The following is a 112742-nucleotide window of genomic DNA, read 5'->3' as shown; positions in this document are numbered from 1 at the left end:
CGGGGACACCCGACCGGCTCAGCTGACGGCGACGTCCTTGTGCCAGGACTCGGTGACGTAGCGCGTCTGCCAGCCCATCCCGGTGTAGAGCGAGTCCGCCCCGGTGGGCGAGTCGGCGTCGACCTCCAGGCCGACGCGGTCGTGCCCGCGCTCGGCGGCGTCGGCGATGATCGTCTTCAGCAGGCCCTTGGCGACGCCGCGGCCGCGGGCGTTGGCGAGCACGCCCAGGTAGTCGACGTAGGACCCGTTGGGGCCGTCGGCGGTCTCCGACAGGGTGCCGACCAGGGCGCCCGCCGGCTCGGGCCGGCCGCTCTCACCGTCCACGATCTCGGCGAGCCACCAGTGGTCCCAGCGGTGGCCGGGGTCCTCGCGCAGCCGGTGGACGAACTCGGCGAACGTCTCCTCCTGCGAGTTGAAGTGATCGGTGAAGGCACCCTCGAGCACCTCGTGCACCGCGCGCAGGTCGGACTCGTCGGGCATCCCGCTGCCCTCGCGCTCGACGCGGCGGAAGACCACGCCCTTGCGCTCCCAGCGGGCCGGGTCGGCCACCAGGGAGACCTCGTCGGCGCTGACCGGCCGGCTCATCTGCCACCAGGTCCGGACCCGGTCGAAGCCCGCGCTCTCCAGCCAGCGGTGCTGACGCTCGTCGTCGGCGAAGGCGCCGGTGTCGATCTGCTGTACGTCGAGCCCGCGGGCCGCGCCGACCGCACGGGCCTGGGCCTCGGCCCACGCGTAGAGCACCGCCGAGCACTGCTCGGCGGCCTCCTCGGGGATCCGGCGGTCGACCAGGTGGACGTAGAGCATCCGGCCGGCCGCCCGGTCGTGGACGCTGCCCCAGGCACGCGCCACCGCGTCGCTGTCGCGGATGACCACGTTGGCCCGGGTGCGCTCGCCGTGCTCGGAGATGTCGACGAGCACCGCGTCCTCGTCCGCGGAGGCCCACCCGCGGGCGGCCTCCTCGTGGGTGCGCAGCAGGTCGGTCAGCTGGGCGACGTCGCCGGGGTCCTCGGGGTCTGCGCCACCCACCGTCCAGCCGTGCGGGAGCGGGGGCCGCTCGGGCAGCACCACGTCGGGGTCGTTCTCGAATCTTGAGTCCTCGGGGATCACGACGTACCAGCATGCCCGAGGCCCCGGCGCACGAAACCGTCGGGGGGTGTGACCAACGCCCGGCGAGGCGTACGGCGCGCGGCGGCGTCGGCGGCGCGGGCGCGCAGCGCGCGGGGGGTCAGTCAGGCGCGGCGGCGGGCGGGCTCGGCGGCGGCGGCCATCCAGGCGTTCAGCTCGGCGCGCAGCGTGTCGATCTCGGCCTCGAGCTCGGCGACCCGGACGATGGCCTCCGCGGCGCGCTCCTGGGCGTCGTCGAGGTGCGAGGCGGTGGCGCGCTCGCGCTGCTCGGCGACGTCGGCACGACGAGCCTCGGCGTTCATCTTGCGGGTGACCGCGGCGGCCCGCTTCTGGGCCTGGGCGAGGACGACCTCGAGCTCGCCGATGGTGCTCTCGCGCTCGGCGATGCGCTTGGCCATGTCGTCGGCGAAGGCGGCGTTCTCGGCCGAGCGCTTCTCGCTCATCTCGCGGTAGGCCTGCGCCTGCTCAGCGCGGTCGCGCGCGGCCTCGATCCGGGTCTGGACCAGCTCGGCGTGGGTGATCTTGGTGGAGGCGGCACCCAGGGCGACGCCGGCGAAGGCCGCCAGCACCACCAGGAGCGAGGAACCGCTCGCGACGCTGCCCGCGACCAGCAGCGCAGCGACGGCCAGGAGGAGGACAGCGACCGTGAGGCGGGTGCTGCGCTGACGGCGACGCGACGAAGACGAGGGGGAGGCCATGAGAGCAGACTAGGCGGCGTCGTCGTCGGAGGGGACGCGACACGCGCGCTCGAGCAACAGAGACGTGATGGCGATCGCCACACCGGCGCCGGCAGCGACCAGCGAGCGCACCAACCGCTGGTCGGCCAGCTCCGCGGACGCGCCGACCCAGCTCAGCGCATAGCCGAGGTAGGCGCCCGCCACCAGCGCCCCGACCAGCGCGCAGGCGCGCGCGAGCACCAGCCGGTTGACGGCCTGCTGGGCGTCGAGCCGCTCGCGGCGCACCTGCACCGCACGCCAGGTCAACCAGGCGGTGGCGCCCAGGATGGCCGCGACCAGCAGCAGGGCGAGCACCTGGATCCAGGTGACCAGCGGAGCCGTGCCCCCGGTCCCCTCGACCAGTCGGCGCAGCAGCCAGCCGCCGACCAGGGCGACCAGGCCACAGCCGAGCAGCACCCGCCGCGACGTGGGCTGCAGCCGGCCCTCCGGGGGCGGGGAGCTCACCGGCGGATCCTGGGCGCCCGCTCGCTCACTGGAAGGAGAGCACGAGGTCCTCGCGCAGCTTCAGGCCGCCGCGGTCCACGCGCTGGAGCAGCTCGGCGACCGGGCCGTGGTCGGGCAGGACGGCGTCGGACTCCACGTCGAACCAGGGCTGCAGCACGAACGCGCGCTCGGCGGCCCGCGGGTGCGGCAGCCGCAGCCACTCCTCGTCGCTGCGCCGGTCGCCGACGACGATCAGGTCGACGTCCAGCGTGCGGGGCGCGTTCTGCACCTCGCCGCGCTCGCGGTGGAACGCGTCCTCGATGGCGAGCGCTCGGTCGAGCAGCCGGGCCGCCGAGAGGGTGCTGTCGAAGAGCACCACGGCGTTGAGGTAGGGCCGCGCCTCGGGCGGCGAGTCGACCGGGGCGGTCTCGTAGACCGGCGACACGGAGGTCACCCACACCTCGGGGGTGTCGGCCAGCGCCTCCACGGCTCCTTGCAGGCTCGCCATCCGCTCGCCGAGATTGGACCCCAGGGCGACGACGCAGCGGCGGATCGGGTGCATCTCGCCGGTCAGCGTGTCGGTGTCGACGATGTGCGGGTTGGGAGTCTCAGTCACGGTCGGCCCTTCGGGTGATGGTCAGCGCGACGTCCGAGAACGTCGCGGCGATGGGTGCATCTGGCTTGTGGACCGTCACGCGGGCCCAGTCAACACGGTCTGCGGTGAGGCAGACGTCCGCAATGCGTTGGGCCAGCGTCTCGATGAGATCCACCGGATCGGTCTCCACGGCGGTCTTCACCGCGGCCACGAGACTTCCGTAGTCCACAGTGTCATGCAAGTCGTCTGAGGCCGCCGCCGGGCCGGTGTCGAGGCCGAGCGTGAGGTCCACGACGAAGATCTGGCCCTCGCGGCGCTCGAAGTCGAAGACCCCGTGGTGCCCGAAGCACTCGATGCCGCGGACGGTGAGCTCGTCCGCGGGGGCGGGGGCGGGGGGGTGCTGGGTCATCTGTCTCCCTCGTTCGCTGGGGTGCTCAGGGCGGCGACGACGCGCAGGGCGTCTCGGCTGGCTCTCACGTCGTGCACCCGCACCGCCCACACGCCGTGCGAGGCGAGCAGCGTGGTCAGTGCGGTCACCGCGGCCTCGCGCTCGAGCACCGGACGCGGTCGGCCGCCCTCGTCGGCGAGCAGCGCCCCCAGGAAGGCCTTGCGGCTGGCGCCGACCAGCAGCGGGAAGCCGAGCGCGTCCAGCTGAGCCAGGCCGCGCAGCAGCTCCCAGTTCTGCTCGCCGGTCTTGGCGAAGCCCAGTCCCGGGTCGAGCACCACCTGCTCGTCGCGCACGCCGGCCGCGCGGATCGCGGCCACCCGCTCGGCGAGCTCGTCGCGGACCCCGCCGACGACGCCGCCTGGGCCGTCGTAGGAGGTGAACTGCTGCATCCGGGTGCTGTGCGCGCGCCAGTGCATGGCGACGTACGTCGCGCCGCTGTCGGCCACGACGCCCAGGATGCGGGGGTCGGCGAGCCCGCCGGAGACGTCGTTGACGATCCGGGCGCCCGCGCCGAGCGCGGCCTCGGCCACCTCGCTGCGCATGGTGTCGACCGAGAGCACGGCCCCCTCCGCGGACAGCGCCCTGATCACCGGCACCACCCGGTCCAGCTCCTCGGCGAGCAGCGGCCGGGTGGCTCCGGGGCGGGTGGACTCCCCGCCGATGTCGAGGATGTCGGCGCCGTCGGCGAGTAGACGCCGGCCGTGCGCGGTCGCCGCGTCGGCGTCGGCCCAGCGGCCTCCGTCGGAGAAGGAGTCGGGCGTGACGTTGACGATGCCCATCACCCGGGTGCGCCCGACCTCAGGCAGCCCCGGGGACGGCTGTGCGGCCATCAACGGCGACTGTTGATCAGCGCCATCGCCTCGGAGCGGGTCGCGGCGCTGTGCATGATGCCGCGGACCGCCGAGGTGATCGTGCGCGCACCGGCCTTGCGTACCCCGCGCATGGTCATGCACAGGTGCTCGGCCTCGATCACCACGATCACCCCACGCGCCTCCAGGATCTCCATCAGCGCGTCGGCCACCTGCGTGGTCAGCCGCTCCTGGACCTGGGGACGCTTGGCGTAGACGTCGACGAGCCGGGCGAGCTTGGACAGCCCGGTGATCTTGCCGCTCTCGGCCGGGATGTAGCCGACGTGGGCGACCCCGGTGAACGGCACGAGGTGGTGCTCGCACATCGACCACAGCTCGATGTCGCGCACCAGCACCATCTCGTCGTGGCCGATGTCGAACGTCGTGGTGAGGACGTCCTCGGGCTCGATGCGCAGTCCGGCGGTCAGCTCCTCGTAGGCCCGGGCCACCCGCGCCGGGGTCTCGCGCAGGCCCTCGCGCTCGGGGTCCTCCCCCAGCGCGTACAGCAGCTCGCGCACCGCCGCCTCGGCACGCGCGTGGTCGAACGCGGGGACGTCAGCGCAGGGGCGCCCCACCAGGCCGATCGGGTCGGTCATCGCGGGGGCAGCTCCTGGCCCGGGGCGTCGGGGCCGAGGCCCGGGTCGCCGTGCACGTCGCCACCGCTGCCGGGAGGCGTGATGACCACGCCGCCCTCGCGCTTCTTCTCGAGCTCGATGCCGTTGGCGGCGACCCGGTCCCGGATCGACTGCGGGATGTCGATCGGCGGGATCTGCGAGGGGTTGCGGTTGGGCGACCCGGTCCAGGCCGGCCGTGCCGAACGGCGCCGCAGCGGCTCGAAGATCTCCGCGACCTCCGCCTTGTCGAGCGTCTCGCGATCCATCAGCGCGAGCACCAGCGAGTCCAGGACGTCGCGGTTCTCCTCGAGGATGTCGAAGGCCTCCTGGTGCGCGGTGGCCAGCAGCCGCTTCGTCTCGTCGTCGACGATCGCGGCGACGTCCTCGGAGTAGTTGCGCTGGTGGCCCATGTCGCGTCCCAGGAAGGGCTCGCCCTGGGTCTCGCCGAGCTTGATCGCGCCGAGCCGCTCGGTCATCCCGTACTGGGTGACCATCGCCCGGGCCAGGTTCGTGGCCTTCTCGATGTCGTTGCCGGCACCGGTGGTGGGGTCGTGGAAGACCATCTCCTCGGCCGCGCGCCCGCCCAGCATGTAGGCCAGCTTGTCCAGCATCTCCGACCGGGTCTGGGAGTACTTGTCCTCGTCGGGCAGCACCATCGTGTAGCCCAGCGCCCGTCCGCGCGGCAGGATCGTGATCTTGTGGACCGGGTCGGTGCCCGGCAGCGCCGCCGCCACCAGCGCGTGGCCGCCCTCGTGGTAGGCGGTGATGAGCTTCTCCTTCTCGCTCATCAGCCGCGAGCTGCGCTGCGGGCCGGCGATCACCCGGTCGATGGCCTCGTCGAGGGAGTGGTTGGTGATCTGCTTCTGGTTCTGCCGAGCCGTCAGCAGCGCCGCCTCGTTGAGGACGTTGGCGAGGTCGGCACCGGTGAAGCCGGGGGTACGTCGTGCGATCGAGCGCAGGTCGATGTCCTCGGACATCGGCTTGCCCCGCGAGTGGACGCGCAGGATCATCTCGCGACCGGCGAGGTCGGGGGCGTCGACGCCGATCTGGCGGTCGAAGCGGCCCGGGCGCAGCAGCGCCGGGTCGAGCACGTCGGGGCGGTTGGTCGCGGCGATCAGGATCACACCGCCGCGCACGTCGAAGCCGTCCATCTCGACCAGCAGCTGGTTGAGGGTCTGCTCGCGCTCGTCGTGGCCGCCGCCCATGCCGGCGCCGCGGTGCCGGCCGACGGCGTCGATCTCGTCGATGAAGACGATCGCCGGGGCGTTCTCCTTGGCCTGCTCGAACAGGTCGCGGACCCGGGAGGCGCCCACGCCGACGAACATCTCGACGAAGTCGGAGCCGGAGATCGAGTAGAACGGCACGCCGGCCTCACCGGCGACGGCGCGGGCGAGCAGCGTCTTGCCGGTTCCGGGCGGGCCGTAGAGGAGCACGCCCTTGGGGATCTTGGCGCCGACGGCCTGGAACTTCGCCGGCTCCTGGAGGAACTCCTTGATCTCGCCGAGCTCCTCGATCGCCTCGTCGCAGCCGGCGACGTCGGAGAACGTGGTCTTGGGCATGTCCTTGGAGATCAGCTTCGCCTTGGACTTGGCGAACTGCATCACGCCGCGGCCGCCGCCACCCTGCACCTGGTTCATCAGGAACAGGAAGATCACGATGATGATCAGGAACGGAAGGAACGTCGCGAGGATCGACCCGAGCACGCTGGGCTGCGGGTTCTCGGAGTTCGACTTCTCGATCGTGCCGTCGGCGACCTGCTGGTCGACGGCGTCGATGATGCCTTCCTGCTGGCCTTGGATGTAGTAGGCCTTGACGTCCTTGCCGCCGTCGCGGTCGACGTCGTCGTCGAGGGTGGCCTTGATCTCCTGGTCACCGTCGACGAACGTGATCTCCTTGACGTCGCCGTCGGCGATGTACTCCTCCATCTGCGAGGTGGAGATCTCGTCGTACCCCCCTCCGGGGGCAAGGAACTGCAGGGCCAGGAGGACGCCGGCGACGGCGACTACGACCCACAGCCAGGGACCTTTGAATATGCGCTTCACGGGCTTCTCTCGCCAAATTCCGCACGGTGCCGCGCCGGGTCGACGGGGCACGCTCGTCTGAGGTAATGACGTTACACGTCAGAGCCAATCCAGATGGCGCGGGGCACGGGCGAATCAGCGGACCCTCGGAGACCTCTCAGCCTCACCTCAGACGCGCGCACCCGGTGGGGACGCCGTGCAGGCTCAGGAGTAGACGTGAGGCGCCAGGGTCCCGATGCAGCGCAGGTTGCGGTAGAGCTCCTTGTAGTCGAGGCCGTAGCCGACCACGAACTCGTTGGGGATGTCCCAGCCGACGTACTTGACCTCCACCGGCATGCTCTGCGCCTCCGGCTTGCGCAGCAGCGTGGCGATCTCGATGCTCGCGGGGTTGCGGCTGGAGAGGTTCGAGACCAGCCAGCTCAACGTCAGGCCGGTGTCGATGATCTCGTCGACGACCAGCACGTGCCGTCCGGAGATGTCGGTGTCGAGGTCCTTGAGGATGCGCACGACGCCGCTGGACTTGGTGCCCGAGCCGTAGGACGACACCGCCATCCAGTCCATCTCGACGTGACGGCCCAGCGAGCGCGACAGGTCGGCCATCACCATCACCGCGCCGCGCAGCACCCCGACCAGCAGCAGGTCCTGACCGGCGTAGTCCGCCTCGATCCGGGCCGCCATCTCCTTCAGCTTGTCCTGGATCTCCTCCTCGGTGAAGAGGATGTTGACCAGGTCGTTCTCCACGTGGGCAGCGTCCATGGGAGGAAAGCGTAGGCGGTCGCCGGCTCCGGTCGCCGTTGGGGACCAATCGGCGACGAAAACGCCCCGGAGACCGCCGTCTCTGCCCAATCGGCGCCCTCCCCCAGCCGCGCGCCCTCAGCCGCGGGCGCCCTCGAAGACCAGCGCGCCGTCGCGACGTACGACGCGCAGGTGGCCGGGCAGGTCGATCCAACGCTGCCCGCGCCAGCTGGTGAGCAGTGCGTCGACGGCCAGCACGTGGTCGTGGAACAGCTCGCTGGCGGGGCTTCCGGCGGCCAGGGCGGCCAACCGGATCGCGCGGCGGCGCAGCGGGGCGGGCTCCGCGGTCAGGGTGGCGACGTCGAGCGCTCCCCCGGCCCGTACGGCGCGGCGCAGGGCAGCGTCGGCGAGGTCGTCGAGCAGCTCCATGTCGCCGCGCAGCTGGTCGGCGGTACGGGCCAGCGTGACCGCCACTCCGGGCCCGAGCTCGGCCTCCAGCATCGGCAGGACCACCTGGCGCACCCGCACCCGGGTGAAGCGCGGGTCCGCGTTGTGGGGGTCCTCCCAGGCCGGCAGGCCCTCGGCCGCGCAGGCGGCGCGGGTGTCGGCGCGCGAGACGTCGAGCAGCGGGCGCAGGTAGCGGCCGAACCCGCGCCGCATCCCGGCGATCGAGCGCCCGCCGGAGCCGCGGGCGAGGCCGAGCAGCACCGTCTCGGCCTGGTCGTCGCGGGTGTGGCCCAGCAGCACCGTCTCCGCTTCCAGCCGCTGGGCGAGCTCGTCGAGCGCCGCGTAGCGCGCCTCGCGGGCAGCCGCCTCGGGTCCCATCCCCGCCGCGTCCACGCGCACGGTGATCACGGCGGTCTCGTCGACGCCGAGCCCGGCCATCACGCCGGCCAGCGCCTGTGCCCGCTGCGCCGAGCCTTCCTGGAGCCCGTGGTCGACGGTCGCGCCCACCACCCGCCAGCCGGCCGAACGCCGTTCGAAGACGGTCGCGCTCAGCAGGGCCAGGGAGTCGGCGCCACCGGAGCAGGCGACCACGACGGTCCGCCCGGGGCCGACGTCGGCCAGCGTGCGTCGTACAGCGAGGCGGACCGCGGCGACGGCGGGATGCAGCGCCACCCGGGCGTCAGCCCAGGACCCGGGCCACCCAGGCACCCGGGTCGGCGATCTCCGCCTTGGAGGGCAGGTTCTCCGGGGCCGCCCAGACCGCGTTGAACTCGGCCATCCCGACCTTGTCCACCACCCCGTGCACGAACTTCGCGCCGTCGCGGTACTGCGCCATCTTCGCGTCGATGCCGAGCAGGCGGCGCAGGAGCTTGTCGAGGACCCCGACGCCCTGGCGGCGACGGTTGAAGCTGCGGCGGATCTGCGCCACGGTCGGGATGACCTGCGGCCCCACCCCGTCCATCACCACGTCGGCGTGGCCCTCGAGCAGCGACATCACCCCGGTCACCCGGTCCAGCACCTCCTGCTGCTCGGGGGTGCCGACCATGTCGATGAGGCTGCCGCCGCCGCGCACGCCGCGCACCGCGGCGGCCAGCCGATCGACGAGGTCCTCCCCCTGCTCGGGCTCCAGGGTGTCCACCAGCGTCTGCATCTGCGCGAACAGGTGCTCGCGCATCCAGGGCACCGCGGTGAACTGCACCCGGTGGGTCTCCTCGTGCAGGCACACCCAGAGCCGGAAGTCGTGCGGGTCGGCGCCGATCTCGCGCTCCACGTGGACGACGTTGGGGGCCACCAGCAGCAGCCGTCCCGAGGGGTCGAAGAACGGGTCGAACTGGCCCAGCACCTTGGTGCCCAGGAAGCCGAGCAGCAGCCCGACCTCGGTCCCGGTGACCCGCGAGCCGACGGCCCGCGACAGCGCCCCGGGCCCTCCCTTCTTCTGGGTCATCCGCTCGACGATGGGGTCCAGCACGGTGGCGAAGCCGTCCGCGTTGGCCTGCACCCAGCCGGCCCGGTCGACGACCAGCACCGGGGCGGTGGCCTCGGCCGCGACCAGCCCGGTGAAGTCACGCACCAGCCCGGTCGAGCGCTCGGCGCCCGCACGCAGCTCGGCGACGGCGGCGACGGCCTCGCCGCGCGCCACCGTCGGGCCCTGCCCGGCCACCCGCGAGCCCAGCGAGACCGCGAGGTCCCAGTCGATCATCTTCGCGCTCATGGCCCGACCCTACGTGGACTCTGGGAGCCCGCGGGGCCATCCGGCCCCGACGCCCGCCCGCGCCGCGCGGGCGCCCGGCGAACTCAGGCCGAGCAGCGGCAGGCGCCCAGCTCGGCGGCGACGTTGTCCAGGGCCTCGCGCGCGTCCAGCGCGTCGAGCTCGCCGACGCGATCGGCGATCATCGCGAAGACCATCACGTTGCCGTCGAGGTCGGTGGCCACCCCGGCCAGTCCGTGTACGCCGGTGAGCGTGCCGGTCTTGGCGCGCACCCGCCCCGGCCCGGCGTCCGCGCCGCTGGCGAAGCGCGAGCTCAGCGACCCGGTGAAGCCGGCGACGGGAAGCCCGCTGAGCACGGCGCGCAGCCGCGGGTGCTCGGGGGACGCGGCGATCCGCAGCACGTCGACGAGGGTCTCCACGTCGAGCCGGTTGGCGCGCGAGAGCCCGCTCCCGTCGTGGACCACGTCGCGGGCCAGCGGGACCCCCAGCCGGCGCAGGGTCTGCACGATGCCGGCGGCCGCCGCGTCGAAGGACCCCTCGCCGGAGACCGCGAGGCCGACGTGGTGGGCGAGCACCTCGGCGCCCTCGTTGTCGCTGACGTCGAGCACCCGCTCCACGATCTGCTCGACCGGGGCGCTCTCGACCTCGGCCAGCACGGCGGCTCCGGTGGGCGCGGTGGCGCGGCGCGGCGCGCCCTGCACGCGGATGCCGGCACCGGACAGCGCGGCCGCGAACGTCCGCGCCGCCTCCGCGGACGGGTCCGCCACCCGGCTCCAGCCGTCCTCGCCGCGGCCCTGGTCGACCCACAGCGCGGTGATCGGGGAGACCACGCCGTCGGTGACGTAGTCGGGGCGCCACTGCGGGCTGGTCGTGGGACCGGTGAACAGGGAGTCGTCGTAGGCCAGCCGCACCCGGCGTACGCCGTCCGCGCGCAGCGCCCGGGCGGTGGACCGCGCGAGCGTGGCGACGTCCGCGCGGGGCGGGTAGGGCGGCTCGTCGTCCGCGGCCGGGCCCCGCTCGAGGTAGGGATCGCCGCCGCCGACCAGCACGATCTGGCCGGCGCGGGCGCCCGCGACCACGCTGGTGGTGAAGGTGTGCTCGGGCCCGAGAGCCTCGAGCGCGGCGGTGGCGGTCAGCAGCTTCAGGGTCGAGGCGGGAACCACCTGGCCGCTGCCGGACTCGAAGACGGGGCTGCCACCGGAGAGGTTGGCGACCACGGCGACGACGTGGCGACCCAGGTCGGGGTCGGCGAGGCCGGCCCGCAGCGCGCGTCGTACGGCGGCCGGGTCGACCGCACCGGACTCGGCGCGGGTCACCGGCCGGGCCACCGGCGGCGGCGTGGTGGGCTCGGGCAGATCCAGTCCCGGGGGCGGCTCGACGGCGGCCGGATCGGTGCGCGGGTCGGCCCCCTCGAGGCCGAGCCAGCGGGAGCCGAGGTCGAAGCGGTACGCCGCGCCGGCGGCGACCAGCAGCGCGAGGACCACCACCACCGAGAGCCAGCCGAACAGCCCGCCGGCCCTGTGTGGTGCGTCACCTCGTCCCATCGAGCCCCCTTCCGAGTTCCAGTTCATAACATTCTGCGCGAGACTGACCCCGGCTCCGTGTCCGGGGCCGGACCGAGACCTGTTCCGGCCACCTCACGCAGGGGCCGACGATCGCTGGAGGAACAACGTGCTGGAGTTCGACGTACTCGTGGAGATCCCGAAGGGTGAGCGGAACAAGTACGAGGTCGACCACGAGTCGGGTCGCCTTCGCCTGGACCGCATGCTCTTCACCTCCACGCAGTATCCCGCCGACTACGGCTACATCGAGAACACCCTCGGCCAGGACGGCGACCCTCTCGACGCGCTGGTGATCCTCCAGGCCCCGACGTTCCCCGGCTGCCTGATCAAGTGCCGCGCGATCGGCATGTTCCGGATGACCGACGAGGCCGGCGGCGACGACAAGGTGCTCTGCGTCCCGGCGCACGACCCCCGCCAGGGCCACCTCAAGGACATCGGCGACGTGTCGAAGTACGACCGCCTCGAGATCCAGCACTTCTTCGAGGTCTACAAGGACCTCGAGCCCGGCAAGTCCGTCGAGGGCGCCAACTGGGTCGGCCTCGCCGACGCCGAGGCCGAGGTCCTCGCGTCGTTCGAGCGCGCCAAGACCAACGGGCACTGAGCGCTCTGGCTTCAGCCGCCTCGGCTTTCACACGTTAACTCGTGAAAACCCCACTTCCCACGTGAAAGAACGCGTGGGAAGTGGGGGTTTCGCGTGGTCAGTACGGCGCGCCGGGGGGCGCCAGGAACTCCTCCAGGGCGCGGGCGACGCCGAGCAGCACCTCGCCGGTGCGCACGACGTCGCCCGGGACCGCGAGGGAGTGGTCGGCGTCGGGGAACTCCAGCATGGTGCACCCCGCGGCACCGGCCAGGTCGTGGGCGACCGCGCTGTCCCACAGCTCGTCGCCGAGCCCGCCGACGAGCAGCTGGCGGCCACCCGCCCCGGCGAGCGCGCGGATGCCCTCGACCACTCCGGGGTTGGTCAGCAGCGGGGTCAGCCAGACGGCGTCGAAGACGGGCGCCGAGTCCGGGTGCAGGGCCAGCGTCGAGGCCCGCGAGCCCAGCGACTTGCCGCAGACCACGAGCCGGTCCACGCCTCCCACCTCGGCCCGCTCCTCCTCGAGCTCGGTGAGCACGTGCTCGCGCACCCAGCCGGACGGGTCGGCGAGCCGCTGGTGGGCGTCCCACCAGAGCTCGCGCACGACGTACCCGCGCTGGAGCAGGGCGATCCGGGTCAGGTCGAGCATCGGCCGCGCCGGGGAGTAGCGGCGCCCCGGGGCGACCACCGCGAGTCCGGCGGGTGACCCGGGCGGCAGGTGGCGACGGGGGTGCCACCCGAACGGCTCCATCATCGCCCTACCGGCCCCGGGCGACCCGACGTCTCAGGCACCCGCCTCGTCCTTCCCGCCCGCAGCGGCCCCCGCACCGACCAGGTCCGGGGAGCGCAGCATCGCCGCCGGCACGCCGAACGCGTCGACGAGGTCCTCGGCGATCGGGCGCAGCTTGCGGCACAGGTCGCCGATCTCGCGGGTGATCGCCTTGGAGCGCTGGCTGCCGAGCCGGCCGTGCTCCATGAACCAGGCCCGGTCCGCCTCGATCACGCTCAGCGCGTGCAGGTCGCACAGCATGGCCAGCGCGACCTTCTCGTCGCCCTCCTCCATGGCCTGCACCTTCGCGACGAACGCCTCCAGCACGAGGCGCTCCACGTGGGCGCGCGCCGCGCGGATCACGTGGTCCTGCACCCGGGAGAAGACCACGCCGGGGTTCATCCCCTGGTCGACGCCGCGCTTGAGCCGGCGGGCCACGCCGCCGATGACGTGCTCCTCGCGGAAGCGCAGCATCGCGAGCTGGTAGTCCGAGTCGAGCAGCCCGGCGTCCTGGTCCCACTCGTCGCCGCCGGGGAACGCGTCGCGGATGCGCTGGAGCACCTTGTGCACCGCGGTCCGCTCGAGCACGGTCTCGACGGCCAGCCCGGCCACGAACCGGACCATCCCGAACTGGTCCATGTCCTCGAACTCGCTGGCGTAGTCGGTGAGCAGGCCCTTGGCGACCAGCTGCAGCAGCACGTGGTTGTCGCCCTCGAACGTCGTGAAGACGTCGGTGTCGGCCTTGAGCGCGGCGAACCGGTTGACCGAGAGGTACCCGGCCCCGCCGCAGGCCTCGCGGCTCTCCTGGATCGTCCGGGTGGCGTGCCAGGTGCCGTAGGCCTTGGTGCCGGCCGCGCGCGCCTCCAGGGCCCGTACGGCGGACTCGTCCCCGCCACCCTCGCCGGAGAACGCGTCGTGCAGCTGGCCGCGCACCACCTCCTGGGCGAAGTGCAGGGCGTAGGTGTCGGCGAGCAGCGGCAGCAGCCGGCGCTGGTGCATGCCGTAGTCGAGGAGCAGCTCCTCGGTGCCGTCGCCGGTGGCCTCGAACTGGCGGCGCCGGTTGGCGTACTTCACCGCGATCGCCAGCGCGACCTTGCTGGCGTTGATCGCGCCGCCGCCGACCGAGACGCGGCCCTGGATGAGCGTGCCGAGCATGGTGAAGAAGCGCCGGTTGGGGTTCTCGATCGGGGACTCGTAGACCCCGGCCGGGGTGACGTCGGCGAAGCGGTTGAGCAGCGCGGTGCGCGGGACGCGGACCTCGTCGAACCACAGCCGGCCGTTGTCGACGCCGTTGAGGCCCATCTTGTGCCCGCAGTCCTCGATGCGGACGCGGGGCGCGGGCTCGCCGTCGACCCGGATCGGCACCACGAACGCATGCACCCCCTCGGACTTGCCGGCCACCTCGAGCTGGGCGAAGACCACCGCGAGCTCGGCGTGCTTGGCCGCGTTGCCGATGTAGTCCTTGCGCGCCGACTCCGAGGTCGTGGTGATCACGAACTCCTGGGTCGCCACGTCGTACGACGCGACGGTGCCGAGCGCCTGGACGTTCGAGCCGTGACCCGACTCCGTCATCGCGAAGCAGCCCATCAGCCGCCCGGTGATCAGGTCGCTCAGGTAGGCGTCGTGGTGCTCCTTGGAGCCCAGCTGGAGGATCGCGCCGCCGAAGAGGCCGAACTGGACGCCGACCTTCACCAGCACCGACAGGTCGCCGTAGGCAAGGGTCTCGAAGGCCGCGATCGAGGCGCCCAGGTCACCACCGCCGCCGTACTCCTCGGGGAAGCCCATCCCCGTCTGGCCGGTCTGGGCCATCTCCACGACGACGTCCTTGACCCGCTCGCGGAACGCGTCGCGGTCGAGCTCCTCGGCCTCGGTGAGGATCGAGGCGTAGTCGGCCAGGTTCGCCCGGACGAGGTTGCGCACCTCGGCGTAGCGGTCGTCGAGCAGCGCCGTCAACGCCGCCACGTCGACGACCGGCTGGGTGTAGCCGCGGCCGGTCTCGGGAGGCGTGCCGGAGGTGGTGTCAGTCGCAACGTGCGCTGCTGCGCCCGCGGGGGAGGCGTCGGTGTCGGATGGCATGAGCGCGACGTTACCCACGCCCGCGCCTTCACAACCGCGACTTTGCCTCAGATCACCTTCACGGGCGGGCGTGCTTCACGGGCGGGCGTGGAAGTTCGGCGGGATCCAGTAGTACAGCGACTCCTGCACCACCGGGCGCCCGGCGCGGGGGGCGTGGATGATCTGCCCGCCGCCGATGTAGAGCGCGACGTGGTAGATCGACGACGACCGGCTCGAGGAGCCCCAGAAGACCAGGTCCCCGGGGCGCAGGGACGACGCGCTGATCGGCGTGGACTGCTCGTACTGGGCCACCGAGTAGTGCGGCAGCGAGGTGCCGCCGGCCTGCCAGGCCTGCATCGTCAGGCCCGAGCAGTCCCAGGAGCTGGGCCCCGCGGCGCCCCAGCGGTAGGGCTCCCCCAGCTGGGCCTTGGCGAAGCGGATCGCGGCGGCGGCCCCCGCGGCGGGCGGGGCCGGGCTGGGCTCGGGCGCCGGGGCCGGCTCGGGCGTGGGCGCCGGAGCAGGAGCCGGAGCGGGCGCCGGAGCAGGAACCGGTGCGGGCTCGGGAGCGGACGGCGCGGACGGCGCGCTGTCCCCCGGGCTCGACGACCCGCCGGGAGCCGCGGGAGCGCCGGGAGCCGCGGGCACGGACGGACTCTGCGGGGCTCCCCCGGTGCCCGGCCCTGCCGGCGCCGCCGTACCGCCCGACGCCTGCGTCTCCTGATCGGCCTGCGCCGCCTGCGCCTGGGCCGCCGCGGCGGCCTGCTCCAGCGCGGCGCGCTCGAGGGCGGCCTGACGGCGCCCGGCCAGCGCGACGCTGATGTTCTCCAGTTGGGCCAGCTCGGTGATCAGCTGGTCCTTCTCCGTGGCGATGGTCTGGGCGTCGGCCGCCGCGGCGTCGGCGAGCTGCTGGGCCTCGTCGTGCGCCTCGCGGGCCTCGCCGGCGAGCGCGACGGCCTGCGTGCGGGCCTTCACGGCAGCGGCGGAGGCGAGCTCGGCCAGCGTCGCAGTGGCCTGGAAGCGGTCGTAGCCCTGACCCAGCGCGGACTCGGCGTGACGCATGCTGGTGGCCTGCTCCACGACGGTGTCGATCCCGTCGGAGTCGACGATCGCGCCGAGCGCCGTCAGCTCCGGCGCCATCCGGTACGTCGTGGCCAGCGCGCTGGCGTAGCTGGCCTGCTGCCGCGCCACCGACTCGTCGGCCCGGTCGGCGCGTCGCTGTGCCGCCGCCGCGGCCAGCCGGGCCTGGCGCGCCTTCCAGCGCGCGCCGTTCCAGGCCTCGGCCGCCTTGGCTGCGGCGATCCCGGACTCCTCCAGGCGGGCATTGGCCTGGGCGAGCTCGGCTCGCACCGTGGCCACGTCACGGGCCTTGGCCTGTGCCTGGCGCTGCGCGGTGGCTACCTCGTGCTCGCTGGGCGGGTCGTCGTCGGCCGCGGAGGCGACCCCGCTGCCCAGCGGGGCCAGGGCCAGCAGGGTGAGGGCCAGGACCGCGGCGGACGTACGTCGTACCCCTCGCCCGCCCGGTGCGCCGGCTCCGCGTGGCCCCCGGACCTGCTGGTCCGGCGCCGGACAGCGGAGCCTCTGACGTGCCTCGTGACGACCTGCTCGCACGTGTGACCCCAATCGTTCGCTTCGCCTCGGCTGCTGGCCATCCGGACCGAGACCGTGCCTCGGGCGACTTCCCCATCGCCCGAGACACACCGGTCACGCTAATGCGCAACAGTCACAGAAGGGAACAACTTTCTCAAATTTTCCGACGCCGCGCGGCGTGTCGGCTTGACGAACTACACGAATGTAATTCGCGGCTCGCGTCGTTCGCGGGGCGCGTCGCGGGGCCGTGGGGCGGCGTACGCGAGCCCGAGACGACCGCTCGGGGGTCGGCGGCCGGCGACCTCAGTGACGGAATCGGCCCCTGGGGCCGGTGAGGTAGTACCGGTCGTCAACTACTGATGTTGTCGGGCGAAGCTTCGGCCGACAACATCAGGTTTCCCCGGTCGGCCGGGGAAACCGACACCCCCAGAACACAAAGAGGCCCCGCTCGCGAAGACGAGCGGGGCCTCTGGATGGCCAGCGGGCAGCGGTCAGCGGGCGGTGGTCTCCACCGGGATCTCGACGGGCACCGCGGAGGTGTCCGTCGTGGGATGGGCGGCCAGCCCCTTGCGATCGAATTTCTGTCCTGTGGCGACGCCGCCGATGTAGAAGGAGATCAGCGCGATGCCGACGCCGGCGATGTCGTCGGCGACGTAGTGCCAGCCGAAGTAGAGGGTGGCGATCACGGTCAGGCCGAAGTTGATCCACAGCACCCAGTGCACGATGCGGTTGCGCATCGTGTACTGCGCCATCAGCGCGACCAGCAGGGTGATCGCCACGTGCAGGCTGGCGAAGCCGGCCACGGACTGCACGGCTCCCTGGAGGTCGCGGTGCAGCACGCCGGCACGTCCGTAGAACAGCGAGTCCATCAACGTCGTCGTGCCGGTGTAGGCGAGGTCCTGGTAGAGCCAGGGGTAGCGGAAGCCCGGGCCGAGGGTGGGCAGCGCGTAGTACGACGCGGTGCCCAGCGTCCAGGCCAGCACCTGCGCGGTGCAGAACCAGTAGCCGAAGGAGATGTTGCGCGACCAGACGACCCAGATCGTCACCATCACCGGCACCAGCGGCAGGAAGACCAGGTAGACCACCGAGAGCACGTGCGAGACCCAGTCGAAGCCGATCACGCTGTGCAGCACCACCGCGGGCTCGTGGCCGAAGAACAGCGCCTGGTCGATCAGGTGCAGCTCGCGGTCGAACTTGTAGTCCAGGCCCAGCACGTCGGGCAGGAACGACTTGAGGTTGCGGTAGCAGACGTAGGTCCCGTAGAAGCAGATGATCCCCAGCACCACCAGGGTGATCCGCTCGCGGTTCCAGTGCTCCTTCACCCGGGCGCGGACGATCGGCATCATCCGCTTGGGGTGCATCCGCGAGCCCCACAGCATCCGGGGCACGATGTCGACCAGGAAGGCCGCGCCGACCAGCAGCGGACCGCGCGCCCAGGCGGGACCCAGGAAGCCTTCGGGGTCGACGATCCTCCGATCGAGACTCGCTGCGGTGACCAGGGCGAGGATCGCCATCATCACCGAGACACCGATCAAGAGAACGTACGCCCGTCGATACACGGGCGCCATTCTAGGGATGGGCACCAGCGGGGCGATCTCGGGTCAGCGTCGGGCGTGGATCACGGCCAGCCGCGCCGGATCCACCCGCAGCCGCACCGGCCCACCCGGCACCGGGGCCGGCCCGCCGGTCACGCCGGTCGCGGCGACCGCGTCGAGGAGCCCGATCCCCGGGGCGTCGACGACCAGCCGGGCCTGCTCGGGGGTGGCGCTGAGCGAGACCACGGTGGCGCACAGCGGGCCCTGCTCGTCGACCACGAACGCCGAGCGGCGTACGGCGACCCGGGCACCGTCGGCGCCGTCGGCGAGGCCCGGCTCCCCGCCGGCCAGCCGCAGCAGCCGGGCGGCGGCCGGGCCGTCGAGGACCTGGGCGTAGCCGAGGAACAGCGCGGTCTCGGCATCGGCCGGGCCGGCCCACACCTGCGCGACCGGTCCCTCCTGGACCAGCCGGCCGGCGCGCATCACCGCGATCCGGTCGGCGATGGCCCAGGCCTCGTCCTGGTCGTGGGTGACCATCAGCGCGGTGGTCCCCTCGGCGTGCAGGATCGCGCGCAGGTCGCCTGCCAGCCGACGGCGCAGCTCGGCGTCGAGGGCCGACAGCGGCTCGTCGAGCAGCAGCAGCCGGGGCCGCACCGCGAGCGCGCGGGCCAGCGCGACCCGCTGGCGCTCGCCGCCGGAGAGCGTGCCCGGCAGCCGCTCGCCGTACCCGGCCAGCCCGACCAGCTCGAGCAGCTCGGCGACCCGGGCGCGGACCGCGGCGCGCGGCACCCGGCGCAGCCGCAGCGGATAGCCCACGTTGCCGGCCACGCTGAGGTGCCCGAAGAGCTGGCCGTCCTGGAACATCAGCGCGAAGCCCCGCTTGTGCGGTGGGGTGCCGGCCAGGTCCCCGCCGTCGAAGGCGACTGCCCCGCCGGCCACCGGCTCCAGGCCGGCGATCGCGCGCAGCAGTGTGGACTTGCCGCAGCCCGAGGGGCCGAGCACGGCGAGGACCTCGCCGTCGGGCAGGGTGAGGGAGAGCTCGCGCACGGCCTCCACGCCGTCGTAGCGCACGCTCACCCGATCCAGGCTCAACATCTCAGAATGCTCCCACCGAGGGCACCCGCAGGCGCTCCACCACCAGCATCACCGTCGTGGTCACCACGGCCAGCACCACCGCGGCCGCGAGCGCCATCTCGTGGTTGGCCTCCCCGGGGCGCCCGATCAGCCGGAAGATCACCACCGGCACCGTGGGATGGTCCTCGCGGGCCAGGAACGACGTCGCGCCGAACTCCCCCAGCGATACGGCGAAGGCGAACCCGGCCGCGGCGAGCAGCGGCTTCCACACCACCGGCAGGTCGACGGTCAGCATCGCCCGCCACGGCGAGGCGCCCAGGGTGGCCGCCGCCTGCCGTTGGCGGTCGTCGATCCCGGCCAGCACCGGCGCCAGGATCCGCACCACCAGGGGCAGCGCGACCAGCGCCTGGGCGATGGGCACCAGCAGCGGGCTGTCGCGCAGGTCGAGCGGCGGCCGGTCCAGGGTGACCAGGAAGCCGAAGCCGAGCGTCACCGCGGAGACCCCCAGCGGCAGCATGAAGAAGCCGTCCAGCACGCCGCGCAGGCGACGCTCGGCGCTGGAGTGCGAGCGGCGGGTCACGATCACCGCCACGGCCAGGCCCAGCAGCAGCGACATCCAGGTGGCGTCGACGGCCGTGCGCAGCGAGTTGGCGAGCGCCTCGGTGACCGGGACCACCAGCGAGCGGGCACCCGGGCTGCCGGGCTGCGCGTCGAGCGCGCGGTAGTTGCCCAGCCCCCAGCCGTCGCCGACCCGCAGCGACCCGGCCACCATCGTCGCCAACGGCACGGCGACCAACACCACCGGCAGCGCGGTCAGCGCCAGCAGCGGCAGGTCGGCGCGGCGCAGCGGCCGCGGTCGCGCCACGACCCGCTGCACGGTGGGGTCCGGCGTCGCGCGCAGACGCTGGGTGAGCATCAGCAGCGCGGCCACCACGGCGAGCTGCACCAGGGACAGCGCCGCGGCCCCCTGGAGGTCGAGCAGGTTGGTGGTGAGCAGGTAGATCTCGCTCTCCACGGTGGCGTGGCGCAGCCCGCCGAGGGTCAGCACGATGCCGAAGGAGGTGGCGCAGAAGAGGAAGACGACGCTCGCCGCCGAGACGATCGCCGGGCGCAAGCTGGGCAGGGTGACGGTGCGCAGCACCTGCAGCGGCGAGGCGCCGAGCAGCGCCGCCGCCTGGGCCGGGCGCGGGTCGAGCGACTCCCAGGCCGCCCCGACGGTGCGCACCACCACGCTGACGTTGAAGAAGACCAGCGCCGCGACGATCGCGGCGGGCGTCTGGTCCGCCCCCAGGAAGCCCAGCGGACCGCCGTCGCTGAGCAGCTGGCGGAAGGCGATCCCGACCACCACCGTGGGCAGCACGAACGGCACCAGCAGCGTGGCGCGCAGCAGCCGCCGGCCGGGGAACTCGCGCCGGTGCAGCAGGTACGCCGCGGGCAGGCCGAGCAGCACCGAGAGCACGGTGCCGGCCGCCGACGACCACAGCGTGAACGCCAGCACCCGGTGCACCCGGGGCCGGGCGAGCACCTGCGCGACGCCGCCGGGGTCGAAGGTGCCGTCGGGCCACAGCCCACGCGCGACCATGCCGCACACGGGCAGCACGAAGAAGACCGACAGCACCAGCACCGGGCCGGCGGCCAGCGCGGCCAGCCCGACCACCCGTCTCATCGCCCCTCCCCCCACGCCGCGACCGCCCCGGACCTTCTCACCAGCCGCCGGCTCAGCGGGTCGTGACCTCGGTCCAGGTCTGGAGCCAGTCGTCGCGCTCGGCGGCGATCTGGTCGGGGTCCAGGGTGTGCGGGTCCTCGGGCTGCCGGGCGTGCCGGGCCCACGCCGCGGGCAGCTCGACGTCGCTGCGCACCGGGAAGACGTACATGCTGTCCGGCAGTGCGGCCTGGACGTCCTCGGAGAGCAGGAAGTCGACCAGCGCGGCGCCCCCCTCGGGGTTGTCGGCGCCCTCGAGCACGCCGGCGTACTCCACCTGGCGGAAGCAGGTGTCGAGCAGCGCCGTGGTCGTCGACGTCGCGCCGTCCTCGCTGACGGTGAACGCCGGCGAGGAGTCGTAGGAGACCACGAGGGGGCGGGTGCCCTGCTCGCCGCCTTGGGTGAAGTCGACGTAGTAGGCGTCCGACCAGCCCGAGGTCAGCTTGGCGCCGTTGGCCATCAGCCTGCCCCAGTAGTCCGGCCACTGCGCGCCGTACTGCGCCACCGTGCTGAGCAGGAACGCCAGCCCCGGCGAGCTGGTGGCGGCCCCCGGCAGGACGAGCAGGTCGCGGTACGCCGGCTCGGTGAGGTCGTCGAGGGTGGCCGGCGGGTCGAGTCGGCGCTTGACGAACCACGTGGTGTCGACGTTGACGCAGACGTGTCCGACGTCGACGGGTGCCAGCCGCGCGCCGTCGCCGGGCAGCGCGTAGGTCTGCGCCCCCGGCGGCAGCTCCACGTCGAGCGGCGCGAAGACCCCGTCCTCGATCGCGCGGGAGGCGAAGGTGTTGTCGACCCCGAAGGCGACGTCGCCGGTCGGCGACTCCTTGGTGAGCACCAGCTTGTTGGTCAGGGTGCCGGCGTCGCCGCTGGGTCGGGTGGTGAGCCGGTAGCCGCTCTCCTCCTCGAAGCGCGCGAGCACCTCGTCGGGCAGGGCGAAGGAGTCGTGGGTGACCAGCACGACCTCCTGCGAGCTCCCCGCCGCATCGCCTCCCTCGTCGCCGCCGCCGAGCACCGAGCACCCGGCGAGCAGGGCACTAGCGAGGACGACGGCCCCCCACCGCAGCGGCCCCCTGGTGACGGATCTGGTCGGTCGTCGGCACGCACGCTCGCTGATCATCGGACTCCCTTCGCCGGTGCTAACCGGAGCAGGTTCGGAGGGTCTGCGGCTGTTCCGCACTCTCAGCACGCACGAGCGTGCTCCCCTGTCATCGAAGGCCCACCCTACGCCCCCACCGCCGGGTGCCGGCTACCTCGTGAGCGCCACCTCGCGCTGTCCGCCGGCGAGCTTCTCGGGGCTGCGCACCAGGTAGAGCCCGCTCACCAGGCCGTCCTCGACGAGCATCGAGGCGACCAGCGTGACCCGGCCGTGCTCGATCACGCGCAGCGCCGGAGCGCCGTTGTAGTCACACACGTCGACCTGGACACCGTCGCCGCCCAGCCCGCGGGCGATGACCGCGGCCAGGAACCGGAGCACCTTGTCGCGCCCGGTGATCGGCCGCAGCGCGGCGCTGACCAGACCGCCCCCGTCGGTGAGCAGCACGACGTCGGGCGCGAGCACGTCCATCAGCCCCTGGAGGTCGCCGGTGGCGGTCGCCGCCAGGAACCGCTCCACCACGGCGTCGCGCCGGGTCGGGTCCACCCGCTCGCGGGGGCGGCGGGCCTGCACGTGGGCGCGCGCCCGGTGCGCCACCTGTCGCACGGCCGCCGGCGTCCGGTCCACGGCCGCGGCGATCTCGTCGTACTCCAGGGCGAAGACCTCGCGCAGCACGAACACCGCCCGCTCGACCGGGCCCAGCGTCTCCAGCACGAGCAGCATCGCCGTCGAGACGCCGTCGGCGAGCTCGACGTCCTCAGCCACGTCCGGCGCGGTCAGCAGCGGCTCGGGCAGCCACGGCCCGACGTAGCTCTCGCGGAGTCGCCGCAGCGTGCGCAGCCGGTTGAGCGCGAGCCGGGTGGCGATCCGCACCAGGTAGGCGCGCGGCTCGCGGACCTCGGCCGGGTCGACCTCGACCCACCGCAGCCAGGTCTCCTGGATCACGTCCTCGGCGTCGGCCGCCGAGCCGAGCATCTCGTAGGCCACCGTGAACAGCAGGTTGCGATGCGCGACGAACTCGTCGGTGGCGGTCACACCCGCCATCATCACTCGCGCGCGGAGGCGAGGTCGACGAGCGGGAGCTCGCAGACGTCGGAGAACCCCTGGCTGGCCAGTCCCATCGCGCTGTTGAAGCGCGAGCGCTCGTTCTCGACCGCGACCATCAGCGTCAGCTCGACGACGGCCTGGGTGCCGAGCCGCCCGGACAGCGCGGTGACCATCTCGTCGGTGACGGTGGGCGGGGTCAGCGTCATCGCCTCGGCGTAGGCCATCACGTCGCGCTCGAGGTCGGTGAACACCTCGGACTCGCGCCAGCGGGGCACCTCCCGGACCTTCGCCTCGTCGAGCCCCTCGTCGTGGGCCAGGAAGTAGCCGAAGTCCAGGCACCACGAGCACCCGATCGTCGCCGCCGAGGAGAGCAGCGCGAAGGACTTCAGGTGCGGGTCGAGCCGGTCGAGCCGGGCGACCCTGCCCTCCAGCGCCAGCACCGCGCGCAGCGCCGGGCGGTGGTGCCAGAGCACCAGGAGGTTGTCGGGCACCTTGCCCCAGGTACGGCGTGCGTAGGCGCTCACCGCGCGGGCGACGGGGCCGGTCATCGTGGCCGGTGGGATGCGGAAGCTGCTGGTCATCGGATCCTCCTGGGTCTCGCCCCGGCCGCCGGTGGGCCGGTCCTGCACGTGAGACACCGGCCGGCGCCGATCTGTGACACCCCCGGGCCGGGGCGTCCTAGCGGACCCGGATCCGCACCGTGGCGGAGACGCTGGCGCGCCGTTCGGCCGTCGCGGTGAAGGCCACCCGGTAGGCGGTGGTGCGGCCGGGGCGCACGGCGATCACCAGGCGCCCCCGCGGGTCGGTGCGCACCCGGCGCACGACGCTCCACCGCTTGCTGCCCGTCGCGCGCTGCAGCAGCTGGACGGTGCTGCCCGCCACGCCGCGCCCGGCCGCCGTCAGCCGTCCGCGCAGGCGGACGGTGGCGCGGCGGCGGACCTGGGCCCGGTCGGGGCGCAGCGTGAGGCTGGTCGAGATCTGCTCGGGGACCGGCGGCGGGGTCGGCTGCGGGGTCGGCGGCTGGGCCGGCCCGGCGCCGGCGAGGGTCGCGAGGGCAGCGGGCGTGCCCTGGAACACGTCGAGGTCCACCGGCCCCTCGATGCCCGCGACGCTGCCCTGGTTGGTGCGCTGCCAGAAGCTCCAGCGGGGCCAGCCGGCCGGCACCCGAGGCGCCGCGGCGCTCGTGTAGTGCGCGATCCACAGCGGATAACGGGCGAAGCCGGTGCCGGCGGGCATGTTCTCCGCCCAGAACGCCGGCGAGGTGTACAGCACCGGCACCCGGCCGGTGCGCCGCTCCACCGCACCCAGCCACTCGCGCGTCCAGGCCGCGAGCTGCGCGGGCGTCAGGCCTCCGGTCACCTCCAGGTCGAGCACCGGCGGCAGGTCGCCCACCTGGGCGAGCAGCCCGGCGGTCGCCACGAAGTGCTCCGCCTGCGCGGTGGCGGTGCCGGGGCCGGGGCGCGCGAAGTGGTAGGCCCCACGGTAGAGACCCGCGCTCGCCGCGGCGCTGAGGTCGGCGGCGAAGTAGGGGTTGACGAACGTCGCCCCCTCGGTGGCCTTGACGAACGCGAAGGAGTGTCCGGCGGCGGCCACCGCCGCCCAGTCGATCGGCGCGCCGCCGGGGTGCTGGTGACCGGCGACGTCGACACCGGAGACCGGGTCCGCGGCGGCAGTGAGGGCGGCGGAGGCTCCGGTTGCCGCCGGCGGGGCTGCCAGGCTCGTGCCGGCCAGGACGCCGGCGGCCAGGGCCCAGGCCGTCACCAGCGTGAGGACGAGGCGGGCGGTGGGGCGGTGCCGGCGCGCCGCGCCGATGGCTGGGTCTGTCATCTCGTTCCCCCGTGGTCGGGCGGCGCCCACCTGGACAGCCGCTGCCTGCGCGTGACCCTAGCCGCGCGCCGCGGCGCTGGCCCTACATTTGCCCCATGCCCCACCACCTGGCCCCCCGCGCCGACCGTCCGAGCCTGCGCCACGAGCTGCTCGCCCACCTCGTGCCCCGGCTCCGCGGCTCGCGCGAGCTGGACTCGGAGGAGACCGAGCGGGCGCGGATCGAGCGCTGGCACACGGGGCTGGACCACTCGCTGCCCACCGGCGCGGTCCCCCGCTTCGACCGGCGGTTCATGGTCCTCGCCGAGCAGATCGCGCACGGGGACGGCCCCGGCTTCACGTCGTACTCGCTGTCGCGGCGCGGGTCGCGCCCCTCGCGCACCGTGCTCTACCTGCACGGGGGCGGCTACGTCGCGCCGATCGACCCCTTCCACACCCGCTATGCCGCGCGTCTGGCCGTCGGGCTCGACGCGCGCGTCGTGCTGCCCGACTACCCGCTGGCACCGGAGCACACCTGGCGCGACTCCCACGACGCGCTGGTCGCCCTGGCCGAGCGGCTGCTCTCGGGAGGCGGGGAGGTGATCCTGGCCGGGGACTCCGCGGGCGGGGGGCTCGCGCTGGCGTTGGCGCAGAGCCTGCGGGACCGGGCCCGGGCGACCGGTGCGCGCCAGCCCGACCGGCTGCTGCTGATCTCGCCGTGGGTCGACCTGACCGCGAGCGCCCCGGACACCGAGGCGTTCAGCACCCGCGACACGTGGCTCTTCCTGGGCAAGCTGCGCGCCTACGCCCGGTGGTGGGCCGGCTGCGCCGAGGACCTCGCCCGCCCCGAGGTCAGCCCGGGCCTCGGCGAGCTGGACGGGCTTCCGCCGGCGCTGATGCTGTGCGGCAGTCGCGACACGCTCGCGCCGGCCTGTCGCCAGTTGGCCGACCGGGCGATCACCTCGACGTGGGACCTGACCTACCTCGAGCGGCCGGAGCTGATCCACGTCTTCCCGCTGCTGCCGGGCGTGCCCGAGGCGGCCCAGGCGTGGCGGGTCACCCGGGACTTCCTGCTGCACGGACCGGCCCCGCGGTGAGGGGCATCCGGACGCTCGCCTTCGACGACCTCGACGCCCGTACGGCGTACCAGGTGTGGCGGCTGCGCCAGGAGGTGTTCGTCGTCGAGCAGGAGTGCCCCTACCTCGACCTGGACGGTCGGGACCTGGAGCCGGCGACCCGGCACGTGCTGCTCGAGGAGGACGCGACGCTGCTCGGCTACCTGCGCGTCCTCGACGACGGCCCGCACCTGCGGATCGGGCGGGTGCTGCTGCGCCGTGAGGCCCGCGGGCGTGGGCTGGCCGATGCGCTGATGGACGCCGCGCTGCAGCTCGCCGACGCCCGGACGGTGCGTCTGGAGGCGCAGAGCCCGCTGCGTGCCTGGTACGAGTCGCACGGGTTCGTCGTGGACGGCGCGGAGTACGAGGAGGACGCGATCCCCCACCTGCCGATGGTGCGGGCGGGGGCTCAGCCCACGCCGGGCGCCGCGGCCGACGGGGCGTAGACGAACCCGGCCTCGGAGCCTGACCGGCTCAGCTCGCCGCGCGCGACCAGCAGCTCGAGGTGCGCCTTGGTCTCCAGCGTCGCGAGCGCGCCGTTGAAGGCGTCGAGGGTGTCGAAGCGGTGCTCGTGGCGCGTCCACGGCAGCTCCCCGGCGACCTGCCAGGCCGTGCTGCCGGCCGGGGCGACGCCGGCTCGGCACAGGTCGAGGCGCTCGTCGTGGTGGGCGGCGAGCTCGTCCACGCGGGTGTGCACGGAGTCGGCGACCGGGCCGTGCGCCGGCAGCAGCCGGGCGTCCGGGAGCGCGCGCACCTTGGCCAGCGAGGCCAGGAAGTCACCCAGCGGCTGAGCGGCGAGCACCGGCTCGAAGCCGATCGAGGGCGTGATCGTGGGGAGCACGTGGTCGCCGGAGAAGAGCAGCTGCGCGGTCTGGTCGGCGAAGACGAAGTGCCCCTGGGTGTGGCCGGGCGTGGAGATCGCCTGCAGGGTGCGCGAGCCGACGTCGATGGGGTGGTCGTCCTCCAGCCAGGCGTCCGGGTAGCCCCACAGGTCGAGCTCGGGGCTGCTCTTGTCGAAGGCCTGCCACTGCTCCACCAGGTCGTGGGCGCCGGCGTCGCGCAGCATCTGCAGGTGCGGGTTCTCGTCGAGGTCCCCGGGGTCGTGGATCAGGTCGAGCGTCGGCTTGTCGCCGAGACCGAGGCTCACGTGGGCCCCGAACTCCCTGCTGATCGTCGCGGCCTGGGTGTAGTGGTCGCGGTGCACGTGGGTGACCAGGAAGCGGGTGATGTCCCGCACGCCGTGGCCGATCTCGGCCAGCGACTTCTCCAGCAGCGTCCGGGAGACCTCGATCGCCCAGCCGCCGTCGATCAGGGTCAGCCCGCGGTCGGTCTCGAGCACGTAGACGTTGACCGCGCGCAGCCCGTCCATCGGCAGCGGGAGCGGGACCCGGTAGACCCCGGGGGCCACGGGCCAAGCACCCGGCTCGGTCCAGTGCTGCCCCGAGTCCGGGGAGATCGCGTGCTTGGTGGGGACACTCACCTTCCGGACTCTAGGCCCGATCCCCCAGCCCAGCCGCCCCCGTGCCGATCTCCGGGAGTCCCGGCCCGCCCGCGCCCCGCGCCCCGCGGCCCCCGCCGGCTTGTAACGCGGGGTTATGCCTTCCACCACAGCGAAATAACGCTGGGGTAGTGGACATAACCCCGCGTTACAGCCGGACGGGGGCGGTACGGCGGCCGGACGGGGGCGGTACGGCGGCCGGGCGGCGGCCGTACGGCGGGGGCGCCGGGGGCGGGCGGGGCGGGGGTGGGGTGGCGCGGCTAGGCTCGCGGCAACCGTTGGAAGGACGCTCATGAGCACCGAGGAAGAAGCGACCCTCAGCGTCGCCGCACAGCTGATCAACGACCCCGAGATGCACCACGTCGCCACCGTGGGCGGTGCCCAGCCCGGCATCGTCCTGGAGCTGGTCGACCAGGCTCACGACCCCCAGCCGCAGGACGACGAGTGGGACCTCGACCCCACCGCGGACCTGGCCCTGAAGATCACCATGGGCGGCGTCGACCCGGTGGTGGCCGCTCAGCTCCTGCGCATCGCCGCGGAGTTCCTGGACGAGGCCACGATCGAGCACGACGAGGGACACGAGCAGCACTAGGCACGCCCCCAGGTCGGGCTAGGCGCTATCGGCGGCGCCCGGGCACGCCGGGCAGTTCCCGAACAGCTCGAGGGTGTGGCTCACGTCGCTGAAGCCGTGGGCGTCGGCCGTCGTGCTGGCCCAGCGTTCGACCGCCGGCCCCTCCACCTCGACGGTGCGTCCGCACACGCGGCACACCAGGTGGTGGTGATGGGTGGAGCTGCAGCGGCGATAGACGGCCTCACCACCGGCCGTGCGCAGCACGTCGACCTCGCCGACGTCCACCAGGGACTGCAGGGCCCGGTAGACCGTGGCCAGCCCCACCCGGTCCCCGGTGCGGCGCAGGGCGTCGTGGATGTCCTGGGCGCTGCGGAAGTCCTCCGAGGCCTGCAGCTCGGCCACCACGGCGCGTCGCTGCCGTGTCGACTTGGCGATGGCGGGTACGTCGTCCAGGTCGCGATTGCTCACCGGGTCAACCTACTCGCGCCGAGCGGCGCGGGGTGGGGCTACCGTGACACGCGATCAGCGATGTTCTAGGTTGACAATGAGAACGATTATCGAACAGAGGAGACCAACCATGAACCGCACCGACCTCCGCAACGCCGTGGCGGAGTCCACCGGGCTCACCAACGCCCAGGCCGACAGCGTCATCGGCGCCGTCCTGGACACCATCGGCGAGCGCCTGGCCGCGGGCGAGAGCGTCAGCCTCGCCGGCTTCGGCAACTTCGAGATCCGCGAGCGGGCCGCTCGCTCGGGCCGCAACCCGCAGACGGGTGAGCCCCTGGAGATCGCCGCCAGCGTCGCGCCCGCCTTCAAGCCGGCCGCCGCGCTGAAGCGTCGCGTCTCCGAGGGCCAGTCCCCCAGCTGAGCTGAGCCGACTCCAGCCGCTCGCTCTCCACGGTGGTACGTCCACCGCGGGAGCGAGCGGCTGAGTCGGAGCCAGGTCGTGGCTCAGCCCACGACGAGGTCGCGGAGCGCGCCACCCTCCGCACCACCCTCCGCGCCTCCCCCGTCCGAGCCAGCCCTGTCAGGGACCGTGCCGTCGGACAGGACCGGCCGTACGCCGCCGGACGCGGTGACCCAGCCGAGGCCGGGCTCGAAGCGCCGGATCACCCGCGCCGGCGAGCCGCCGACGATCGCGTTGTCGGCCACCTCGCCACGCACCACCGACCCGGCGGCCACCACGGCGTTGCGCCCGATCGTCGTACCCGGCAGCAGGATCGCGCCGTGACCGATCCAGGAGCCCGAGCCGACGACCACCGGCTGGTGGGTGCCGAACTGCCGGCCGATCGGCACGTCGAGGCGCTGGTAGCCGTGGCTGGCGTCGGAGACGAAGACGTCCTGCCCGCACCACACGTCGTCCCCGATCACGATCGACTCGTGGGCGGTCAGGCTGGTGCGCGCGCCGATCACGCACCGATCCCCGATCACCAGGCCCCGGGCCGGCATCCGGGTGTCGAGCGGCCCGTACCCGACCGAGAGGGTGACCTGGCGCCCGATCAGGGTGTGGGCGCCGATGTGGATCGACTCCTCCCCCATCAGCGTGGCGCTCGGGAAGCCGATGCAGCTGCCCGCGCCCAGGGCACCGAAGGCGTCGCCCGCGCGGGTGCCCGGGACGATCTCGCCGGAGCGCTCCGCCCAGCGCCAGGCGGCGAGCAGGGCGCGGTTGATCCATCTCTTGGAGGGGGTCACATCCGCCGAGGGTAGTGAACCCGTGACGCCGGACCGTACGGCGTCCGCCGGCTCAGCGCCCGGCGGCACCCAGGAAGACCCGCAGCGCGGAGACGAACGCCTCCGGCTGCTCGGAGTGCACCCAGTGTCCGGCCCCCTTGATGGTCACCTCCGTGGTGCGCGGGAAGAGCCGGCGCATGGTGGCGGCGTGCTCGGGCTGGATGTAGCGCGACCGTTCGCCTCCCATCCACAGGGTGGGGTGGTCGAACGTGGCGCCGACCTCGGGGAACCCCCCGATCGCGGGCAGCTCGCGGCGCAGCAGGGCGAGGTTGGCCTGCCAGTGGAATCCCTCGCGCCCCGAGCGCAGGTTCTGCAGCAGGAAGCCGCGGACCACGGCGTCGTCGATCGGGGCGGCCAGCCGCTCGTCGGCGTCCGCGCGGCGCTCCAGGCTGCCCAGGTCGAGCGCGGTGAGGCTGTCGAGGAGGTGCTCGAACTCGCCGGCGCCCTCGGAGACGACCGGGGAGATGTCGACCACGACCAGGCGGGCGACCAGCTCGGGGTGGCGCAGCGCCAGCACCATCGCCACCTTCCCGCCCAGCGAGTGACCGACCAGGTGGACCGGGCCGTCGGCGGCGAACCCCCGGCGCAGCTCCTCGGCGACCAGGTCGGCCATCAGCTCGTAGCTGAACTCCTCGGTCCACGACGAGCGGCCGTGGTTGGGCAGGTCCACCAGCAGCGAGCGGTACTCCGGCTGCAGCGCCTTGGCGATCTGGGTGAAGTTCCGGCCCTGCCCGAACAGGCCGTGCAGGAAGGCGACGCGGGCGCCGCCGTCACCGACCTGCGTGGTGTGCAGCGGCACCGCGTCCTGGGGAGACGGGGCGTGGGCGGAGGGGCCGGTGGGCGGAGCAGGCTGCGCGGAGGTCACGGGGCCAGCCTAGGCAGTGCGCGGCAGGCGCCTGCTCAGGACTCCTCGAGCACCTGCTGGGCGATCCGGAAGGCGGTGTTGGCGTCGGGGACCCCGCAGTAGATCGCGGTCTGCAGCAGCACCTCCTTGATCTCCTCGACGCTCAGCCCGTTGGTCAGCGCGGCCCGCACGTGCATGGCCAGCTCCTCGTGGTGGCCCCGGGCGACGAGCGCGGTCAGCGTCACCATCGAGCGCGAGCGCCGGTCGAGGCCGGGCCGGGTCCACACGCTGCCCCAGGCGTACTCGGTGATCAGCTCCTGGAAGTCGCGGGTGAGGTCGGTGGTGCGGGCCACCGCCCGGTCCACGTGCGCGTCGCCGAGCACCTCCCGGCGCACCTGCATCCCGGCGGCCCGGACCTCCGCAACGCTCATCACGTCCCGGCTCGGGCCGAAGACGTGCTCGCGGATCAGCCGCGCGACCGCCTCGGGGGCTTCGGCCGGCGCCAGGTGCGCGACGCCGTCAAGGACCACCAGCCGCCCGTCGCGCACGCCGTCGGCGATCTCGCGCAGGTTGGCCGGCGGCGTGGCGACGTCCCCGGCCCCGGCGACGGCGAGCACCGGCGCGGCGATCTCGCCCAGTCGGCCGCGTACGTCGAAGGCGCCCAGCGCGCCGCAGACCGCGGCGTACCCCTCGTCGTCGACCTCGGTGAGCGCGTTCAGCAGCGCGGAGCCGCGCTCGGGCGCACGCTCCAGGAACCCAGGCGCGAACCAGCGCTCGGCGGAGCCGGCGACCATCGAGGCGGTGCCGGCGCGGCGTACCGCCTCGGCCCGCTCGGCCCACCCCTCCGGCTCGCCGACCTTGGCGCCGGTGCACAGCAGGGTGGCCGACTCCACCCGCGCCGGGGCGTCGAGGAGCAGTTGCAGGCCGACCGCTCCGCCCACGGAGTCCCCGGCGTAGTGGAAGCTCGGGGGCTGGATCCCCTGACCGATGGTGTTCACCAGGTCCAGCACCCCGGCGGCCAGGCCGGCGACGCTGACCGGTCCCTCCACCGCGACCCGGTTGGTGCCGTGCCCGGGCAGGTCCCAGCCGATCACCTGGAAGTCGTCGGCGAGCAGCGCGGCGGCCTCGGCCCACAGGGTGCTCGCGGTGGTGCCGAGCGAGGGGCCGAGCACCAGCAGCGGCAGGTCGGGTCGCCCGCCGAGGCGGACGGCGGTCAGGGCGGTCATGGGTTCCTCCGGCGGGGGTCGGGCTGGCTCGGGTGGGACTGGTGGTCTCTGGCACGCTCGAGCACCTCGCCGACGAGGTCGTCGGCGGCGCCGAGGTAGTCGCCGATCGGCTCCCGGCCGGCGAGGGCGGCCATGCTCCGGTGCTCGGCGTGCAGGTCGGCCGCGGCCGCGGCCGCCGTGGCCCGCATCCGGTCCGGGTGCACGCGCAGCCGCCCCAGCAGGACCGTGGCCTGCTCGGCCGCGACGACGGTACGGCGGGCGAGGACGCCGAGCGCGTCCCACTCGGCGTGCCAGCCACCGAGGGCCCGCTCGTCGACCTGGTCGGCGGCGGCCAGGTGCAGCGTGGCGCCCAGCGGCGGCGCGGCCAGGGCGGCGCGGCGCAGCAGCACCGACAGCACCGGGTTCTGCTTGTGCGGCATCGTCGAGGAGCCGCCGGCCTCGTCCTCCGACAGCTCACCGATCTCCGGGCGCGAGAGCACCAGGACGTCGTTGGCCAGCCGCCCCCAGGCGTCGGTGCAGGCCACCAGTGCGTCCCCGGCGCGGGTCACCGGGCGGCGGGTGGTGTGCCACGGTGCGGCCGGGGCCAGCCCGAGCAACGTCGCCAGGCGCTGCCGCGCGGCGCGGGGGTCGACGCCGAGCTCGACGGCGGCGGCCATCGTCGCGGCCGCGCCGCCCAGCTGGACGGGGAAGGTGAGCCCGGCCAGGTCGTCGTCGGCGTCGAGCAGCCCGGTGAGCCAGGTGGCCGCCTTGAGCCCGAAGGTGGTGGGCACGGCGTGCTGGGTCAGCGTGCGGGCGGCCATCGGGGTGGCGCGGTGCTCCTCGGCGAGCACGGCCAGGGCGCCCACCTGCGCGCGCACCTCGGCCCGCACCCGCCGGACGCTCTCGCGCAGCATCAGCACCAGCGCGGTGTCGACCACGTCCTGGCTGGTCAGCCCGCGATGCACCGCCGCCTCGCCGGAGCGCTCACGCAGCAGGCGGACGAGCCCGAGCACGGGGTTGCCGGCCGCCTCCGCGTCCCCGGAGATCCGGTCGAGGTCGTCCGCGCCGACCAGGCCGGTGAGCTCGCGCGGGCAGCCGAGCACGTCGAGCCAGGCCTGCTCGACCGCGACCATCGCCGCGAGGAAGCCGTCCTGGCTGAACGGGCCGGCCCCGGACGCGTCACCGGCACGCTCGGCGCCCGGCCAGAAGAGATCACCCACGGGGCTCAGTGTGCCGGGTCGGCCAGGAAGACGGTCTCCCCCTCGCCCTGCAGCCGCACGTCGAAGACGTAGCCGCGCTCGTCGCGTCGCGCGAGCAGGGTGGCGCGCCGGGCGGGGTCGACGCCCGCCAGGAACGGGTCCGCGTCCACCTGCGGCCCGGGCAGGTAGCAGCGGGTCAGCAGCCGGTGCAGCAGTCCGCGGGCGAAGACCGCCACCGCGACGTACGGCGCACGCCCCTCGGCCAGCGGCCCGGGCTCCAGCGTGGTGAACGTGTAGCGCCCGGCCCGGTCGGTCGAGGCGCGCCCGAACCCGGTGAAGGTGTGCCCGTCGCGGCGCAGCGAGCCCGGCTCGCGCACCACGTTGCCGGCCGGGTCGGGCTGCCAGATCTCCAGCAGCGCGTCGGGCACCGGGTCGCCGGCGCCGTCCAGGACGAGCCCGGTCAGCCGCACCGACCCGGGCGAGCCGGGCGGCACCAGGTCGCGGTCGTGGTCGTAGGGCAGGGCGTAGTGGAAGAACGGCCCGACGGTCTGGCCGGGGGTGGGCTGCAGCGGCTCGCTCACTGGTGGTCCTCCTGCTCCAGGGGGGTGGCCGCGCTGCCGGTGAGCACGATGTCCCAGCGGTAGCCGGTGGACCGCTCGGGTCGGGTCACCTCGTGGTCGTAGGTGGCGACCAGCCGGGCGCGCGCCCGCGGGTCCACGATCGACTGGTAGATCGGGTCGAGGGCGAAGAGCGGGTCGCCGGGGAAGTACATCTGGGTGACCAGCCGCTGGGTGAACTCGGTGCCGAACAGCGAGAAGTGGATGTGCGCCGGGCGCCACGCGTTGCGGTGGTTGCGCCACGGGTAGGGGCCGGGCTTGATCGTGGTGAAGGCGTAGCGGCCCTCGTCGTCGGTCAGGCAGCGCCCGACGCCGGTGAAGTGCGGGTCCAACGGCGCCGGGTGCTGGTCGCGCTTGTGCACGTAGCGCCCGGCCGAGTTGGCCTGCCAGACCTCCACGAGCTGGCGGCGCACCGGGCGCCCGTCGCCGTCGAGCACGCGGCCGGTGACGACGAGCTTCTCGCCCAGCGGCTCCCCGCCGTCCTGGATGGTCAGGTCGGCCTCGAGCGGGTCGACGTCGCGCTCACCGAAGACCGGCGACCAGCGCTCGATGCCCTCGGGGTCGGGGTGGTGCAGGCTCTTGGTGGGGTGGCGCAGGATGCTCGAGCGGTACGGCGGGTAGTCCAGGCGCGGCTGGGTCTCGCCGGCGCCGTCCGGGCCGCCCGCGGCCTGGTAGGCGGCGGTGACCGCCTCCATCTCGGCGCTGACCTCGCGCTGGCTGCTGGCCGCGGCGTCGGAGTCCGCGACGGACGGTGCGGTGCTGCTCATGGGCGTCCCTTCGAGGTGGTGGGCCAGCCGGTGTAGCCCTCGGCGAGGTAGGTGGCGCCGGCGCTCGAGGCACTCAGCGAGGCGAGCTCGCCGACCTGGCGCCGTACGTCGAAGTCGGAGGCGTCCGGCAGGCGGTGGAGCATCGTGGTCATCCAGTAGGAGAAGTGCTGGGCCCGCCAGACCCGGTCCAGCGCCCGCTCGGTGTAGTCGTCGAGGCTCGAGGGATCGCCGCCGCGGATCGCGCGCTCGAGCTCCTCGGCGAGCACCCGCACGTCGGCCAGCGCCAGGTTGAGACCCTTGGCGCCGGTGGGCGGGACGGTGTGCGCGGCGTCGCCGGCGAGCAGCATCCGCCCGTAGCGCATCGGCTCCTGCACGAAGGAGCGGAACGGCAGCACCGTGCGCGAGGTGATCGGGCCCTCCTTCAGGGTGTGGCCGTTGGCGCCCACCCGGGCCTGTAGCTCCGCCCAGATCCGGTCGTCGGACCAGGCGTCGGCGTCGGTGTCGGGGTCGCACTGGAAGTACATCCGCTGCAGGGTCTCGGTGCGCTGGCTGATCAGCGCGAAGCCCCGCTCGGAGTGGTTGTAGATCAGCTCCGGCGCGCTCGGCGGGGCCTCGGCGAGGATCCCGAACCAGGCGAACGGGTACTCGCGCTGGTACTGGCGGCGCTGGTCGGCAGGCACCTGGCGCCGGCAGGTGCTGCGCGAGCCGTCGGCGCCGACCAGGTGGTCGCAGCTCACCTGGTGGCGCACCCCGTCGGCGTCGGTGAAGCGCAGCAGCGCCCGCTCGGCGCGCAGGTCGTCGACCTCCACGTCGCGCACCCCGAAGCGGACGTCGCCGCCGTCGCGGGCGCGGGCGTCGGCGAGGTCGATGAAGACGTCGGTCTGCGGATAGAGGTACGTCGAGGCGCCGACCAGCGCCTGGAAGTCGACGCGGTGGCTGTGCCCGCCGTAGGCCAGCTCGATGCCGTGGTGCTCGACCCCGTCGCGCAGCACCCGGTCCGAGACACCGCTGTCGACCAGCAGCCGGGCGCTGGCGTGCTCGAGGATGCCGGCGCGATGGGTCTGCTCGATCTCGGTGCGGGTGCGAATGTCGATGGCGAGGGAGGTGATGCCGGCCCGGTCGAGCAGGTGCGAGAGCAGCAGCCCCGCGGGTCCTGCGCCGACGATGGCGACGGGGACGTGCTGGGTCGTGGGCATGGGGTGGACCCTCACCCGGCGGGCCCGCCGCGCGCCACCCCCGACTTCCGCCCAGCGGAAGCCCGGCCAGGCCGGGGCGGGCGCGCGCTCACGCGGGGATCGGCGGGCCGACGACCTCCAGCCCGTAGCGCGGAGCGACCTCCGCCCACCTCGGGATCTCGACCTCGGGCGTCAGGGCGTCGGCCCCGGGCAGCCGGTGCTCGGCCGCCGGCAGCCCCACCTCGTCGTACAGGCCGAGGAGGCCGGCCGGGAGCGTCAGCGCCAGCAGGCGGGCGGGGGTGTCTCCCCGGATCCGGAACGCGTGCGGCAGGCCGAGCGGCAGGAAGATGAAGCAGCCGTCGTAGAGCTCGAAGAGCTCCTCGCCCGCCTGGTAGCTCATCCGGCCCTCGATCAGCAGGAACGCCTCCGCCTCCCGGGTGTGGCGATGCAGCGGGGTGGCGATGCCCGGCGGCTGGGTCACCATCGCCGCCCCCAGCGAGCCGTCGCCGTCCTCGGACTCGAGGAGGTGCTCGAAGAGCGATCCCATCGCCCAGGTCGCGCGGCCTCGTCCCGGCTCCGCCATCACCGCACGGGGGGCTGTCTGCGTCATCGGAACCACATCCTCGACGAATTCATCCGAACCTGATTCGGATCGAACTACGCTAGGACGCATGTCTGCCCCGGTCAAGGCCCGCCCCTACCGCGGCGAGGGACGGCGCGCGGCCGCGGCCCTCCGCCGTCGTACGGTGATCGAGGCCGCGCTGGAGCTGTTCGGCGAGCAGGGCTACGCGCGCACCTCGGTCGCGCAGGTGGCCGAGCGTGCCGGTGTCGCGGTGGACACCGTCTACGCCTCCGTCGGCCGCAAGCCCGAGCTGTTGCTCGCGGCCCACGACCTGGCGCTCGGCGAGCGTGCCGTCGACGACGAGGGGGCGCCGGTGCCCGCGCTGCAGCGCCGCTACGTCGCGGAGGTACGCGCCGCTCCCGGGGCGCGCGCGAAGATCGCGACGTACGCCGAGGCGCTCGGGCGCCTGCTCCCCCGCACCGCGCCACTGCTCGAGGCCCTGCGTGAGGCCGGCACCGAGGACGACGCGTGCCGCACCGTCTGGGAGGCCGTCGAGGAGCGCCGAGCCTCCAACATGCGCCTGCTCGCCGCCGACCTGCGCGCCACCGGGGAGCTACGCGCGGACCTCGACGACGACGCGGTCGCCGACCTGGTGTGGTCGATGAACGGCGCCGCCTACTACCTGTCGCTGGCCCGGGCCGGCCGGGGCGGGGCGCGCTACGCCGAGCTGGTCCGCGACGTGTGGACGCGGACCCTGCTGGCGTGAGCACCCGGGGCGGCGGGCCCGGCGACGACGAAGGCCCGCCCTCGCTGGCGAGGACGGGCCCGTCGTGAGCTCCGCTGGCGACCGTGGGCCGCCGTCCGGAGCCGCCTGTCAGAATCGAACTGACGACCTAATCATTACGAGTGATTCGCTCTACCGACTGAGCTAAGGCGGCGTGCCGACCGGGTGGTATCCGAAGACCTGTCCGGGCAACGCGAGGAAGTATAGGGACTCCGCGTCGGCGGAGTGAAACCGAGGGGTCAGGCGGCGTGCGCCGACGGCTGCTCCTCGCGGGCGGGAGCCGCCGGAGCCCAGTCGAGCGGCGCCCGCTGCTCAGCGCCGCACCAGCACCTGAAGCTCACCTCGACGCCGCCCTGCGCACCCTCGAAGGCGCCGGTGAACTGGGAGGGGAAGATCAGCTGGCGCTTGGCGCAGGCGGTGCAGACGTGGACGAGCATGGGCATGGCCTCTCGGGGACGGGCAGGGAGCTACACACCAATCCTCGGCCGTCCCGACCCATAGGGCTAGTCTCATTTTCCTTCATAAGTCATAGGCTTGACCTATGTTGTCGCTGCACCAGCTGACCTGCTTCCTCGCCGCCTACGAGCACGGGTCGCTGACGGCGGCGGCCGAGCACCTCGGCTACGCCCAGCCGTCGGTCTCCGAGCAGATCCGCGCCCTGGAGAAGTCGCTGGGCAGCGACCTGTTCGTGCGGGTCGGGCGCGGCGTGGTCCCGACCGCCGCGGGCGAGTCGCTGCGCCCGTACGCCGAGCGCGTACTCGCCGCCGCCGACGACGCCCGCCGCGCCGCCCAGGCCGTCACCACCCTGGAGACCGGCACGGTGCGGTTCGGGATGTTCGGCATCGCCCGGCTCTATGCCGGCGCCGGCCTGGTCGCCGACGTGCTGGCGCGCCACCCCGGGGTCCGCGTGGAGCTGATCGGGCAGAACTCCACCGACGTCCAGGACCAGCTGCGCCGGGGCCGGATCGAGGCGGCGATGATCGCCGTACCCACCGTGCAGGCCGAGGGGCTCCAGGTCACCCCGATCGCGCGCGACGAGCTGGTCTACATCAGTGCCGACCCCGAGCGGCTGCAGTCGCCGGTCACCGCCCACCGGCTGGCCCAGGCCTCGCTGGTGATGTCGGAGACCACCTGGCGCGCCACCGACTCCAACCGGCTGATCCTGCGCCGGATGCTGCACGAGACCGGTCGCAACCCGCAGACCCGGATCGAGGTCGAGGACGTGGAGACCGCGGTGGAGCTCGTAGGGATGGGGCTCGTCGACTCGGTCGTGCCGAAGGCCGCCGCCGAGCAGCTGCTGCCCCGGCTCGCGCCGTCCGCCGGGTGGGTCTCGCTGCGGCCGCGACAGTACGACACCCTCGCGATCGTGCACCGCGCCCACGCCACGCTGTCGCCCGCGGCGCGGCTGATGACCGAGCTCGCGACCCGGCGGATCCAGTCGCTGATCGAGCCGGTCACGCCGCGCTGAGCGCCGCCGCCTGGCTCGGTGAGTCGTCAGGGGCGCCGCGACACGCCGCAGAAATGGTCGAGGGAGTGACGGGTCGGCGGGCCTGGGGTGGGGCTGGGCTTGGGGTGGGGGCTGGGCTGGGGTGGGGGTGGGGGTGGGGTGGGTCAGCAGGTGAGGGGGGCCTGGGGGGTGACGCCGTCGAGGAGGTAGTCCTCGACGGCGTCGTTCACACAGGTGTTGCCCACGTTGTAGCCGGTGTGGCCGTCACCGTCGCGGCTGATCAGCACGCCCGACTCGAGCTGCTCGGCGAGCGCCTCGGCCCAGGCGTACGGCGTGGCGGGGTCGCGCGTGGTGCCGATCACCAGGATCGGCGGCGCTCCGGCGCCGGTGACCTCCGGTGCCGGCTCGGCGGCCTCGGCCTGGACGCCCTGGCAGGTGGTCAGCCCCCAGGCGAAGACCTCGCCGAACGTCGGCGACGCCTCGACGAACTCGTCGAGGTGCGCGGGCACCTCCTCGACCGGGATCGACCACGGGTCGTCGAGGCAGTTGATCGCGTAGTTGGCCTCCATGCTGTTGTCGGTGTAGCCGTCCTCGCCGCGCGAGCTGTACAGGTCGGAGAGCATCAGCAGCCCGGTCCCGTCGCGGTCGTCGATCGCCGACTCCAGCGCCTGGCTGAGCAGGAACCAGTAGTCGCGGTTGTAGAGGGGCGCGACGATGCCGTAGAACGCGTTGCCGGCCCCCAGCTCACGATCCCCCCGCGCTTCCATGGGCGAGTCGTCGACGCTGTCCATCAGGGTGTCGATCGCGGCCAGGCCGGCCCCGACCGTGTCGCCGAGGAAGCAGTCGCCGCCCTCGACGCAGTCCTCGACGTAGGCGCGCAGCGCCACCTCGAAGCCGCCGGCCTGCTCCAGAGCGAGCTGGCGGCTGGTGAGGGTGAGGTCCACGGCGCCGTCGAGCACGAGCCGGCCGGTCCGGGTGGGGAAGAGGTCCGCGTAGGTGGCGCCCAGCTTGGTGCCGTAGGAGGCTCCCAGGTAGCTGAGCCTCTCCTCGCCCAGCACCGCCCGGAGCACGTCCATGTCGCGGGCTGCCTCGACGGTCGTGACGTGGCCGGTCAGCTCGCCACTGTGCTCGGCGCAGCCCCGCCCGAATCCCTCCAGGGAGTCGGCGTACTGCCGCACCTCGGCGGGGTTGTCGGGATCGGGGTCGCCGGCCACGTAGTTGTCGAGCTCCTCGTCGCTGAGGCAGTCGATCGCGTCGCTGTCCCCGGTGCCGCGCGGGTCGAAGCCGACGATGTCGAAGCGCGCGAGCAGAGGCCGGCCGAAGACCAGCTCCGCGGAGGCCGCGTACTGGGTGCCGGGCGCGCCCGGCCCGCCGGGGTTGACCACCAGCGAGCCGACCCGCTGCGAGGGCTCCTGCGCGGCCACCTTGAGCAGCGCGATCTCGATGCGCTCACCGTCGGGCTCGGCGTAGTCGAGCGGCACCTCCATCCGGGCGCACTCGAAGTCCCCGCGGCACGGCTCCCAGGAGACCACCTGGGAGTAGAACGGCTCGAGGGCGGGCTCCGGGGCGTCGGTGGAGCCCGGGGCGACGCTGCGCACGACCGACGGCACCTGCTCCCGGGGCCCCACGGAGTTGACGCCGTCGTCGGAGAGGACGACTCCCAGACCGATGCCCAGCACCGTCGCGGTGAGCACGCCCATCGCCACGATCACCACCACCAGGGCTGCGACCCGGCCTCGGCCGGAGCCGGCCGAGGGCGCGCCGACCGGACCCGTCCCCGTCACCCGCGTGCCCTCAGGCCGCGTCGAGCGTGAGCGAGTCGCCCGGCACCAGCTGCGTCGACTCGGTGTTCTGGTTCACGGGCTGGTCCTCCATGTCGGTCTCGTCGTCACGGACGACGCCGATGATCAACATGATGCCCAGCACGAGCAGGATTCCGACCACCACACCTGCCACGGCAAGGTATTTCCGATTCATGCGCGACTCCTCTCCGGGACCTTCAGGGCGACCATCATCGACTCCAGCGACAGCATGACAGGCACGTTGAACTCGAGCATCTGGCGTCGGGCCTCGAAGATCGCATCGATGCGACGCAGGTTGAGCTCGGGGGTCGAGGAGCGGACGATCTGCTCGATCTCGGTGCGCAGCTCCTCGTTGACCAGCGTCCCCGGCGCCCCGGTGGCCAGCGCGAGAGCGTCGCGGTAGACCGACGCGAGGTCCATCAGGCCCCGGTCGACCACGTCCAGGACCCGCCGCTTGGCGCGGGTCTTCTGGGCCTTCTCCAGCTGGCTGAGAGCGGGGGCGTACTCGCGGGGGCGGCGACCGCGCTCCACCACGCCGTAGGAGCTGTCAAGGTCGGCGCGCTCACGGGCGTCGAGCTCGCTGGTGATGACCTCGGCCTCCTCCTTGGCCACGTCGTGCAGGTTGGCGGCCGCGGTCATGCACGCGCCGAGCGTGGTCAGCCGGGTCGGGATGCCCACGATCTCGCGGCGCCGGTTGCGGGTCGCCTCGTCGCGGGCCAGCGCCCGGGCCCGGCCGATGTGTCCCTGGCTGGCGCGGGCGGCGTACGCGGCGATGCCCTCGTGGACGCCCTCGGTGCGGACCAGGAACCCGGCCACCGCCTCGGCCGTGGGGGTGCTCAGCGTGACCAGCCGGCAGCGCGAGCGGATCGTCGGCAGGAGGTCCTCCACGGTGGGCGCGCACAGCATCCACACCGTGCGCTCGGTGGGCTCCTCGATGGCCTTGAGCAGGGCGTTGCAGGCGCGCTCGGTGAGCCGGTCGGCATCCTCGACGATCAGGATCTGCCAGCGCCGACCCACCGGTGCGAGCGCGCTGCTGCGGACCAGGTCGCGGATCTCGTCGACGCCGATCGAGAGCTTGTCGGTGCGCACCACGCCCACGTCGGCGTGGGAGCCGGCCAGCGTCGTGCGACAGGCGTGGCAGTGTCCGCAGCCGCCCGCCTCGCACTGCAGGGCCGCGGCGAAGGCGAGCGCTGCGTTGGAGCGCCCCGAGCCGGGTGGACCGGTGAAGAGCCACGCGTGGGTCATCCCCTGACCGGCCACGGCCGGCTGCAGCGCGTCGACGACCGCACGCTGCCCGACCAGGCCGTCCCACACGGTGCCGGCGGCGGGCAGGGCGACGCCTCCCGGCTGACTCACCGCTCCGCCTCACGGGCGGCGAGGGCGAGCAGGGGCCGCACCCGATCCCGGACCAGCGCCTCGATCTGCTCGCGCGGCTGCCGGGCGTCCACGACCAGGTAGTGCTCGGGGTCGGCCGCGGCCATCGCCAGGAACGCCTCGCGCACCCGACGGTGGAACTCCAACGACTGCCCCTCGATCCGGTCGCGGCCCTCGAAGCGTCCCAGGCCCTGCTCGGGCCGCAGGTCGAGCACCACGGTCAGGTGCGGGCGCAGGTCGCCGGTCGCCCAGCGCGCCACGCGCTCCACCTCGCGCACGTCCAGGGAGCGGCCGGCGCCCTGGTAGGCCAGCGTCGAGTCGACGTAGCGGTCGGTGATCACGACCCGGCCGGCGTCGAGCGCCGGCTGCACGACGGAGTCGACGTGCTCGGCCTTGTCCGCGGCGTAGAGGAGCGCCTCGGTGCGGTCGCAGAGGTGGCCGGTCGCCGGGTCGAGCACGATCTCGCGCAGCCGGCGCCCCACCTCGGTGTCACCGGGCTCGAACGTGAGCACGACGTCGAAGCCCTCGGCGCCCAGCCACTGCCCGAGGGCGCGCGACTGGGTGGACTTGCCCGCGCCGTCGCCCCCCTCGAAGCAGACGAAGACGCCGGACGCCGCGTAGCGCCCCGTCGTGGTGCTGTGCTCGCTCAGCGGAGTGCCTCTCGATGTCGGTGCCGCGGTGCCGGCCCGCGCGCTGTCGGGACCGACGCTACGAGACGGCACCGACACCCGGGCCGCGCGGCCCGGGGTCAGGACTTCTTGACGGTGGTCTTCTTGGCCGTCTTCGTGGTGCTCTTCTTGGCGGTGCTCTTCTTCGCGGTGGCCTTCTTCGCCGTGCTCTTCTTGGCGGTGCTCTTCTTCGCCGTGGTCTTCTTGGCCGACTTCTTCGCCGGCCCCTTGGCCCGTCGCTCCGCGAGCAGCTCGGCGGCCCGCTCGAGGGTCAGCTCCTCGATCGTGTCGTCCTTGCGCAGGGTGGCGTTGTACTCGCCGTCGGTGACGTACTCACCGAACCGGCCCGCCTTGACCACGATCGGCTGCTTGGAGACGGGGTCCTCCCCGAGCTCCTTGAGCGGCGGCGCGGCGGCGGCGCGGCCGCGCTGCTTGGGCTGGGCGTAGATCGCCAGGGCCTCGTCGAGGGTGATCGTGAACAGCTGGTCCTCGCTGGCCAGCGAGCGCGAGTCGGTGCCCTTCTTCAGGTAGGGCCCGTAGCGCCCGTTCTGGGCGGTGATCTCGACGCCCTCGGCGTCGGTGCCGACCACCCGGGGCAGGGAGAGCAGCTTGACCGCGTCGTCGAGGGTGACGGTGTCCAGCGACATCGTCTTGAACAGCGAGCCGGTGCGCGGCTTGGCCGACTTGGGGGCGTCCTCGGGCAGCAGCTCGGTGACGTAGGGCCCGAAGCGGCCGTTCTTCGCGACGACCACCAGGCCCGTCTCGGGGTGCCGGCCGAGCTCGATCTCCTCGCCGGCGGGGTTGGCCAGCAGCTCGCGGGCCTTCTCCAGCGTCAGCTCGTCGGGGGGCAGGTCGTCGGGGACGTTGGCGCGCACGGCGAACGGCGTGCCGTCCTCGTCGGGGCCCTCCAGGTAGGGGCCGTAGCGCCCGACCCGCAGGTGGATGCCGGTGTCCTCCTCGCCGCCGGGGCCGGGGACCGGGAAGGTCGCCAGCTCCTTGGCGTCGATGTCCCCGAGCTCGTTGACCAGCCGCTTCAGGCCGGCCACGTCGTCGGAGCCGTGGTAGAACTCGCCGAGCTCGGTGACCCGGTCCTTGCGGCCCGCGGCGATCTCGTCGAGGACGTCCTCCATGGTGGCGGTGAACTCGTAGGAGACCTGGCGGGGGAAGTGCTCCTCCAGCAGCCGGGTCACCGAGAAGGCCAGCCAGGCCGGGACCAGCGCGGTCCCCTTCTTGTAGACGTAGCCGCGGTTCAGGATCGTGCCGATGATCGAGGCGTACGTCGAGGGCCGGCCGATCTCGCGCTCCTCCAGCTCCTTGACCAGCGTGGCCTCGGTGTAGCGCGCGGGGGGCTTGGTCTCGTGGCCGCTGGCGCTGACCGACGCCGCGGAGACCGGCTCGCCCTCGACCAGGTTCGGCAGCCGGGCCTCCTGGTCGTCACGCGAGGCGGCCGCGTCGTCGGTGCCCTCGACGTAGGCCTTGAGGAACCCGTGGAAGGTGATCGTGCGCCCGCTGGCGGAGAACACCACGTCCTCGCCGGTGCTGGCGGTGCCGCCGAGGCGGATGGTCAGCGTGCTGCCCACCGCGTCCTTCATCTGGGAGGCGACGGTGCGCATCCAGATCAGCTCGTAGAGGCGGAACTGCTCGCCGCGCAGGCCCGTCTGGGCCGGGGTGCGGAAGGTGTCGCCCGAGGGCCGGATCGCCTCGTGCGCCTCCTGGGCGTTCTTGACCTTGGAGGCGTAGGTGCGCGGCGCGTCGGGCAGGTACTCCGCGCCGTACAGCTCGCGGACCTGCTCGCGGGCGGCCCCGACGGCGGCCTCCGAGATCGTGGTCGAGTCGGTACGCATGTAGGTGATGAAGCCGTTCTCGTACAGCCGCTGGGCGACCGACATGGTCACCGACGAGCTCATCCCGAGCTTGCGGCTGGCCTCCTGCTGGAGGGTGGTGGTGCGGAACGGCGCGTACGGCGAGCGCTTGTAGGGCTTGGACTCCACCGAGCGCACGGCGTAGGTGGCGTCCTGCAGCGCCGAGGCCAGCGCCTCGGCCCGCGGGCGGTCGAGGTGGACGACCTTGCCGTCGCTGGAGGCCTTGAGCAGGCCGTCGGGGCCGAAGTCGGAGCCGCGGGCGACCCGGGCGCCGTCGACGGAGTACAGCTTGGCGGGGAACATCCGCTGCTCGTGCTTGCTGCCGGCGTCGAAGGTGCCCTCGAGGTCCCAGTAGGAGGCGACGCGGAAGCGCATCCGCTCGCGCTCCTTGTCGACGACCAGACGGGTCGCGACCGACTGCACGCGTCCGGCCGAGAGCCCCGACATCACCTTCTTCCACAGCACCGGCGAGATCTCGTAGCCGTACAGGCGGTCCAGGATGCGGCGCGCCTCCTGGGCCTCGACGAGGTCCATGTCGAGCTCGCGCGGGTTCTCCGCCGCGGCGAGGATGGCCGGCTTGGTGATCTCGTGGAAGACCATCCGCTTGACCGGGATGTTCTTCGGCTTCAGCTCGTCGAGGAGGTGCCAGGCGATCGCCTCGCCCTCGCGGTCCTCATCGGTGGCCAGGAAGAGCTCGTCGGCGTCCTTGAGCAGGTTCTTCAGCTTGGTGATGTGCGCCTTCTTGTCCCGAGGCACGACGTAGTAGGGCTCGAAGTCGTTGTCGACGTCGACGGCGAGACGACCCCACGGCTTGTCCTTGACCTTCGCCGGCGTGTCCGCCGCACTGCTCGGGAGGTCGCGGATGTGGCCGATGGAGGACTCGACGACGTAGCCCTTGCCGAGGTACCCACCGATCTTCTGGGCCTTCGTGGGCGACTCGACGATCACCAGCTTGTGTGCCACGGGACCTACTTCCTGCCTCTGGGTGCCCCCGTCGGGAGATCAGACGGGGCTCACGGCCGATTACGGTAGCGCGTGCCGCCGAGCACCCCGTCGCTCCGGGTGTTCCTGGGCGGTCAATCAGCCTCGGTGACGGCGGCGCCCGGGGGCTCCCGGCGCCGACGGGCCGCCCGAGGACTCCGGGCGCGGCGAGAGGAACCCCTCCACGACCAGCTCGCGCACCAGCGGCAGGTGGGTGGCGCGCAGCTCGGCCGGGTCGAGCTCCAGGATCTGCGCGAGCGCGTCGAGGATCTGGCCGATGCTCAGCTCGCCGTCACAGGCGCCGACGAGCGCGGCCTCCACGGTGTCGGCCCGCCTGGCCCGGCGCAGGCCGCGCTGCTGACGCAGCACCACCGTCTGGGGGTCCGCCGCACCGGGCGCCCCCAGCGTCTCCTGCTGCACGTCGGAGCGGGCGACGAGCCGGGCCGACGCCAGGTCGGGGATGCCGGCCAGCGACTCGACCGCGTCGGCCCACTGGCCGAAGACGGGGGCGACCGGCTGCTCCACCTCGTAGGGCCACTCCTCCAGGCGGACGTTGCCGGTGCCCTCGGCGCGCCGGCGCAGGTTGACCCAGCCGAACCCGACCGCCTCGATGCGCTGCTCCTCGAACCACGACAGCCAGGTGTCGTAGCGGCGCAGGTAGTCCTCGGTGCCCTGCACGCCGGCGTCCTTGAGCCACAGCTCGACGTACGACGCCGGGTCGACGACCTCGCGCTGGACCACGAACGCGTCGCAGCCGGGGTCCAGCCACCCCGCCAGCCGCTCGTCCCAGCCGGCGCCCTCGACGATCACCCAGTTGGCCAGCACCTGGCACCAGCCGCCGGGGTTCAGGTGCGCGGGGGCGGCGCGGACGATGTCCTCGACCACCCGGTCCCCGGGCAGCCCGGAGTCGCGGTAGACCAGCCGCTCACCGGTCGCCGGCGAGATCACGAACGGCGGGTTGGTGGCGATCAGGTCGAAGCCCTCACCGCGCACCGGCTCGAAGAACGAGCCCTCGCGCACCTCGATCCCGGGCAGGTCGTTGAGCGCGGCGTTGAACCGGGCCATCCACAACGCCCGGGTGTTGACGTCGGTGGCCACCACCTGGGCGCTGTGGGTGGCCAGGTGCAGGGCCTGCACGCCGCAGCCGGTGCCCAGGTCGAGCGCACGACCCACCGGCTCGCGCCGGGTGAGCTGGGCCAGCGACGTGGACGCGGAGCTGATGCCGAGCACGTGGTCGGCTCCGACCCGGTTGGGCCGGCCGTCCAGGCCGGGGGTCAGGTCGCTGACCACCCAGAAGTCGTGGTCGCCGCGCGCGTCCGGCGCGGCGTAGGGGCGGATGTCCAGGCGGGCCGCGACCTCGCCGACGCTCTGCTCGAGCAGGCCCTGGGCGGCCATCCGGTCGAGCAGCCCCGGCAGCGCCTGCTCGGCGGCGGCGCGCGGCACCGGCCTCTGCAACAGGAACAGGCGGGTCAGGGTCTCCAGCGCGGAGCCGCCCGTGGTCCGGCGCAGGCCGGGGGTGGTCTCGTTGCGGGCGAGCGCCGCGTGTGCCTGGTCTCCGAGCAGGTCGGCGACCGCGTCGTAGGTGAAGTCCGCCTCGTCGAGGGCGGCGCGCAGGCGGCTGGCAAGGTCGGCGGTGGTCACCGCACGACTCTAGGTCAGCCGCCCGAGCCCCCTCCCCCCGCCGGGGACCCGGGCCCGGGCGGGCGACTCAGATCTGGGGTGGACGGGCCGCGCCGGACTCGGCCGCGGTCGGCGCCTCCTGGTCCACCGCGATCGAGCGGCGCTTGGACATGTACACGGAGCCGGCGATGAGCACGGTGGCCGCCAGGGCGATGACCACCGACAGCGGACGGTTGGCGTCCTCGCCGAGGGTGAGGCTCACCACCGCCCCCACGATCAGCAGGGAGACCAGGTTCATCACCTTCAGCAGCGGGTTGATGGCCGGGCCGGCGGTGTCCTTGAAGGGGTCACCGACCGTGTCGCCGATGACCGTGGCCGCGTGCGCGTCGGAGCCCTTGCCGCCGTGGTGGCCGTCCTCGACGAGCTTCTTGGCGTTGTCCCAGGCCCCACCGGAGTTGGCGAGGAAGACGGCCATCAGCGCGCCGGCGCCGATGGCGCCGGCCAGGAACCCGGCCAGCGGACCGACGCCGAGCCCGAAGCCCACCGCCACCGGCGAGAGGATCGCCAGGATGCCGGGGGTGGACAGCTCGCGCAGCGAGTCGCGGGTGACGATGTCGACGACCCGCCCGTACTCCGGGCGCGTGGTGCCCTCCATGATCCCGGGGTGCTCGCGGAACTGGCGGCGGACCTCGTAGACGACCGCGCCGGCGGCCCGGCCCACCGCGTTGATCGCCAGCCCCGAGAACAGGAAGACGACCGACACGCCGATCAGCAGGCCGACCAGGATGTCGGGGCTGAACACGAAGAACGTCAGCGCGCTGAGGTCCGCCTCCACCAGGGACACGTCCGCGACCGCGTCCAACACCGAGCCGATGTAGGACCCGAACAGCGCGCTGGCGGCGAGCACCGCGGTGGCGATCGCGATGCCCTTGGTGACCGCCTTCGTGGTGTTGCCGACGGCGTCGAGCTCGTTGAGGATCCTGGCCCCCTCCTCGCTGACCTCCCCCGACATCTCCGCGATGCCCTGAGCGTTGTCGGCGACGGGCCCGAAGGTGTCCATCGCCACGATCACCCCGACGGTGGTCAGCAGTCCGCAGCCGGCCAGCGCGACGGCGAACAACGAGATGGACAGCGACCCGGAGCCCAGCAGGAACGCCCCGAAGACGGCGGAGCCGATGACCAGGGTGGTGTAGACGGCCGACTCGAAGCCGACCGAGAGGCCGGCCAGGATCACGGTGGCGGCACCGGTCAGCGAGGTCCGCCCGATGTCGCGGACCGGGCGCGTGTGGGTGCTGGTGAAGTAGCCGGTGAGGCCCAGGATCACCGCGGCGAGCACGATCCCGATCACCACCGCCACCGCGGCGATGAGCGCCGGGCTGCCCTCGGGCTGGGCGCCGCCCGCCAGCGAGTCGATCGGGTTGTTCGGGTCGCGGCCGCTCAGGTCGGCGAAGTCGCCGGGCAGGTAGACGAAGGCGAGCACCACGCAGGCCAGCGCGGCGACCGCCGAGGAGATGACGAAGGAGCGGTTGATCGCGGTCAGCGCGCCCTCGCCGGGGCGGGACTTGGTCAGGAACACGCCCATCACCGCGGTCAATGCGCCGATGGCCGGCACCAGGAGCGGGAAGACCAGCCCCTTGTCGCCGAACGCCGCGGCGCCGAGGATCAGCGCGGCGACCAGCGTGACGGCGTACGACTCGAAGAGGTCGGCCGCCATCCCGGCGCAGTCGCCGACGTTGTCCCCCACGTTGTCGGCGATGGTGGCGGCGTTGCGGGGGTCGTCCTCGGGGATGTTCTGCTCGACCTTGCCGACGAGGTCCGCGCCGACGTCGGCGGCCTTGGTGAAGATGCCGCCGCCGACGCGCATGAACATCGCGAGCAGCGCCGCGCCGAAGCCGAAGCCCTCGAGCACGTGGGCGGCCTTGTCCTGGAAGGCGATGACCACCACGCTCGCGCCCAGCAGGCCGAGCCCGACCGTGGCCATGCCGACCGTGGCGCCGGTGCGGAAGGCGACGTTCATCGCGGGGTCGCGGCCGGTGGTGTTGGCGGCGTGGGCGACACGCAGGTTGGCCCGGGTCGCCAGGGACATGCCCAGGAAGCCGATCGCGGCGGAGAACCCGGCGCCGACCAGGAAGAAGATCGAGCGGAACACCCGGACCGTCAGGTCGTCGGCGGGCAGGGCCAGCAGGACGAAGAAGGCGATCGCCGCGAAGACCGCGAGGGTGCGGAACTGGCGAGCGAGGTAGGCGTTGGCCCCCTCCTGGACCGCCACCGCGATCTCGCGCATCCGCGCGGTGCCCTCCGGCGCGGCCAGCACCTCGCGGCGGAACATCATCGCCAGTGCCAGCGCGGCCAGCGCGATCACGGCCACCACCGCCACCAGGACCAGGTTCCCCCCGGAGACCTCGACGCTCTGGGGCGGGGCTGAGGACACAACGACGGCTGCGGACAGGCTCATGCGCGACTCCCTGATGTGACGCGGGTCTCACTGCTGAGCCGGAGTCTGGCGCAGTTGGGCGCACTGCGCCAGAGCCGGGCGTCGATCGCAGCGGCCGGCCAGGGGGCCAGGGCCCTGCACACACAGGGTTCCGCGGGCTCGCCAAGGCGCGCCGCACCCGGGGACGGGCGGGCGCGCGGAGGGGGTGGGGTCAGCCGGCGACGATGGCGTCGGCGGACGCGTGGATCGTGAAGACCTTCGCCAGACCGGTGATCCGGAAGATCTTCAGCAGCCGCTCCTGGTTGCAGATCAGCTCCAGCGAGCCGTCGTGGGCCCGCACCTTCTTCAGGCCGCCGACCAGGACGCCGAGGCCGGTGGAGTCCAGGAACTCCACGGCCTCCATGTCGATCACGAGGTGATAGACGCCGTCCCCGACCAGCTCCGTGATGCGGTCACGGAGCTTGGGCGCGGTGTAGACATCGATCTCGCCCCCGACCGCGACGATGGTCTTGCCATCGATCTCGCGTGTCGCAAGAGTCAGGTCCACTTTCGCTCCTCGGGCACGTTCTGCGGTTCCGGCATCGGCAGGCACCTCCCCCGATCTTTGCCAGCGTTATCAAACCACGGTCTTCCCCGAAGTGCATGAACACCTCCACACAACGGCGATTGTCGGCGGCGTTTGCGACACTGGCCCGATGTCATCCGCGACCCGTTCCACGCCGTCGAGGGCCGCCTCGCTGGTGGACCGGCTGATCGCCGCGCCGGGACGTGACGAACGACTCACCCACCTGGAGGTGCTCGCGCCGCGCACCGCCCGGCACGCCGCCTGGCCGCAGTGGGTCCCCGACGACGTGCGGGAGGCGTACGTCGCCCGCGGCGTGAGGGAGCCCTGGTTGCACCAGGTCGAGGCGGCCGAGTCCGCGCACGCCGGCGAGCACGTCGTGCTGGCCACCGGCACCGCCTCGGGCAAGTCGCTGGCCTACCAGCTGCCGGCGCTGGCCTCGATCCGCCGCGCTCGCGGCGAGCGCCGCCGGCGCGCGGCCACCACGCTGTACCTGGCCCCGACCAAGGCGCTGGCGCAGGACCAGCTCAGCGCGATCACCTCGCTCGGCCTCGACGTGCGGGTCTCCACCCACGACGGCGACTCCAGCCGGGAGATGCGCGACTGGACGCGCGACCACGCGGAGTACGTGCTGACCAACCCCGACATGCTGCACCGCTCGCTGCTGCCCGGGCACGCTCGGTGGGCCTCGTTCCTGGGGTCGCTGCAGTACGTCGTGGTCGACGAGTGCCACCACTACCGCGGGGTCTTCGGCGCCCACGTGGCCCAGGTGCTGCGCCGGCTGCGGCGGATCTGCGCCCTGTACGGCGCGTCCCCGACGTTCGTCCTGGCCTCGGCCACGGTGGCGGAGCCCGCGGTGTCGGCCCAGCGGCTCACCGGCCTGGACGTGCGGGCGGTGACCGACGACGCCTCGCCGCGCGGCCAGGTGGCGCTGGCGCTGTGGGAGCCGCCGTTCGTCAACCACGGCGGCGAGAACGGCGCGCCGGTACGCCGCGCCGCCTCCACCGAGACCGCCCACCTGCTCGCGGACCTGGTCAGCGGCGGCGTCCGCACCCTGGCATTCGTGCGCTCGCGGCGCGGGGTGGAGCAGGTCGCGCTGACCACTGCCGAGCTGCTCGCCGAGGTGGACCCGTCCCTGCCCCGGCGGGTGGCCGCCTACCGCGGCGGCTACCTGCCCGAGGAGCGTCGGGCGCTGGAGGAGGCGCTGCGCAACGGCGAGCTGCTCGGCCTCGCCGCGACCAACGCCCTGGAGCTGGGCATCGACATCAGCGGTCTGGACGCGGTGGTGATGGCGGGGTTCCCCGGCACCCGGGCGGCGCTGTGGCAGCAGGTCGGGCGGGCCGGGCGGGGGGCCCGGGACGCGCTGGCGATCCTGGTGGCGCGCGACGACCCGCTCGACACCTACCTGGTCACCCATCCCGAGGCCCTGGTCGGCCAGCCGGTCGAGGCCTCGGTCTTCGACCCGACCAACCACTACGTGCTCGCGCCCCACCTGTGCGCAGCCGCCGACGAGTCGCCGCTGACGCCGGCCGACCTCGAGCTCTTCGGCCCGACCGCGGCGGCGATCACCGACCAGCTGACCGAGCTGGGGCTGCTGCGTCGGCGCCCGCGGGGCTGGTTCTGGGCCGATCGCCGGCGGGCCAGCGACCTCGCCGACATCCGCTCCAGCGGCGGCTCGCCGGTCTCGCTCGTCGAGGCGGCCACCGGCCGGGTGGTGGGCACGGTCGACGCTTCCAGCGCCCACGCCACCGCGCACCAGGGAGCCGTCTACGTGCACCGCGGCGAGACCTGGCTGGTCACCTCCCTGGACCTCGACGAGCACGTCGCGGTCATCGAGCCCACGTTCGTCGACTACTCGACCACCGCACGCGAGCTCACCGACATCACCGTGGTCGCCGAGCGCGAGCACCGCCGCTGGGGCGACTGCCGGCTGGCGCTGGGCGAGGTGGACGTCTCCCACCAGGTCGTCGCGTTCCTGCGGCGGCGCCAGCCCGGTGGAGAGGTGCTCGGCGAGGAGCCGCTGGACCTCCCGGCGCGGACCCTGCGCACCAGCGCCGTGTGGTGGACCGTGCCGGCCCACGCGCTGGAGGAGGCGGGACTGGCCGCCCAGGACCTGCCCGGAGCCGCGCACGCGGCCGAGCACTGCTCGATCGGCCTGCTGCCCCTGTTCGCCACCTGCGACCGCTGGGACATCGGCGGCGTCTCCACCGCGCTGCACCCCGACACCGGCCAGCTGACCGTCTTCGTCTACGACGGCCATCCCGGCGGCGCCGGCTTCGCCGAGCGGGGGTTCCGCGCCGCCCGGGACTGGCTGAGCGCCACCCGCGAGACGATCGCGGCCTGCCGCTGTGAGGACGGCTGCCCCTCCTGCATCCAGTCGCCCAAGTGCGGCAACCAGAACAACCCGCTCGACAAGCAGGGCGCCGTGCGTCTTCTCGACGTCCTCCTGGCGCAGTAGCCTCGGGAGATGGTCGCTCTCGGAATCCTCCTCATCGCGCTCGGTGCGCTCGCTGTGCTCGCGGCGGTCTTCATCAGCGAGGGCAGCGCCGAACTGCTGGGCATCGACCTCAGCGCCCTGTCGATCTTCCTGGTCGGCGTCGCGGCGGGGGCCGCGATCCTGTGGGGGTTCGGGATCCTGAAGTACGGCACCAAGCGCGAGCTGGAGATCCGCCGCGAGGCACGCGTGGCCCGCCGGCAGACACGGGGACCCCGCCGGGCTCGCCCGGCCACCGCGGCGCCGGCCGCGGAGGCGCCGGCAGGCGACCCCCCGGCCCAGCCGCCGCTCACCCAGCAGGACCCGCCCGCGCCCGGCCACTGAGGTCGCCGCTCTGGCCCAGCCAGCGGGGCCCACGCACCCGCACGTCGACCCACACCTCGACGCCGTCGACGCGACACCCGGCGAGCCGCGCGCCGTTCGCCTCGGCCACCGTCGTCGCCCGCTCGCACCCGTCGCGGCCCCGCTGCACCGCGGACGCTCCGGCGAGCGCGGCCAGGTCCGCGGCCCCCTGAGCGGTGCGGTGCGCGGTGACGATCGCCGCCACCACGCCGAGCGCCGCGCCGAGGAGGAGCAGCACCGCCACCATCGCCACCGCGAAGAGGGTGGCGCCCCCCGCCTCGCCACCGCCGCGGCGAGGCGCGGCGTACCGCGGCTCCGGCCGGCGCGGTCGACTCACGGCTGCTCCTCGGCGCTCGCCACCGCCTCGGCATGGACCCGCACCCCCGGCAGGAAGTCGAAGAGCCCACCGGGGCCGCGCACCCACCCCTCGGCCGTGGCCCGCACCAGCTCACCCTCGCGGGAGACCCGCACACGGGCCCCCTCGGGAGCCACCCGCCGCCCCAGCGCCACCGCGTCGGCGTCCACGTCTCCTCGAGCCGCCACCCGGGCGGTCTCCCGCGCGGCGTCCACCACCCGGATCTGAGCGGCACCCACGGCCAGCAGCCAGGCCAGGCCCACGGTGACCGCGACGAGCAGGGGCAGCCCCATCGCGAGCTCGGCCGTCACCGCGCCGCGCTGGCTGCGCCGAAGGCTCACCCGATGCCCAGCAGGCCGAGCACGTGGTTGAACAGGCTCTTGAGCATCCGGTCGCCGAAGCCGCCGGTGAGCAGCTGGTAGAGCAGGCCGGCGAGCCCGGCCCCGGCCGCTGTCCCGACCGCGTACTCGGCCGTGGTGATCCCGTCCTCGGCCGCCGTCCGCCTCGAGCGGACCCGGCTCGGCCCGCGGCCCGCCTCGGGTCCGCGCGGGTCCGGTGCTGCGTCTCGTCGCCTCATGGTTCCTCCACTCCGTCGGCCGCCCGATGCGACCTGCGAGGCTGACTCTTCGCCCTCCGGGCGCCGGTGGCACGGGGCCTGCGCCGCGCTGTGGAGAACCGCCCGCGCGCGGCGACCGGTGGACAGTTCCTGGGCCGACGACGCTCAGGGCGCGATGCCGCCGAGGAGCCCGGCGACCAGCGGCACGATGCCCAGCAGCAGGAAGGCCGGCAGCAGGCACAGTCCCAACGGCACCGCGGCCTTGACCCCGACCGCCCGGGCCCGGTCCTCGACCTCGGCGCGGGCCAGGGTGGCGAGGTCGTCGGCGAGCCGCTGCACCGCTCCCACCACCGGGGCACCGGTGGCGTGGGCGCGCGCCAGCGTGCGGCCCAGCGGGCCGAGCACGGCGTCGGCCGCCAGCCCCTCCCACACCGTCTCGGGGTCGAGCCCGACGTCGAGGCGGGCCCGGACCCCGCGCAGCCGGTCGGCCGCCGGGCCGGGCAGAGCGGCACAGACCACGCTGACGGCCTCGGCCGCGGGGGTGCCGACGGCGAGCGCGGCCGCGAACAGATCGACCAGGCAGGCCAGGTCACGGCGCGCCGCCTCCCGCGCCCGCCGCTGGGCGGGTGGCTCCGCGCGGGCCAGCAGCAGCTGCACGCCACCGGCCACCAACACCCCCACCACCGGCCCCGCCGGTCCCCGCACGAAGGCGGCCGCCCCCAGGCCCGCCAGCAGGGCCCAGAGCCACCGCCGGCGCCGCTCGCCGTCCGCCTGCACCCCGGGCGGCGCCGCGGACTGCCACCCGGGCGCGGCGCCCGCCCGGACACCGCTCGCCGGGCCACGCGGAAGGGCCAGCGCCACCGCGGCGGCCGCGGCGAGCGCGGCGAGCAGCGCCGTGGCCCTCACCCGACCCCCGACTCGACACCCTCGGCGATCGCCTCGATCCACCACAGGCCGGCGAAGCCGAACCCGAGCCCACCGGTGAGGCAGGCCAGGCCGAGCGGCTGGGTGATCAGGAACTGCCACGGGTTGCCGCCGGTGCCCGAGCCCATGGCCAGGGCGACCAGGGGCAGCCCCGCCAGCAGCCGCGCCGTGGCCCGCGCGGAGGCCAGCTCCGCCTCCACCACCCGGCGGGTCGTCTGTCCCGCCCGCAGCCCCCGCGCGACTCCGGTGAGGGTCCCGGCCAGCCCCTGGCCCGTGCGGTGCGCGACCTGCCAGGCCGCGGCCACGTGGCGCAGGTCCGCACAGCCCGGGGTGCGCGCCAGGGCCCGGAGCGCCTCCGGGACGTCCGATCCCAGGTGCTGGGCCCGCGCCACCGGACCGAGCGGCTCCCAGACCCCCGCCGCCCGGTCCAGCGCGGCCCCCGGAGGCCGACCCGCGGCGAGCTCGGCGGCGAGCAGCTCGCACGTCTCCAGGACCCGGCCGGCGGCTGCGGCAGCCGCCCGCCGTCGCCGCCTGCGGTGCAGCAGCGCGGCCGCGGCCGCGCCGACGAGGCCGGCCAGCACGGCCAGCAGCACCAGCCGCGCGGAGAGCGTGGTGAGCAGCAGGGCGAGCCCTCCGGCGACCGCGATCACCGTGCGCGGCCCCACCCGCGCTCCGGTGGCGACCGGCAGCACCTCGGCAGGCGGCACCGCCAGCAGCAGCGCGACCAGGGTGGCACCGGCAGCGATCAGCGCCGGCAGCGACGCGGCAGCCGTCAATGCGGCGGTCATCGGCGGCCCAGCCGGGCGGCGAGCAGGTCGGCCCCCTCCCCGGCGCCCGCCTGCTCGTCGCGGAACTCGACGGCCGACACCATCCTCACCAGCCCGTCCGCCTCGCGCACCGGCACCGCCACCTGGCTGAGCACCCGCCGACCGTCGGGACGGCGCGCCATGTGCAGCACCACGTCGACGGCGGAGGCGAACTGGCTGTGCGCCGCGGCCCGGGGCAGGCCGGCCGGCAGAGCCAGCGCCTCCACCCGGCTCGGCACGTCCACCGCCGAGTTGGCGTGCAGGGTCCCGCAACCGCCCTCGTGCCCGGTGTTGAGGGCCGCCAGCAGGTCGACGACCTCGGCACCGCGGACCTCGCCGACCACCAGCCGGTCGGGACGCATCCGCAGCGCCTGACGCACCAGGGTGCGCAGGTCGATCGCACCCGTCCCCTCGATGTTGGCCGGTCGGGCCTCCAGCCCGACCACGTGCGGGTGCGCCGGACGCAGCTCGCTGGCGTCCTCGACCAGCACCAGCCGCTCGTGCGGGGGCACCAGCGAGAGCAGGGCGGCCAGCAGGGTCGTCTTGCCCGACCCGGTCCCGCCGCTGACCAGGAACGCCAACCGCGCGTCGATCACCTCGCCCAGCAGCCGCGCCCCGGCCCGCGTCAGGGTGCCCGCCTCGAGCAGGTCGCTCATCGACAGCGCCTGGCGGCCCGGGACCCGCAGCGACAGCACCGTCCCCGGCCGCGCCACCGGCGCGAGCACGGCGTGGAAGCGGGTGCCGTCGGGCAGTCGCACATCGACGTAGGGGGTGGCGTCGTCGAGGCGGCGACCGCCTGCGGCCGCGAGCCGCTGAGCCAGCCGCCGCACCGCGGCGTCGTCGGTGAACCGCACGGCGGTCGGCTCCAGCCCCGCGCCGCGGTCGAGGAGCACCTGGTCGGGGCCGTTGACCAGGACGTCGGTCACCCCCGACAGGCGCAGCAGCGGCTCGAGGGGGCCGGCCCCGACCACGTCACGGCGCAGCGTCTCGTGGACCGCGAGCACCGTGGCGTCGCCCACCGGCACCCCGGTTCCCCGCAGCGCCTCGGCCACCCGGTGCGGGGTCAGCTCGCCCGGCTCGCGCGCCAAGCGGTCGCGGACCGCCTCCAGCACTGCCGGGGGGAGAGACTCGCTCACGCCGCGGCCCCGGAGTCTCGGACCTCGGCCGCCACCTGGTCCAGCACCCGCACGGCGGCGCGGCCCAGCGGGCCCCGGCGCGAGCGCACCGGCCCGAGACCCAGGTCGACGGCCTCGCCCAGACCCCGCTGGTCGGCCATCGCGGTGAGCACCGGCACCCCCACCGCCCGAGCCACCGCCTCCGGGACGACGGCGCCACCGCGGACCACCAGGCGCAGCACGGCCGGGTCCTCGAACCGGGCGCAGACCCGGGCCGCGGAGGCCACCGCGGGCACCGTGGCCACGCACACCACCAGCAGCCGGTCGCAGCGCGCGGCCAGCTCCTCGACGAGCGCGTCGCCGGTGCGCGGCAGGTCGAGCACCACGGTGTCGTGGCCGCGCTGAGCGGCCGAGAGCGCCTCCCGGACCGCGAACGCCTGCAAGGTGCCCGCGGGACCGGGCCCCCAGGACAGGGCGCCGACCCCGTCGCGCCGGGGCAGCGCCTCGCGCAGCGAGCGTGCGCTGAGCCGACCGGTCGTCTGCTGCAGAGCGTCCCACCGCACACCCGCGGAGTCCTCCAGGCCGAGGAGCCGGTCCACCCCCGGCCCCCACGGGTCGGCGTCGATGACCACCGACGCCGCCCCGTGCCCGGCCACCTGCCCCAGCGCGCACGCCAGGGTGGTCGCCCCCGCTCCACCGCTGCCGCCCAGCACACCGATGGTCAGTCCCCTGGCCCGGCCACCGCCGGCGTCGCCCAGGTCGGTCAGCGCCTCGACCACCCAGGCGTCCGAGCGCGGCAGCTCCGCGACGTTCTCCGCGCCGAGCGACAGGGCCTGGCGGAACAGGTCGTCGGCGACGGCGCCCCACGCCACCACATGCACCCCGTCGCGGCGTCCGGGCCCCGCCTGCGCCAGCTCGCCGGCCAGGTCGGCACCGACCAGGACCAGTGGGGCGGCAGCCCATCGGCGCAGCGCCGCCGGTGCGTCGCGCGCCACGTCGGGCGTCGTTCCGGCCGCCGCGGCCAGCCGCAGCAGCTCGTCGAGCAGGAGGTCGTCGGCGGTGATCAGCAGGGGCGCGGTCATGGCTGCGACGATGCCGAAGCCCGCCCCCATCGGCACCCCGTGACGCCGAGCCTGTGGACGACAGCCGGAATTCCGACGCCTGTGGACGCCGGCTGGCCCGCTCGCTGCCGGGCGCCTCCTATGCTGACCCCATGGCGTACCGCCCGACAGCGGCCTTCTTCGACCTCGACAAGACGATCATCGCGAAGTCCAGCACCCTGGCCTTCAGCAAGCCGTTCCAGGCAGGTGGTCTGATCTCGCGGGGCGCCGTGCTGCGCTCGGCCTACGCGCAGTTCGTCTACCTGGTGGGTGGTGCCGACCACGATCAGATGGAGAAGATGCGCGCGTTCATGTCCCAGCTGTGCGCCGGCTGGGACGTGGCCACCGTCCGCGAGGTCGTCGCCGACACGCTGCACAACATCGTCGACCCGATCGTCTACGACGAGGCCGTCTCGCTGATCGAGGAGCACCACCTGGCCGGTCGCGACGTGGTGATCGTCTCGGCGTCCGGGGCGGAGGTGGTCGAGCCGATCGGCGCCATGCTGGGGGCCGACCACGTGGTGGCGACCCGGATGGAGATCGAGGACGGCCGCTACACCGGCGAGATCGCGTTCTACGCCTACGCCGAGGAGAAGGCCCGCGCGATCCGCGACCTCGCCGAGCAGCGCGGCTACGACCTCGACGAGTGCTTCGCCTACTCCGACTCGATCACCGACGTGCACATGCTCGAGGCGGTCGGCCACCCGCACGCGGTCAACCCCGACAAGGAGCTGCGCAAGGTGGCGGCGGCCCGGGGCTGGCCAGTGCTGGTCTTCACCAAACCGGTCACCCTGCGCTCCCGGCTCACCACCCCCGCCAAGCCCACCCTCGCGGCCCTGGCGGTGGGGGGTCTGGTGGCGGTCGGCTCCGCGATCTACCTGAGCAGCCGCCGCCGGGCATCGTGAGGCCGCACCGGCGTGTCAAGCCTTGATAGTCCCCCCTGATCGGCGTAGAACGGAAGGCAGCACAACCGCACAAAGCGCACCCGAGTCCGGGCACCCACGCGGCGATCTCCCTTTGTTCAGGGCGCTGGCCACACGGGATATTCCCGGGGCAGCAATTAGATGATGCACGCCTGGTAACCCGAGGACTCGAGTGTCGGCGGCGGCACCTGAATCTACGCGAGGCGGGTGCCGCTCGCTGCGGAGTCAGCCCTCCTCGGTGCCCCGGCGCAGCGGGCTCGCCTCGGCCCCGGCGGCGTACGCCTCGGCGGTGTAGAGGAGCCAGGAGTGCACCCCTGCCATCCCGCCCTGGCTGAAGCCGCGCAGGTTCGACTCGTACTGCGCGCGCAGGGCGAGGTGTCCGGCCTCGGGCACGACCAGCGACTTCTCGTCGACGCCGCGCGCCACCAGCACCAGCCGCTCGGTCGCCCGCGCCACGATGCCGTTGTGCGAGGCGAACGGCGCGCCGGTGGCGATGTCGGCGTGCACCACCGCCGCGATCAGCAGCGCGGGCGCCTGGGTCGGGGCCAGCAGCAGGTCCGCGACCCCGCGCAGCCGCACCGCGCCCTCGGCGTCGCGGGGCCGCCCGAGGCGCTCGTGGGGCAGGCTGGCCGCGGCGGCCAGGGCGTGGATCCGGGCGAGCGCCTGCAGCGGGGCGGACTGCAGCAGCGGGGCCAGGCCGAGCAGCTCGGAGGAGAGGCGCAGCGAGTCCTGGGCGACCGCGTCGCCCTCCCCCGTGCGCACCTGGGCGAGGGTGGAGGCCGAGCCCTCGAGGACCGCGCTGGCGTGCGCCCCGCGCAGCAGGGACTCGGCCGTGGTCTCGGGGGTGGTGCGCCGCAGGCCCCGGTCGCGCAGCATCGCGTCGATGCCGTCGCGGGTCGCGGCGTACGCCGAGGCGACGCCCTCGAGCGAGGTGAGCCCGGCCAGCGGGTCGGCAGTCATGGGCCGAAGGCTAGTTGACCGAGGTCGACTCGCCGCGCGCCGCCCGTGCACGCGCCCGACACGGAGTAACCTGCGGAGGATGGACACGCACGGAGCCCCGACCAACCGGGGGCGCGATCACTTCCCCGAGGCGACGTCCTACCCCACCGCCCCGGCGCTGTGGCTGACCGACGACGACCCGGACACCACCGACGCGCCCCGGCGCCCCGGCGCGGCCCGCACCGTCGTCGCGCTCGGCCACCCGCTGGCCGCCGCCTCCCTGTGCACCACGCTCAGCGAGCTCGGCCACGACGTGCGTCACAGCGAGGAGGCGTCGTTCTCGCTGCCCGACTCCTCGGTCGACGTGGTGGTCGTGGTCCACCGGCTGCCGGCCGACCTCCGCGAGATCGCCCGGGTGCTCCGGCCGGGCGGTCGACTCTCCCTGGTCGTCAACCAGCGCGACCGCCGGATCCCCTGGGTGCGCAAGCTCGACCGGATCCTCGACCCCGAGCAGAGCGCCCCCGACGACGAGGCGCCCACCCGGGCGCTGGTCCGCTCCGGGCTGTTCGGCTTCGTGGAGGACACCACCTTCCGCTTCTGGGAGAGCGTCAACCGGACCCGGCTGACCGCGCTGCTGGCCGGCCTGCCCGAGATCTTCGACCTCACCGACGCGCAGACCCGCGCCGAGCGGATCGAGCGCGCCCTCGCCCTCTACGACGACTACGGCCGCGGCAACGACGGGATGCAGCTGCCCTGGCTGAGCCGCTGCTACCGGGCGACCGTGCTCGACGGCCCCACAAAGCCGACCTCCGCCGCCGAGTCCGCCGAGTCCGCCGACGAGCCGGACCCGGTGCCCACGGACGGGACTCCGCACACCGGCGACGGCTCGGGCGACGCACGGGCCACGACGGGAAGCCCCGAGCCGCGCGCCGGCCTCGGGGAGGCCTCCCATCCCGACGAGACAGGCGGAATCCGCGTCGTGGTGGAGTCCCAGGGCCAGGTCACCGACGTCCTGCTGATCGACTTCCGGTGACCCGGTGGGGGTCTGGCGCCAGATCGCGCGGCGCGGCCGCGGGGCCCGCCGGACCCACCTGGGCACGGAGGCCGACCGCGCGACGTTCCGCACCCTGCACACCGCCTCCCTCGCCTCGCCCGCGCTGCGCGAGGGCCTGACCGACTCCAGCGCCGAGCGCAGCATCCGGCACCTGCGGGTGCTGCTCGGCTCGCCCGCCGTGGCGCTCAGCGACACCACCCGGCTGCTCGCCTGGGACGGCGTCGGGGTCCACCACCACGGCGCCCAGGTCTCCGGGCTCACCGAGCGCGCCCTCGAGCACGGCGGCACGCTGGTGGCCGATCCGCGCGAGGTCGCCTGCGATCAGCCCGGCTGCCCGGTGCGCCACGCCATCGTCAGCCCGCTCGTCGTCGAGGAGCGGATCATCGGCACCCTGCAGGTGTTCACGCCCTACCCGACCGGCGGGCTGGTGCGGGCCGCCGACGAGGTGGCCGGCTGGGTCTCCGGACAGCTCGAGCTCGCCGAGCTCGACGCCTCACGGACCCGTCTGATGGAGGCCGAGGTGCGCGCGCTGCGCGCCCAGATCAGCCCGCACTTCATCTACAACTCGCTCGGCGCGATCGCGTCGTTCGTGCGCACCGACCCCGACCGGGCCCGCGAGCTGCTGCTGGAGTTCGCGGACTTCACCCGCTACTCGTTCCGCCGCCACGGGGAGTTCACCACGCTTGCCGAGGAGCTGCGCTCCATCGAGCAGTACCTGCTGCTCGAGCAGGCCCGCTTCGGTGACCGGCTGCAGGTGACCCTGCGGATCGCCCCCGAGGTGCTGGGGGTCACCGTCCCGTTCCTGTGCATCCAGCCGCTGGTCGAGAACGCGGTGCGGCACGGGCTGGCCGGCGCCCACGACAGCGCGGCGGGGTCGGGCCGGGTGACGATCGTGGCCCGCGACCTCGGCCAGGAGTGCGTCATCGAGGTGGAGGACGACGGCGCCGGCGAGGACCCCCAGCGGGTACGCGGCGCGCTGGCCGGCGAGTCCCACCCGGACTCGGTGGGCCTGGGGAACGTGGACGAGCGGCTGCGCAACTCGTTCGGCGACGACTACGGTCTGGTCGTGGAGACCGCACCGGGTGCCGGCACCAAGGTCATCGTCCGGGTCCCCAAGTTCGCGCCGGGGGTGCACACGTGAGCACGACCGCACCGCCCCGACTCAGGGTCCTGCTGATCGACGACGAGCGCCCGGCCCTCGACGAGCTCACCTACCTCCTCGAGCGCGACCAGCGGGTGCGGGAGGTGCTGGCGACCGACACCGCCACCGAGGCGCTGCGCATGCTGCAGGACCTCGAGGTCGACGCGGTCTTCCTCGACGTGCAGATGCCCGGGCTCTCGGGGCTGGACCTGGCCCAGGTGCTGGCCCGCTTCAAGAGCCCACCCCCGATCGTCTTCGTCACCGCCCACGACGAGCACGCGGTGGAGGCCTTCGAGCTGCGTGCGGTCGACTACGTGCTCAAGCCGGTGCGCGAGGAGCGGCTGGCCGAGGCGGTACGACGCGTCGTCGCCGGCGGCGTCCGCCCCCCGGTGGCGGGCGGCGACCAGGTCCCCGTGGAGCGTGGCGGCGTCACCCGGTTCCTGAGTCGCTCGGAGATCACCCACGTGGAGGCCCAGGGCGACTACGCCCGGCTGCACACCCCCAGCGGCTCCCACCTGCTGCGCACGCCGCTGTCGGCGCTGGAGGAGGAGTGGGGCTCGGCCGGCTTCGTCAGGATCCACCGCTCGCTGCTCGTCGCGCTCGCCCACATCAGCGAGGTCCGGATGGAGGGTGGGCGCTGCACGGTCTTCGTCGCCGGCTCCGAGCTCGGCGTCAGCCGTCGCCACACCCGCCAGCTGCGCGAGCTGCTGCTGCGCCGCGGTCCGGCCGGACGCGAGACGTGAACGCGCCGGGGCCCACCGGCCCGCCCACCCGGGTCCGCGTCACCGGCCCCGCGCGACGGCGTACCCCGGCGCCGGCCACCCGGGCCCGCGAGATCGACGCCGGCACCCGGCTCGGGGCGGTCTACATGGGCTCGCTGCTGCGCGAGCAGCTGCGCCTGGCCCTGGGCGTGTTGACCGCGCTCGGTCTCGGCGTCGGGCTCCTGCCGCTGCTGTTCCACCTCCTGCCGGGGCTCGCCGCCCACCACGTGCTCGGGGTGCCCCTGCCCTGGCTGCTGCTGGGGGTGCTCGTCTACCCCTACCTGGTCCTGCTCGGCTGGCTCTACGTCCGCCGCGCCGAGGCCAACGAGCGTGACTTCGCCGCGCTGGTGGAGGAGGCCGAGCGGTGACCTCGCTGCCGGGCATCGTCGCGGTCGTCCTGGTCACGCTGGCGACCCTGGCGATCGGCACCTGGGGGCTGCGGTTCTCGCGCACCACCAGCGACTTCTTCGTGGCCTCGCGCACCGTGCGCCCGCGCCTGAACGCCTCGGCCATCGGCGGGGAGTACCTCTCGGCGGCCTCCTTCCTGGGCGTCGCCGGCCTCGTCCTCACCTTCGGCGCGGACATGCTCTGGTACCCGGTCGGCTGGACCGCCGGCTACCTCGTGCTGCTGACCCTGGTGGCCGCACCGCTGCGCCGCTCGGGTGCCTACACGCTGCCCGATTTCGCCGAGGCCCGGCTCGGCTCGCGCCGGGTCCGGGCCGTCTGCTCGCTGCTGGTGGTGGCCGTCGGCTGGCTCTACCTGCTGCCGCAGTTCCAGGGCGCCGGGCTCACCCTGGAGTCCGCCATCGGCGCGCCGCCGTGGGCCGGCTCGCTGATCGTCGCCGTCGTGGTGCTGATCAACGTCACCTCCGGCGGGATGCGCTCGATCACCTTCGTGCAGGCCTTCCAGTACTGGCTCAAGCTGACCGCCCTGTTGATCCCCGCCGCCGTCCTGGTCGCGGTCTGGCTCGGCGACGGCCGCCCCGGCCCGGGCGCCCGGGTGACGCCCCCGGGCAGCGACCTGTGGTCGCTGCCGCTCGGCGACGGCGGCAGCGGCCAGGGGCTCTACGTCACCTATTCGCTGATCATCGCCACCTTCCTCGGCACGATGGGGCTGCCGCACGTGGTGGTGCGCTTCTACACCAACCCCGACGGCCGGGCCGCGCGGCGCACGACGCTGGTGGTGCTGGTGCTGCTGGGGCTCTTCTACCTGCTGCCCCCGGTGTACGGCGCGCTCGGCCGGGTCTACGCCGCGGAGCTGGCCGCCTCCGGGCACGCCGACGTGCTGGTCCTGGAGCTGCCGCGGCTGATGGTCCCCGGCGTGGCCGGCGAGGTGCTCACCGGCCTGGTCACCGCCGGCGCGTTCGCGGCGTTCCTGTCCACCTCCTCGGGGCTGGGGATCGCCGTCGCGGGCGTGCTCAGCCAGGACGTGACCGGGCACCGCCTCGGCACGCTCTTCGCCGGGCGCCGGCTGTCCGGCGTCACCGCCTTCCGGGCCGCGGCGGTGCTGGCTGTGCTGGTGCCGGCGGTGCTCGCGCTGGCCAGCCCGGACGTCGGGGTCGCCCGGACCGTCGGCCTGGCCTTCGCCGTCGCGGCGTCGACGTTCTGCCCGCTGCTGCTGCTGGGGATCTGGTGGCGCGGGCTCACCGACGTCGGCGCCGTGTGCGGGCTCGTCGTTGGCGGCGTCGGTGCGGGCGCCGGGGTGATCCACACCCTCGCGGAGCCTGCCGGCACCGGCTGGAGCTCGGTGCTGCTGGGCCACCCGGCCGCCTGGAGCGTTCCCGCGGCGCTGCTGGCGATGGTGCTGGGCAGCCTCGCCACCCGCGCGCGGGTCCCGCAGCACGCCGGCCGGTTCATGGTGCGGCTGCACACCCCCGAGGCCGTCGACCTCGACCGCGGCTGACCGGCGGGCTCCGTCGGGCGACCGCTCGTCGCGCCGTACGTGCCGTTGGGCGACGTCTGCCGCCCGCCGGGCGCACGGTCCGGGCCGTCCACTGCCGGGTGTCCCCGCCCGCTCCTACGGTGACCCACATCACATTCTCAGGAAAGGCAGCCACCGTGAGCACCAAACCCCACGCGCAGGCCTCGCGCCACGACCCGGTCTACGACCGGCTCGCCGAGACTCCCGAGTTCGCCGAGCTCCGCAGCAAGTACCGCGGCTTCGTCTTTCCGGCCACGGTCGCGTTCCTCGTCTGGTACCTGCTCTACGTCATCATGTCGAACTGGGCTAACGACTTCATGAACACCAAGGTCATCGGCAACATCAACGTGGCCCTGATCTTCGGCCTCCTGCAGTTCGTGACGACCTTCGCGCTCGCGTGGGTCTACAGCCGTTTCTCGACCGCCCGCCTCGACCCCCTGGCGCGCCACCTCAACGACGAGTACAACGCCACGGTCGCCGACGAGCACGGGAAGAGGCACTGATCCATGGACACCAACCAGGTCCTCACCACCGTCCTCTTCCTCGGCGTCGTCGCGCTGACCGTCGCCATCACCTTCTGGGCGAGCCGCCAGACCAGCGGCAGCGACGACTTCTATGCCGGCGGGCGCGGCTTCTCCGGGTTCCAGAACGGGCTGGCGATCGGCGGCGACTACATGTCGGCCGCCTCGTTCCTCGGCATCTCCGGAGCCATCGCGCTCTACGGCTACGACGGCTTCCTGTACTCGATCGGCTTCCTCGTCGCCTGGCTGGTGGCGCTGCTGCTGGTCGCGGAGATGCTGCGCAACTCCGGGCGCTACACGATGGCCGACCAGCTGGCGTTCCGGATGAAGCAGCGCCCGGTCCGGATGGCGGCGGCCACCTCGACCGTGGCGGTGTCGATCTTCTACCTCCTCGCCCAGATGGTCGGCGCGGGCTCGCTGGTGGCTCTGCTCCTCGACGTCGAGAGCCAGGCGATCAAGAACCTCACGATCTTCGGGGTGGGCCTGCTGATGATCTTCTACGTCACCGTGGGCGGCATGAAGGGCACCACCTGGGTGCAGATCGTCAAGGCCGTCCTGCTGATGCTCGGCTCCGCGTTGATCGTCGTGATGGTGCTCGCGAAGTTCGACTTCAACCTCTCCGAGCTGCTCGGCACCGCCGCGTCCAACACCGGCAAGGGCCAGGCGTTCCTGGAGCCCGGCCTGCGCTACGGCGTGGACCTGACCAGCAAGCTCGACTTCGTCTCGCTGGGCATCGCGCTGGTGCTCGGTACCGCCGGGCTGCCGCACATCCTGATCCGCTTCTACACCGTCCCGACCTCGCGCGACGCCCGCAAGTCCGTGCTCTGGGCGATCGGCCTGATCGGCGTCTTCTACCTGTTCACGCTGGTGCTCGGCTTCGGTGCCGCGGCGCTGCTCAAGGGCGACGAGGCCGCCGAGGTGGCCACCAGCAAGGGCAACCTGGCCTCCCCGCTGCTCGCCGAGGCGGTGGGCGGCGGAGCCGGGTCGACCGGCGGCGCGATCCTGCTGGCGCTGATCGCGGCGGTGGCCTTCGCGACGATCCTCGCGGTGGTCGCCGGGCTGACCCTGACGTCGTCGGCCTCGGTGGCCCACGACATCTACAACAACGTGATCAAGAAGGGCACCGCCACGGAGAAGGAGGAGATCAAGGTGACCCGCATCGCGGCGCTCACCATCGGCCTGATCGCGATCCTGCTGGCGATCCCGGCGCAGAACCTCAACATCGCGTTCCTGGTGGCGCTGGCCTTCGCGGTGGCCGCCTCGGCCAACCTGCCGGCGATCGTCTACAACATGTTCTGGCGGCGCTTCAACACCCGCGGCGCCACCTGGAGCATCTACGGCGGCCTGATCTCCTCGCTGGGCCTGGTCTTCTTCTCCCCGGTGATGTCGGGCAAGGGCGTCGTCGACGGTGTGAACCAGAGCCTGCTCCCGGCCAGCGTCGACATCTCCTGGTTCCCGCTGGAGAACCCGGGCATCGTGTCGATCCCGCTGGGGTTCCTGTTCGGCTTCCTCGGCACGATCAGCGCCCGGGAGCCCGAGGCGGAGGAGCGCTACACCGAGCTCGAGGTCCGCGCCCTCACCGGCGCCGGAGCCGAGGGCGCGGTGGTGCACTGACCCAGCCGGGTGACCCGAGGGGCCTTGTGGTGACCCACACCACAGGGCCCCTAGGGTGGCCGTGAAGCCGATCCAGCCCCGACCTGAGACACCCCGGGAGAGACCGTGAGCGACGAGAACGAGACCCTGTCCAACCTGATGCACGAGGAGCGCCGCTTCGAGCCCCCGGCCGAGCTGGCCGCCTCGGCCAACGTGGGCGCGGAGGCCTACGAGCGGGCCGCGGCGGACCGGGAGGGGTTCTGGGCCGACCAGGCCGACCGGCTGACCTGGGACAAGAAGTGGGACCGGGTCCTCGACTGGGACGACGCTCCCTTCGCGAAGTGGTTCGTCGGCGGCCGCCTCAACGCGGCGTACAACTGCGTGGACCGCCACGTCGAGGCCGGCAACGGCGACCGGGTCGCGCTGCACTGGGTGGGCGAGCCCGCCGACGACGAGCGCACGCTCACCTACGCCGACCTGCAGGCCGAGGTCTCCCGCGCCGCCAACGCGCTGCTCGCGCTCGGGGTCGAGGCCGGCGACCGGGTCGCGATCTACCTGCCGATGATCCCCGAGGCGGTGATCGCGATGCTCGCCTGCGCGCGGATCGGGGCTCCGCACACGGTGGTCTTCGGCGGCTTCTCCTCCGACGCCCTCGCCTCGCGGGTGGTGGACTGCGAGGCCAAGGTGATCATCACCGCGGACGGCGGCTACCGCCGCGGCGCCGCCTCGGCCCTCAAGCCGGCCGTCGACGAGGCCCGCGAGAAGACCCACGCCAAGGGCTTCGACGTGCGCAACGTGCTGGTCGTGCGCCGTACCGGCCAGGAGGTGGCGTGGGAGGACGGCGTGGACGTGTGGTGGCACGACGCCGTCGACAGCGCCTCCGCGGAGCACGCCTGCGAGTCCTTCGACGCCGAGCACCCGCTCTACGTGATGTACACCTCCGGCACGACCGGCAAGCCCAAGGGCATCCTGCACACCACCGGCGGCTACCTGGTCGGCTCGTCGTACACGCACTGGGCGGTCTTCGACCTCAAGCCCGAGACGGACGTCTACTGGTGCACCGCGGACGTCGGCTGGGTGACCGGCCACAGCTACATCGTCTACGGGCCGCTGGCCAACGGCGCCACCCAGGTGATGTACGAGGGCACGCCCGACACCCCGCACAAGGGCCGCTGGTGGGAGATCATCGAGAAGTACGGCGTGACGCTCTTCTACACCGCGCCGACCGCGATCCGCACCTTCATGAAGCAGGGCCGCGAGATCCCCGACGGGTTCGACCTCTCCTCGCTGCGGCTGCTCGGCTCGGTGGGCGAGTCGATCAACCCCGAGGCGTACATGTGGTACCGCGAGGTGATCGGCGCGGAGCGCTGCCCGATCGTCGACACCTGGTGGCAGACCGAGACCGGCGCGATGATGATCTCGCCGCTCCCGGGCGTCACCGCCGGCAAGCCCGGCTCGGCGATGAAGGCGCTGCCCGGCATCAGCGTCGACGTGGTCGACGACCGGGGGAAGTCGGTGCCCAACGGCTCCGGCGGCTTCCTGGTGGCGACCGAGCCCTGGCCGGCGATGCTGCGCACCCTGTGGGGCGAGGACCAGCGCTACAAGGACACCTACTGGTCGCGCTTCGCCGAGGAGGGGTTCTACTTCGCCGGCGACGGCGCCAAGAAGGACGAGGACGGCGACATCTGGCTGCTGGGCCGCGTCGACGACGTGATGAACGTGTCGGGCCACCGGCTGTCCACCACCGAGATCGAGTCGGCGCTGGTCTCACACCCCAAGGTCGCCGAGGCGGCCGTGGTCGGCGCCAGCGACGAGACCACCGGCCAGGCCGTGTGCGCCTTCGTGATCCTGCGCGACGAGGCGGGCGACGGTGGCGAGGACATCGTCGAGGAGCTGCGCCGCCACGTCGCCAAGGAGATCGGCGCGATCGCCAAGCCGCGCCAGGTGATGGTGGTCCCCGAGCTGCCCAAGACCCGCTCGGGCAAGATCATGCGCCGCCTGCTCAAGGATGTCGCCGAGAACCGCCAGGTCGGCGACGTGACCACGCTGGCCGACTCCACGGTGATGGATCTGATCCAGGGCAAGCTGACCTCCGGGCAGGCCACCGACTGACCCCTCGGGTCGACGCGTTCCCCACGCCGAGCCGCGCAGCCTCACGACACCACGTCGTGGGCCTGCGCCGGCTCGCGTCAGCGGTGGGGAGGCTGGAAGAGGTCGGGGATGCCGTCGTGGTCGTCGTCGACCTGCTCGCGGCGCTCCATGTCCCGGTAGTGGCGGTTGCGCGGGACGAGGACGACGGCGGCCAGCGCGGCGGCCAGGATGGAGGCACCGAGGACGGCGATCTTGGCGTGATCGCCGTGCGCCGACTCGGCCCCGAAGCTGAGCTCGGAGATCAGCAGCGAGACCGTGAACCCGACGCCGGCGAGCAGGGTCATCCCGAACAGGTCGCGCCAGGCGATGTCCTCGTCGAGGTTGGCATGCCGGCTGCGGGTGACCAGCCAGGTCGAGGCCATGATCCCGATCGGCTTGCCCAGCACCAGGCCCGCGACGATGCCCCAGAACACCGTGTCGGTGAGCAGCGAGCCGAGCCCGCCTCCGTCGGTGAGGGACACGCCCGCGGAGAAGAACGCGAAGACGGGGATGGCGAAGCCGGCCGACATCGGGCGGAAGCGGTGCTCGAGGTGGTCGGCCAGACCCGGGCCCTCGGCGTTCTGCTTGCGCAGCACCGGCACCGTGAAGCCGAGCACCACACCGGCGATGGTGGCGTGCACGCCGGACTCGAGGAAGCAGACCCAGGTGAGGACCGCGAGGGGGAACAGCAGCACCCACGGCGCCCACCAGTGCCCCCCGATGAACGCCGGGAAGCGCTGCACCAGCACGGCGTAGACGGCGATCGGCACGAGCGCCGCGAGCAGGTACTGCAGCTGCAGGTCGGTGGAGTAGAAGATCGCGATGATGCAGATCGCGATGAGGTCGTCGACCACCGCGAGGGTCAGCAGGAACAGGCGCAGGGGCGAGGGCAGCTTCGAGCCGATCACGGCGAGCACCGCGACCGCGAAGGCGATGTCCGTCGCCGTCGGGATGGCCCACCCGCGCAGCATCTCTCCCCCGGTGCCGAGGTTGAGCAGCACGTAGATCAGCGCCGGCACCGCGACACCCCCGAACGCGGCGGCGACGGGCACGATCGCCCGGTCGAGCGTGCGCAGGTCGCCGGCGACAAACTCCTTCTTCAGCTCCAGGCCGACCAGGAAGAAGAACAGGGCCAGCAGTCCGTCGGCCGCCCAGTGCCCCAGGCTGAGGTCGAGGTCGAAGCCGAGCACCTCGCCGCCGACGTGCAGGTCGCGCAGCGCGAAGTACTCGTCGCCGAACGGCGAGTTGGCCCAGATCAGCGCGATCGCCGCGCCGGCGATGAGCAGCAGACCGCCGATCGTCTCGGTGCGCAGGATGTCGGCGACCCGCTGGTACTCGGTCCAGCTCGGCCGGGACAGGACCTTGGAGGTCGAGGGGGCAGGGGGACGGGAGCTCATCGCAGAGGAATCCTTCGGGGGTTCGGACGGCAGGGCACAGCACGTGCCGACCAGACTTCCCGGCTCACCATGCTCGAGCCTACCAAGAGGCGTTGTAAGGTCAGGCAGGTCAACCCGGACCTGACCAACCAGCGGAGGAAGATCCATGGCATCCGAACCGGTGAAGGACACCGATCCGACCATCGGCCGTCTCGTCTCGGACGCCAGCCGCGACATCTCGTCGCTGATCTCCAACGAGATCAAGCTCGCCAAGTCCGAGCTGAAGGTCAGCGTCACGAACGGCGCGACCGGAGCCGGCTTCTTCGCCGGAGCCGCCCTGCTCGGTGTGCTCGCGATCATCATGTTCTCGGTCGCCCTGGCCTACCTGATCCACTGGAACGGCAGCGGGCTCGACCTGCACTGGGCGTTCCTGATCGTGTTCGCGTTCTACCTGCTGCTCGCCGGCCTGCTGGTCTTCCTGGGCATCAAGAAGGTCAAGAAGGTGAAGGCGCCCGAGCGCGCCATCCGCCAGGCCCAGGAGAGCAAGACCCTGCTCAAGCGGAGCTGACCCCGCCGCTGGTTCGCCGGCTCCCGGGCGCCCGGCGCGGCGACGTACTGACCTCACGAAACCCGCACTTCCCACGTGTTCCTTCGCGTGGGAAGTGCGGGTTTCACGAGTTAACGTGGGGTTCCCGAGGCCAGCGTGACCCCAATGAGCACCCGTCCCGCGTACGTCGCTCAGCCGGCGCAGCTGCCGGTGTCCACCTCGGTGTCGCTCAGACTGCCCTGTCGCGCGCTCTGCGCGACCGCGTCGGCGGTGAGCGCGTAGCCGGTCTCGGCGTCGGTCACCGACGCCGCGAACACCACCCCGGCGACCTCGCCCGACCCGGTGATCAGCGGCCCGCCGGAGTTGCCCGGGCGGACCAGCCCGCGCACGGAGTACACCTCGCGCACGATCGAGCCGTCGCCGTAGATGTCGGGTGAGCGCAGCCGCTGCTGCGAGCGGATCCGGCCGGGCTGCGCGTCGAAGGGGCCGTCCTGCGGATAGCCCAGGATCGCGATGCTCTGCTCGTCCTCGGCGCTGTCGAAGCGCAGCGCGGGCCGGCCGGCGTCGTCGAGCGCGAGCACCGCGACGTCGAGCTGGGGGTCGTAGTGGACGACCTCGGCACTGACCGTGTCGTCCCCGATCACCACCTCCGGGTCCCGCACGCCGGCCACGACGTGGGCGTTGGTCATCAGCCGGTCGTCGTCGTAGAGGAAGCCGGTGCCCTCGACACCCCGGCCGCAGACGTTCTGACCCCGGACCTTCAGCACGCTCTGCTGGGCCTCCTGGACCGCCGGGCGGCGCAGGGTCTTGGTGTCACCCGGGGCGACCTCGACGATGGTCTCGGGCGCGAACGGCTCGAGGTAGCGGGGGAAGAACGTCGTGCCCACCACGTTGTTGAACGCCTGGAGGACCTGACCGGCGGCGGCGGGCAGCGCCTCGTCGACGTGGCTGAGCACCTGCGAGCTGCGCACCATCGGCGTCACCGCCCCGATCCGCGAGCCCGACACCGCGACACCCAGCGCCCAAGCGACGAGGAGGACGGCGACGGCGCTCAGGGCCGCGCCGCCCACCGCGTCGACGGCGCGCACCGGCTGCCAGGTGATCCGGTCGCGGATCCGGGCGCCGGCGTACTGCAGCAGCGCCTGGCCGAGGGTCGCGGAGAGGATCACGATGAACAGCGCGCCGAGCGAGACCCACACCGAGGGCTCCGCCTCCCCCAGCGCGGTCGGGGCGAGCCAGACGCCGAGCAGGCCGCCGAGCAGCAGCCCGGTGGTGGCGAAGGCTCCGGTGACGAACCCCTGCCAGTAGCCCGACAGCGCGTAGGCCAGGACGAGGACGACGAGCAGCCAGTCGAGCACGTTCATCCGCGCGTCTCGCTCTCGTCGGCGTCCTGGTCGTCGTTCTGGTCGGCGTCCTCGATGTCGAGCAACCGCGTGTTCGGCGGCGGGCGGTGGGCCGGCTCGCCTTGGAGCATGTAGCCGGGCAGGTCGCGCACCTGCGCCTCGTCCCACTCCTGGGTCCAGCCGAGGAAGTCGAAGAGCCGGGCGATGATGCCGCCGGTGAAGCCCCAGAGGATGACGTCCTTGTCCTCCCCGATCATGAAGCCGGGGCCCAGCCAGCCGCTGGGGTGGCGCACCCGGATCCGGTGGGTGGGGTCGAGCAGGTCGTCGATCAGCACGTGGTGGACGGCGTGCACCTCGTCGCGGCTCGCGATGCCGACGCTGCCGCGCTCGCGCCACCAGCCGAGCACCGGGGTGACCGCGAAGTTGCTCGGCGGCAGCCACAGCTCCGGGAGCCGGCCGAACACCTCGACGGAGGCCGGGTCGAGCCCGATCTCCTCGTCGGCCTCGCGCAGCGCCGCCTGCTCGGGCGTCTCGCCGGGGTCCAGCGCGCCGCCGGGGAAGGAGACCTGGCCGGGGTGCGAGCGCATGTCGTGGGCGCGCTCGGTCAGCAGCAGCTCACGCCCCCGCTCCCCCTCGCCGAACAGCATCAGCACCGCGCCCTTGCGCGCCCGGCCGCCCTCCGGCGGCTGGAACCGGGTCAGGTGGTCGACGGTGATCTCCTCGGCCGCGCGGCGTACCGGCTCGAGCCAGGCCGGGATCACAGGTCGATCCCGAGGTGCTCGGAGACCAGTTCGACCAGCTGCTCCTCGGACCTCAGCGGCACCGCCACCTGGCTGAGCTCGCCGTCGGCGGAGAGGAAGGCGAAGTGCGGCAGCCCGCGGACCTGCAGGTCGCCGGCGCGGTTGGTCTCGCCGCCCGGGTCGGCCAGCAGCGGGTAGGTCACGCCGGTCCTCTCGACGAGCGCGAGGGCGCGCTCGGGGTCGTCCTGGGAGTCGATGCCCACGATCGGCGCCCGGTCGCCGTACTTCTCGTGGAAGGCCTGCAGGATCGGCATCTCGGTGCGGCACGGAGCGCACCACTGGGCCCACCAGCTGAGCACCAGCGGGCCCTCCAGGCGCGACAGGTCCACGGACTCGCCGCCGCCGAGGCACTCCAGGGTCAGCTCGGGTAGCGGCCCCTCGCCCGGGCTGCCGGCGCCGGGCGTGCAGGGCTCGACGCCCAGGCTCGTCTTGGTCTTGCGCAGCTCGGGGGTGTCGACGTCGACGTCGGCGGGGCCGACCGAGGGCACCGACCAGCCGCGCTGCTCGTCGCCGTCGTCGGAGGCCGGCGCGCAGGCGGATCCGCTGAGCGCGAGTACGGCGGCGGCCAGCGCCGCGGACAGGGTCCGGCTCATGCGGGGCCCTGGGTCTTGACCAGCGCCGCGGCCACGATCGGGTCGGTGGGCCCCGCGCCGTACGCCGGGCACCAGCGGGCGACCGGGCAGGCCCCGCAGGCGGGCTTCTTGGCGTGGCAGATGCGCCGGCCGTGCCAGATCACGTGGTGGCTGAGCATCGTCCAGTCGCGCTTGGGGAAGAGCTCCGCGACGGCGTGCTCGACCTTGACCGGGTCGGTCTCCTCGGTCCACCCGAAGCGGCGCACCAGCCGCCCGAAGTGGGTGTCGACGGTGATGCCAGGGATGTCGAAGGCATTGCCGAGCACCACGTTGGCGGTCTTGCGTCCCACGCCCGGCAGCTGCACCAGGTCGTCGAGGCGAGGCGGCACCTCGCCGCCGTGGCGCTCGACCAGGGCCTGGCTGAGCCGGAGCAGGGCATCGGTCTTGGCCCGGAAGAAGCCCAGCGGCCCGATGATCTGTTCGAGCCGCTCGCGCTCGGCGCCGGCCATCGCGGCGGCGTCGGGGTAGGTCGCGAAGAGCAGGGGGCGCACGGCGTTGACCCGCCGGTCGGTGGTCTGCGCGCTCAGCACCGTCACGACGAGCAGCTGGAAGGGGTCGTCGAAGTCCAGCTCGCAGCGGGCGTCCGGGTAGGTCTCGGCGAGCACCCGGTCGATCTTGCGGGCGCGGCGGACCAGGGACGTGTCAGGCACGGCGCCCAGACTACGGGGGAGGAAGCGAGGGTGCCGATTCTGCTGTGCACACGCCTGACGTGGCGCGGACACGGGGGAGGGAGTACGCCTGTGACGAGGCCCACGGCTAGGATGCACTATGTCACTGCGCGGTCCCCGGGTGGTGTTGACGACGATGGAGGTGTCGTGGACAACGACGTACTGCGCCAAGCCCCCCTGTTCAGTGCCCTCGACGACGAGGCCGCCACCGCTCTGCAGGCCTCGCTGGCCGAGAGCCGGCTGCGCCGTGGCGAGGTGCTGTTCCGTGAGGGCGACTCCGGCGACAAGCTCTACGTGGTGCTCGAGGGCAAGGTGAAGCTCGGGCGGACCTCCTCCGACGGACGCGAGAACCTGCTCGCGATCCTCGGCCCCGGCCAGATGTTCGGCGAGCTGTCGCTCTTCGACCCCGGTCCCCGTTCCGCGACGGTCACCTGCGTGACCGACGCGACGTTCGCCTCGCTGTCCCACGAGGACCTGCTGCGCTGGCTCGAGGGGCGCCCGATGGTCGCCCGCGGCCTGCTCTCCCAGCTCGCCGCGCGACTGCGCAAGGCCAACGACGTCGTCGCCGACCTGGTCTTCTCCGACGTGCCCGGCCGGGTCGCCAAGGCGCTGCTCGACCTCGCCGACCGGTTCGGCCGCACCGCCGACGACGGCGTGCACGTCCACCACGACCTCACCCAGGAGGAGCTGGCCCAGCTCGTCGGCGCCTCCCGGGAGACCGTCAACAAGGCTCTGGCCGACTTCGCCTCCCGCGGCTGGCTGCGCCTGGAGCCCCGCTCCGTCGTGATCATGGACATCGAGCGCCTCAGCCGCCGCGCCCGCTGACCCTCCCCCGCCGTACCCGCGCCCCGCGTCGCCGCGTCGCCGCGCCGCGCCTCCGCGCGCGCCGCACCCCCGACTTGTAACGCGGGGTTATGCCCACTGCCACAGCGTTATTTCGCTGCGATGGTGGGCATAACCCCGCGTTACAAGGGGCCTGGGCGCGCGCGACGGCGGCGCGCGGGCGGCGCGGGGTCAGACGTGCGGGAGACGCTGCTCGTTGAGGTAGGCGATCTGGGCGCGCACGGACAGCTCCGCGGCGCCCCAGAGCACGGGGTCGACGTCGGCGTAGACCATCTCCACGATCCGGCGCGGCAGCTCGTCGATGGAGATGCCCTCGGGGTGGTCGGTGGCGGCGATCCGGTCGACGGCGTCCTCCACCTGGGCCAGGCGCTCGCGGCGGTGGGCGATGTAGAAGTCGAGCACGGTCAGGGCGTCGTCGATGACGGGGCCGTGGCCCGGCCAGACGGCCTGCGCCTCGCCCGCCTCGGCCAGCCGGTGCAGCCGGTCGAGGGAGTCGAGGTAGGCGCCGAGCTGACCGTCGGGGTGCGCCACCACCGTCGTGCCGCGGCCGAGCACCATGTCGCCGGTCAGGATCGCGCCGTCGCCGGGCACCAGGAACGACAGGGAGTCCGCGGTGTGTCCCGGGGTCGCGACGACGCGGATCTCGAGGCCGTCGACCTCGACGACGTCGCCGTCGGTGAGGCCCTCGGTGCCCAGCCGGTACGCCGGGTCGAGGGCGCGCACGCCGCAGCCCATCCGCTCGGCGAACTCTCGGGCCGCCTCGGAGTGGTCGGCGTGGTGATGGGTGAGCAGGACCGTCGCGACCTCGCCGGCCGCCTCGGCCACCGCGTCGAGGTGGCTCAGGATCGACGGCCCGGGGTCGACGACCACCGAGCGTCGGGCGCCGGGCTCGCGCAGCACCCAGGTGTTGGTGCCGTCCAGCGACATGATGCCGGGGTTCGGGGCGAGCACGCACCGCGCTCGCTCCCCGAAGGACCCTCCTGCCCAGGTCACGACTCCATCTCCATCTCCGCGCGCACCCGTTCGCCCAGCGCCACGAGCCGCTCGGGGATCTCCAGGTGCGCCTCGTCGCCGGCGAACCGGGCGGTGGGCTCGACGAGCGCCACCTCCCGCTCACGCCCGATGCGTACGGCGTGCGCCGGGTCGCCGGCGGCGAAGAGCTCGACGCAGGTGTAGTACTGCGGCGGCAGCATCAGCAGCTCGTCACGGTGGGCGGCGCCCAGCGCGTCGCGCACCGAGAGCCACATCACCTCCTGCGACTCCGAGGACACGTCGCGGGTGCGCTGTCCCTCGGGCAGGTCGGCGAGGAAGAACCAGGTCCGGTAGCGGCGCGGCTCGAAGACCGGCGTCAGCCAGCACGCCCACGGCGTGAGCAGGTCCGAGCGGACCACCAGGTCGCGCTTGCGCAGCAGCTCGGTGAACGACAGCTCGCGCTGCTCCAGGGCCACCCGGTCGGCCTCCCAGTCGTCCCCGGTGGTGTCGGCGACCACGGAGTCGGGCGACGGGCCGGCCAGCAGTACGCCGGACTCCTCGAACGTCTCCCGCACGGCCGCGTAGACCAGGGCGCGGGCCAGGCCCACCTCGACGCCGAGGCGCGCGGACCACTCCTCGGCCGACGGTCCCGCCCACGGCAGCGCGTCGTCGTCGCAGTCGTGATCACGCGGGTCCACCCCGCCGCCGGGGAAGACGGCCATCCCCGCCGCGAACGCCATGTCGACATGGCGCCGCAGGAAGTAGACCTCGAGCGATCCCGGGCCCGCCTCCTGCGAGCGCGCGCCCCGGGTCAGCACGATCGTGGCGGCGTTGCGCGGCTCGGCGGGGGTACGGCGCCCCTCGGCGAAGTCGCGGGCCTGCTCGGCCAACCGCCCCGGCAGGGCGCGCGTGAAGTCGAGCATCAGACCTCCACGATCAGCTCGACCTCGACCGGAGCGTCCAGCGGCAGCACCGGCGTGCCCACCGCCGAGCGGGCGTGGCGCCCGGCCTCGCCGAAGACGTGCCCGAGCAGCTCGGAGGCACCGTTGGCCACGAACGGCTGGCCGGTGAAGTCCCGGGTCGAGGCGACGAAGACGACGACCTTGACGATCCGCTTGACCAGCTCCAGGTCGCCGATCTCGGCCTGCACCGCGGCGAGCGCGTTGAGCGCGCACTGCTGGGCGCACTCGGTCGCCTCCTCGGCGGTGACCTCGCCGCCGACCTTGCCGGTGTACATCAGCTCACCGCCGCGCATCGGCAGCTGGCCCGAGGTGAAGACGTGGATGCCGCTGCGCACGGCCGGCACGTACGACGCGACCGGCGCCGCGACCTCCGGCACCTCCAACCCGAGCTCAGCGAGCCGCTGCGCGACGCTCATCCCTGGATCGGGCGCTTGAAGTAGCCGACGAGGTTCTCCGGGTTCATCCCCGGCGCGACCTGGACGAGCTCCCAGCCATCGGCTCCGAAGTTGTCCAGGATCTGCTTGGCGGCGTGCGTGAGGATCGGTGCGGTCAGGTACTCCCACTTCGTCATGGGGGCGACCCTACTCCGAGCGGCACCCGCGTCCGGCACACGTCATCCCGTGGGTGGACGCGTCCACCGCCCGGCGCCATCTACGGTGGCCCTCGTGGACCAGCCAGTCACCCCCCGCCAGCCCTGGCGGCTCGACGAGCGCGGGCGCCGGTGGTTCGACCGGCTGCTGGTGGCCTTCCTGCTGCTGCCGGTGCCGGTGCTGATGATCAGCGGAATGGGCACCTCCGCCGTCTTCTCGGCCGCGGAGCTGATCCCGCTGCTGTGGCGCCGCAGCCGCCCGGTCGCGGTGTTCGCCGCCGTCGCCGCGGCCAGCGCCCTGCAGGCCGTGGTCCTCACCGAGCCCACCTGGGGCCAGGTGGCGTTCCCGATCGCGACGTACTCGCTGGCCCGCCGATGCGGCGCCGTGCCCTCCGCCGTGGCGCTCGCGGTCGGCGTGTGCGGCGCCCTCGTCGCCTCGTGGCGCTGGCTGATCTCCTACACCACGGGCACCCTGAACGCCTTCCTGTCCTACTTCGTGACGATCTCGGTGATCGTGCTGGCGGCCTGGGCGCTAGGCACGCTGGGGCGCATCCGCGAGGCGTACGTCGCGGCGCTGGTCGAGCGCGGCGAGCGGATCGAGCGGGAGGCGCACCAGCGCGTCGCCCTGGCCGCCACCGAGGAGCGCTCACGGATCGCGCGCGAGATGCACGACGTGGTCGCGCACGGGCTCTCGGTGATCGTCGTCCAGGCGGACGGGGCGCGCTACGCCGCGGCGCACGACCCGGAGGTGGCGACCCGCACCCTGGAGACGGTGGCCGCCACCGGCCGGGAGGCGCTCACCGAGATGCGCCGCCTGCTCGGGCTGCTGCGCACCGGAGGCGACACCGGCACCCGTCCGCAGCCGCGCCTGGACGACATCGCGGTGCTGGTGGCCGAGGCCCAGGAGGCGGCCGGGGAGCGCGGCCGGGTGCAGGCCCGGTTGCCGGCGCCCGGGACGCAGGTGCCGCCCGGCGTGGCCCTGACGGCGTACCGCGTCGTGCAGGAGGCGCTCAGCAACGTCCGCAAGCACGCGGGCCCGGCCGCCTCCACCCGCGTGGAGGTGTGCGTGGGCACCGACCTCCGCGTGCTGGTCGAGGACGACGGCCGGGGCGCGGCGAGCCTCGACGATGGCCGCGGCCTCGGGCTGGTCGGGATGCGGGAGCGGGTGCTGGTGCACGGCGGCGACCTGGTCGCCGGACCCCGGCGCGACGGCGGCTACCGGGTGTCGGCGAGGATCCCGCTGTGAGCGAGGCATTCCCCGACCTACCCGCCGACGGGCCGCCGAGCCGGTGCGCGGACGGCCCGATCCGGGTCTTCCTGGTCGACGACCAGCAGATGGTGCGCGCGGGGTTCGCGATGCTCGTCGGCAGCCAGCCGGATCTCGAGGTCGTCGGCGAGGCCGGCGACGGCCGCGAGGCGCTGGAGCGGCTCGCGGTGACCCGCGCGGACGTGGTGCTGATGGATGTGCGGATGCCGCGTCTCGACGGCGTCGAGGCGACCCGGCTGCTGGCCGCCCGGCCCGGGGCGCCCCGGGTGATCGTGCTGACCACCTTCGACCTCGACGAGTACGCCTTCAGCGCGCTGCGCGCCGGCGCCTCGGCCTTCCTGCTCAAGGACGCGGCCCCACCCGACCTGCTCGGCGCGATCCGCTCGGTGCACCGCGGCGACGCGGTGGTCGCGCCGAGCACCACCCGCCGGCTGCTGGAGCACTTCGTCGCTGCGCTGCCCGACCCGCGTCCCGCGGGCACCGACGAGCGCCTGGCGACACTGACCGAGCGCGAGCGCGAGGTCCTGGTGCTCATCGGCCGGGCGATGTCCAACACCGAGATCGCCCGGCACCTGGTGGTCGCGGAGGCGACCGTGAAGACCCACGTCAGCCGTCTGCTGGCCAAGACCGGCGCCCGCGACCGGGTGCAGCTGGTGGTGCTGGCCTACGACTGCGGGCTGGTCGCCCCCGGCTGAGCTCCACCCCCGGTCGTACGCCGGGTCCGGCCCCTGGGCTGACGACGTGGGTGGCCCCCGGCTGGAAGCGTCGGGGCCATGACGACAGCACCCCTGCGGCACGGCGCCGCACCCACCCCCGACGGCTCCCGACTCGCCGCGAGCGCCCGCGGGCTGACCCGCACCTACGGCCGCGGCGACACCGGGGTCCATGCCCTGCGCGGCGTCGACCTCGACCTCCCCGCCGGCCGGCTGACCGCGATCATGGGGCCCTCCGGCTCCGGCAAGTCGACGCTCATGCACTGCCTCGCGGGGTTGGACCATCCCACCACCGGCACCCTCAGCGTGGCCGGCCGCTCGCTGGAGCGGCTCGACGACGACCAGCTCACGGTGTTCCGCCGCGAGCAGCTGGGCTTCGTCTTCCAGTCCTTCAACCTGCTGCCGATGCTCACCGCCCAGCAGAACATCCTGCTGCCGCTGGACCTGGCCGGTCGCCGGGTGGACCGCGCCCGCTTCGACCGCCTCGTGGAGACGCTGGGGCTGGCCGACCGGCTCAGCCACCGCCCCGGCGAGCTCTCCGGCGGTCAGCAGCAGCGGGTGGCGATCGCCCGCGCGCTGATCACCGACCCGGCGATCGTCTTCGCCGACGAGCCCACCGGGAACCTGGACAGCGCCTCCTCCGCGGAGGTCCTCGGCCTGCTGCGCACCTCGGTGCGCGAGCTGGGGCAGACGGTGGTGATGGTGACCCACGACCTCGACGCGGCGGCGTACGCCGACGACGTGCTGGTCCTCGCCGACGGCAGCATCCGCGTCCACCTGGCCTCCCCCACCACCGACCAGCTGCTCGCGACGCTGCGCGGTGAGCGATGAGGACGGTCCTGCTCGCCTCGCTGCGCACCCACACCCGGCGCTACGTCGCCGCCATGCTGGCGGTCGTCATCGGGGTCGCGTTCATCATCGTCACCGGGGCCCTGGCCTCGGCGACCCGCAACGGCCTCGTCTCCGGGGTCGAGCTGCCCTACCGCCACGCCGACGTGGTCGCCTCCGCGATGAGCGGTGACCAGGCCGTCGAGGTGATGGAGCACGCCCGACGCGAGGGCGACACCGCCGCGGTGCTGGGCTGGAGCACCCAGACGGTGACCTCCGGTGGGCGCCTGGTGACCGACCGGATGGACGTCGCCCCCTTCGCCGACGCCGAGCGGCTGCGCTGGCAGGAGCTGCGCGAGGGCCGCTGGCCCCGGGGCGCGCACGAGGCGCTGGCCGACCGCAACACCGCCAAGGTCCGCGACCTCGCCGTCGGCGACGTGGTCCGCATCGGCACGGGGGCCCGGGCCGTCGAGACCACGATCGTCGGACTGGCCGACACCCCGTCGGCCTCGGTCGGCGCCGGGCTGTACCTGCCCTGGGAGACCATCCGCCCGTGGGCCTCGAGCCTGTGGGTGGACTCGGTGGCCTACGCCGGCTCCGGGTCCGCCGCCGAGCAGATCCGCGAGCTCTCGGAGCTGACCGGGGCGGAGGTGGCGCCGCGCGACGAGTTCGTCGAGCAGCGCCAGGCCGACCTGAACCGGGACGTCGACCTGATCGCGATCCTGCTCCTGGTCTTCGCCAGCGTCGCGGTGTTCGTCTCGGTGCTGGTGATCGCCAACACGTTCACGATCCTGTTCGCCCAGCGCAGCCGCGACTTCGCCCTGCTGCGCTGCGTGGGCGCCACCCGCCGCCAGCTGATCAGGTCGGTCAGGGCCGAGTCGGTGGTGCTCGCGGTGGTGTCCTCCCTGCTCGGCCTGGCCGTCGGCACCGCCGTCGGGTACGGCCTGGTCGCGCTCGCCGCACGACAGTTCGCGCCGGGCACGATGGGGGCCGTCGAGCTCTCCGCCACCTGGTACGCCTGCGGCGCCGCGGTGGGCATCTTGGTCACCGTGGTGGCCGCCTGGCTGCCCACCCGCCGGGTGGCCCGGATCAGCCCGCTGGCCGCGCTGCGTCCCGAGGACCCCGCCGGCCTGGACACCCGCGCCGGCCGCCTGCGTACGGCGTGCGGGGGCGGGCTGGTCGTGCTCGGAGCGGCGCTGCTGGCCGGGGCGATCAGCGGGCACTCCCCCCAGCTGATGGTGGCCGGAGGGATGGTCGCCTTCACCGGCGTGCTGCTGCTCGGTCCGCTGCTGGTCCCGGCGCTGATCTCGCTGACGGGCGGCGCCGCCGGCCGGCTCGGCGGCGCCCCCGCCCGGCTGGCCACCGGCAACGCGGTCCGCAACCCGCGACGTACCGCGGCCACCACGGCGTCGCTGCTGATCGGTGTCACCCTGACCACGGCGGTGCTCACCGGGCTGTCCAGCTCGCGCAGCGCCGTCTCCTCCGACCTGGACGCCAGCCATCCGATCGACGCGGCGCTGATCTCCGTGGAGGCGGCCCTGCCCGCCTCGCTGCTGGCCGAGGTACGCGCCACGGACGGGGTCGCCGACGCGGTCGTCCTCGACGGCGTTGACGCCGAGGTGTCGGAGGGCATCGGTCAGCTCCAGGTGGTGGCCGCGACGCCCGCGGCGGCCGACGTCGCGCGCGGGGCGGCGCGGGTGGCCGCACCCGGCCCCGGCGAGGTGTTCCTGCCCAGTGACGCCCTGGACGGCGAGGTGCCCAGCCGGGTCGAGATCCGGGTAGGCGAGCGGACCCGCACGCTGTCGGTCAGCAACGGGGACGCGTGGGGGGCCACCGCCGTGGTGGCGCCGGCCACCCTGGCGGCGCTCAGCGACACGGCCGGCCCGCGGGCGGTGTGGGTGCGCGCCGAGGACGGCGCCGATGCCGAGGACCTGACCGGGGACCTCACCGCGGTCGCCAGCGGCGCGGGCGCCGAGGTCACCAGCGGGTTCGGCGAGCGGGCCTGGGTCCACCTGCAGCTCGACGTGCTCACCGGCGCGGTGGTCGCGCTGCTCGGAATCGCCGTGCTGATCGCGCTGGTCGGCATCGGCAACACCCTGGGGCTCTCGGTGCTCGAGCGGGCCCGGGAGAACGCGCTGCTCCGCGCGCTCGGGCTGACCCGGCGCCAGCTGCGCCGGATGCTCGCCGTGGAGTCGCTGCTGCTCTCGGGAGTGGCGACGGTGCTCGGCACGCTGATCGGCGTGGTGTTCGCCTGGGTCGCGGTGCGCACGCTGCTCGACACGGCCGTCGAGGAGGTGTCGCTCGTCCTGCCCTGGGGGCAGCTCGGCGCCGTGATCGCGATCGCCGGTCTCGCCGGGCTGGCCGCCGGGGTGCTGCCGGCCCGGCGGGCCGCACGGGTGGCCCCGGCTGCCGGGCTGGCCCTGGACTGAGCGGCGCGTCGGGGAGGGAGGGTCGGACGCCGGCTATCCCTCCCCGGCCGCTTCGGCCGGCACCGCGGCCGTCACCAGCCGCGGTCCGGTCTTCTCGCGGACCTCGTCCTCACCGATGCCGGGCGCGAGCTCGACCAGGTGCAGCCCGTCGGGGCGTACGTCGATGACGGCGAGGTCGGTGATGATCCGCTGCACCACCCGCTTGCCGGTGAGCGGCAGCGAGCACTCCTCGACGATCTTGTGCGAACCGTCGCGGGCCACGTGCTCCATCAACACCACCACCTTCTTCGCGCCGTGCACCAGGTCCATCGCGCCGCCCATCCCCTTGACCATCTTCCCGGGGATCATCCAGTTGGCGATGTCACCAGCGGCCGAGACCTGCATCGCACCCAGGATCGCGGCGTCCACCTTGCCGCCACGGATCATCGCGAACGACGTCGCGGAGTCGAAGAACGACGCACCCCGGCGCAGCGTCACCGTCTCCTTGCCCGCATTGATCAGGTCCGCGTCCTCCTCCCCCTCAACGGGGTAGGGGCCGATGCCGAGGATCCCGTTCTCCGACTGCAGCACCAGCTCCACGCCGTCGGGGACGTAGTTCGGCACCAGCGTCGGCAACCCGATCCCCAGATTCACATACGAGCCGTCATGCAGCTCCGATGCCGCGCGGGCGGCCATCTGCTCCCGGGTCCAGCTCATCTCAGGCCTCCTCGCGCGCACGCACGGTCCGCTTCTCGATCCGCTTGTCGCCCGCCTGCTCGGGGCTCAACGCGACCACCCGGTGCACGTAGACCCCCGGGGTGTGGACCTCGTTGGGGTCCAGCTCGCCGGGCTCCACGAGCTCCTCGACCTCCGCGATCGTGACCCGCCCGCACATCGCAGCCAACGGGTTGAAGTTGCGCGCGGAGTCGCGGTAGACGAGGTTGCCGTGCCGGTCACCCTTCCAGGCCCGCACCAGGGCGTAGTCGGCGATGATCGCCTCCTCCAGGACGAACTCCTTCTCGCCCTCGGGCGTCGCGAAGCGGCGTACCTCCTTGGCGGGCGAGGCCACCACCACGTTGCCCGCGTCGTCGTAGCGCCACGGCAGACCACCCTCGGCGACCTGGGTGCCGACCCCGGTCGCGGTGAAGAACGCCGGGATCCCCGACCCGCCGGCGCGCATCCGCTCAGCCAGCGTGCCCTGCGGGGTCAGCTCCACCTCGACCTCACCGCCGAGGTACTGCCGAGCGAACTCCTTGTTCTCCCCCACATAGGACGACACCATCCGCCGCAGCCGGCGCGCCGCCAACAGCCGCCCCAGACCCCAATCGTCGACCCCGCAGTTGTTCGACACCGCCTCCAACTCCGCGGCACCCTGCTCGAGCACCGCCTCGATCAGCACCGACGGGATCCCACACAACCCGAACCCGCCCACCGCCAACCGCGAGCCCGACGCGATGTCGGCCACCGCCTGCGCCGCCGTCGCCACGACCTTGTCCACCCCGACCTCCTCGATCGCTCGTGGTGCGACTCTAGTCACACAGTCTCCCGCCCACGCCAGGATCAAGCCGTAGGCTGCGAATGTGCCTCCACCAGCGTCCGAGACCCCAGCCCAGGCCCAGCGCCCCGACTGGTCGAACGTGCAGTTGCACGTGGTGACCGGCAAGGGCGGGACGGGCAAGTCCACGGTGGCCGCCGCCCTGGCCCTGGCGCTGGCCTCGACGGGCAAGAACGTCCTGCTCTGCGAGGTCGAGGGCCGTCAGGGCATCGCCCGGATGTTCGACGTCGACCCGCTGCCCTACGAGGAGCGGCGCATCGCCCAGGGCCTGCCCGGCGAGGACGGCCGCGCCGGGACGGTGCATGCGCTGCACATCGACGCCGAGGCCGCGCTGTTGGAGTACCTCTCGATGTACTACCGCCTGGGGCGCGCCGGCCGGGCCCTGGACCGTTTCGGGGTGATCGACTTCGCCACCACCATCGCCCCGGGCGTGCGCGACGTGCTGCTCACCGGCAAGGTCTTCGAGGCGGCCAAGGCGGGACGGCGCGGCAAGAACGCGATCCAGTACGACGCGGTCGTGCTCGACGCGCCGCCGACGGGACGCATCGCGCAGTTCCTCAACGTCAACGGCGAGCTCGCCGGGCTGGCCAAGGTCGGCCCGATCAAGAGCCAGGCCGACCTGGTGATGACGCTGTTCCGCTCGCCGCGCACCGCCGTGCACCTGGTGACGGTGCTGGAGGAGATGCCGGTCCAGGAGACCGCGGACGGCATCGCCGAGCTGCGCGAGGCGCGGCTGCCGGTGGGCGGGGTCGTGGTGAACCTGGTCCGACCCCGTGACCTGTCCAGCGAGGACCTCGCCGCTGCCCGGGCCGGCGCCATCGACCGCACCCGCATCGTCGAGGAGCTCGCCGAGGCGGGCATCGACGTGGACGACACGCTCGTGGACGGACTGCTCGCCGAGGCCCGCGACCACGCGGAGCGGCGCGGCCTCGAGGACGAGCAGCGCGTCCTGGTCGGCGAGCTCGGCGTCGCGACCTACGAGCTGCCCCGGCTGCCGCAGGGCATCGACCTCGGCGGCCTCTACGAGCTGGCCGCGACGCTGAGAGAGCAGGGGATGGCATGAGCAGGCGCACCCATGACCGGCCGCGCTTCGGCCCGCTGGCGGCGACCGGGGAGCGTGCCCCCGGTCTCGACGTGGACGCGCTGATCGACGACCCCGCCACCGGCATCATCGTCTGCTGCGGCTCGGGGGGCGTGGGCAAGACCACCACGTCGGCCGCGCTGGCACTGCGCGCGGCCGAGCGGGGACGCAAGGTGGTGGTGCTCACCATCGACCCTGCCCGGCGGCTGGCGCAGGCGATGGGCATCGAGCGGCTGGACAACACCCCGCGCCCCGTCACCGGGCTGAGCGAGGACTCGACCGGCAGCCTGGACGCGATGATGCTCGACATGAAGCGCACCTTCGACGAGGTGGTGGAGAGCCAGGCCAGCCCGGACAAGGCGCGCCAGATCCTGGAGAACCCGTTCTACATCGCGCTGTCGAGCTCGTTCGCGGGCACGCAGGAGTACATGGCGATGGAGAAGCTGGGCCAGATCCGCGCCGACGCCGACGCCGACGGCAGCTACGACCTGATCGTGGTGGACACCCCTCCCTCGCGCTCGGCGCTGGACTTCCTCGACGCACCCGAGCGGCTCTCCAGCTTCCTCGACGGTCGCTTCATCCGACTGCTGCTGGCTCCCGCCCGGGGGCCGGCCAAGCTGATGACCGCCGGCTTCGGGGTGATCACCAACGCGCTCAGCAAGATCCTCGGCGGTCAGGTGCTGCGCGACCTGCAGACCTTCGTCGCCGCTCTGGACACCGTCTTCGGCGGCTTCCGGCAGCGGGCCGAGAAGACGTTCGCGCTGCTCCAGGCCGAGGGCACGGCCTTCCTCGTGGTCGCCGCTCCGGAGCCGGACGCGCTGCGCGAGGCGGCGTACTTCGTCGAGCGCCTCGGTGAGGACGAGATGCCGCTCGCGGGGCTCGTGGTCAACCGGGCCACTCCCGTGCCGAAGGGACCGCTGTCGGCCGACGAGGCGATGACGGCCTCCGAGCGGCTGTTCAAGAAGGACCCCGTCTCGCTCACCGCCGGGCTGCTGCGCCTGCACGCCGACCGCGCCCGGATGGTCGAGCGCGAGGCGCGGCTGTGCGAGCGGTTCTCCGCGGCGCACCCGGACGTGCAGACCGCGGTCGTGCCGGCGCTGTCCACCGACGTGCACGACCTCGACGGCCTGCGCCGGGTCGGCGCGCTGCTGGCCGACGAGACCGGCGAGGAGTCAGCCGAGGGCTGAGCCGAGGGCTCGGCCCGCGGGCTGGGCCGTCCGGCAGCTCGCCGGACGGCTCGAGGCTCAGACGGCGGCGGTCAGGTCCTCGTGACCGTTCTTGGCGGCCTCGAGCACCGAGCGCCACGAGGCGGTCGGCCGGCGGCGCAGCAGGGCGCGGCGCTCACGCTCGGTCATCCCACCCCAGACCCCCCACTCGATCTGGTTGTCCAGGGCCTCGGCGAGGCACTCGCTGCGCACGGGGCAGCCGGCGCACACCTGCTTGGCCTTGTTCTGCTCGGCCCCACGCACGAACAGCTGATCCGGCTGGGCCTTGCGGCAGGCAGCAGCGGTCGTCCAGTCCTCAACCCACATGAAACGGTCCCCATCCCAGGGGCGAGTGCACGGCAACCCCCATGACTGCCAGCTCGTCCCCTGGGCGAGACCCTACGGCCCCGAGATGGTTCAGGCGAGGCACCTTTGACCCAATTGCCATAGTCCAAACGGACTAGTCCCACCTAGTCATGGATGCCGACGTTGCCAGCGGCTCCCGTACATTGGTGCCATGTCCGCGCCTGCGCCCGAGCGCCTGACCGCATCCCGAGTCCTGTCCCACCTCGGGGTGATGGCGGCTGTCTCCGTCGTCCTGGGGGTGGTGGCCGCCGGCCTGATGATCCCCTTCGCGGGGGTGGTCGGGCTCGGCGCCCGTGACGTCGCCAACAGCATGGACGCGCTGCCGGCCGAGCTGGAGACCAAGGCGCTGCCCCAGCGCACCCGCATCCTCGACGCCAACAACAAGGTCGTGGCGACCCTGTACGACGAGAACCGGGTCAACGTCTCCCTCAACCAGATCTCGCGGAACATGGTGCAGGCGATCGTCGCGATCGAGGACTACCGCTTCTACGAGCACGGCGCCCTCGACCTCAAGGGCACACTGCGCGCACTGGTGACCAACCAGGCCGCCAGCGGCGTCGTCCAGGGTGGCTCGTCGATCACCCAGCAGATGGTCAAGCTGACGCTGGTCCAGCAGGCGGAGACCGAGGAGGAGCGCAAGGCGGCCACGGACCGCTCGTACGCGCGCAAGCTCCGCGAGCTTCGCTACGCCATCGCGGTCGAGGAGAACTACAGCAAGGACTGGATCCTCGAGCGCTACCTGAACATCGCCTACTTCGGCGACGGCGCCTACGGCGTGCAGGCGGCCGCTCGGCACTACTTCGACAAGAACGCCAAGCAGCTCAACATCAAGGAGTCGGCGATGCTCGCCGGCCTGGTGAAGAACCCGACCGGCTACGACCCGACCAACTCCCCCTCGCGGGCGCTGGCGCGACGCAACGTGGTGCTGGACCGGATGGCCGAGCTCAACGTGATCACCCCCGAGCAGCACGCCAAGGCCCGGGCGTCCAAGCTCGGCCTGCGCACGGTCACCGCCAAGAACGGCTGCGTGAACTCGACCGCGCCGTTCTTCTGCGACTACGTCGTGCAGTACCTGCTCAAGGACCCCTCGCTCGGCAAGACCGAGCAGGACCGCCGCAACCTGCTCTACACCGGCGGCCTCACCATCCGCACCACCCTGGACCAGCGCTACCAGGACGCTGCGGACGCCTCGGTCGAGGACGCCGTCTACCCCACCGACCAGGCCATCGGCGGCCTGACGATGGTCGAGCCGGGCACCGGCGCGGTCAAGGCCGTCTCGCAGTCGCGCCCGATGGGCCGCAACAAGGCCGCCGGCGAGACGTTCCTGAACTACGCGGTGAACCAGAAGTACGGCGACTCCAAGGGCTTCCAGGGCGGCTCGACGTTCAAGGCGTTCGTGCTGGCCGCGGCGATCGAGCAGGGCATCTCGCTGGGGACCACCATCTCGTCCCCGGAGAGCATCACGATCAGCGAGAGCCGCTTCGAGGACTGTGACGGGGAGCCCTACGGGTACGGCTCCTGGACGTTGGGCAACTCCACCAGCTCGGGCACGATGAACCTCTACACCGGCACCCGCCTCTCGGTGAACACCTTCTACGCCCAGCTCGAGGCGATGACCGGGATCTGCAAGCCGTTCAAGCTCGCCCGGGACATGGGACTCGACCTCGACAACCCGACCGGCAAGAAGCCGGGCTCGCCCGAGCGGGTGCCCACGTTCACCCTCGGCATCCCCGACGTGAGCCCCCTGGAGATGGCCGAGGCCTACGCGACGTTCGCCGCACGCGGCGTGCACTGCGAGAGCCGCCCGATCGGCGAGATCCAGGACTCGGAGGGCCACTCGCTGAAGAAGTACCCCGCCCAGTGCAACCGGGTGATGGAGGAGAGCACCGCGGACGCCGTCAACGACGTGCTGCGCGGCGTGATCGAGGGCGGCTTCGCCTCCGCGCAGGCGCTCGGGCAGCCCGCCGCCGGCAAGACCGGCACCACCCAGGAGAACCGCGCGGTGTGGTTCGTCGGCTACACCCCCAACCTCGCCGCCGCCTCGATGATCGCGGGCGCCAACGAGTTCGGCCACCCCCAGGAGCTCACCGGCGAGATGGTCGGCGGGAGCCCGCTCTACGACGTGTCCGGTTCGGGCACGGCAGGACCGATGTGGGGCAACGCGATGAAGGTCATCGCCCAGTGGCTCGACGACGAGGACTTCGTCTACCCCGGGTCCGTCCCGGGCGCCGGCAGCACCTACATCCCGGCGCCGCCGAGCCCCGAGCCCGATGACGACGGCGACCGTGGCAACGGCAACGGCGGCGGCGGCGGCAACGGCGGGGGCGGCGGCAACGGTGGCGGCGGCGGCAATGGCGGCGGCGGCGGCAACGGCGGCGGTGGTCGCGGCCGGGGCTGAGCCCCGGCCGGCCGCGGCCGGCGGCGCCGCTCCAGTTCGGCTCAGCCGAGCTGGCGGCGTACCTCCGCGGCCACCATCGCACCGTCCGCACGTCCCTTGACCTGCGGCTGCACCACGCCCATCACCTTGCCCATCGCCTTCATGCCCTCGCCGGCCGCGCCGACCTGGGCGACGGCCTCGGTGACGATCCGGGTGATCTCGTCGGCGTCGAGCTGCGCGGGCAGGTAGTCGGCCAGCACGGCGGCCTCCGCCTTCTCCTTGGCGGCCATCTCCGCGCGGCCGCCCTCCTCGAACGCGGTCGCCGCCTCGCGGCGCTTCTTGGCCTCGCTGGACAGCACGCTCACGACGTCCTCGTCGCTGAGCTCCTTGTGCGCCTTGCCGGCCACCTCGGCGTTGGTGATCGCGGTCAGCACCATCCGCAGGGTGGAGGAGCGCACCTCGTCCCGGGCCTTGATGGCGGTGGTCAGGTCTGCGCGCAGTCGGTCCTTGAGGGCACTCATGGGACCTATTGTGGCAGCCTTGCGCCATGGATTTTCCCGGCTCCCTGCCCCGCTCCCCCCTCCGCGCCGCAGGCCGGCTGATCGGCGCCGGAGCGCTCGCCGGGGCCGCCCTCACGGCGTACGGCGTGTGTGAGGCCCGGGCGTACACGCTGCGGCGGGTGAGTCTCCCGGTGCTGCCCGCCGGGCACGAGCCGCTGCGGGTGCTGCACCTCTCCGACATCCACATGACTCCCGGGCAGCGGCGCAAGCAGGAGTGGCTGCGCGGCCTGGCCGACCTCGAGCCGGACCTGGTGATCAACACCGGCGACAACCTGGCGCACCCCGGCGCGGTGCCGTCGGTGACCGAGGCGCTCGGCGCTCTCGCCGACGTTCCGGGGGTGTTCGTGTTCGGCTCCAACGACTACTACGCGCCCGGCTTCCGCAACCCGCTGCGCTACCTGCTGCCCGACGACGGCAAGCGCCGCACCGACACCCCGCAGCTGCCCTGGCCGGACCTGCAGAGGACGTGGACCGACGCCGGCTGGCTCGATCTGACCAACGGGTTCGGGTCGCTGCGGGTGCGCGACACCACGATCTCGTTCGCCGGGGTGGACGACCCGCACCTGGGCTACGACGACCTGCGCCGCGTCGCCGGCCCGGCCGACCCGGACGCCGACCTGCGCCTGGCGGTGGCCCATGCGCCGTACCTGCGGGTGCTGGACCAGTTCGCCAGCGACGGCTACGACGCGATCATCGCCGGGCACACGCACGGCGGGCAGGTCTGCCTGCCGTTCTACGGGGCGCTGACCACCAACTGCGACCTGGAGCCGGCGCGAGCCAAGGGCCTGCACCGCCATCCGGCCGACTCCTCCCCCGGCGAGCCCGGATCCTGCTGGCTGCACGTCAGCGCCGGGCTCGGCACGAATCCCTACGTCCGGGTCCGGGTCGCGTGCCGCCCCGAGGCGACGCTGCTGACCCTGGTCCCCGCCTGAGACCACCCGATGCAGGAGAACCCGACTGCCTCCGGTATGCTCACCCGTGCCGTGGGACCAGCGCCCACGATCGGGCTGTGGCGCAGCTTGGTAGCGCGCCTCGTTCGGGACGAGGAGGCCGCAGGTTCAAATCCTGTCAGCCCGACGTTTGATCAGGCCGGACCCCCAGGGTCCGGCCTGATCGCGTTACGGGACGTCTGGTCGGTCCGGCACTCCGCTGCCCCCTTCTCTGGCAGACTGCCCGCCATGGCTGAGAAGGACCCTGGCACTCCCGACGAGTCCTCGCTGGAGCTGCCTTCGTTCGGCCTGCGGCGCAGGAAGCGCAAGCGCGGTTCGGCCGCGCTGACCGCGCCCGAGCCCGACGCATCGGCGGGTGCGGAGAGGCCCGCGCCGGAGGTGGCCGCGTCCGCGGTGGAGGCCGCACCGGAGGTCGAAGTCGCGCCGGAGGCTGAGCGCGCGCCGGAGGTGGAGGCCGCGCCGGAGGCTGAGGCCGCGCCGGAGGCTGAACGCGAGCCCGTGTCCGTGTCCGAGCCGCTCCCGGACGCAGTGCCCGCCACCACCGAGGCGGAGCCCGCCGTTGGCCCCGGCACCGAGGCTGAGACCGTGCCCGTGCCCGAGGTCGAGACCGTGCCCGAGGGGGCAGACGTGGCGGACCCCGCCGCCCCTGTCACCGACGACACGATCGTGTTCGCTGCCCCGGTACAGGACGCGGACGAGCCGACCGTGGTGCTCGACGACTCACCGGCGCAGGTGACCCGGACGCCGGGCTCTGGCCCGGGAGGCCCGTCCGGCACCCCCTCAGCCGCGTCCGAGGAGCTCGCGGAGCTCGCCCCCGCCCCGGTGAGCACCGCCTTCGACACCCTGTTCGCCGACGACGCCGTCCGCGAGGACGACACCGACCTCGAGCAGCCCAGTGCCGCAGCCGACCAGGCGGCCGACGAGGACCTGGACCGGAGCTACCCCACCTTCGTCCTGCCGCCCCTGGGAGCGATGACCGCTGCGGTCGTCACCGGCCTGCTGGTCGGACTGGCGATGGTCGTACTCACCGCCCTGTCGATGCGCGGCTGCGAGGCCGTCTACGGGACGTCCTCGTGCGGCAAGCCAGGCCTGATGCTGCTGCTGGCGATCCTGATCGTCCTGGTCTATGCCGGCGCAGCGCTGCTGCGGGCCTGGAACGTCTCGGACCCGGGCAGCACCAGCTTCCTGGCCATCGGCCTGACCACCGTGATCGCCCTGCTGTTCCTCATCGAGGTGCTCTTCGCCTGGTGGATGGTGATCGTCATCCCGCTGGTCTCGGCGCTCTGCTTCGCCCTGTCCCACTGGGTCGCCACCACCTTCGCCGACCCCACCCCCTAACGCGCGCCCCCGCGGCCGGCCGCGCGCCGCGCCGCGCCGTACCCCCGCAGCCCCATGTAACGCGGGGTTATGCCCACTGCCACCGCGTTATTTCACTGCGGTAGTGGGCATAACCCCGCGTTACAAGCGAGCGTGGCGGCGTGCGGGGCGCGGCGCGCGTCAGCGGGCGGCGAGGAGCTCGGCGATCTGGACCGTGTTGAGGGCCGCGCCCTTGCGCAGGTTGTCGTTGCTGATGAACAGCGCGAGCCCGCGGTCGTCGTCGACGCCCGGGTCCTGGCGCAGCCGGCCCACGTACGACGGGTCGTTGCCGGCCGCCTGCAGGGGCGTGGGGATCTCGGAGAGCTCGACGCCCGGTGCGTGGGCCAGCAGCTCGCGGGCCCGCTCGACGGTCATCGACCGGGCGAACTCGGCGTTGATCGCCAGCGAGTGGCCGGTGAAGACCGGCACCCGCACGCAGATGCCCGAGACGCGCAGGTCGGGGATCCCGAGGATCTTGCGGGACTCGTTGCGGAGCTTCTGCTCCTCGTCGGTCTCGTTCAGGCCGTCGTCGACGATCGAGCCGGCCAGCGGTACGACGTTGTAGGCGATGGTGCGCGCGTACTTCACCGGCTCCGGGAAGGCCACGGCCTGACCGTCGTAGGCGAGCTCGCGCGCCTTGTCACCGGCCGCCTGGACCTGGGTGGCGAGCTCGTCGACGCCGGCGACGCCGCTGCCCGAGACCGCCTGGTAGGTCGAGGCGATGAGCCGGACCAGCCCGGCCTCGTCGTGCAGCGGCTTGAGGACCGGCATCGCGGCCATCGTGGTGCAGTTCGGGTTCGCGATGATGCCCTTGCGCGCCTCGGAGATCGCCTCGGGGTTCACCTCGGAGACGACCAGCGGCACGTCGGGGTCCATCCGGAACGCCGAGGAGTTGTCGACGACGGTGACGCCGGCCTCGGCGAACTTGGGCGCCAACGCCCGCGAGGTCGTGGCACCGGCCGAGAACAGCGCGATGTCGAGCCCACTCGGGTCGGCGGTGGCCGCGTCCTCGACCGTGACGTCGCGGTCCCCGAACGCGAGCACGGTGCCGGCGGAGCGGGCGGAGGCGAAGAACCGGACCTCGTCGGCCGCGAAGCCGCGCTCGAGGAGGATCTGGCGCATCGCCACACCCACCTGGCCGGTGGCGCCGACGACGCCGAGACGCACGCTCATCGCCCGGTACCGCCGTAGACCACGGCCTCGACCTCTTCGGCGTCCAGGTCGAACGCCGAGTGGGTGGCCCGCACGGCGGTGTCGATCTGGTTCTCGTCGATGATCACCGAGATCCGGATCTCGGAGGTGGAGATCATCTCGATGTTGACCCCGGCCGCGGCCAGCGAGGCGAAGAACTTCGCGGTGATGCCGGGGTGGGAGCGCATGCCGGCGCCGATCAGCGAGACCTTGCCGATCTGGTCGTCGAAGAGCAGCTTGTCGTAGCCGACCTCCGGCTGGATCCGCGACAGCGCGCTCATCGCGCTCTGCCCGTCCTCGCGCGGCAGCGTGAAGGAGATATCGGTGCGACCGGTGGCCGCCGCCGAGACGTTCTGCACCACCATGTCGATGTTGACCTCGGCCATGGAGAGCGTCTCGAAGATCCGAGCGGCCTCGCCCACCTTGTCGGGGACGCCGACGACGGTGATCTTGGCCTCGCTGCGGTCGTGGGCGACGCCGGCGATGATCGCCTGTTCCATCTGAGCTCCCTGGGAGTTGTCGGGCACGATCCAGGTGCCTTCCTTCTGGCTGAAGGAGGAACGCACGTGGATCGGCATGTCGTAGCGGCGGGCGTACTCGACGCACCGCAGGTGGAGGATCTTGGCGCCGGAGGCGGCCATCTCCAGCATCTCCTCGGTGGAGAGCCGGTCGAGCTTGCGGGCCGCGGGCACGATGCGCGGGTCGGCGGTGAAGACGCCGTCCACGTCGCTGTAGATCTCGCACACGTCCGCGCCGAGCGCCGCGGCGAGCGCGACGGCGGTGGTGTCGGAGGCGCCGCGCCCGAGCGTCGTCACGTCCTTGGTGCTCTGGCTGACGCCCTGGAAGCCGGCGACGATCGCGATCGCGCCCTCGTTGATGGCCTTCTCGATGCGGCCCGGCGTGATGTCGATGATCTTCGCCTTGCCGTGCACCGAGTCGGTGATCACTCCGGCCTGGGAGCCGGTGAACGACTGCGCCTTGTGCCCGAGCTGGGCGATGGCCATCGCCACCAGCGCCATCGAGATCCGCTCACCGGCGGTCAGCAGCATGTCCAGCTCGCGCGGCGGCGGGAGCGGCGTGACCTGCTGAGCCAGGTCACGCAGGTCGTCGGTGGTGTCGCCCATCGCGGAGACGACCACGACGACGTCGTGGCCGGCCTTGCGGGTCGCCACGATGCGCTGTGCGACTCGCTTGATGCCGGTCGCGTCGGCAACGGACGAGCCGCCGTACTTCTGCACGACAATGCCCACGGCTGGTACCTCTTGGGGTTCGGTTGCGTCGAACGGCCGCGCACCCTCGAGGCCCCGACAGGGACCGGCCGCAGGGCCACGCCATGCTGCGCGGCGACCGCGGACGAGTCTACCGGGGGGCCTGCTCGACCGACTCCAGCATCTCATTCGCGGCGGCGACCTGCTCCTGGTCGACGACGAACTCCGCATCGAGCCGGTCGTGCGCCACGATCGACTGCAGGGCCCGCAGCACGCCGCCGGCCTCGTTGCCCCAGCTCGCGACGTAGGAGAACTGCCACCACCACAGCGCCTCCTGGATCCGCCCCGCGCGCAGGTGGCGCAGTCCGTGCGCGAGGGAGGCCGCGACGCTGGTCAGGTCGTCGGAGAGCGACGAGGAGACGACCTCGGGCTCGCCGTAGGTGTCGAAGACCTCGGAGTACATGTCGACCCCGTCGAGCATGGTGGCCAGGCGCAGGCGCATCTCGTCGAGGTCCGGGTCGGGTCCGGCGTCGGGCTGATACTCCTCGGCGGGCGTGAAGTCGCGCTGCACGCCGAGCCGCGCGCCGGCCAGCAGCACCTGCGAGACCTCGAGCAGCAGCAAGGAGATGCCTCGGCTGACGTCGGCCTCGCGCGCGATCGCCTGGAGGGCGAGCAGGAAGCTCTCGATCTGGTCGGCGATCTGGCTGGCGAACTCCTCGGTCTGGGAGTCCAGCTCACCTTGGACCGGGAGGTCGGGGCTCCCCGTCGGGGAGAGCACCGCAGCGACCGCGGCCTCGAGCTCGACGGTGGGGTCGAGCTGCACCCCCGTCATCTCATCGTGTGTGGGCTCAGTCATCGGCGGATCGCCTCCCTGCGAAAGCTCGGCCGAGCGTGATCTCGTCCGCGTACTCGAGGTCACCCCCTACCGGCAGTCCACTCGCCAGACGCGTCACGCGCAACCCCAATGGCTTGAGCATTCGCGTCAGGTACGTCGCGGTCGCCTCTCCCTCGAGGTTCGGATCGGTGGCGAGGATGACCTCGGTGACCGTGCCGTCGGCCAGACGCATCATCAGCTCGCGGATCCTCAGCTGCTCGGGACCGATCCCGTCGATCGGCGAGATGGCCCCGCCCAGGACGTGGTAGCGACCGCGGAACTCGCGCGTGCGCTCGATCGCTACGACGTCCTTGTACTCCTCGACGACGCAGATGACCACCGGGTCGCGGCGTGGGTCACGGCAGATGCGGCACTTCTCATCCTCGGAGACGTTGAAGCACACGCTGCAGAACTTCACCCGCTGCTTGACCTCGATCAGCACGTCCGCCAGACGGCGAACGTCGACCGGGTCCGCCTGGAGCAGGTGGAAGGCGATCCGCTGCGCGCTCTTGGGACCCACGCCCGGCAGCCGGCCGAGCTCGTCGATCAGGTCCTGGACGATCCCTTCGTACAAGGCGTGACCTACGAGCCGAGCTGGCCCGGGAAGCCGCCCGGCCCCACGTCGTCCGCGCCGCCCAGGCCCCCGGAGAGCGGGCCCAGCTTCTCACCGGCGAGCGCGTCGGCCTTCGACTTCGCGTCGCGGTAGGCGGCCACGATCATGTCGCCGAGGTCGGTGAGGTCGTCGGCGTCGCTGCCGTCGAACCCGCCGGCCTTGATGGAGACCCCCTGCAGCTCGCCGACGCCGTTGACGACCACGGTGACGGCACCGCCGGCGACCGTGCCCTCGATCGTGGAGCTGGCCAGCTCCTGCTGCGCGCTCTCGAGCTGGGCCTGCATCTGCTGGGCCTGCTGGAGCAGCGCGTTCATGTCGAAGCCGCCTGCGCCGAGCGCGTCGAACGGGTTCTGGGTCATGCGAATCACCTCTGCGAATGGTTGCGGGAGCTGCTGGTCTGGGCGGTACGGCGGCCGGTCGGCGGCGCCGCGGCCGCCTTCGTCACTGGCGGGGGATCTCCTCGATCACCTGGGCGCCGAGCTCGCGCTGGAGCAGCTCGGCCCCGACGAGCCCGTCGGTGTCCACGTCGAGGTCGTCGCGGCTGGCGTCGGCGTCGGCGGCGTAGCGATCCGGCGCGTCACTCTGGCCGGCCACCCGGGTCTGTTGGATCGCCTCGCGCGCCGCCGCGATCGAGCGCGGGTCGGTGCGCTCCGGCGCGGCGGGCGCGGGCGCCGCGGACTCCGGTGCGGGCGCGTCGTCCGGCGGCTCGGGCCCGTCGTACGGCGGCGGCTCGGGGGCCGGCTGCGCGGGCTGCTCTCCGGGCGCGGCCGGCCGGGCGGCGGGCGCCGAGGGGGCCGCCTCCCCGGGCCGGGCACCGGGCGCGACGATCGCGTCCACCTTCCAGTCCACGCCCACGACGTCGATCGCGGCCTGGCGGACGATCTCGGCGCTGCCGCCGTTGGCGAACGAGTCGCGGGCGCCGGCGTTGGCGAACCCCAGGGTGAGCGTCTTGTCGTCGGCCCCCATCACCTGGGCGTGCTGGGTGAGGTGGATCCAGGTCACCCGCCGGCGCTGCTTGGTGGCCTCGACGATGTCGGGCCACAACCGTCGTACGTCCACGAGGCCGAGGCCGCCACGCGGAGCGTCGGGCTGCTCCTGGACCGGGGCCGGCTCGGGCTGGGCGTGCTGCGGCGGGGCCGGCTCCGGCGTGGCCGACGGCGGCGGGGCCGAGTGCGGCCGCGATGCGGCCGGCTGCGACTGGGCCGGCTGGGACTGGGCCGACTGCGGCTGCACGGGCGGCTGGGCCGTCTCCCACGCGCTCGGCGCAGGCGGGGCGGACGCGGCCGGCTGAGCGGGTGCAGGTGCAGGCGCAGGAGCGGGTGACGGCGCGGCGGCGGGGGCCGCGGCGGGCCGGGGCACCTGCGCCGCGGGGATGTGCGCGATCGGGGCGGACGGGGCGCCTCCGCTGATCGCGATGCGCTTCTCGATCCGGTCCAGGCGCGCCAGCAGACCGTCGGTGGAGTCGTCGGCACCGGGCAGCAGCACCCGCGCGCAGATGAGCTCGAGCAGCAGCCGCGGCGCGGTGGCGCCGCGCATCTCGGTCAGCCCCGCGGCCACGATGTCGGCGGCCCGGCTCAGCTCGACCGCGCCGAAGCGGGCCGCCTGCGCCACCAGCCGCTCGGCCTGGTCCTCGGAGACGTCGATCAGTCCGGTCGCGGGCGCGTCCGGCACCGCGGCCACGATCACCAGGTCGCGCAGGCGGCGCAGCAGGTCCTCGGTGAAGCGCCGCGGGTCCTGCCCGGTCTCGATCACCTTGTCGACCACCCCGAAGACCGAGCCGCCGTCCCCGGCCGCGAAGGCGTCGAGCACCTCGTCGAGCAGGGAGTCGGGGGTGTAGCCGAGCAGACCGGTGGCCAGCGCGTAGGTGACGCCCTCGGGACCGGCGCCGCCGAGCAGCTGGTCGAGCACCGACAGCGTGTCGCGCGCCGAGCCGGCCCCGGCGCGCACCACCAGCGGCAGGGCGGCCTGCTCGATCGCCACCCCCTCCTTCTGGCACAGCTCGGAGAGGTAGGAGGACAGCAGCCGCGGCGGGATCAGCCGGAAGGGGTAGTGGTGGGTGCGCGAGCGGATCGTCGGCAGCACCTTGTCGGGCTCGGTGGTGGCGAAGATGAAGCGCAGGTGGGGCGGGGGCTCCTCGACGAGCTTCAGCAGGGCGTTGAAGCCCTGCGTGGTCACCATGTGGGCCTCGTCGATGATGTAGACCTTGTAGCGGCTGTGCACGGGGGCGAAGAACGCCTTCTCCCGCAGGTCGCGCGCGTCGTCGACGCCGCCGTGGGAGGCCGCGTCGATCTCGATCACGTCGATCGAGCCGGGGCCGCCACGGGCCAGGTCGACGCAGCTGCGACACGTCCCGCACGGGTCGGGCGTCGGAGCCGCCTCGCAGTTGAGCGCCCGCGCGAGGATCCGCGCCGAGGTGGTCTTGCCGCAGCCGCGCGGCCCGGAGAACAGGTAGGCGTGGTTCACCCGGTTGTTCGCGAGCGCGTTGCGCAGCGGCTCCGTGACGTGATCCTGGCCGATGACCTCGGCGAACGTCTCGGGCCGGTAGCGGCGGTACAGCGCGAGGGGTGACTCCACGACTTGAACCCTAACCAGCGGCACCGACAACCGACACCCGGGAGCGGGCATGGTGTGGAACGGGGGCCGCCACCGACGGCCGGGGCCCGCCCCGAAAAACGAAAAGGCCCCCCGCGCACCCGACAGAGCTCACTTACCCTTGCTGCCTTCCGGCCCTGGGGGAGTTGGGCGAGATGCCGCCACACGGGGGGTTGGCCATGAGTGTAGGGGACGGGTGACGGCGTCACCAAAGCCCGCCTCCGTCGGGGCCGATTTCACCCGGTCGCCAGCGGACGGTACGCTCCTGCGCGGAGGATTCGCCTAGTGGCCTATGGCGCTCGCTTGGAAAGCGGGTTGGGTTAATAGCCCTCAGGGGTTCGAATCCCCTATCCTCCGCCACCGCCGCGAGAGCGCCGACGCCGGCTCCGACCCCAGGTCGGGCCGGCGTCGCTCTCCGGCTCCCGCCCGAGGGAGGCCGCCGTGAGTCCTCACGCCGATGCCGTGCGCCGGGCGGCCCGCGTCGTCGACGTCCCGGGCGCCCCGCTCAGCCTGCGGTTGGACCGGGTCTCCCGCACCGGCGCCGACCTGCGCCTGGCGTGGTCGTTCCTCGACCCGGAGAGCCACCCCGGGGACCGCCGGCCCCACCAGCGCCGCATCGCCGGCGAGCTGGTGGTCCGCGTGACGTCCGGCTCGCCCGAGGAGCTGGCCCGCCAGTGGTGGGCCCAGGCTCAGCTCGCGGCGGCTCGGCGGTTCAAGCAGCAGGTCGACGCCGACTGGATCCCCGGGGAGCCCGAGGTCCGACGCGTCTGGATCTCTGAGGAGGCGTGGCAGGCGCTGCTCACCCATCTGGGCGCCTACAGCGAGTACGGCGAGTACGGCCCGCGCGGCCCCGAGGGTGCGTACGTACGGGTCGTGGACGGCGCCGTCCACGACGCCGAGACGACGTACCTGATCGACCCCGACGAGTGGGCCGCCTACCTCAGCGATCCGGAGCCGGGGCCGGACTCCACACCGGTCGACACCTCGTCGCAGACCGGGACGGTGCCCGCCGCCTTCCCACTGGTCGACGGCCTGCCGCTGTGGGCGGTCGACGAGCTGGGCGAGGTCGCCGCGACCGAGGGTCCTGTCATCGGCCTGGTCGACGGCCGCCTGCGGGGCCTGGAGCCGGACGAGCGCTGAGCCCGCGCCCAGGCCCGCGCCCAGGCCCGAGCGCAGGCACGTCTCGCGAGCCTCCCCCGCGGGCCCGCGAGACGCGTGACCTCGTTCCTATCCCGATCAGCCGCCCCGTTTCCAGCCCGTCGCAGCACTCCGAACAATCCCGAACAGCGCCGAGTCCGACCGCGAGCGCGGCTGGGGCACGCGGCGGCGAACCGGCCCGACGGCCGCGGGGTAAGTACAGTCAGCCTGCTCCGACCGACTCAGCACGGGGCATGACGTGTCGAGGGGACAGGAGAGGAACGCGTGGCGGACGAGGTCGAAGGCAGGGCCCCCGGTCCCCGGGGAGAGGCCTGCTGGGACCTGCTCGCCGATCAGCTGCAGGCACTGCGGACGGAGGCCGGCGCGCCCTCCTACGCCGAGATCGCCCGGCGGATCAGCCAGGACCGGCTCAGCTGCGGCGTCCCCCCGCACGCGGCACGGGTGGCGCGCACCACGGTGTACGACGCCTTCCGGACCGGGCGTGCCCGGGTCAACCTGGCCCTGGTGCGTGAGATCGCCCTGGCCCTCGGCGCAGAAGACGGGCGCGTGGACGGGTGGATCGCGCGCAGCCGGTCGACCCAGCCCCCTGTCCCCCTCGAGCCGGCCCCCGCCCCGGTACCCGCCCATGGCCCGGTCCCGGCGGCACAGGACCAGCCACCCCCTCGCCGGAAGGCTCGGCTGGTGCTCGCGCTGGTGGCCACCTGCCTGATGCTCAACGTCATCGGCCGAGTGCTGGTGGACTTCCTCAACCTCCCCGTGTACCTCGACATGGCAGGTACCGCCGTGGCCGCGATGACACTCGGCCCGTGGGCCGGCGCCGCCGTGGGCGCAGCGACCAACGTGCTCACCGTGGCCAGCAGCGGGCTCTCCTCGGTGCCGTTCGGCCTGGTGAACGCCACCGGCGCCCTGCTCTGGGGGTACGGCGTGCGGCGCTGGGGGCTGGGCCGGACCCTGCCGCGCTTCCTCGGCCTGAACCTCGGCGTAGCCCTCGCCTGCTCCCTGCTGGCCACGGCGATCCTCATGCTCGCCTTCGACGGCTCCACCGGCCACGGCCAGGACGTCAGCACCGGCACGTTGCTGGAGCTCACCGCCAGCCTGCCGGTGGCCGTCGGCCTGTCCAACCTGCTGACCTCGCTCGGGGACAAGATGATCAGCGGCTTCCTGGCCCTGGTCGCGGTGTCCGTGCTCCCGCTCGCGCTGCGACCCACCTGGCCGCTGCCGTACCTCCCCACGGACCCCACCCCGGCCCCCGAGCCGGGCGAGCGAGTCACCGCGCCCTCCCGGGACGGGGACTGAGCCTGCCCGGTGCGCCGGCGTACCGGCGGGTCAGCCCCGCAGGCGCGCGAACAGCGGCTTCAGCAGCAGGGCGAGCAGCAGCGCCGCACCGGCCAGCACACCCCACCACAGGAAGTCCCGGCGAGCGCCGGCAAGCTCGTCCCCGGCCGGACGACCGACCGAGGTGATGCCCTCTGACTGCTCGACGTCGACGGTCGAGACGACCTCCCCCGAGTCGTCGAAGCGCAACGGCCGGGTGAGCGCCTCCACGGGCCGGGCAACTCCCCGACCGGTGTAGGGGCTGCGCACGTCCTCGGCCCCGTCGGCGGTCGCCAGCAGCCGCGCCACGGCCTGCTCGGCCACCTGCCGGGGATTGCGCTTCCAGTCGTAGTGCTCCAACAGCAGCGCGACTATCCCGCTGACCTGAGCGGCCGCCCAGGACGACGCCGGCCCCTCGACCACGCAGATGCCCCCGTCGGGGACGGTCGTGACGGCGTGCCGGCTGGGCACGGCGACGTCGGTGACGAAGCTGCGCAGCACGACCTCGGCCGGGTCCTCGCCCGGCTCCACGCTCGTGCTGACCCCGAGGACCCCGTCGTACGACGCGGGGTAGAGGCGGGCGTCCTCGTCGTCCTCCTGCTCCGCGAAGGCGGCGTAGAGCGGGTCCTGCTCGTCGGTGGGCCGGTTGCCGACCGCGGCCACCACGACCACGCCGAGGCGCTGCAGCCGGCGCACCTGCCGGGCGATGCCGGCGCTGTGGTCGACCCACAGCGACAGGTTCACGACGCCGATCTCGTTGGCGCGGCCGGCGCGCTGGACCCGGTCGGCCACCCAGGCCAGCCCCTGCTCCACGCTGCGCGGCGTCAGCTGCTTCGCGTCGTCGCCGACCGTGGAAGCCGACCCGTCGAGGACCTTGACCGACACGATGCTCGCGCCCGGCGCGGTCCCCATCCCGCCCTCCCGCCGTCCGGCGATCAACCCCGCGACCTGGGTCCCGTGGGTGTCGAGGATCTCGGTGCCACCGCCGTCGGGGGTGACCGGCTGCTCACCGACGACCTCGACGTGCGGGGAGCTGACCCCGGTGTCGAGGACCGCGACCGAGATGCCCCGGCCGGTCGCGTGCTGGTGCGCGCGCTCGATGCCCAGGGCCTCCAGCGGCGCACTGGGCGAGTCGAGCCGGCTGGGTCCGCCGTCGGTCGGGTCCGGGTCGGCGGAGCAGACCGGGTCACCCTCCGCGGCGGCTGCCGGAGCCGCCGGGCCCGCGACCCCGGGGAGGCTCAGCGCCCCCGCCATGCCGGCGACCAGCGCCAGCGCGGCCAGGGTGCCGGCCGGGCGCCGCCTCACGAGCAGGCGCTCCGGGCCTCGGCGTCCGGCGGTCGCATCGCGTCCTCCTGGGAGAGGTTCACCCCACACCGGAAGAGGTCCTTCCAGGTGTCGGGCACCACCCGCACCGCGTGCTTGCCGTACCCGAGCAGGGTCGCGGTCTCGGGCCCCACCAGCTCGTAGCGCACCCCCTTGACGTCGACCACGAACGGGGTGCCGGAGTCGGAGTCCTCGAAGCCGCCGGAGAGGAAGTACGCCGCGTGGCCCGCCGCCACGACGGCCTCGTGCTCCGCCGGGCCCAGGCCCGTGTCCTGGTCGGCGTCGCCCAGGGCGCTGGCGCGCTCGCCGGGATCGCCTGCCAGCAGGACCCGAGGCGCGGCGCCGGCCTCGGTGTCGAGCTGGGCGCAGAGCTCGCCGCTCTCGGGGGTCAGGGCCGCCGCGGGCCACTGGTCCGGATAGTTCTCCGGTACCCGGTTCGGCGGCGTGCCGGACACCTGCGCCGGGGAGTGCTGCCCCGCCAGCACCGCGTAGACGCGGGCGGCGAACTGGGTGAGGCTCACCAGGCCGGTGTCGGTGACCAGGATCTGCTCGTCCCCGAAGGCCACCACGTCGCCCACCCTCGCCCGGGCGCCGCCCTCGAGCTCCAGGGCGGCCGGCGAGGGCGTCCCGAGCCGGCTCAGGTCGGTGAAGCTGCCCAGGGTCAGCTCGGGCCCCGCCGGGAAGAGCGTCACCCAGTCGTCGGGGACCGGCACCGCCTCGGTGCTCGGCGGCATCCCGATCGCGGCGAGCAGGCTGTCGCGCTTGGCCTGTGGGAGCCCGAAGGCGAAGGCGCTCGGCTCCGGGGAGTGGCGCCCGGAGGCGTAGGCGATCAGGAAGTAGCGCCCGTCCGGGGTCGAGACCACCGCCGCGGACTCGGCCTGCGACGGGCTCACCGCGGGCGACTGGGAGACATCGAGCCTGATGCCGGCGCCGTCGGCGGTGCAGGCGGTCCACCCGTCGTCGATCAGCCGCTCCGCCGTCGGCAGGCGCGTGGGCGCGCCCAGGATCCCGAGCAGGTCCCCGGTCTCGGCGTCGTCGATGTACTCCTGGGCGACGCTCTTGGACTCCAGGTCGGCCCCGAGGATCAGCTTGGCCGAGGTGTTGTTGACGACCGGGTGCAGCACCGGGTCCGCGTCGTCGGTGATCACGTAGTTGGTGCCGTCCTCCTTCGCGATGACCAGCCCCCGCTGCTGCCAGTCGGCCGCGGGCCGGTTGGCCAGGATGCCCCCGATCGCGGCACCGGCCAGCAGCAGGACCGCGAGGGCCACGCCGCCGATGAGGGTGCGGCCCGGCTTGGTCGGCTCGACCTCCCGCCCACCCGGGGCGCCGCTGACGAACGCGGTGACCAGTCGTCGACGGCTGAACGCGTGCGCCTCGACCAGGTCCCTCTTGGTGGCCACCTCAACCGCCGATGCTGCCGACGACGCCGACGGCCAGCAGGAGCAGGGGCAGCAGGGCGAGCAGGGCGATGGTCTCGGCGACGTCGCCGAGCCGGCCGCGACGCACCGAGGGCGTCCCGGGCAGCAGCGTCACCGTGAGCAGCACGCCGCCCGCGGCGGCGAGCACCACGGCAGCCGTGGGCCGCCAGTCGGGCTGCAGCCACAGCACCGACAGACCGACGCTGATCAGTCCGGCGATGCCGGAGACCAGGCCTACGAGGACCTCCGAGCCGGTCCGGTACTGACGAGTGCGGAGCATCACGACCACGCAGCAGCACAGTGCCAGTAGCGTCCCGGACAGTCCACGCGCGACCGCGAGCGGGGCGATCAGCACCAGCAGCAGCCCGACGGTCGCCGAGACGGCCACCAGGATCTCGTGGGCGATCCGGGCGTCCGCGCCGATCTGGCGCGGGTCGACCTCGTCGGGATCGTTGGTGATGTCCGCGACCGTGTAGATCTGCTCGACGCTGGTGCCGGTGACCCCAAGCGCCAGCCACGGGAAGATGCTGCCCGCGATCACCACGAGGACCAGCGCCACCGGGAAGACCACGGTCGGGTCCGCGTCGGGCAGGAGGTCGATCAACAGCCCGCTGACGAGCGCGATGGCGCCGACCACCACCGGCGGCAGCACCAGCGCCCGCCCCGCGCCGAGGCCCACCAGCCCCACCAGCCCGGCGAGCAGCGCCGCCCCGCCGGCGCAGGCGATCGGCAGCGCGAAGAACGGGCCCTGCGGAGCGAGCAGCAGGCCGGACACCGCCGCGTGGACCGACCCCATCGTGGCCAGGGCGACGGCGGCCTCCGGCTCGCCCTGCGCGCGGGAGAGGACCACCGCGCCGCTGAGGAGGAGCACGGCGATGACCGCCGCGGCCACACCCGCCAGCAGCGAGCCGGTCTGCATCAGCAGCGCGACGGCGCCCAGCGCGAGCAGCAGGGCGGCCGCCCAGAGCGCGGTACGGCGGCCCGCGGCCGGCTCCCAGGGGCGCAGGTCACGCTCCACGACGTCGGCCATCGCCTCGACGACGTCGTCGTAGACCCGCGGGGGCTCCTCGTCGACGCCCGCGGAGACGGTGAGCAGCCCGCCGTCCAGGACGCCCTGCATGGTGAGGCCGGCGTCCGGGGCCAGCGCCCGGCCGTCCTGGGCGACGACCCGGTAGCCGCCGTACACCGTGGAGGGGTCGAGCAGTCCCACGCTGCGTGCCAGCTCGGGGACGAGCTCGGCGACGGGGACCGCGGCGGGCAGCACCAGGTCGACGCGGCGGGTCCCGGAGGCGACGGTGACCCGCACCAGCCCCGACGCGCTCGCGGTCATCTGACTCATCGCCACTCCCCCATCGTCGGACCCGGTGCGCGCCGGGCGGGTCCGTGCCTCCCGCGGCTGGCGCGCCCGCATGCTACCCACAGCCACAGGCCCGGCGCCGGACCTGCGAGGACGCAGCCCGCACCGAGCCGCGACGGGCTTCGCGGTGCGGACCGGCCGCGGGCGCTCAGTCGATCACCCCGGGCGCGGCCCCCTCGTCGTCGAGCCAGTCCTGCTCGTCCTCGAACCCGTCCGCGTCCGCGCGACGGCCCTTGCCGCGACCGCGGCCGCCTGCGGTACCCGCGGCTCCCGCCGCGCCTGCGCGCCCACCGGAGCGGCCGGCCGTGCGCGAGCCCGCGCCGCCGCGCGAGGCACCCGCGGCACCGCCGCGGGCACCACCAGCGCCGGCCGCGGCGCCCGCGGCGCGGGAGAGCGTCCCGCGGGCAGCGGGGCGGCCACTGGCGCCGATCGCTCGCCCGGGCGCCCCGGCGACGCCGGCAGCGCCGGGCGCCCGGGCGGCAGCGCCGAAGGCAGCCGCCCCACCGGCGACGGCACCGCCGACCGCACCGCCCACGCCTCCCGCCGTCTGCCCGGGCGACGCGCCCCCGGGGACGGGCGACGCACCCGGGGGTGCGGGCGACGACGGGGCACCGCCCGCGGACGGGGAGGGCGGGGTGGCTCCCTGGGTGCCTCCGCCTCCGGGATCGGTGGGCTCGGGGATGGGCGGCACGACCACCGTGGGTGGCTGCACGATCTCCGTGGGTGGCTCGATCACCGGCGGTTGCACGACCGGCGTGGGCGGCCATTCGTTGGGCGGCCATTGCGTCGGCGGGTGCGGGCCGGGCGGCGGTGGAAGGGGCGTGTGGCGTGGCGGGGACGCGGTTGGCGGCTGCCCCACGGGCGGACGCCCCCCGCCCCCGGTGGGCGGCTCGTCTCGGGGCGCCTGCCGCGGAGCGATCTGCTGCATGGTGTCGGCCGCCTCGTCCAGCTCTGTCCTGAGCTTGGCCAACGCCTTGGCGGCACGCTGCTCACGCGAGTCGACGGCGTCCTCGTAGGAGGACTGCTTGGTGCCGTGGACCTTGTCCGCCTCCGCCCGCTCGGCGGGGTCCAGCCCGGTGTAGTCGGGCTTGGGCGGAGCCTTGGGGCCGGGCTCCTTCTCCAGGCCGGCGGCCACCGCCCCGGCCTTCGCCAGGGCGCGCTGGGCGCGCTCGAGGGCCATGGCCCCGATCCGCAGCTCCCGGCGCCGCCTCTCGACGTGTCCGCCCGCGTTGATGAACGCATCCTGGGCGGCGCGACGCACGTGCTGGCCCATCTGCGCGTCCAGCCCCTTGGTCGCTTCCGCGAGGTCCACGTTGACCACGGCGAGCGCATCGGCGCACTTGGTCCACGACAGCGCGGCGCGCAGCAGTGCGTCGGGTTTCGCGCCGGCGACGGCGTCGCGCAGGGCCTGCTCCTGGGGGCCCACCATCGTCACCAGCCTCCGTCCGGCTCGGCCTCGGCGATCCGGACGAGGTTCAGCCGTGCCTCGCGATCGGCCTCGTCCAGGTATTCCACCGACGCCTTCAGCCCGGTGCCGAACTCGCTGAGCTTCGTCACGTCCGCGGCGTTCGCCTCGGCGGCGAGCTGGTGCGCCCACCCGTGCAGCCTGGCCAGCCGGTGCCCCGCGGGCAGGTCGCCGAAGGCCGTCCAGGGCACGTTGAGGTCCTCGAAGTTGGACTTCGCCAGCGCGTCGGAGGCGCTGGTCAGGCGCCGGGAGAGCCGCAGCACCGTCGGCGCGTCGAGCCGGGTCTCGTTGTCGTCAGTCATGTTCTCGTCCCCCCACAACCGTCGATGGGGCGCGGCCGTGACGGCCGCCCCCCACCGAGGTCACGACACTCAGAAGCGGTTGGCGCCGCGCTGGTCCGCAGCGCGGTACTGCTCGTTCGACGTGCTCACCATGGTGCCGGTGTCGGAGAGCAGCAGGATCATCTCGCTGATCGCGGAGTCCCACTTGGACTTCGCGGAGTCGTAGGCAGTCTTCGCCGCACCCGTCCAGTCGCTGCGCAGCGGACGAAGCTCGTCCTCGAGCGTGTTCAACCGGGCCTCGATGGAGCGGGCGGCCGCGATCAGGTCCTGCGAGGCGTTGTCGAGCGCGCCGTGGTTGACGTTGAGTCCACCGTTGTTCATGTCGAAGTCTCCTGGTCTCGAGCAGGTCAGATGGCGTTGAGACGCGCGTTGCGTCGAGCGATGTCGTCGCTGGCGGCCTGGTCGGTGTTGACGTTGTCCTTCTCGGTGTCGACCAGGGAGCGCTCGAACTCGTTGAGCGCGTTGGTGATCCGGGTCTGCTTCTCCTGCCACGCCGTGTTCAGCGTCTGGAAGGCGTTGGCCCCGGCGCCGCCCCACTTCGTGCGCAGCTCGTCGATCTCCGACTGCAGACGCGACTGACGCGAGGCGAGGTCGCTGCGTGCCCGAGAGACCGCGTCGGCGGCCTTGGAGAGGGCCTTCTCTCCCTGGCTGAGTCCTGTGTTGTCAGACATGGCCTGACTCCTTCCCCCGCGACGCCACCGCCGCTCGAGATCGTTGGGTGGTGCCCGCCGGCACCGCGTCGATCGGGCCGCTCGAACAGGCACCCGCATACCCGGCCCCTACCCCGCTAAACCTCAGGATGTCAATTCCCACAGGCTGCGGAACAGGCCGCTGGCGACGACCAGCGCGGCCAGTGCGAAGGACCCGCACAGCGCCTCGGCGACCTCCGCACGGCGCGACCACCACACCGAGCGCCATCCCCTGCCGACCGCGACCGCGACCACCGCGGCGAGCAGCGCGAGGGCGACCACCGCCGCGGCGACGGCCACCGCCCGACCCGGCGCCAGCCCGTCCAGCAACAGCGCGGCGAGGGCGACCCAGGCCACGAGCCCGGCGCTGCGCAGCAGCATCCGGGCCGCGCGGTGGCGATAGCTGCGCGCCGCGAGCAGCAGCGCACCGCCCACCAGCAGCACCAGCGCGCGGCCGCCCGGCCGGTCCAGGTCGAGCCGCGCGGTCCGCAGCACCAACGGGGCCGCCAGGGCCACCGTGACCAGCACCGCGGCCGCCCCCGCCGTGACCAGGCGCGCACCCCGTTCCACCACCGCCTCCATGGCCGCCGGCTGCACCACCATCCGGCCGCGGCGACCGGCGGGGCGCTCGCGCGCCGACCAAGCGGTGATGGCCAGCCGGTCCAGGTCGAGCAGCAGGTGGTCGGGCACGTCGACGGCCAGGCTCGGCACCCAGCGGGCCGCGAGCATGGCGAGGACCAACAGCAGCGACCAGACCACCTGGGGGTCCGCCCCCAGCACCACGCAGGTCCCGGTGAGCACGAACGTGCTCGCCCCCGCGACCACCCAGACCAGCAGCGCCTCGTCGCGGCGACCACTGAGCGTGCGCGCCACGGCGGCGGTGACGGCTGCGGCGAGGGCCGCGACCCCGACGGTCATCGGCAGCCGCGCCATCCCCGGCTCGTAGGCCACCACGTACGCCGCCGCGGCCGCGAACGCGGGTGCGGCGAGTCCCCGCGCCACGGCGTACCGGCCGAACGGCAGGACGCCGAGCCCGGCAGCGGTGAGGAGGAGCGCGACCGTGAGCGTGCGGTCACCCTCGGACGGCGCCACGGACGCGAACCACCCGGCGATCAGCGCACAGGCGCCGGCGACGCTGACCCACAGCGCACCGGCCGGACCGCCACCCTCGACCCGGTGCGCCTGACCGGACCCAAGCGGGCCGGCGCTTCCCCGGTGGATGCCGGTGGCGGCGACGAGGAGGTCGCCGGACTCGACGCCCACCGAGCCCAGGACCGCGTCCGGTGCGAGCACCCGCCCCAGCCGGTCGTGCAGCAGCGGGACCGACCCCAGCCCGGTCTGCGCGGCGTACTCGCGGGCCACGTCCGTCGCCACCACCCCGCTGGGCACCACCAGGTCCAGCACACCCACCGGTCCGTGAACGCTGACGGCGATCGTGTCGGCGGAGGCTGCCGACGGGGCGCTCTCAGGTATCGGCGCGGCCGTCATCCACTTCCCCCTCAACCGGTCTCAGCCCAGGCACGGGCACAGTAGTCGCTCGGCCCGCTCGCGCCTATCATCGAGCCCGCCGGGCGGTCGAGTGGTCGGCGCAGGCACGCGAGGGGGACGCTTGAGCACCACACTGCGGGGCGGGCAGCGGCTGGACGAGCCCGAGATCCCGACCGGCCAGGTCGTCTTGCAGCCTCCGCCGCAGATCCAGGAGCACGAGGGTGCCAGCGGCGTGATGATGAACGCCATCCCGATGCTGGGCAGCCTGGGCTCCATCGTGCTGGTGGCGAGCATGGGCGCCTCGGGTGAGAACCGTGGCCGCAGCCTGATCGCCGCGGGCATGTTCCTGTTCGCCACCCTCGGCTTCGTCATCGTCCAGATCGACCGCCAGCGCAAGCAGCGGACCCAGCAGGTCACCGGGTCGCGCACGGAGTACCTGCGCTACCTCAGCGGCGTGCGCAAGGTGGCCCGCGACGCCGCGGACCAGCAGCGCCGCGCCCTCACCTGGCACCACCCGGAGCCCTCCGCGCTCCCCGCCCTGGCCGAGGACCGCTCCCGGCTGTGGGAGCACGGTCCCGGCGATCCCGACTTCCTGCACGTGCGCTACGGACTGTGCTCCCAGCGGCTCTCCTTGGACCTGGTCCCACCGGAGAGCGCGCCCGTCGACCAGGTCGACCCGGTGGCCGCCTCCGCACTGCACCGGCTGCTGGTCGTGCACCGCCTGCAGCCGCGTCTGCCGGCCTCGATCGATCTGCGCGCCTTCGACCGGGTGGAGCTGTGCGGCGACGAGGAGGAGGCCCGGGCCCTGGCCCGAGCGGTGATCTGCTCGGCCACGGCCTTCCACAGCCCCGACCAGCTGGTCGTCGCGGTGCTCTCCTCCGAGGAGCACCTCGCCCACTGGGACTGGGTCAAGTGGCTGCCGCACGCCCAGAGCGCCCAGCGCAGCGACGCGGTCGGGCCGATGCGGATGGTGAGCACGTCCCTGGACGATCTCGGCGCGCTGCTGCCGCCCGACCTCGGCGACCGCCCCCGCTTCGGCGCCGACGAGCGGCCGGCCACGCCGCACATCCTGCTGGTGATCGACGGCGGGCACCTGCCGCCCGGCAACCACGTGGTGCCGCCGTACGGCCTGCACGGCGTCACCCTGCTCGACATGCCCGCCCGCTGGGGCGAGCTCGAGGACCCGACGCGGCTGCGCCTCGAGCTCGGTAGCCCCGCCACCGAGGACGGCAAGCACCCGGTCACCGCCCTGCGTGCGCGCGAGCAGCCGATCCGGGCGCTCGCCGACCAGTGCGACCTCGCCACGGCCGAGGCGTTCGCCCGCCGACTGGCGCCGCTGCACACGGTCAGCGCGGGCGGCGACTCCTCCGGCGACATCACCGGACCCAGCGACTTCATGGAGATGCTGGGACTCGGCGACGTGCACTCCTTCGACACCGGCGCGGCCTGGCGTCAGCGGCCCGCGCGCGACCGGCTCCGGGTGCCGATCGGGGTCGGGGAGAGCGGCCTCATCCACCTGGACATCAAGGAGTCCGCCCAGCAGGGCATGGGTCCGCACGGCCTGGTCATCGGCGCCACCGGCTCGGGCAAGTCGGAGTTCCTGCGCACGCTGGTCCTCGGCCTGGCGATGACGCACTCCCCCGAGCAGCTCAACATGGTGCTGGTCGACTTCAAGGGCGGCGCGACGTTCGCCGGGATGTCGCAGATGCCGCACGTCTCCGCGGTGATCACCAACCTCGCCCAGGAGCTGACGCTCGTCGACCGCATGCAGGACGCCCTGTCGGGTGAGATGGTGCGCCGCCAGGAGCTACTGCGCGAGGCCGGCAACTTCGCCTCGATCCGCGACTACGAGAAGGCCCGCCTCAACGGCGAGAACCTGGCGCCGATGCCGTCGCTGTTCATCGTCGTCGACGAGTTCTCCGAGATGCTCTCCGCCAAGCCCGAGTTCATCGACCTCTTCGTCGCGATCGGCCGGCTCGGCCGCTCGCTCGGCCTGCACCTGCTGCTCGCCTCGCAGCGACTCGAGGAGGGACGCCTGCGCGGGCTGGAGTCGCACCTGTCCTACCGGGTCGGCCTGCGCACGTTCTCGGCCGGCGAGTCGCGCAGCGTGCTGGGGGTGCCGGACGCCTACGAGCTGCCACCGGTGCCGGGCCTGGGCTACCTCAAGCCCGACCAGTCCACGCTGCTGCGGTTCAAGGCCGCCTACGTCTCCGGTCCGCCCTCGGGACGGGCCCGCGTGCACCGCGACGAGGGCGGCAAGGTCCGCGGCATCCTGCCCTTCACGATCTCGGAGGTGCTCTCCCTCGAGCCGCTCACCGCCCCGGCGGACGCGGCGGCCCCCGTGCTCGCGCCGGACGAGCAGCGCTCGCTGCTCGACGTGGCCGTCGACCGGATGACCGGCCACGGCCCCGCCGCGCACCAGGTGTGGCTGCCGCCGCTCGACGTGCCCGACACGCTGGACCGTCTGATGCCCGACCTGGTCGAGGACCCCCGGCTCGGCCTGGTCTCACCCGAGTGGCGCGCGCTGGGCGGGCTCGTCGTACCGCTCGGCACCGTGGACCGCCCCCGCGAGCAGCGCCGCGACACGATGACGATGAACCTCAGCGGCGCCGCGGGACACGTCGCGGTGGTGGGCGGGCCGCGCACCGGCAAGAGCACGCTGCTGCGCACCATCGTCACCAGCATGTCGCTGACCACCACGCCGGCCGAGTCGCAGTTCTTCGTGCTCGACTTCGGCGGCGGCACCTTCGCCCCGCTGGCCCGGCTCCCCCACGTCGCCGGTGTCGGCACCCGCTCCGAGCCCGACGTCGTACGCCGGATCGTGGCCGAGGTGCAGGGAGTGGTCGACCGCCGCGAGGAGTACTTCCGCACCCAGGGCATCGACTCCATCGAGACCTACCGCTCGCGCCGCGCCGCCGGGCGTGCCGATGACGGCTGGGGCGACGTGTTCCTGGTCGTCGACGGCTGGAGCACCCTGCGCGCCGACTTCGACGACCTCGAGCTCGAGCTGCAGCAGCTGTCCACCCGCGGACTGACCTTCGGCCTGCACCTGGTCGTCGCGGCCACCCGCTGGGCGGACTTCCGGGCGGCGATGCGCGACGTGTTCGGTACCCGGCTGGAGCTGCGCCTGGGCGACCCGCTGGACTCCGAGATCGATCGCAAGGTGGCCGCGCTGGTGCCCGAGGGCCGACCTGGGCGCGGGCTGGTCCCCGGCAAGCTGCACTTCCTGGCGGCGCTGCCGCGCGTCGACGGGCACCCCGACCCGGCCAGCGTGGGCGACGGCGTGGACGACCTGGTCAGCCGCAGCGTCGCGGCCTGGCGCGGACCCGCCGGGCCCAAGCTGCGGCTGCTGCCCGAGCGCGTCGACCTCGAGCCGGTCCGCGAGCAGCTCGTCCGCTCCGGCGGCGGGCGCGAGTGCCACCTGGTCCTGGGCATCAACGAGAAGGAGCTGGCGCCGGTCGCGCTGGACCCCGACGCCGAGCCGCACCTGCTGATCTTCGGCGACGGCCAGTCCGGCAAGAGCGCCCTGCTGCGGGGCTACGTGCGCGAGGTGATGCGCACGCGCACGCCCAAGCAGGCGCAGATCGTGGTCGTCGACTATCGCCGCTCGCTACTGGGCGAGGTCCCCGACGAGTACCTGCTCAACTACCTGACCAGCGCCAACCAGGCCGCCCCCGTGCTGCGTGACCTGGCCAGCTACCTGGAGAACCGCATCCCGGGCCCCGACGTCACCCCCGAGCAGCTGCGCAACCGCTCGTGGTGGACCGGGGCGGAGGTCTTCATCGTCGTCGACGACTACGACCTCGTCGCGACCCAGCAGAGCTCGCCGGTGCAGGCGCTGCAGCCGCTGCTCGCGCAGGCCCGCGACGTCGGCCTCCACCTCGTGGTCGCCCGCCGCTCCGGTGGCGCGTCGCGCGCGCTCTACGAGCCGGTCATCCAGTCGCTGCGCGACCTCTCCGTGCCCGGGCTGGTGCTCTCGGGCAGCCCGGACGAGGGCTACCTGATCGGCAACGTCAAGCCGCGTCCCGCCCCGGCCGGCCGGGGGCGGCTGGTCACCCGCGACCGCGGCACCGAGGTCGTCCAGGTGGCCTGGACCGACCCGGCGCTGTAGCCGCCGGCGTACGGCGTAGGGCGTAGGGCGTAGGGCGGCGGCGTAAGGGGCACGGCGGCGTGGGAGCTGGCCCGGGGGCCCCGCGCCGTACTGACCACACGAAACCCCCGCTTCCCACACGTTGGAACACGTGGGAAGTGCGGGTTTCACGAGGTGGTCTCCAAGTCCTAGTGCAACACCTCGATGTTGGAGGTGCTTGTGGCG

The 112742-nt window shown here is 73.5% G+C and carries 109 protein-coding genes, 3 tRNA genes, 1 other RNA gene and 1 riboswitch (1 of these 114 running past the window's edge); of the genes, 35 read left to right on the top strand and 78 right to left on the bottom strand.

What is annotated here, in order from left to right; translation table 11 throughout:
• Positions 1–26, top strand: partial view of an ABC transporter ATP-binding protein gene (locus AC6EH9_RS12945; RefSeq protein ID WP_498423677.1) — the final stretch only. It extends 985 nt beyond the left edge of the window; the window shows 26 of its 1011 coding nt (coding positions 986–1011); the start codon falls outside the window, past its left edge; the stop codon is at positions 24–26.
• Here AC6EH9_RS12945 and AC6EH9_RS12940 read toward each other — a convergent pair.
• The 12 genes from AC6EH9_RS12940 to dacB form a co-directional block, all read right to left on the bottom strand.
• Positions 19–1107, bottom strand: a complete 1089-nt coding sequence (locus AC6EH9_RS12940) for a GNAT family N-acetyltransferase (RefSeq protein ID WP_498423675.1) — start codon at positions 1105–1107, stop codon at positions 19–21. The two genes, AC6EH9_RS12945 and AC6EH9_RS12940, sit on opposite strands and share 8 nt — an antisense overlap.
• 122 nt (positions 1108–1229) lie before the next feature.
• Positions 1230–1823 (bottom strand): hypothetical protein, encoded by a 594-nt coding sequence (locus tag AC6EH9_RS12935; protein WP_498423673.1) that lies wholly within the window; start codon positions 1821–1823, stop codon positions 1230–1232.
• A 9-nt stretch (positions 1824–1832) separates the two neighbouring features.
• Positions 1833–2306: a DUF3180 domain-containing protein gene (locus tag AC6EH9_RS12930; RefSeq protein WP_498423672.1), complete on the bottom strand. Its 474-nt coding sequence runs from the start codon at positions 2304–2306 to the stop codon at positions 1833–1835.
• Between the two features lie 25 nt (positions 2307–2331).
• Positions 2332–2901, bottom strand: coding sequence for a 2-amino-4-hydroxy-6-hydroxymethyldihydropteridine diphosphokinase (gene folK / locus AC6EH9_RS12925; protein WP_498423670.1), 570 nt, complete (start codon positions 2899–2901; stop codon positions 2332–2334).
• A complete protein-coding gene (folB, locus tag AC6EH9_RS12920; RefSeq protein WP_498423669.1) occupies positions 2894–3289 on the bottom strand; it encodes a dihydroneopterin aldolase in 396 nt (131 codons plus the stop codon). The genes folK and folB overlap by 8 nt, the downstream gene beginning before the upstream one ends.
• Entirely contained in the window at positions 3286–4158 is an 873-nt protein-coding gene (gene folP / locus AC6EH9_RS12915; RefSeq protein ID WP_498423668.1) for a dihydropteroate synthase, read from the bottom strand. The genes folB and folP overlap by 4 nt, the downstream gene beginning before the upstream one ends.
• Positions 4158–4772 (bottom strand): GTP cyclohydrolase I FolE, encoded by a 615-nt coding sequence (gene folE / locus AC6EH9_RS12910; protein ID WP_498423667.1) that lies wholly within the window; start codon positions 4770–4772, stop codon positions 4158–4160. Before folE ends, folP begins: the two co-directional genes overlap by 1 nt.
• Positions 4769–6832: an ATP-dependent zinc metalloprotease FtsH gene (gene ftsH / locus AC6EH9_RS12905; RefSeq protein WP_498423666.1), complete on the bottom strand. Its 2064-nt coding sequence runs from the start codon at positions 6830–6832 to the stop codon at positions 4769–4771. Before ftsH ends, folE begins: the two co-directional genes overlap by 4 nt.
• A gap of 183 nt (positions 6833–7015) precedes the next feature.
• Entirely contained in the window at positions 7016–7567 is a 552-nt protein-coding gene (gene hpt / locus AC6EH9_RS12900) for a hypoxanthine phosphoribosyltransferase (protein WP_498423664.1), read from the bottom strand.
• Between the two features lie 117 nt (positions 7568–7684).
• Complete coding sequence (gene tilS, locus AC6EH9_RS12895; protein ID WP_498423663.1) at positions 7685–8665, bottom strand: tRNA lysidine(34) synthetase TilS; 981 nt, start codon at positions 8663–8665, stop codon at positions 7685–7687.
• A gap of 7 nt (positions 8666–8672) precedes the next feature.
• Entirely contained in the window at positions 8673–9704 is a 1032-nt protein-coding gene (locus AC6EH9_RS12890) for a zinc-dependent metalloprotease (protein WP_498423661.1), read from the bottom strand.
• 83 nt (positions 9705–9787) lie between these two features.
• Positions 9788–11245, bottom strand: coding sequence for a D-alanyl-D-alanine carboxypeptidase/D-alanyl-D-alanine endopeptidase (dacB, locus tag AC6EH9_RS12885; protein WP_498423659.1), 1458 nt, complete (start codon positions 11243–11245; stop codon positions 9788–9790).
• A gap of 130 nt (positions 11246–11375) precedes the next feature.
• Here dacB and AC6EH9_RS12880 point away from each other — a divergent pair, with 130 nt between their 5' ends.
• Positions 11376–11864 (top strand): inorganic diphosphatase, encoded by a 489-nt coding sequence (locus AC6EH9_RS12880; RefSeq protein WP_498423789.1) that lies wholly within the window; start codon positions 11376–11378, stop codon positions 11862–11864.
• Between the two features lie 97 nt (positions 11865–11961).
• Here AC6EH9_RS12880 and AC6EH9_RS12875 read toward each other — a convergent pair whose 3' ends face one another.
• The 10 genes from AC6EH9_RS12875 to AC6EH9_RS12830 form a co-directional block, all read right to left on the bottom strand.
• Positions 11962–12594, bottom strand: coding sequence for a hypothetical protein (locus AC6EH9_RS12875; protein WP_498423657.1), 633 nt, complete (start codon positions 12592–12594; stop codon positions 11962–11964).
• Between the two features lie 30 nt (positions 12595–12624).
• On the bottom strand, positions 12625–14685 hold the full coding sequence (locus AC6EH9_RS12870; protein WP_498423656.1) for an acyl-CoA dehydrogenase family protein: 2061 nt from the start codon (positions 14683–14685) through the stop codon (positions 12625–12627).
• A 75-nt stretch (positions 14686–14760) separates the two neighbouring features.
• On the bottom strand, positions 14761–16272 hold the full coding sequence (locus AC6EH9_RS12865; RefSeq protein WP_498423654.1) for a C40 family peptidase: 1512 nt from the start codon (positions 16270–16272) through the stop codon (positions 14761–14763).
• A gap of 470 nt (positions 16273–16742) precedes the next feature.
• Complete coding sequence (locus AC6EH9_RS12860) at positions 16743–17819, bottom strand: phosphatase PAP2 family protein (RefSeq protein ID WP_498423653.1); 1077 nt, start codon at positions 17817–17819, stop codon at positions 16743–16745.
• Between the two features lie 33 nt (positions 17820–17852).
• Positions 17853–18881: an ABC transporter ATP-binding protein gene (locus tag AC6EH9_RS12855; protein ID WP_498423652.1), complete on the bottom strand. Its 1029-nt coding sequence runs from the start codon at positions 18879–18881 to the stop codon at positions 17853–17855.
• 1 nt (position 18882) lies between these two features.
• A complete protein-coding gene (locus AC6EH9_RS12850) occupies positions 18883–20526 on the bottom strand; it encodes an ABC transporter permease (protein WP_498423651.1) in 1644 nt (547 codons plus the stop codon).
• Positions 20527–20578: 52 nt separating this feature from the next.
• Entirely contained in the window at positions 20579–21679 is a 1101-nt protein-coding gene (locus AC6EH9_RS12845) for a thiamine ABC transporter substrate-binding protein (protein ID WP_498423649.1), read from the bottom strand.
• Positions 21668–21776: riboswitch (TPP riboswitch) on the bottom strand. It overlaps the preceding gene by 12 nt.
• A 32-nt stretch (positions 21777–21808) precedes the next feature.
• Entirely contained in the window at positions 21809–22699 is an 891-nt protein-coding gene (locus AC6EH9_RS12840; RefSeq protein ID WP_498423648.1) for an RNA polymerase sigma-70 factor, read from the bottom strand.
• Positions 22700–22701: 2 nt separating this feature from the next.
• Positions 22702–23283 (bottom strand): carboxymuconolactone decarboxylase family protein, encoded by a 582-nt coding sequence (locus AC6EH9_RS12835; RefSeq protein WP_498423646.1) that lies wholly within the window; start codon positions 23281–23283, stop codon positions 22702–22704.
• Positions 23284–23380: 97 nt separating this feature from the next.
• Entirely contained in the window at positions 23381–24529 is a 1149-nt protein-coding gene (locus AC6EH9_RS12830) for a glycoside hydrolase family 25 protein (RefSeq protein WP_498423644.1), read from the bottom strand.
• Positions 24530–24624: 95 nt separating this feature from the next.
• On the opposite strand from AC6EH9_RS12830, the gene AC6EH9_RS12825 reads away from it, so the two are divergent.
• Positions 24625–25602 (top strand): alpha/beta hydrolase, encoded by a 978-nt coding sequence (locus tag AC6EH9_RS12825; RefSeq protein WP_498423642.1) that lies wholly within the window; start codon positions 24625–24627, stop codon positions 25600–25602.
• On the top strand, positions 25599–26066 hold the full coding sequence (locus AC6EH9_RS12820; RefSeq protein WP_498423640.1) for a GNAT family N-acetyltransferase: 468 nt from the start codon (positions 25599–25601) through the stop codon (positions 26064–26066). The genes AC6EH9_RS12825 and AC6EH9_RS12820 overlap by 4 nt, the downstream gene beginning before the upstream one ends.
• Here the strand turns inward: AC6EH9_RS12820 and AC6EH9_RS12815 are convergent.
• On the bottom strand, positions 26030–27100 hold the full coding sequence (locus AC6EH9_RS12815) for an MBL fold metallo-hydrolase (protein WP_498423639.1): 1071 nt from the start codon (positions 27098–27100) through the stop codon (positions 26030–26032). The two genes, AC6EH9_RS12820 and AC6EH9_RS12815, sit on opposite strands and share 37 nt — an antisense overlap.
• Positions 27101–27410: 310 nt before the next feature.
• Here AC6EH9_RS12815 and AC6EH9_RS12810 point away from each other — a divergent pair, with 310 nt between their 5' ends.
• The gene (locus AC6EH9_RS12810; RefSeq protein WP_498423637.1) at positions 27411–27710 is read left to right on the top strand and encodes a hypothetical protein; all 300 of its coding nucleotides are present in this window, start codon (positions 27411–27413) and stop codon (positions 27708–27710) included.
• Between the two features lie 18 nt (positions 27711–27728).
• Here the strand turns inward: AC6EH9_RS12810 and AC6EH9_RS12805 are convergent, their stop codons facing one another.
• Positions 27729–28157, bottom strand: a complete 429-nt coding sequence (locus AC6EH9_RS12805) for a Fur family transcriptional regulator (RefSeq protein ID WP_498423635.1) — start codon at positions 28155–28157, stop codon at positions 27729–27731.
• A gap of 109 nt (positions 28158–28266) precedes the next feature.
• Between AC6EH9_RS12805 and AC6EH9_RS12800 the strand changes: the two genes are divergently transcribed.
• Complete coding sequence (locus AC6EH9_RS12800; RefSeq protein WP_498423633.1) at positions 28267–28557, top strand: HU family DNA-binding protein; 291 nt, start codon at positions 28267–28269, stop codon at positions 28555–28557.
• A gap of 83 nt (positions 28558–28640) precedes the next feature.
• On the opposite strand, the gene AC6EH9_RS12795 is transcribed toward AC6EH9_RS12800, so the two are convergent.
• From AC6EH9_RS12795 to AC6EH9_RS12760, 8 genes are all read right to left on the bottom strand, one after another.
• Positions 28641–29381, bottom strand: coding sequence for an acyltransferase (locus AC6EH9_RS12795; protein ID WP_498423631.1), 741 nt, complete (start codon positions 29379–29381; stop codon positions 28641–28643).
• A 52-nt stretch (positions 29382–29433) separates the two neighbouring features.
• Positions 29434–30285: an alpha/beta fold hydrolase gene (locus AC6EH9_RS12790; protein ID WP_498423630.1), complete on the bottom strand. Its 852-nt coding sequence runs from the start codon at positions 30283–30285 to the stop codon at positions 29434–29436.
• 35 nt (positions 30286–30320) lie between these two features.
• On the bottom strand, positions 30321–31490 hold the full coding sequence (gene pcaDC / locus AC6EH9_RS12785; RefSeq protein WP_498423628.1) for a bifunctional 3-oxoadipate enol-lactonase/4-carboxymuconolactone decarboxylase PcaDC: 1170 nt from the start codon (positions 31488–31490) through the stop codon (positions 30321–30323).
• The gene (locus AC6EH9_RS12780) at positions 31487–32689 is read right to left on the bottom strand and encodes a lyase family protein (protein WP_498423626.1); all 1203 of its coding nucleotides are present in this window, start codon (positions 32687–32689) and stop codon (positions 31487–31489) included. Before AC6EH9_RS12780 ends, pcaDC begins: the two co-directional genes overlap by 4 nt.
• A 5-nt stretch (positions 32690–32694) precedes the next feature.
• Positions 32695–33249 (bottom strand): protocatechuate 3,4-dioxygenase subunit alpha, encoded by a 555-nt coding sequence (pcaG, locus tag AC6EH9_RS12775; RefSeq protein ID WP_498423624.1) that lies wholly within the window; start codon positions 33247–33249, stop codon positions 32695–32697.
• Entirely contained in the window at positions 33246–34052 is an 807-nt protein-coding gene (gene pcaH / locus AC6EH9_RS12770; RefSeq protein WP_498423622.1) for a protocatechuate 3,4-dioxygenase subunit beta, read from the bottom strand. The genes pcaG and pcaH overlap by 4 nt, the downstream gene beginning before the upstream one ends.
• Positions 34049–35248, bottom strand: coding sequence for a 4-hydroxybenzoate 3-monooxygenase (locus AC6EH9_RS12765; RefSeq protein WP_498423621.1), 1200 nt, complete (start codon positions 35246–35248; stop codon positions 34049–34051). The genes pcaH and AC6EH9_RS12765 overlap by 4 nt, the downstream gene beginning before the upstream one ends.
• Before the next feature lie 88 nt (positions 35249–35336).
• The gene (locus AC6EH9_RS12760) at positions 35337–35837 is read right to left on the bottom strand and encodes a cupin domain-containing protein (protein WP_498423620.1); all 501 of its coding nucleotides are present in this window, start codon (positions 35835–35837) and stop codon (positions 35337–35339) included.
• A gap of 61 nt (positions 35838–35898) precedes the next feature.
• Between AC6EH9_RS12760 and AC6EH9_RS12755 the strand changes: the two genes are divergently transcribed.
• On the top strand, positions 35899–36555 hold the full coding sequence (locus tag AC6EH9_RS12755; protein WP_498423618.1) for a TetR/AcrR family transcriptional regulator: 657 nt from the start codon (positions 35899–35901) through the stop codon (positions 36553–36555).
• 99 nt (positions 36556–36654) lie between these two features.
• On the opposite strand, the gene AC6EH9_RS12750 is transcribed toward AC6EH9_RS12755, so the two are convergent.
• Positions 36655–36727: transfer RNA gene (locus AC6EH9_RS12750), tRNA-Thr, on the bottom strand.
• An 85-nt stretch (positions 36728–36812) separates the two neighbouring features.
• Positions 36813–37010: a hypothetical protein gene (locus tag AC6EH9_RS12745; protein WP_498423617.1), complete on the bottom strand. Its 198-nt coding sequence runs from the start codon at positions 37008–37010 to the stop codon at positions 36813–36815.
• Positions 37011–37114: 104 nt separating this feature from the next.
• Here AC6EH9_RS12745 and AC6EH9_RS12740 point away from each other — a divergent pair, with 104 nt between their 5' ends.
• On the top strand, positions 37115–38041 hold the full coding sequence (locus AC6EH9_RS12740; RefSeq protein ID WP_498423615.1) for a LysR family transcriptional regulator: 927 nt from the start codon (positions 37115–37117) through the stop codon (positions 38039–38041).
• A gap of 143 nt (positions 38042–38184) precedes the next feature.
• Here the strand turns inward: AC6EH9_RS12740 and AC6EH9_RS12735 are convergent, their stop codons facing one another.
• The 8 genes from AC6EH9_RS12735 to AC6EH9_RS12700 form a co-directional block, all read right to left on the bottom strand.
• On the bottom strand, positions 38185–39804 hold the full coding sequence (locus tag AC6EH9_RS12735; RefSeq protein WP_498423614.1) for an alpha/beta hydrolase: 1620 nt from the start codon (positions 39802–39804) through the stop codon (positions 38185–38187).
• A gap of 10 nt (positions 39805–39814) precedes the next feature.
• Positions 39815–39997, bottom strand: a complete 183-nt coding sequence (locus AC6EH9_RS12730; RefSeq protein WP_498423612.1) for a hypothetical protein — start codon at positions 39995–39997, stop codon at positions 39815–39817.
• A complete protein-coding gene (locus tag AC6EH9_RS12725; protein WP_498423611.1) occupies positions 39994–41178 on the bottom strand; it encodes a DNA polymerase III subunit delta' in 1185 nt (394 codons plus the stop codon). Before AC6EH9_RS12725 ends, AC6EH9_RS12730 begins: the two co-directional genes overlap by 4 nt.
• Positions 41175–41918 carry a dTMP kinase gene (gene tmk, locus AC6EH9_RS12720; RefSeq protein WP_498423609.1) on the bottom strand — a complete coding sequence of 248 codons (744 nt, stop codon included), beginning with the start codon at positions 41916–41918 and terminating at the stop codon, positions 41175–41177. Before tmk ends, AC6EH9_RS12725 begins: the two co-directional genes overlap by 4 nt.
• Positions 41919–41944: 26 nt before the next feature.
• Positions 41945–44689, bottom strand: a complete 2745-nt coding sequence (gene topA, locus AC6EH9_RS12715; protein WP_498423607.1) for a type I DNA topoisomerase — start codon at positions 44687–44689, stop codon at positions 41945–41947.
• A gap of 117 nt (positions 44690–44806) precedes the next feature.
• Complete coding sequence (locus AC6EH9_RS12710) at positions 44807–46348, bottom strand: DUF7059 domain-containing protein (protein ID WP_498423606.1); 1542 nt, start codon at positions 46346–46348, stop codon at positions 44807–44809.
• A 67-nt stretch (positions 46349–46415) separates the two neighbouring features.
• Positions 46416–48782: a sodium-translocating pyrophosphatase gene (locus tag AC6EH9_RS12705; RefSeq protein ID WP_498423605.1), complete on the bottom strand. Its 2367-nt coding sequence runs from the start codon at positions 48780–48782 to the stop codon at positions 46416–46418.
• A 190-nt stretch (positions 48783–48972) separates the two neighbouring features.
• Positions 48973–49308: an STAS domain-containing protein gene (locus AC6EH9_RS12700; RefSeq protein WP_498423603.1), complete on the bottom strand. Its 336-nt coding sequence runs from the start codon at positions 49306–49308 to the stop codon at positions 48973–48975.
• Between the two features lie 148 nt (positions 49309–49456).
• On the opposite strand from AC6EH9_RS12700, the gene AC6EH9_RS12695 reads away from it, so the two are divergent.
• A complete protein-coding gene (locus AC6EH9_RS12695; protein WP_498423602.1) occupies positions 49457–51781 on the top strand; it encodes a DEAD/DEAH box helicase in 2325 nt (774 codons plus the stop codon).
• A gap of 9 nt (positions 51782–51790) precedes the next feature.
• On the top strand, positions 51791–52141 hold the full coding sequence (locus AC6EH9_RS12690) for a hypothetical protein (protein WP_498423601.1): 351 nt from the start codon (positions 51791–51793) through the stop codon (positions 52139–52141).
• On the opposite strand, the gene AC6EH9_RS12685 is transcribed toward AC6EH9_RS12690, so the two are convergent.
• The 7 genes from AC6EH9_RS12685 to ssd form a co-directional block, all read right to left on the bottom strand.
• On the bottom strand, positions 52107–52496 hold the full coding sequence (locus AC6EH9_RS12685; protein WP_498423599.1) for an Rv3654c family TadE-like protein: 390 nt from the start codon (positions 52494–52496) through the stop codon (positions 52107–52109). The genes AC6EH9_RS12690 and AC6EH9_RS12685 overlap by 35 nt on opposite strands.
• Positions 52493–52855, bottom strand: coding sequence for a TadE family type IV pilus minor pilin (locus AC6EH9_RS12680; protein WP_498423597.1), 363 nt, complete (start codon positions 52853–52855; stop codon positions 52493–52495). Before AC6EH9_RS12680 ends, AC6EH9_RS12685 begins: the two co-directional genes overlap by 4 nt.
• On the bottom strand, positions 52852–53091 hold the full coding sequence (locus AC6EH9_RS12675) for a DUF4244 domain-containing protein (protein ID WP_498423595.1): 240 nt from the start codon (positions 53089–53091) through the stop codon (positions 52852–52854). Before AC6EH9_RS12675 ends, AC6EH9_RS12680 begins: the two co-directional genes overlap by 4 nt.
• Positions 53092–53235: 144 nt before the next feature.
• Positions 53236–53976 (bottom strand): type II secretion system F family protein, encoded by a 741-nt coding sequence (locus tag AC6EH9_RS12670; protein ID WP_498423594.1) that lies wholly within the window; start codon positions 53974–53976, stop codon positions 53236–53238.
• The gene (locus tag AC6EH9_RS12665; protein WP_498423593.1) at positions 53973–54782 is read right to left on the bottom strand and encodes a type II secretion system F family protein; all 810 of its coding nucleotides are present in this window, start codon (positions 54780–54782) and stop codon (positions 53973–53975) included. The genes AC6EH9_RS12670 and AC6EH9_RS12665 overlap by 4 nt, the downstream gene beginning before the upstream one ends.
• Positions 54779–55936, bottom strand: a complete 1158-nt coding sequence (locus AC6EH9_RS12660; protein ID WP_498423592.1) for a TadA family conjugal transfer-associated ATPase — start codon at positions 55934–55936, stop codon at positions 54779–54781. The genes AC6EH9_RS12665 and AC6EH9_RS12660 overlap by 4 nt, the downstream gene beginning before the upstream one ends.
• Positions 55933–56997, bottom strand: a complete 1065-nt coding sequence (gene ssd, locus AC6EH9_RS12655; protein WP_498423590.1) for a septum site-determining protein Ssd — start codon at positions 56995–56997, stop codon at positions 55933–55935. Before ssd ends, AC6EH9_RS12660 begins: the two co-directional genes overlap by 4 nt.
• Before the next feature lie 131 nt (positions 56998–57128).
• Between ssd and AC6EH9_RS12650 the strand changes: the two genes are divergently transcribed.
• The gene (locus AC6EH9_RS12650) at positions 57129–57920 is read left to right on the top strand and encodes an HAD family hydrolase (protein ID WP_498423589.1); all 792 of its coding nucleotides are present in this window, start codon (positions 57129–57131) and stop codon (positions 57918–57920) included.
• 243 nt (positions 57921–58163) lie between these two features.
• Here AC6EH9_RS12650 and AC6EH9_RS12645 read toward each other — a convergent pair whose 3' ends face one another.
• Positions 58164–58898 carry a Fic family protein gene (locus tag AC6EH9_RS12645; RefSeq protein WP_498423587.1) on the bottom strand — a complete coding sequence of 245 codons (735 nt, stop codon included), beginning with the start codon at positions 58896–58898 and terminating at the stop codon, positions 58164–58166.
• Positions 58899–58977: 79 nt separating this feature from the next.
• Between AC6EH9_RS12645 and AC6EH9_RS12640 the strand changes: the two genes are divergently transcribed.
• The 8 genes from AC6EH9_RS12640 to acs all read left to right on the top strand — a co-directional run bounded on the left by AC6EH9_RS12640 (position 58978) and on the right by acs (position 67980).
• Positions 58978–59910: a class I SAM-dependent methyltransferase gene (locus AC6EH9_RS12640; RefSeq protein ID WP_498423586.1), complete on the top strand. Its 933-nt coding sequence runs from the start codon at positions 58978–58980 to the stop codon at positions 59908–59910.
• Positions 59911–59914: 4 nt separating this feature from the next.
• Positions 59915–61072: a sensor histidine kinase gene (locus AC6EH9_RS12635; protein ID WP_498423585.1), complete on the top strand. Its 1158-nt coding sequence runs from the start codon at positions 59915–59917 to the stop codon at positions 61070–61072.
• Positions 61069–61815: a LytR/AlgR family response regulator transcription factor gene (locus AC6EH9_RS12630; RefSeq protein ID WP_498423584.1), complete on the top strand. Its 747-nt coding sequence runs from the start codon at positions 61069–61071 to the stop codon at positions 61813–61815. The genes AC6EH9_RS12635 and AC6EH9_RS12630 overlap by 4 nt, the downstream gene beginning before the upstream one ends.
• Positions 61812–62201 (top strand): DUF485 domain-containing protein, encoded by a 390-nt coding sequence (locus AC6EH9_RS12625; protein ID WP_498423583.1) that lies wholly within the window; start codon positions 61812–61814, stop codon positions 62199–62201. Before AC6EH9_RS12630 ends, AC6EH9_RS12625 begins: the two co-directional genes overlap by 4 nt.
• Entirely contained in the window at positions 62198–63736 is a 1539-nt protein-coding gene (locus AC6EH9_RS12620) for a sodium/solute symporter (protein WP_498423582.1), read from the top strand. Before AC6EH9_RS12625 ends, AC6EH9_RS12620 begins: the two co-directional genes overlap by 4 nt.
• 155 nt (positions 63737–63891) lie before the next feature.
• Positions 63892–64257 (top strand): DUF485 domain-containing protein, encoded by a 366-nt coding sequence (locus AC6EH9_RS12615; RefSeq protein ID WP_498423581.1) that lies wholly within the window; start codon positions 63892–63894, stop codon positions 64255–64257.
• A gap of 3 nt (positions 64258–64260) precedes the next feature.
• On the top strand, positions 64261–65889 hold the full coding sequence (locus AC6EH9_RS12610) for a monocarboxylic acid transporter (protein ID WP_498423579.1): 1629 nt from the start codon (positions 64261–64263) through the stop codon (positions 65887–65889).
• Positions 65890–66027: 138 nt separating this feature from the next.
• A complete protein-coding gene (gene acs, locus AC6EH9_RS12605; RefSeq protein ID WP_498423788.1) occupies positions 66028–67980 on the top strand; it encodes an acetate--CoA ligase in 1953 nt (650 codons plus the stop codon).
• A 77-nt stretch (positions 67981–68057) separates the two neighbouring features.
• Here the strand turns inward: acs and nhaA are convergent, their stop codons facing one another.
• Complete coding sequence (nhaA, locus tag AC6EH9_RS12600) at positions 68058–69395, bottom strand: Na+/H+ antiporter NhaA (RefSeq protein WP_498423578.1); 1338 nt, start codon at positions 69393–69395, stop codon at positions 68058–68060.
• Between the two features lie 145 nt (positions 69396–69540).
• On the opposite strand from nhaA, the gene AC6EH9_RS12595 reads away from it, so the two are divergent.
• Positions 69541–69942 (top strand): phage holin family protein, encoded by a 402-nt coding sequence (locus AC6EH9_RS12595; protein ID WP_498423577.1) that lies wholly within the window; start codon positions 69541–69543, stop codon positions 69940–69942.
• A 170-nt stretch (positions 69943–70112) separates the two neighbouring features.
• On the opposite strand, the gene AC6EH9_RS12590 is transcribed toward AC6EH9_RS12595, so the two are convergent.
• From AC6EH9_RS12590 to nth, 4 genes are read right to left on the bottom strand one after another with little or no spacing between them, the layout of a single operon-like run.
• Entirely contained in the window at positions 70113–71285 is a 1173-nt protein-coding gene (locus AC6EH9_RS12590) for a MarP family serine protease (RefSeq protein ID WP_498423576.1), read from the bottom strand.
• Positions 71282–72025 carry an NUDIX hydrolase gene (locus AC6EH9_RS12585; RefSeq protein ID WP_498423575.1) on the bottom strand — a complete coding sequence of 248 codons (744 nt, stop codon included), beginning with the start codon at positions 72023–72025 and terminating at the stop codon, positions 71282–71284. The genes AC6EH9_RS12590 and AC6EH9_RS12585 overlap by 4 nt, the downstream gene beginning before the upstream one ends.
• Positions 72022–72657, bottom strand: a complete 636-nt coding sequence (locus AC6EH9_RS12580; RefSeq protein WP_498423574.1) for a TlpA family protein disulfide reductase — start codon at positions 72655–72657, stop codon at positions 72022–72024. Before AC6EH9_RS12580 ends, AC6EH9_RS12585 begins: the two co-directional genes overlap by 4 nt.
• A complete protein-coding gene (nth, locus tag AC6EH9_RS12575) occupies positions 72654–73346 on the bottom strand; it encodes an endonuclease III (RefSeq protein WP_498423573.1) in 693 nt (230 codons plus the stop codon). The genes AC6EH9_RS12580 and nth overlap by 4 nt, the downstream gene beginning before the upstream one ends.
• 165 nt (positions 73347–73511) lie before the next feature.
• Between nth and AC6EH9_RS12570 the strand changes: the two genes are divergently transcribed.
• Positions 73512–74189 (top strand): Crp/Fnr family transcriptional regulator, encoded by a 678-nt coding sequence (locus AC6EH9_RS12570; RefSeq protein WP_460794616.1) that lies wholly within the window; start codon positions 73512–73514, stop codon positions 74187–74189.
• A 189-nt stretch (positions 74190–74378) separates the two neighbouring features.
• Here AC6EH9_RS12570 and AC6EH9_RS12565 read toward each other — a convergent pair whose 3' ends face one another.
• Genes AC6EH9_RS12565 through sp36 form a run of 4 tightly spaced genes read right to left on the bottom strand, consistent with a single transcriptional unit; the run spans position 74379 to position 76712 of the window.
• On the bottom strand, positions 74379–75200 hold the full coding sequence (locus AC6EH9_RS12565) for an MBL fold metallo-hydrolase (RefSeq protein WP_498423572.1): 822 nt from the start codon (positions 75198–75200) through the stop codon (positions 74379–74381).
• Positions 75197–76102 (bottom strand): NUDIX hydrolase, encoded by a 906-nt coding sequence (locus AC6EH9_RS12560; protein WP_498423571.1) that lies wholly within the window; start codon positions 76100–76102, stop codon positions 75197–75199. The genes AC6EH9_RS12565 and AC6EH9_RS12560 overlap by 4 nt, the downstream gene beginning before the upstream one ends.
• Positions 76102–76557, bottom strand: a complete 456-nt coding sequence (locus AC6EH9_RS12555) for a RidA family protein (protein WP_498423570.1) — start codon at positions 76555–76557, stop codon at positions 76102–76104. The genes AC6EH9_RS12560 and AC6EH9_RS12555 overlap by 1 nt, the downstream gene beginning before the upstream one ends.
• A complete protein-coding gene (gene sp36 / locus AC6EH9_RS12550; protein ID WP_498423569.1) occupies positions 76554–76712 on the bottom strand; it encodes a Sp36 family protein in 159 nt (52 codons plus the stop codon). Before sp36 ends, AC6EH9_RS12555 begins: the two co-directional genes overlap by 4 nt.
• Positions 76713–76806: 94 nt before the next feature.
• Between sp36 and AC6EH9_RS12545 the strand changes: the two genes are divergently transcribed.
• From AC6EH9_RS12545 to AC6EH9_RS12530, 4 genes are all read left to right on the top strand, one after another.
• Positions 76807–77976, top strand: a complete 1170-nt coding sequence (locus tag AC6EH9_RS12545; protein ID WP_498423568.1) for a sensor histidine kinase — start codon at positions 76807–76809, stop codon at positions 77974–77976.
• 59 nt (positions 77977–78035) lie between these two features.
• Complete coding sequence (locus AC6EH9_RS12540; RefSeq protein ID WP_498423786.1) at positions 78036–78692, top strand: response regulator; 657 nt, start codon at positions 78036–78038, stop codon at positions 78690–78692.
• Positions 78693–78770: 78 nt separating this feature from the next.
• Entirely contained in the window at positions 78771–79541 is a 771-nt protein-coding gene (locus AC6EH9_RS12535) for an ABC transporter ATP-binding protein (protein ID WP_498423566.1), read from the top strand.
• On the top strand, positions 79538–81967 hold the full coding sequence (locus AC6EH9_RS12530) for an FtsX-like permease family protein (RefSeq protein WP_498423565.1): 2430 nt from the start codon (positions 79538–79540) through the stop codon (positions 81965–81967). The genes AC6EH9_RS12535 and AC6EH9_RS12530 overlap by 4 nt, the downstream gene beginning before the upstream one ends.
• A 33-nt stretch (positions 81968–82000) precedes the next feature.
• Here AC6EH9_RS12530 and AC6EH9_RS12525 read toward each other — a convergent pair whose 3' ends face one another.
• Together AC6EH9_RS12525 and AC6EH9_RS12520 are read right to left on the bottom strand one after the other, a co-directional pair.
• Entirely contained in the window at positions 82001–82663 is a 663-nt protein-coding gene (locus AC6EH9_RS12525) for a CoA transferase subunit B (protein WP_498423564.1), read from the bottom strand.
• A 1-nt stretch (position 82664) separates the two neighbouring features.
• Positions 82665–83444 (bottom strand): CoA transferase subunit A, encoded by a 780-nt coding sequence (locus AC6EH9_RS12520; RefSeq protein ID WP_498423563.1) that lies wholly within the window; start codon positions 83442–83444, stop codon positions 82665–82667.
• Between the two features lie 82 nt (positions 83445–83526).
• Between AC6EH9_RS12520 and bagA the strand changes: the two genes are divergently transcribed.
• Both bagA and bagB read left to right on the top strand, forming a co-directional pair.
• Positions 83527–84564 (top strand): ATPase BagA, encoded by a 1038-nt coding sequence (bagA, locus tag AC6EH9_RS12515; RefSeq protein ID WP_498423561.1) that lies wholly within the window; start codon positions 83527–83529, stop codon positions 84562–84564.
• Complete coding sequence (gene bagB, locus AC6EH9_RS12510) at positions 84561–85769, top strand: ATPase BagB (protein ID WP_498423560.1); 1209 nt, start codon at positions 84561–84563, stop codon at positions 85767–85769. Before bagA ends, bagB begins: the two co-directional genes overlap by 4 nt.
• Positions 85770–85826: 57 nt before the next feature.
• On the opposite strand, the gene AC6EH9_RS12505 is transcribed toward bagB, so the two are convergent.
• Positions 85827–86114, bottom strand: a complete 288-nt coding sequence (locus AC6EH9_RS12505; protein ID WP_498423559.1) for a WhiB family transcriptional regulator — start codon at positions 86112–86114, stop codon at positions 85827–85829.
• Between the two features lie 190 nt (positions 86115–86304).
• Between AC6EH9_RS12505 and AC6EH9_RS12500 the strand changes: the two genes are divergently transcribed.
• Positions 86305–88551: a transglycosylase domain-containing protein gene (locus tag AC6EH9_RS12500; protein WP_498423558.1), complete on the top strand. Its 2247-nt coding sequence runs from the start codon at positions 86305–86307 to the stop codon at positions 88549–88551.
• A gap of 41 nt (positions 88552–88592) precedes the next feature.
• On the opposite strand, the gene AC6EH9_RS12495 is transcribed toward AC6EH9_RS12500, so the two are convergent.
• Positions 88593–89051 (bottom strand): GatB/YqeY domain-containing protein, encoded by a 459-nt coding sequence (locus tag AC6EH9_RS12495; RefSeq protein ID WP_498423557.1) that lies wholly within the window; start codon positions 89049–89051, stop codon positions 88593–88595.
• 26 nt (positions 89052–89077) lie between these two features.
• Between AC6EH9_RS12495 and AC6EH9_RS12490 the strand changes: the two genes are divergently transcribed.
• The 3 genes from AC6EH9_RS12490 to AC6EH9_RS12480 all read left to right on the top strand — a co-directional run bounded on the left by AC6EH9_RS12490 (position 89078) and on the right by AC6EH9_RS12480 (position 91378).
• Positions 89078–90022 carry a metallophosphoesterase gene (locus AC6EH9_RS12490; RefSeq protein ID WP_498423556.1) on the top strand — a complete coding sequence of 315 codons (945 nt, stop codon included), beginning with the start codon at positions 89078–89080 and terminating at the stop codon, positions 90020–90022.
• Positions 90023–90093: 71 nt separating this feature from the next.
• Positions 90094–90167, top strand: a tRNA-Pro gene (locus AC6EH9_RS12485).
• Between the two features lie 101 nt (positions 90168–90268).
• On the top strand, positions 90269–91378 hold the full coding sequence (locus AC6EH9_RS12480; RefSeq protein ID WP_498423554.1) for a hypothetical protein: 1110 nt from the start codon (positions 90269–90271) through the stop codon (positions 91376–91378).
• Positions 91379–91537: 159 nt separating this feature from the next.
• On the opposite strand, the gene AC6EH9_RS12475 is transcribed toward AC6EH9_RS12480, so the two are convergent.
• The 7 genes from AC6EH9_RS12475 to ffs form a co-directional block, all read right to left on the bottom strand.
• Positions 91538–92569, bottom strand: a complete 1032-nt coding sequence (locus tag AC6EH9_RS12475; protein WP_498423553.1) for an aspartate-semialdehyde dehydrogenase — start codon at positions 92567–92569, stop codon at positions 91538–91540.
• A complete protein-coding gene (locus AC6EH9_RS12470; protein ID WP_498423552.1) occupies positions 92566–93837 on the bottom strand; it encodes an aspartate kinase in 1272 nt (423 codons plus the stop codon). Before AC6EH9_RS12470 ends, AC6EH9_RS12475 begins: the two co-directional genes overlap by 4 nt.
• 109 nt (positions 93838–93946) lie before the next feature.
• The gene (locus AC6EH9_RS12465; RefSeq protein WP_498423551.1) at positions 93947–94651 is read right to left on the bottom strand and encodes a DUF5063 domain-containing protein; all 705 of its coding nucleotides are present in this window, start codon (positions 94649–94651) and stop codon (positions 93947–93949) included.
• Positions 94644–95243, bottom strand: a complete 600-nt coding sequence (recR, locus tag AC6EH9_RS12460) for a recombination mediator RecR (protein WP_498423549.1) — start codon at positions 95241–95243, stop codon at positions 94644–94646. Before recR ends, AC6EH9_RS12465 begins: the two co-directional genes overlap by 8 nt.
• A gap of 8 nt (positions 95244–95251) precedes the next feature.
• The gene (locus AC6EH9_RS12455; RefSeq protein ID WP_498423548.1) at positions 95252–95641 is read right to left on the bottom strand and encodes a YbaB/EbfC family nucleoid-associated protein; all 390 of its coding nucleotides are present in this window, start codon (positions 95639–95641) and stop codon (positions 95252–95254) included.
• Between the two features lie 82 nt (positions 95642–95723).
• Entirely contained in the window at positions 95724–97907 is a 2184-nt protein-coding gene (locus AC6EH9_RS12450; RefSeq protein ID WP_498423547.1) for a DNA polymerase III subunit gamma and tau, read from the bottom strand.
• A 51-nt stretch (positions 97908–97958) separates the two neighbouring features.
• An RNA gene (gene ffs, locus AC6EH9_RS12445) (signal recognition particle sRNA small type) lies at positions 97959–98049 on the bottom strand.
• A gap of 96 nt (positions 98050–98145) precedes the next feature.
• Here ffs and AC6EH9_RS12440 point away from each other — a divergent pair.
• From AC6EH9_RS12440 to AC6EH9_RS12430, 3 genes are all read left to right on the top strand, one after another.
• A tRNA-Ser gene (locus tag AC6EH9_RS12440) sits at positions 98146–98234 on the top strand.
• Positions 98235–98315: 81 nt separating this feature from the next.
• Positions 98316–99014: a hypothetical protein gene (locus AC6EH9_RS12435; RefSeq protein WP_498423546.1), complete on the top strand. Its 699-nt coding sequence runs from the start codon at positions 98316–98318 to the stop codon at positions 99012–99014.
• A gap of 282 nt (positions 99015–99296) precedes the next feature.
• A complete protein-coding gene (locus tag AC6EH9_RS12430) occupies positions 99297–100328 on the top strand; it encodes an ECF transporter S component (protein ID WP_498423544.1) in 1032 nt (343 codons plus the stop codon).
• 30 nt (positions 100329–100358) lie between these two features.
• On the opposite strand, the gene AC6EH9_RS12425 is transcribed toward AC6EH9_RS12430, so the two are convergent.
• The 8 genes from AC6EH9_RS12425 to AC6EH9_RS12390 all read right to left on the bottom strand — a co-directional run bounded on the left by AC6EH9_RS12425 (position 100359) and on the right by AC6EH9_RS12390 (position 108427).
• Positions 100359–101651 (bottom strand): S8 family serine peptidase, encoded by a 1293-nt coding sequence (locus tag AC6EH9_RS12425; RefSeq protein ID WP_498423543.1) that lies wholly within the window; start codon positions 101649–101651, stop codon positions 100359–100361.
• Positions 101648–103069, bottom strand: coding sequence for a type VII secretion protein EccB (eccB, locus tag AC6EH9_RS12420; RefSeq protein ID WP_498423542.1), 1422 nt, complete (start codon positions 103067–103069; stop codon positions 101648–101650). Before eccB ends, AC6EH9_RS12425 begins: the two co-directional genes overlap by 4 nt.
• 1 nt (position 103070) lies before the next feature.
• A complete protein-coding gene (gene eccD / locus AC6EH9_RS12415; protein WP_498423540.1) occupies positions 103071–104426 on the bottom strand; it encodes a type VII secretion integral membrane protein EccD in 1356 nt (451 codons plus the stop codon).
• Between the two features lie 166 nt (positions 104427–104592).
• A complete protein-coding gene (locus AC6EH9_RS12410) occupies positions 104593–105873 on the bottom strand; it encodes a hypothetical protein (RefSeq protein ID WP_498423539.1) in 1281 nt (426 codons plus the stop codon).
• Positions 105874–105875: 2 nt separating this feature from the next.
• Entirely contained in the window at positions 105876–106211 is a 336-nt protein-coding gene (locus AC6EH9_RS12405; RefSeq protein WP_498423537.1) for a hypothetical protein, read from the bottom strand.
• Between the two features lie 69 nt (positions 106212–106280).
• Complete coding sequence (locus AC6EH9_RS12400; protein ID WP_498423536.1) at positions 106281–106571, bottom strand: WXG100 family type VII secretion target; 291 nt, start codon at positions 106569–106571, stop codon at positions 106281–106283.
• Between the two features lie 26 nt (positions 106572–106597).
• Positions 106598–106921 (bottom strand): WXG100 family type VII secretion target, encoded by a 324-nt coding sequence (locus AC6EH9_RS12395; RefSeq protein ID WP_498423535.1) that lies wholly within the window; start codon positions 106919–106921, stop codon positions 106598–106600.
• Between the two features lie 123 nt (positions 106922–107044).
• The gene (locus tag AC6EH9_RS12390) at positions 107045–108427 is read right to left on the bottom strand and encodes a hypothetical protein (protein ID WP_498423533.1); all 1383 of its coding nucleotides are present in this window, start codon (positions 108425–108427) and stop codon (positions 107045–107047) included.
• A 121-nt stretch (positions 108428–108548) separates the two neighbouring features.
• Here AC6EH9_RS12390 and eccCa point away from each other — a divergent pair, with 121 nt between their 5' ends.
• Entirely contained in the window at positions 108549–112538 is a 3990-nt protein-coding gene (gene eccCa / locus AC6EH9_RS12385) for a type VII secretion protein EccCa (RefSeq protein ID WP_498423532.1), read from the top strand.
• Positions 112539–112742: the final 204 nt, after the last annotated feature.

It is taken from the genome of Nocardioides sp. Z21_20 (genome assembly GCF_059766585.1).
Note: the sequence above shows the minus strand (reverse complement) of the source record. Positions and strands in the feature narration are given on the sequence as shown.

What these genes read in the sequence shown, in the direction of transcription:
- AC6EH9_RS12740 (WP_498423615.1), top strand. Translation starts at nt 37,115, where the DNA reads ATGTTGTCGCTGCACCAGCTGACCTGCTTCCTCGCCGCCTACGAGCAC.
- AC6EH9_RS12845 (WP_498423649.1), bottom strand. Translation starts at nt 21,679, where the DNA reads ATGATCAGCGAGCGTGCGTGCCGACGACCGACCAGATCCGTCACCAGG.
- AC6EH9_RS12560 (WP_498423571.1), bottom strand. Translation starts at nt 76,102, where the DNA reads ATGCTCGACTTCACGCGCGCCCTGCCGGGGCGGTTGGCCGAGCAGGCC.
- AC6EH9_RS12745 (WP_498423617.1), bottom strand. Translation starts at nt 37,010, where the DNA reads ATGCTCGTCCACGTCTGCACCGCCTGCGCCAAGCGCCAGCTGATCTTC.
- AC6EH9_RS12765 (WP_498423621.1), bottom strand. Translation starts at nt 35,248, where the DNA reads ATGCCCACGACCCAGCACGTCCCCGTCGCCATCGTCGGCGCAGGACCC.
- AC6EH9_RS12390 (WP_498423533.1), bottom strand. Translation starts at nt 108,427, where the DNA reads ATGACGGCCGCGCCGATACCTGAGAGCGCCCCGTCGGCAGCCTCCGCC.
- AC6EH9_RS12555 (WP_498423570.1), bottom strand. Translation starts at nt 76,557, where the DNA reads ATGAGCGTCGCGCAGCGGCTCGCTGAGCTCGGGTTGGAGGTGCCGGAG.
- AC6EH9_RS12645 (WP_498423587.1), bottom strand. Translation starts at nt 58,898, where the DNA reads ATGACTGCCGACCCGCTGGCCGGGCTCACCTCGCTCGAGGGCGTCGCC.
- AC6EH9_RS12465 (WP_498423551.1), bottom strand. Translation starts at nt 94,651, where the DNA reads ATGACTGAGCCCACACACGATGAGATGACGGGGGTGCAGCTCGACCCC.
- AC6EH9_RS12835 (WP_498423646.1), bottom strand. Translation starts at nt 23,283, where the DNA reads ATGACCAGCAGCTTCCGCATCCCACCGGCCACGATGACCGGCCCCGTC.
- AC6EH9_RS12695 (WP_498423602.1), top strand. Translation starts at nt 49,457, where the DNA reads ATGTCATCCGCGACCCGTTCCACGCCGTCGAGGGCCGCCTCGCTGGTG.
- AC6EH9_RS12875 (WP_498423657.1), bottom strand. Translation starts at nt 12,594, where the DNA reads ATGATGGAGCCGTTCGGGTGGCACCCCCGTCGCCACCTGCCGCCCGGG.
- AC6EH9_RS12450 (WP_498423547.1), bottom strand. Translation starts at nt 97,907, where the DNA reads ATGCCCGCTCCCGGGTGTCGGTTGTCGGTGCCGCTGGTTAGGGTTCAA.
- AC6EH9_RS12610 (WP_498423579.1), top strand. Translation starts at nt 64,261, where the DNA reads ATGGACACCAACCAGGTCCTCACCACCGTCCTCTTCCTCGGCGTCGTC.
- AC6EH9_RS12690 (WP_498423601.1), top strand. Translation starts at nt 51,791, where the DNA reads ATGGTCGCTCTCGGAATCCTCCTCATCGCGCTCGGTGCGCTCGCTGTG.
- AC6EH9_RS12760 (WP_498423620.1), bottom strand. Translation starts at nt 35,837, where the DNA reads ATGACGCAGACAGCCCCCCGTGCGGTGATGGCGGAGCCGGGACGAGGC.
- folE (WP_498423667.1), bottom strand. Translation starts at nt 4,772, where the DNA reads ATGACCGACCCGATCGGCCTGGTGGGGCGCCCCTGCGCTGACGTCCCC.
- AC6EH9_RS12855 (WP_498423652.1), bottom strand. Translation starts at nt 18,881, where the DNA reads ATGTTGAGCCTGGATCGGGTGAGCGTGCGCTACGACGGCGTGGAGGCC.
- AC6EH9_RS12755 (WP_498423618.1), top strand. Translation starts at nt 35,899, where the DNA reads ATGTCTGCCCCGGTCAAGGCCCGCCCCTACCGCGGCGAGGGACGGCGC.
- AC6EH9_RS12530 (WP_498423565.1), top strand. Translation starts at nt 79,538, where the DNA reads ATGAGGACGGTCCTGCTCGCCTCGCTGCGCACCCACACCCGGCGCTAC.
- bagB (WP_498423560.1), top strand. Translation starts at nt 84,561, where the DNA reads ATGAGCAGGCGCACCCATGACCGGCCGCGCTTCGGCCCGCTGGCGGCG.
- AC6EH9_RS12705 (WP_498423605.1), bottom strand. Translation starts at nt 48,782, where the DNA reads ATGAGCCTGTCCGCAGCCGTCGTTGTGTCCTCAGCCCCGCCCCAGAGC.
- AC6EH9_RS12400 (WP_498423536.1), bottom strand. Translation starts at nt 106,571, where the DNA reads ATGAACAACGGTGGACTCAACGTCAACCACGGCGCGCTCGACAACGCC.
- pcaDC (WP_498423628.1), bottom strand. Translation starts at nt 31,490, where the DNA reads ATGACCGCCCTGACCGCCGTCCGCCTCGGCGGGCGACCCGACCTGCCG.
- AC6EH9_RS12665 (WP_498423593.1), bottom strand. Translation starts at nt 54,782, where the DNA reads ATGACCGCCGCATTGACGGCTGCCGCGTCGCTGCCGGCGCTGATCGCT.
- AC6EH9_RS12800 (WP_498423633.1), top strand. Translation starts at nt 28,267, where the DNA reads ATGAACCGCACCGACCTCCGCAACGCCGTGGCGGAGTCCACCGGGCTC.
- AC6EH9_RS12860 (WP_498423653.1), bottom strand. Translation starts at nt 17,819, where the DNA reads ATGGCGCCCGTGTATCGACGGGCGTACGTTCTCTTGATCGGTGTCTCG.
- AC6EH9_RS12640 (WP_498423586.1), top strand. Translation starts at nt 58,978, where the DNA reads ATGGACACGCACGGAGCCCCGACCAACCGGGGGCGCGATCACTTCCCC.
- AC6EH9_RS12595 (WP_498423577.1), top strand. Translation starts at nt 69,541, where the DNA reads ATGGCATCCGAACCGGTGAAGGACACCGATCCGACCATCGGCCGTCTC.
- AC6EH9_RS12830 (WP_498423644.1), bottom strand. Translation starts at nt 24,529, where the DNA reads ATGACAGACCCAGCCATCGGCGCGGCGCGCCGGCACCGCCCCACCGCC.
- folP (WP_498423668.1), bottom strand. Translation starts at nt 4,158, where the DNA reads ATGGCCGCACAGCCGTCCCCGGGGCTGCCTGAGGTCGGGCGCACCCGG.
- AC6EH9_RS12935 (WP_498423673.1), bottom strand. Translation starts at nt 1,823, where the DNA reads ATGGCCTCCCCCTCGTCTTCGTCGCGTCGCCGTCAGCGCAGCACCCGC.
- AC6EH9_RS12405 (WP_498423537.1), bottom strand. Translation starts at nt 106,211, where the DNA reads ATGACTGACGACAACGAGACCCGGCTCGACGCGCCGACGGTGCTGCGG.
- AC6EH9_RS12455 (WP_498423548.1), bottom strand. Translation starts at nt 95,641, where the DNA reads ATGACCCAGAACCCGTTCGACGCGCTCGGCGCAGGCGGCTTCGACATG.
- AC6EH9_RS12480 (WP_498423554.1), top strand. Translation starts at nt 90,269, where the DNA reads ATGGCTGAGAAGGACCCTGGCACTCCCGACGAGTCCTCGCTGGAGCTG.
- AC6EH9_RS12870 (WP_498423656.1), bottom strand. Translation starts at nt 14,685, where the DNA reads ATGCCATCCGACACCGACGCCTCCCCCGCGGGCGCAGCAGCGCACGTT.
- AC6EH9_RS12890 (WP_498423661.1), bottom strand. Translation starts at nt 9,704, where the DNA reads ATGAGCGCGAAGATGATCGACTGGGACCTCGCGGTCTCGCTGGGCTCG.
- AC6EH9_RS12535 (WP_498423566.1), top strand. Translation starts at nt 78,771, where the DNA reads ATGACGACAGCACCCCTGCGGCACGGCGCCGCACCCACCCCCGACGGC.
- AC6EH9_RS12590 (WP_498423576.1), bottom strand. Translation starts at nt 71,285, where the DNA reads ATGAACGTGCTCGACTGGCTGCTCGTCGTCCTCGTCCTGGCCTACGCG.
- AC6EH9_RS12490 (WP_498423556.1), top strand. Translation starts at nt 89,078, where the DNA reads ATGGATTTTCCCGGCTCCCTGCCCCGCTCCCCCCTCCGCGCCGCAGGC.
- ssd (WP_498423590.1), bottom strand. Translation starts at nt 56,997, where the DNA reads ATGACCGCGCCCCTGCTGATCACCGCCGACGACCTCCTGCTCGACGAG.
- AC6EH9_RS12495 (WP_498423557.1), bottom strand. Translation starts at nt 89,051, where the DNA reads ATGAGTGCCCTCAAGGACCGACTGCGCGCAGACCTGACCACCGCCATC.
- AC6EH9_RS12505 (WP_498423559.1), bottom strand. Translation starts at nt 86,114, where the DNA reads ATGTGGGTTGAGGACTGGACGACCGCTGCTGCCTGCCGCAAGGCCCAG.
- AC6EH9_RS12410 (WP_498423539.1), bottom strand. Translation starts at nt 105,873, where the DNA reads ATGGTGGGCCCCCAGGAGCAGGCCCTGCGCGACGCCGTCGCCGGCGCG.
- nhaA (WP_498423578.1), bottom strand. Translation starts at nt 69,395, where the DNA reads ATGAGCTCCCGTCCCCCTGCCCCCTCGACCTCCAAGGTCCTGTCCCGG.
- eccD (WP_498423540.1), bottom strand. Translation starts at nt 104,426, where the DNA reads ATGAGTCAGATGACCGCGAGCGCGTCGGGGCTGGTGCGGGTCACCGTC.
- AC6EH9_RS12500 (WP_498423558.1), top strand. Translation starts at nt 86,305, where the DNA reads ATGTCCGCGCCTGCGCCCGAGCGCCTGACCGCATCCCGAGTCCTGTCC.
- acs (WP_498423788.1), top strand. Translation starts at nt 66,028, where the DNA reads ATGCACGAGGAGCGCCGCTTCGAGCCCCCGGCCGAGCTGGCCGCCTCG.
- AC6EH9_RS12810 (WP_498423637.1), top strand. Translation starts at nt 27,411, where the DNA reads ATGAGCACCGAGGAAGAAGCGACCCTCAGCGTCGCCGCACAGCTGATC.
- AC6EH9_RS12395 (WP_498423535.1), bottom strand. Translation starts at nt 106,921, where the DNA reads ATGTCTGACAACACAGGACTCAGCCAGGGAGAGAAGGCCCTCTCCAAG.
- AC6EH9_RS12650 (WP_498423589.1), top strand. Translation starts at nt 57,129, where the DNA reads ATGGCGTACCGCCCGACAGCGGCCTTCTTCGACCTCGACAAGACGATC.
- hpt (WP_498423664.1), bottom strand. Translation starts at nt 7,567, where the DNA reads ATGGACGCTGCCCACGTGGAGAACGACCTGGTCAACATCCTCTTCACC.
- AC6EH9_RS12840 (WP_498423648.1), bottom strand. Translation starts at nt 22,699, where the DNA reads ATGGCGGGTGTGACCGCCACCGACGAGTTCGTCGCGCATCGCAACCTG.
- AC6EH9_RS12475 (WP_498423553.1), bottom strand. Translation starts at nt 92,569, where the DNA reads ATGAGCGTGCGTCTCGGCGTCGTCGGCGCCACCGGCCAGGTGGGTGTG.
- folB (WP_498423669.1), bottom strand. Translation starts at nt 3,289, where the DNA reads ATGACCCAGCACCCCCCCGCCCCCGCCCCCGCGGACGAGCTCACCGTC.
- AC6EH9_RS12580 (WP_498423574.1), bottom strand. Translation starts at nt 72,657, where the DNA reads ATGAGCCGGACCCTGTCCGCGGCGCTGGCCGCCGCCGTACTCGCGCTC.
- sp36 (WP_498423569.1), bottom strand. Translation starts at nt 76,712, where the DNA reads ATGACGAAGTGGGAGTACCTGACCGCACCGATCCTCACGCACGCCGCC.
- pcaH (WP_498423622.1), bottom strand. Translation starts at nt 34,052, where the DNA reads ATGAGCAGCACCGCACCGTCCGTCGCGGACTCCGACGCCGCGGCCAGC.
- AC6EH9_RS12675 (WP_498423595.1), bottom strand. Translation starts at nt 53,091, where the DNA reads ATGAGGCGACGAGACGCAGCACCGGACCCGCGCGGACCCGAGGCGGGC.
- dacB (WP_498423659.1), bottom strand. Translation starts at nt 11,245, where the DNA reads ATGGGACGAGGTGACGCACCACACAGGGCCGGCGGGCTGTTCGGCTGG.
- AC6EH9_RS12850 (WP_498423651.1), bottom strand. Translation starts at nt 20,526, where the DNA reads ATGAGACGGGTGGTCGGGCTGGCCGCGCTGGCCGCCGGCCCGGTGCTG.
- AC6EH9_RS12730 (WP_498423612.1), bottom strand. Translation starts at nt 39,997, where the DNA reads ATGAATCGGAAATACCTTGCCGTGGCAGGTGTGGTGGTCGGAATCCTG.
- AC6EH9_RS12525 (WP_498423564.1), bottom strand. Translation starts at nt 82,663, where the DNA reads ATGAGCTGGACCCGGGAGCAGATGGCCGCCCGCGCGGCATCGGAGCTG.
- AC6EH9_RS12825 (WP_498423642.1), top strand. Translation starts at nt 24,625, where the DNA reads ATGCCCCACCACCTGGCCCCCCGCGCCGACCGTCCGAGCCTGCGCCAC.